Genomic DNA, 114,798 nt, shown 5'->3' with positions numbered 1-114,798 from the left:
CATCTCCGGCGCGTAGCCCGCCTCGACCATGACCTCGAAGCCGGTCTTGACCAGTTCCTCGGTGCCGCCGCAGAGCACGGCCTGCTCGCCGAACAGGTCGGTTTCGGTCTCTTCCTTGAAGGTGGTCTTGATGACGCCGGCGCGGGTGCCGCCGATACCCTTCGCGTAGGACAGGGCCAGGGCCTGGCCCTCGCCCTTCGGGTCCTGGTCGACGGCGATCAGGGCGGGGACGCCCTTGCCGTCGACGAACTGGCGGCGGACCAGGTGGCCCGGGCCCTTCGGGGCGACCATGGCGACGGTGACGTTGGCCGGCGCCTTGATCAGGCCGAAGTGGATGTTCAGGCCGTGGCCGAAGAACAGCGCGTCGCCGTCCTTCAGGTTGGGCTCGACATCGTTGCGGAAGATCTCCGCCTGCGCGGTGTCGGGGGCGAGCAGCATGATGACGTCGGCCCACTCGGCGACGGCCGCGGGGGTGTCGACGGTGAGGCCGGCTTCTTCCGCCTTCGGGCGGGACTTCGAGCCTTCCTTGAGGCCGATGCGGACCTCGACGCCCGAGTCGCGCAGGCTCAGCGAGTGCGCGTGGCCCTGGGAGCCGTATCCGATGACGGCGACCTTGCGGCCCTGGATGATCGACAGGTCGGCATCGTCGTCGTAGAACATCTCGACTGCCACTTTGTGTACGTCCTCTCTATAAAGTTTCTTCTCGAAATTCGGATCGAACCCCACGCCGCGGGCGGGTGCCGCCGTCGATCCGGGTAACTCTAGCTAACGCGTCGCGGTGATCGACTTGGGGCCGCGTCCCACGGCCACCACGCCGGACTGCACGATCTCGCGGATGCCGTACGGTTCCAGCATCCGAAGCAGCGCATCGAGTTTGGACCGGGTTCCGGTCGCCTCGACGGTGAGGGCATCCGGCGACACGTCGATCACCTTCGCCCGGAACAGGCCGACCGCCTCGATCACCTGGGTCCGGACGCTCGCGTCGGCGCGCACCTTCACCAGGATCAGTTCGCGGGCGACCGAGCTGTCGGAATCCTGCTCCACGATCTTGATGACGTTGACCAGCTTGTTGAGCTGCTTGGTGACCTGCTCCAGCGGCAGGTCCTCGACGGTCACCACGATGGTCATGCGGGAGATCTCGGGGACCTCGGTGCCGCCGACCGCGAGCGACTCGATGTTGAAACCACGCCGGGAGAACAGGCTCGCCACGCGGGCCAGCACGCCGGGCTTGTCCTCGACGAGCACGCTCAGGGTGTGGGTGGTGCTCATTGGTCGGTGCCCTTCTGCGAAGCGCGTTCGTGCGCGGCCAGGGTGGCCTTCTCGTGGGACATCGCCTCGTGGATCACCGCGGGCTCGGACGCCTGCTCGTCGTCGTCGAACAGCGGGCGGATGCCGCGCGCGGCCATGATCTCGTCGTTGGAGGTGCCGGCGGCGACCATCGGCCACACCTGCGCGTCCTTGCCGACGATGAAGTCGATCACCACGGGACGGTCGTTGATGGACTGCGCCTCGCGGATCGCGGCCTCCACATCGCCCTCCTTCTCGACCCGGATGCCGTGGCAGCCCAGTGCCTCCGCCAGTTTGACGAAGTCGGGGATGCGCAGCGTGTGGGTGCCGAGATCGGTGTTGGAGTAACGCTTTTCGTAGAACAGCGTCTGCCACTGCCGGACCATGCCGAGGTTGCCGTTGTTGATCAGGGCGACCTTGATCGGCACGCCCTCCACCGCGCAGGTGGCCAGTTCCTGATTGGTCATCTGGAAGCAGCCGTCGCCGTCGATGGCCCACACCTCGCGGTCGGGCGCGCCCATCTTGGCGCCCATCGCGGCGGGCACGGCATAGCCCATGGTGCCGAGACCGCCCGAATTCAGCCAGGTGCGCGGCTTCTCGTACTTGATGAACTGCGCCGCCCACATCTGGTGCTGGCCGACGCCCGCGCAGTAGATGGCGTCCGGGCCGGCCATCTCGCCCAGCTTCTCGATGACGAATTCCGGCGACAGCGAACCGTCGCTGGGGGTGCTCCAGCCCAGCGGGTAGCGCTCGCGCATATCGCCGAGGTAGGCCCACCATTCGGTCAGGTTCAGCAGGGGGGCGCCGGTGGCGGCCGGGTCGGCCTTCAGGGTCTCGATCAGTTCGGTGATCACCTCGCGGCAGTCGCCCACGATCGGCACGTCGGCGTGCCGGTTCTTGCCGATCTCGGCCGGGTCGATATCGGCGTGGATCACCTTGGCGTTCGGGGCGAACGAGTCCAGCTGGCCGGTGACGCGGTCGTCGAAGCGAGCGCCGAGGGTGATCAGCAGATCCGACTTCTGAAGTGCCGCAACGGCTCCCACGGTGCCGTGCATGCCGGGCATACCCATGTTGAGGGTGTGGCTGTCGGGGAACGCGCCACGCGCCATCAGGGTGGTGACCACCGGGATACCGGTCAGCTCGGCCAGTTCCAGCAGTTCCGCCGCGGCCTCGGCCTTGATGACGCCGCCGCCGACGTAGAGCACCGGCGACTTCGCGTCGAGGATCAGCCGGGCGGCCTCGCGCACCTGCTTACCGTGCGGCTTGGTCACCGGACGGTAGCCGGGCAGCCGCAGTTCCGGCGGCCAGGAGAAGGTGGTCTGTGCTTGCAGCACATCCTTCGGGATGTCGACCAGCACCGCGCCGGGGCGGCCGGTCGCGGCCAGGTAGAACGCCTCGGCGAGCACGCGCGGGATGTCGATCGGGTCGTTGACCAGGAAGTTGTGCTTGGTCACCGGCATGGTGATGCCGGAGATGTCGGCCTCCTGGAAGGCGTCGGTGCCGATCAGACTGCGGCCGACCTGGCCGGTGATGGCGACCAGCGGCACCGAATCCATCTGCGCGTCGGCGATCGGGGTGACGAGGTTGGTCGCCCCCGGGCCGGATGTGGCCATACACACACCGACGCGGCCGGTGGCCTGCGCGTATCCGGTGGCGGCGTGACCGGCGCCCTGCTCGTGCCGGACCAGCACGTGCCGCACCCGGGTGGAGTCGAACAGCGGGTCGTAGACGGGGAGAACCGCGCCGCCCGGAATGCCGAATACCGTGTCGACGCCGAGCTCCTCGAGGGACCGGACGACCGACTTCGCGCCGGTGACCCGCTCGGGCGGAATCGGCCGGCGGTTGGCGGATGCGGCAGTCGCCGCAGGTGTCGGCTGGGCCGAAGACGCCGGCCTGCGGGCCGCGGGCCCTGGCCGGGCGGTAGGTGCGCTCACCGTCTTATTCCTTTACCTGCTTGTTGATCTCGAGTCCATGGATTTGTCCTGAACACAAAAAAGCCCCCGACAGCCAAGGCTGATCGAGGGTGGCGCGTCGCAGCTACGAGCTGAATGAATCAGGCTCAGCGCTGGACGCGCCGGCCGATTACGAGAAGCTCGTTTCGATTCACGGGCACGACGGTATGTGCGGGAGAGCCGAAGAGTCAAATTACTTGACACGTGTGTCCCATTATGTGAGACGGGGCGGTTGCGTTGGTCTGTACTCCATGATGCGAGGATGGGGGTGTGTCATCGTCGCATCGGTCCGTGCCACCTGCTCGATCGTCCCACACGCCCGCCGGCGGGCCGTCCACGGGGCGGGTGATCCGCATCCCCCGACTCGGTCATCTCGGCGTGTTCGTGCTGCTGTTCTGCGTCGCATTCGCCTTCTTCGGCTGGCCGCAGGTGCTGTGGATCCTGTTCGTGATCCCGATCGGGATCTCGGTGTGGATCGAGCGCAACCGCACCACGGTGTCGCCGTCCGGACTGGAGCTGCGCAGCACGTTCGGCGCCCGGCATCTGGACTGGACGCAGATCAAGGGCGTGCGCATCCTCAAGCGCGGCTGGGTGCGGGCCCACCTCGACGACGATTCCGAGGTGGAGCTGCCCGCCGTCGACTACGCCCGGCTGCGCGATCTGGTCGCCGCCTCCGGCGGATACATCCCGGACCCGTTCGCCGGGCCGGAGGAGGCGGCGGACGCGGCCGGAACGGACACCCTCCCGGCAGGTGAGGGGGACACCCCCGCCGACCAGGGCGCGCCGACCGACGCCACCTCGGAGACCGGGAACCACTGAATCCCGCACACGCGCGGTGAGATCGCACACCCTGCGACGGGTGCGAGCCCGGACGAGCGGTGCGATCGACACGGCGGCGACGGGACACGCGGCGGCGGCGGGAACAAACTGGCATCCTCGAAGTGCTGACAAGCGTTATCCGTACGATTGCCCGCCCGATGCCCCACCCGGCAGGAACGGCAGGCACGGCGACCGCTCGCGAATCCGAACCCGGCCGCCCACCGGCGCATCCCCCTGATCTTCACGGGAGTACCGTTGAGACGCCGCCGAGACACTCGGCTCAGTCGCCGGCAGCCCCAGCGACCGGTCCCGGATTGCACCGGGACGAGGACATCCGACCGAGGACCCATACCCATGCCACCGCTTCGTTCACGCACCACCACCGCCGGACGCAACGCCGCGGGCGCCCGCGCGCTCTGGCGGGCCACCGGCCTCACCGACTCCGACTTCGGGAAGCCGATCGTCGCCATCGCGAACTCCTACACCCAGTTCGTCCCCGGCCACGTGCACCTGAAGGACGTCGGCGAGATCGTGGCGGCCGCGGTGCGGGCGGCCGGCGGCGTACCGCGGGAGTTCCACACCATCGCCGTCGACGACGGCATCGCGATGGGTCACGGCGGCATGCTCTACTCGCTGCCCAGCCGTGAGATCATCGCCGACTCCGTGGAGTACATGGCCAACGCGCACACCGCCGACGCGCTGGTGTGTATCTCCAACTGCGACAAGATCACTCCGGGCATGCTGAACGCCGCGATGCGGCTCAACATCCCGGCCGTGTTCGTCTCCGGCGGCCCGATGGAGGCCGGTAAGGCGGTCGTGGTCGGCGGTGTGGCGCAGGCGCCCACCGACCTGATCACCGCGATCTCGGCCAGCGCCTCCAGCACCGTCACCGACGAGGGCCTCGACGAGGTCGAGCGCAGCGCCTGCCCGACCTGCGGTTCCTGTTCCGGCATGTTCACCGCCAACTCGATGAACTGCCTCACCGAGGCGCTGGGCCTGGCGCTGCCGGGCAACGGTTCCACCCTCGCCACCCATGCCGCCCGGCATGCGCTGTTCGAGCGGGCCGGCACCACCATCGTGGAGCTGGCCAACCGCTGGTACCGCGACGACGACGAGACGGCGCTGCCGCGCAACATCGCCAACGCCAAGGCTTTCCGCAACGCGATGGCGCTGGACGTCGCGATGGGCGGTTCCACCAATACGGTGCTGCACACCCTCGCCGCCGCGCAGGAGGGTGAGGTCGACTTCGATCTCGGCACCATCGACGAGATCTCACGCCGGGTGCCGTGCCTGTCGAAGGTCGCCCCCAACTCCGACTACCACATGGAGGATGTGCACCGCGCCGGTGGCATCCCCGCCATCCTGGGCGAGTTGCGCCGCGGCGGACTGCTGGAGACCGACGTCACCACCGTCCACACTCGCACCCTCGAGGAATGGCTGGACACCTGGGACATCCGGTCCGGCAGCGCCTCCGAGGAGGCGCTGGAACTGTTCCACGCGGCGCCGGGCGGGGTGCGCACCACGACGCCGTTCTCCACGGACAACCGCTGGTCGTCGCTGGACACCGACGCCGAGAAGGGCTGCATCCGCGATATCGCGCACGCCTACACCGTCGAGGGCGGGCTGTGCGTGCTGCGGGGCAACATCGCCGTCGACGGCGCGATCCTCAAGACCGCCGGTATCGACGAGGACCTTTTCACCTTCGAGGGACCGGCCGTGGTGCTGGAATCCCAGGAGGCGGCGGTCTCGGCGATCCTCGGCAAGAAGATCCAGCCCGGCGATGTGATCGTCATCCGCTACGAGGGCCCCTCCGGCGGTCCCGGCATGCAGGAGATGTTGCATCCCACCGCATTCCTGAAGGGTGCGGGCCTGGGCAAGGTGTGCGCGCTGATCACCGACGGCCGCTTCTCCGGCGGTACCTCGGGCCTGTCGATCGGCCACATCTCCCCCGAGGCGGCCAGTGGCGGCACCATCGGGCTCATCGAGGACGGCGACCGCGTCCGGATCGATGTGCACACCCGCGCGCTGGAGCTGCTCGTCCCGGATGCGGTACTGGCCGAGCGCCGCGCCAAGATGGAGGCATCCGAGCAGCCGTGGCAGCCCGCGCATCGCGAGCGGCCGATCACCATGGCGCTGCGCGCCTATGCCGCCCTGGCCACCTCGGCCGACAAGGGCGCCGTCCGCCGGGTGCCGTGACGCGGCTGCCGTAATTCCGGCGCACTACCGAAAGCCCGGTTCCCGCACAGGGTTCCGGGCTTTTCGGGCATTCGGTCAGGCTCGGTGGCGGTCAGGGCTCGGGTTGCGGGCGCACAGTGAGGATCTGCTCGGCGTGGCCGACCGGACCGTGGATGTCGTGCAGGACCGTACTGGTCAGTCCCTGTCCGGTACGGCCGAAGGTGACGCTGGTGTCGAGCCCGGTCCAGGAGCCTTCCGGCTGCCGGTACAGGTGGATGGTCAGATCCAGGTTGGGGAACATCCACTTCGTGGGTTCCTGTCGCACGGCGATGCCGTTGGCGGTGTCGACCAGGGCGACGTACGAGGCCAGCGGGCTCACCTGTTCACCGGCGACCAGGTCCAGCGGCGAGGACACCCAGGCGGTGGTGCGGCCCGGCTGTGGGACACCGACCGGCCGCGTGTCCAGGGAGGCGATGTAGCCGCCGGACCAGACGGAGGTCAGCGGCCACGGCGTCAGCGATTCGGGGTCCGGCAGCGGATCCGGCTCGCCACCCGCGACGCTGCCGGTGTCCTCGGCGGTCAGCAGCCAGGCGCGGGCGGTCACGGTGGCGCGACCGCCGATCGTGGCCGTCGCCTGCACGAGTTCGATGGTGCGACCCGGGCGCACGGTCTCCACCCGGATGTCGAACTCCTCGAACGCGATCCGGCCCAGGATGTCGAAGGTGATCCGGCCGATCAGCAGGTCCGGCCGACCCTGGCGGGCCCGTTCGATCTCGTGGACGATCAGGCCGCCGAGCGGGCTGAAATGCTGCTCGTCGGCGGCCCAGGCGCCGCCGACGTGCCGGGTGGGCGCGAAACGGCCCACGCCCACCCGTTCGAAGTAGCTCGACTCGGATCCGGTCGCAGCGATCACCGGGAACGCCCTTCCTCTCGTCGGGGCGGCCGCCGGTCAGTGGAACGGATTGCCGCCGTGCAAGTAGAACCAGGATCCCAGAGCCGCGGCGAGGCCCAGCAGCAGGCAGACGAACGACCCCCACGACGGGCGGGTGGCCCAGCCGCGGCCGCGGTCGAACGACAGCCGGCCGGGGCCGGTGAAGATCAGCACCGCCGCGGCGGCGGCCAGCAGCGATTCGATCTCCACCTGCTTGTACTCCAGGCCGTGGGCCATGCTCTGCTTCCACAACCAGGCGTCGGTGACGGTGGCGACCACCGCGCCCGCGGCCAGCGGCGTCGCCAGGCCGAGCACGATCAGGGCGCCGCCGCCGACCTCGGCGCCGCTGAGCAGAGATGCCGCGATGTCGACATGCTTCCAGCCGCCGTGTTCCATCGCCCGGCGGATCCCGTCCATTCCGGGACCGTCGAACCAGCCGGTCAGCTTCTGCAACCCGTGGTAGAGGAAGCTCAGCCCGACCAGCAGACGCAGCGCGAACAGGCCGAAATCCGTGGTGCCACGCCGATATTCGGGTCGGCTGCGGCGCATCCGGACGGTCTCGGCCGGCGGGGTGGGCGCGGGCGGGATGCTGGCGAACGAATAGCTGGTAGTCATGGCGGGGGATCCGATCTCACCTACGGTGGGGACCTCGGGGTCGAGGCCCAACTCGTCTTCGGTGCGGGCCAGGGGCGTGCCGTTCGCGGACAGCACCGGCAATTGTCCCGTGGGCGCATCGAAGGGACTGCGTGCCGCATGGCCGTTCGCTGTGGCCGTCCCGGACTGTGTGTGCGGGATTTTCTCGGTGGAGGCGTTGGACTTGTCGGTCACTCGGTCAGGGTATGTCGGCTCGCAGGACTCCGCTGCCCCCAGTGACGGCGTGTCCGCGCCACACACGCCATGATCCGACCCCTGCGAGCGCCGGGCTGCATCCTTCCGTAACGTCTGAGCTATGAGTTTGGTTGTCGCCGGCCGAATCGTCGCGATCCTGGCCGTCACCGCCGGTCTGGTGTCCGGCTGTGCCCGGTTCGACGAATCCGCCTCCAAACCGTTCACCCCCGCGCCGACCATCGAGCCCGAGGGCATGGGCCCGACCTCACCGCAGGCGCCGACCACCACCAAACGTCCGCCCGGACCGTGTGAGGATCCGGATCCGGCGGTCATCGCCAGCTGTGTGAACGATCCGACCGGGCTGATCCCGTTGCCGGACGGGCTCAGCGGGCTGGTCGCCGAGCGGTCCACCGGCAAGGTCTTCCTGATCGATACCCAGGATCCGGGGCCGTGGCCGGAATACCTCAAGCAGGTCGCGCAGGTGGATGTGGATGCCTCCGGCGACGGCGGGCTGAACGACATCGCGCTGTCGCCCAGCTACAACGAGGACCATCTGCTGTACGCCTACATCACCACGCCGAGCGACAACCGCGTGGTGCGCATCGGATCGGACGGGACGGCCAAGCCGATCCTCACCGGAATCCCGAAGGGCGCCAGCGGGAATCACGGGTCCCTCCTGTTCACCGATCCGGACAAACTGGTGGTGCTCACCGGCGATGCCGGTAATCCTGGCGCCGCGAACGACCCTGGCTCGCTGGCGGGCAAACTGTTGCAGGTCGATTCGCCGCGTTCGGGATCGTCGGCGGCGCCGCAGGTGCTGGTGTCGGGTATCGGCACCGCGGGCGGACTGTGCCAGGGCGATCAGGGCAATCTGTGGTTCACCGACCGGACGGCGGTCGAGGACCGGTTGCAGCGCCTCGCCTCGACCGGCACCGTCAGCACCGCGTGGACCTGGCCCGATCATCCCGGGGTGGCCGGTTGCGCGGCCGGGGTCGATTTCGTCGCCGTCGCCATGACCACTGCGCGCGGCATGGCGTTCGCGAAGACCGAGAAGGACACCTACGCCATCACCGCGGCGCCGGGGCTGCTGTACCAGGACAAGTGGGGCCGGCTCAACGCCGCCGCGCCGGGGCCGAACGGGACCATCTGGGTGGACACCGTCAACAAGGTGGGCGGGCAGCCGACCCCGACCGACGACCGGGTCGTGGTGATCGCGCCCTCGGGTGGGGGCGGCGGGCGGGAGTAGTCGAGCGGTTCGTGCCCGGCCGTGGTGGGCCGGGCACGAATTCCGACTGTCGGCTCGCCGGCTCGGCCGCCGCTCAGGCGACGCCGCAGGCGGCGAGGACCAGTTCGCGGACGCGGGCGGCGTCGGCCTGACCGCGGGTAGCCTTCATGACATCGCCGACGATCTTGCCCGCGGCCTGCACCTTGCCGGAGCGGATCTTGTCGGCGATATCCGGATTGGCGGTCAGCGCCTTGTCGATCTCGGACTGCAACGCCGAATCGTCGGAGACCATGCCCAGGCCCTTGGCCTCGACGATCTCGGCCGGATTGCCCTCACCGGCGAGCACCAGATCGACGACCTGCTTGGCGACCTTGTTGTTGATGGTCTTCGCCTCGACCAGGCCCGCCACCTCGGCGACCTGCTTCGCGGTGATCGGCAGATCCTCCAGGGCGACCTCGCGCTCCTTCGCCTTCTCGGTGAGGTAGGCGACCCACCAGGAGCGGGCGGCGTCGACCGAGGCGCCGGCGTCGACGGTGGCGATGATGAGGTCGAGCGCGCCGGCGTTGATCAGGTCGCGGAACACCTCGTCGGAGAGGTTCCATTCGGCCTGGATGCGGCCGCGGCGCAGCCACGGGTATTCGGGGATGGTGGCGCGCAATTCCTCGACCCAGGCGGCGTCGGGAGCGATGGGCTCCAGATCGGGCTCCGGGAAGTAGCGGTAGTCCTCGGCGGTCTCCTTGCGGCGGCCGGGCGAGGTGGAGTTGTCGGCCTCGTGGAAGTGCCGGGTCTCCTGGACGATGCTGCCGCCCGCGGCCAGCACGGCGGCCTGGCGGCGCATCTCGTAGCGCACCGCGACCTCGACGCTCTTGAGCGAGTTGACGTTCTTCGTCTCGGTGCGGGTGCCGAATTCGGTGGCGCCCTTCGGCATCAGCGAGACGTTGGCGTCGCAGCGCAGCGAACCCTGCTCCATCTTGACGTCGGAGACGCCGAGCGACTTCAGCAGATCGCGCAGGGCGGTGACGTAGGCGCGGGCCACCTCGGGGGCGCGCTCGCCGGCGCCGGTGATGGGCTTGGTGACGATCTCGATCAGCGGGACTCCGGCGCGGTTGTAGTCCAGCAGCGAGTGGCTGGCACCGTGGATGCGGCCGGTGGCGCCGCCCACGTGCACCGACTTGCCGGTGTCCTCCTCCATGTGGGCCCGCTCGATCTCGACGCGGAAGGTGCCGCCGTCGTCGAGGATGACCTCCAGGTAGCCGTTCTGCGCGATCGGCTCGTCGTACTGGCTGATCTGGTAGTTCTTCGGCTGGTCCGGATAGAAGTAGTTCTTCCGCGCGAACCGGCCCCACGGGGTGATGGAGCAGTTCAGGGCGAGGCCGATGCGGATGGCCGACTCGACCGCCTTCTGGTTCACCACCGGCAGCGAGCCCGGCAGGCCCAGGCACACCGGGCACACCTGGGTGTTCGGCTCGGCGCCGAATGCGGTGGGGCAGCCGCAGAACATCTTGGTCGCGGTGCCCAGCTCGACGTGGACCTCCATGCCCAGCACCGGCTCGTACCGGTCGATGACGTCGGCATAGTCCATCAAGTCCACCGTGGGTGCAGTCATGCCGACAAGTTTAGGGAAAACCTCCGACTGTGAGATCCCCGCACTCCCCGTCGCACCCGGTTCCGGTTGTCGCACCCCTGCCGCATGCGGCACGCCGTCGGAATCGAGTGGTCGGGCGTCACTCCCCGCGGACGTACCGCATGGAGGCGAGCACGGCATCGATGTCGACCCGCAGGCTCGGGTGCAGATCCGCGGCCTCCCGGTCCCGGATCTCCTGGAACTCCACGATCGCGTCGAGGTAGGAGTGCCGGCGGCCGGAACGGACGAGTTCGTGCCGGAGATAATCGGGCAGCGACAGCCCGGCGGCTCGGGCTCGCTTCGCCATCGTCACCACGACATCGTCGGGCAGATCGGGAATCTCGAAATCGGCCATGCCCCACGGTAACCGGGCTGCCGGAGGTACGCACTCGCTTCGCGGGCGGTGCGGGGCTCACTCGGATGCCGGTGGGCCGGCCGGTGCTTGTGCTCGCGGCTTCGTTCGCCGCGGTAGCCGTGGGGCCGGTTCGGCAGCCTCCAGGTGGGACTGCCTCGGCGGGCCGGATCGGCGACCGCCCTCGAGAGCGCCACAACAGCTTGCCACCAGGCAATTCGGACGAAATGGTTGGCACCGCCGGCTCTGGAGACAGGCCCTCACCCGGCCGGGCCGGGTGAGGGCTCCCCTCCTGGACACCGGTCAGTCCGCGGCGATCGCCTCCACGATGGGCAGGCGGGCGGCGCGCAGGGCCGGTGGGATCGAGCCGAGCAGGGCGAGGGTCAGGGCGGCCGCGGCGTAGACCAGCAGCATCGGGCCGGGGCGGTAGGGGACGTCGATGGTCATGGCGTGACCGAGGGCGAGGGTGGCGAGATATTGCACCGCCGCGCCGACCGTGAGACCCAGTGCGGCGCCGGCACATCCGATGCCGGCCGCCTCGGAGAGCACCGTGCGCAGCAGGAAACGGCGGCTGATGCCCATCGCGCGCAGCACGCCGAGTTCGCGGCGGCGTTCCAGAACGGACAGCATCAGGGTGTTGAGCAGGGCGATGGTGGAGACCAGCACCACGATCCAGAGGATGGAACCGGACAGGGCCGTGCCCTGGCTGACGCCCTCGGAGACCCCCGCCACCGCGTCGCGGCCGCTCGCGACGAAGGCCCCTACGGGCAGGACGGCACGAATCGCGGCGAAGGTCGCGGCACGGTCGGCGCCGGGTGCGAAATTGATGCCGAGGATGGTCTCGCCGGGGCGGGCATACCACTGCCGCAGGATGTCCAGATCCAGGAGCACGGTGCCGGCGATCGCCGAGAAGTACGGGATCACCTGTAACACCTGGACGGGGTGGACGCCGGTCGGGGTGGGCAGGTCCAGCGTCGATCCCTCCCGGACATGCAGTTCGCGCGCGACGTCGCGGGAGACCACCACTCCGGATCCGGTCGACATCCGTTCCGCCACACCGGGTTTCAGCCCGTCGACGAGGGCGGACGGGACGTTGCGCTGGTATGCCTGCAACATGACCCGGCCCCGGCCCAGGGTCGCGAAGGCCATCTGTGCCGAGCCTACGTCGACGACACCCGGGATCGCCGCGATCCTGGCCTTCAGATCGGCCGGAAGGATCGGGCCGGTGGGATAGGAGGCCATGGGTGTGGGGCTGACGAACGCGTCGCGCCGGGCCAGATCGGCATAACCCGCGGTGGCCGCGTCGACGAGATTGGCGGAGGCACCACCCATGGCCACGGTCGCCGTCACCCCGATCATCACCGTCATCACGGTGGCCCACACCCGTCGCGGCGACCGTTCGAGGGTGGTGGCGCCGAGCGCTCCCGGCGCACCGAGCAACCGGGCGACAGCGGCGGCCAGTCGCACGATCGGTCCGGTCGCGGCGAAACACAACACCACCGCGGCCGTGATCGACAGCGAGATCGCGGCCAGCGAATAGCGGCCGAGGTCGGTGCGGGCGATGGCGATCGACGCGCCGACCAGCAACGCACCCAGCACGACGGCGGCCGCGCGCAACAGCGGGCTCACCACATCGGCCTTCGAGACGCCCACCGGGGCCAGCGCCTCGATCGGCTGCACCTTGTAGATCTGGCGGGCGGCGATCGCCGAGGCCGTCACGCTGGCCAGGACGCAGGCCGCGATCGCCGCGGGTACGGCATAGCCCGGCACCAGATAGTCGATGTGCGCCTGCACCGACGCGATCATCGCCGCCGGAATCCGGGCGATCGCGGCCCGCCCGGCGAACATTCCGGCCACCGCGCCGATCGCGCCACCGAGCAGGCCGAGCAACGCCGCCTCGGCGATCAGATCGCGGACCATCGGGGTCCGGCGGCCACCCATCGCACGCAGCAGCGACAACATCGGACGTCGTTGCGCCACAGCCATACTCATCGCGTTGTAGATGAGGAATCCGGAGACGATCAGCGCCGCCGCGGAGGCCATCGTGGTGGAATAGCGGATCAGCTGGATGGCCCCGCCGGCCTGTGCGGTGCGCAACCCCGGATCGGCCACCACCGCACGGCCGTTCACCACGGCGGTCAACGTGGTGCGCAACCGTCCCACGTCGACGCCGGCGGCGGGCACGATCTCGATGGAGTCGACAGTGCCGGTGCGGCCGGCGAGTTGCTGTGCGACGGGGAGCGTGGCGACGACGATGTGCCCGCCGTTCAGCCGGCGGGAGGTAGCGTCGTCGAGGCGGCCCGCGACCGTCACCGTGGTGGACCCGAGGCGGAAACGATCGCCCGCCGGGTGACCGAGAGCGGTGCCCACCAGCACCCCGTTCGGGGTGCCGAGCAATTGCCCCGCGCCGCTTCGCAGCGGCGCGTCGAGCGAACTGCCCAGCGCCCCGACGCTGGCGTCGGCGCCGACCAGCAGGATCGGGTCCCCGCCGGGATCGAGCTGGGTCCGCAGCATCGGCACCGCCGCCTGCACGCCGGGCACCGCGCGCACCTGCGCCAGCACGCCCTGGTCGAACCCGTCGTCGGTGATCCCGGTGATCTCCAGTTGCGCTCTGCCGCCGAGACTCTTGGTGAGCTGGTCGACCGAACCGGTCACCGACCCCGCGATACTGAACACCGACACCAGTAATCCGGCGGACACCGCCATCACGGCCATGGCAATGACAGTCCGGCCACGATGGACGACCAACTCGCCGATGTTGAACAACCGCAACCGATCCCACGCCGCGCGGATCACGATCGCAGCTCCACGCTCTGCGGCTGACCGCCGTCGGCAGCCGGATCTGTGCCGGGCAAGCCCGTGTCGGACGTACCTGCGCACGCCGGTTTCTTGCTGGGCGAGGCGTTGCCGGGCGGGGAGTCGCCAGCCGGACCTCTGCCGGACGAGTCGTTGCCGATCGGACTCTTGCCGGGCAAGCCCTCGCCGGGCAAACCCTCGCCGGTCGGACTCTTACCGGGCAAACCCTCGCCGGTCGAACCCTTGCCGGGCAAACCCTCGCCAGCCGAACCCTTACCATGCGAGTCGTTGCCGACCGGACCCCCGCCGGGCGAGTCTTTGCGGGGCGAATCCCCGCCGGGCGAATTACCACCGCTCGGCCCCGCACCGAACGAGGCCCTACCAATCGAATCCCCGAACGGCGAGGCCTCGCCAGTCGGGGCCTCGCCAGTGGGATCCTCGTTCGTCGAATCCTCGCCGGTTGCAACCTGGCCGGCCGTCACGGGCCGGCGGTGCGCACCGGCGGCGCTGTCGCGAAACAGCTGCTCATGCATGCCTACGCGGCCGTCGTGCAGGGTGATCACGCGGTCGCAGTATTCGACGGCGGTCATGTCGTGGGTGACCATGACGACCGAATTGCCGCGGGCGGCGATGTCGCGCAACAGTTCCAGGATGGCGGCGCCGGTGGCCGAATCCAGGTTGCCGGTGGGTTCGTCGGCGAGGATCAGGGGTGGATCCATGATCAGCGCGCGGGCCACCGCCACCCGCTGCATCTGGCCGCCGGACAACTCGGACGGCCGGTGTTGTGCGCGATCCGCCAAGCCGACCAGGTCGAGTAGTTCCAGGGCGCGGGGTCTGGCCTTGCGCAGGCCGGTGCCGTCCAGCAGTCTCGGGACGGCCACGTTCTCCCACGCCGACAGGGTCGGTAGCAGGTTGAAGAACTGGAAGACGAAACCCACACGGTGGCGGCGGAATTCGGACTGCCGATCGTCGTCCAGGTCGGCGATCTCCTCGCCGCGGAACCGGATGGAACCGGAATCCGGGCAGTCCAGGGCGCCCAGGAGATGCAGTAGCGTGCTCTTGCCGGAGCCGGACGGGCCCACGATCGCGGTGAACTCGCCCGACTCGATGCGCAGGCTCACCCGATCGAGTGCGCGCACCACCTGACCGCCCACGCGATATTCCTTGACGACATCCGTCAGTTCCAACATGGCTGTCCCCCTGCCTCTTTCAGCGCACCAGTACGCGGCCGGATCGGTGGTTGCGCGCATGATGCGCATCGAGTATCGCCCGGAGTGCGGGCTGTTCGGTGGCCAACTGCCTGTAAACCTCGGCGGACGATCGCCCCTCCATCAAGGCCAGATCGGACTTCGCTCGCACATGGTTGTCCCACCGATATTGCAGTGCGGCCAGGATTCCGGCCGGGCCGCCGAACAGCCGCTCCGACTCCGGAAGGTCCTGCAACAGCCGTGGATCGGCCGGGTCGACCGCACCGCGTGCGAGCACCGTGTCGATGATCTCGGTGCGCGCGTGCAGATCTGACCAGGTCATGACTCCACCCCTCTCCCTTGCGTTTCCCTTGCGTTGTGACGCCGCCACCGGTCCTCCGCCGCACCGGGTGCTCGGCACTCACGCTACGGATCTCGATCTCGCGAAACCTCGTGCCGTGGACGAGACTTTCTCTCCTACCGGGGTAGGAGGTGCGACCCGATTCCGGGACGATGAACCCGGCGGATCCGATCGCTAGCCTGGAGACATGGAGGTGCTCCGCGTCATCGTCTTCGCCGCGTCCGCGGCACTGCTGGTTCGTGCGGCGTGGCAGGTCGTGGTCGGATGGCAGCACGGCCGGCAACGCCTGCTCGATTTCATGCGCGACCCGAGCGGCGCCTTCCATCGGCATGTGGAGGAAATGCCGCTGGACTATCCGCCGTCGGTCATCCTGGTCGCGGATCTGACGCTGGCCATCGCGGCGGTCGCCGCGGTCGTGCAGCGGCACGCCTATTTCCCCAGCGCCGTACCGATTCTCGCGGTTCTGCTGGTGACATTCACCTATCCGATCCTCACCGTCTTCGGGGTGCAACCGCGGCCGATCCCCTTGTCGCTCATCGGCTTGGTGTCGGAGGGGCTGTTCCTGCTGCAACCGGTGGCGCTCGATGCCTCACCGTTCGTGCTGGTGGTGGTCGCCGGAGAGGTCGCCGCCATCGGGCCGAAGCACATCAGCCTGCCCTTCGCCGGCGCCGCGCTGGCCGAGCTGCTGGTGTTCCACGCGGTCGGCCCCGGCCTCGATGCGCTGCCCAGTTATCTGATCGCGGTCGTGCTGGGTGAACTGGTCGGCGTCATGATGCAGTACCAGCGGCTGTACCTATATCAGGAGCGCGAGAACCAGACCATCCGCACCGCCCAGGCCGCCGACGAGGAGCGACATCGCATCGCCCGCGAGGTGCACGATGTGATCGCGCATTCGCTGAGCATCACCCTGCTGCATCTCACCGCCGCCCGGCACTCGCTGCAAACCGATCGCGATGTCGACGAGGCGGTCGACGCCCTGGTCGACGCGGAACGGCTGGGCCGGCAGGCGATGGCCGACATCCGCCGTACGGTGGGCCTGCTCGGCGAGCTCCGGTCACCGGCCACCCCCGAGCCCACGCTCGACGATATCCCCGAGCTCGTCGACGGCTTCGTGCGCGCGGGGCTGAAGGTGGACTATCAGCACGCCGGCGACGGCCGGAGCGTCTCGGCGACAACGGGTCTGGCGCTGTACCGCATCAGCCAGGAATCGCTCGCGAATGTCGCCAAACACGCCGCAGGCGCCACGGTGACCTTGCGCATCGCCGTGACGGCCGCGGAAGCGACTGTGGCCGTGGTCAATACACTGCCGGGCTGGGTGGTGGTCCGGCCCGGTGGCGGAATGGGGATCGCCGGCATGCGACAGCGGGCCGATCTGCTCGGGGGCACGTTGTCCGCGGGGCCGGCGCACGGTGGCTGGCAGGTCACCGCGCGCATCCCGCTCAGCGGCAAGTCCGGGCCGGCGTGCCTGGTCACCACCCAGGACGATCCGTTGCGGCTGGTCCGGGATGCGTTCAGCTCCGTCACCCGCAAATTCCAGGAGAGCATGTGATCGCCGACGGCCCCGGCGAGGCCGAGACGATCGCCGTCCTCGTCGTCGACGATCAGGAACTGGTCCGTGGTGGTCTCCGGCGCATCCTGCGCCGCCGCGACGGCTTCGTCGTCACCGAGTGCTCCGACGGTGACGAGGTGCCCGCCGCACTGGCCGCGCAACGGCCGGATGTGGTGCTGATGGACCTGCGGATGAAGCGGGTGGGCGGCATCGACGCGACGCAGCGGGTGCGCACAGGTGAGCAGGCGCCCCCGGTGCTCGTACTCACCACCTTCGACGACGACCATTTGCTGTCCGGTGCGCTGCGAGCGGGGGCCGCCGGTTTCATCCTCAAGGATTCCCCGGCCGAGGACCTGATCCGGGCGGTCCGTACGGTCGCCGGTGGCGACTCCTGGCTGGATCCGTCGGTGACGGGTCGGGTGCTATCGGCATACCGTTCCACGCGGCCCACCTCGGCCTCGCGTGAGGAGCATCTCAACGAACTGACCGCTCGCGAACTCGACGTTCTGAAACTCATCGGTCGCGGACGTGTCAATACAGAGATAGCCTCCGAACTCGGTATCTCCGAAGTGACAGTAAAGAGCCACGTAGGACACATCTTCGGGAAGCTGGGGTTACGGGACCGGGCGGCGGCAATCGTGTTCGCATTTGACCACGGTGTCGTGGCACCTGGAGAATCTGCTGATTGAGGGGCAGGCACCCCGGTGGGCCACCGGGCACGGGTGACGCACCCTGCCCACGACGATGGAGGTTTCACCGGTGAACGCACCGCGATCACGGGCCGGCACGCAGTTCGGTCCGTACGAGCTGCGCTCACTGCTCGGCAGGGGCACAGTGGGCGAGGTCTACGAGGCCTACGACACCGAACAGAATCGTGTCGTCGCCCTGAAGTTGCTGTCCACGGAACTCACCCACGACTCGACTTATCGGCAACGATTTCTTCAGGAATCGCGCAAAGCCGCACAATTGGGACATTCGCACATCATTCCGATCTACGGCGTCGGTGAGATGAATCACGTCCTGTATGTGGACATGATGTTCGTGCGCGAGGGCAATCTGCGCTCACTGCTCCAGCGGGAAGCGCCGTTGGATCCGGTGCGGGCGGTCAATCTCATCTATCAGGTCGCGACCGCCCTGGACGCCGCACACGCGGCCGGGTTGGTGCATCGCGACGTCAAGCCGTCCAACATCCTGGTGACCGCCGCCGACGAGGTGTACCTCACCGATTTCGGCGTCGCGGGCACCGACGGTGAGACCGGTGCCGCCCGGGCCGGCGCCACCGCGCTGAACTCCTACCTCTACACGGCGCCGGAGGGGTTCGACGCCGGACCGGTGACCGGCCATGCCGACACCTATGCGCTCGCCGGTGTGCTGCACGAATGTCTCACCGGCACAACCCCGTTCCCGGCGCGCAGCCGCAGCGAACTCATCCGCGCGCACCTCTCGGAGCCGCCGCCGCGAGCAAGCCTGCAACGCAGGGAGATTCCGGCGGCACTCGACGCGGTGATCGCGCACGCCATGGAGAAGAATCCCGCCGATCGCTATGCCACCAGCGGGGAATTCGCCGGCGCCGCCCGCGCGGCCGCCGGTCTGCCCGGCCAGCCCGTGGAGCCGGATGAGGTCGATGTACCGGTCGCCGCGGAACAACCGGAACCGGAGCCGGCCGTCCCGGCGACGCCACCGGCGCGTCTCGTCCCGCTGATCCCGCCCACGGCCGCTACCGGCGAAACCATCCCGCCGCAAGCCGGATTCAATCCGTCGACGACCTATCTGCCCTCCAGTTGGGGCCGGGCAGCGGTGGAACAGAGCAACTTTCAGCCCTTCGGCCCCACCGGACCGACCATCCCGGCGCAATTCCGAGCGCGCGGCCAGAAGAGTAAGCGCACAAGCCAGTCCGAGAGTGGTCCCGCCACCGGGCAATATCCGGCCACACCGGGGACCGGGCAATATCCGGCCACCCCGGGTGGCGGTCGGCCACCGGGCGCGGGACAGTCGGGCACACCAGGTGACGGTCGATATGCGGGTGCACCCGGATCCGGTCAACAGTCGGCGGCCGGCACCGGGCAGTTCCCTGCCGCTCCCGGTGCAGGACAGCGGCCGGCCGGACCGAGCAGCGGGCAGTTCCCCGCGATCCCCGGCACGAACCTCCAGTCGGGAGCACCAGGTTTCCCGGGTACCGGTCGTTACCCGGCTTCGCCCGGAGCAGGTCAGTCTGCCGAACCCGGTACAGGCCAATTTCCCGGCGCTCCTGGCACAGGCCAGTCGACTCGACCCGGCGCTGGTCAGCTTCCGGGCACTCCCGGCACGGGCCAGCCGCCCGGACCCGGCACAAGCCAGTTCCCCGGCACTCCCGGCACAGGCCGGACCGGACCCGGCACAGGTCAACTCCCCGGCATACCTGGGACGAGCCAATCGGCCCGACCCGGCACAGATCAAGTCCCGGGCATGCCCGGGACAGGTCAATCAACCGGACGCGGCACAGGTCAGCTCCCGGGCACGCCTGGGACAGGCCGGACCGGACCCGGCACGGGTCAATTCCCAGCCACACCTGGGACAGGCCAGACCGGACCCGGCACAGGTCAATTCCCCGGCATACCCGGCACGGGCCAGCCGGCCGGGCCCGGCACAGGCCAGTTCCCGGCCGCGCCGGGTACGGGTGCATTCCCGGCCGCCCACGGTCCTGGCCAGCGCTCGGCCGCGTCCGGCACGGGGCAAAATCCGGGGGATCCCGGTACCGGGCGATCGGGCGGACCGCGCACCGGGCAGTTCCCGGCCGGGGCCGACCAGCAGTCGGGCATCCCAGGACAGCCGGGCAGGCAACAACCGGACGTTCCAGGACAGCCTGCGGCAGGACAACTTCCGGGGCGACCCGCGGCCTGGCAGCCTGGCGTTCCGGGGCAGTCCGCCGCCGGGCAACCGGGCGTTCCGGGACAAGCCGGAGTCAGGCAGCCCGGTGTTCCGGGACAGTCCGTGGCCGGGCAATTGCCGGGTGTTCCGGGGCGGTCGACACCTGGGCAGGGGCAGCCGGGGACCGGACAGTGGCCCGGTGTTCCCGGGCAGCCAGCGGGTGGACCGCGCGGCGGGCAGTCCCCGGGTGTCGGACAGCTGCCGGGTGTCGGGGGGCAGGCGGGGGCCGATTCGCGGGGTACGCAGGTGCCTGGTCGCGTGCCGGGGCAGCCGAGCGCGGCGCCGGGGCAGCCGGGCGCGGACGACTCCGCGAATCCTGTTGCGGGGCAGGATGATTTGCGGCCGGGGATCGATCCGCAGTCTCGCACTTACACCACTACCGGTACTCTACGCATCATCCCGCCGCCCGATCCGGATGCCGAGTCGAACGCCGGCAACGATCTGCCGGTGATCCTGCCGACCGATGCGACATCGGTGCGGCCCGGTGAATCCGAGTTCACGCCGCTGCCGCCGTTGCCTCAGCGGCGCGCGGGCGCTCAACTGGGGATCGACAACCCGAGTTCCGACGGATTCGATCGGACCGCCGGCCGCGCCGGTGACCAGCCTCCCACGGGCATCGGCGGACAGCCCGGCTGGAGTGGCACTTCGGCCGAAAGTCGTTCCCAGACAGCGGGAATCGGTAATTCAAGCTCCGGTGTGAGCGGTTATCCGGGTGCGTCGGGTCCTGCCGACCGGCCGTTCGACCTCGGTCGTTCCCCGGCCGGCGGTCACTCGACAGCCGATCAGCCCGGGACTCCCGGCTCTCGTTCGCTCGGCGCATTCGAAGCGATCGGTTCCGCCGGCCGTTACCGGCCTGCCCCCGGAAGTGGCCCGGAGGACAGCGATCCGGGCTCGGCGGCCGGCTACCGGCCCCTCGCGGGTGGCGCGGGATCGAGCGGATATCCCAGCGGCAGTGGATCATCCGGCTTCCCGGGCGGCGGCGAGTCGCCGAACTTCCCCGGTGGCAGCCGATCCGCTCGTCCCGGCGGCATCCCGGATCAGCATCTCCACAGCGGCTCGGGCTACCCCGGGGGTCGCGACTCGGCCGGCGATCCCGGTAGCGGCGATGCGGCGGGCTACCCCGGCAGTAGTGCGACGGCCGGCTACCCCGGCAGTCGCGGGACATCTGATTATCCCGGCAGCGCGGGAACACCGGACTATCCGAGCGGCGGCGGCACGCCGGGCTACCCCGCCAGTGCCGGAACACCTGGTCGCGCTGGCAACGCGGGATCACCCGGCTACCCGAGCAGCGGCGAGACACCCGCTTACCCCGGCAGCGTGGGAACCCCCGGCTATCCGAGCAGCAGTGGGACGCCGGGCTACCCCGGCAGTGCCGGAACACCCGATCACCTCGGCAGCCTCGGAACACCCGGCTACGTCACCGGCGGCGCCGCGAGCTACCCCGGTGGTCGCGACTCCGACGGGTATACCGGCGGGAATCAGCCGGGTTACCCCGGCGGTGGTGACGCGGCCGGATATCCCGGCGGCGGGGCGGACGATCGTTCCGGGTACCCGTCGCGGCATCCGGGCGATGACGAGCCGGATGCCTACGATCCCGCGACAACCTATGTCCCGCAATCGAATCGGCCCGACGACGACCCGGATCACGCGGCCACGGAGTACATTCCGCATCCCGGACTCGAGCGCTACGCTCTGGACGATTCCGATGGGGAGCAGCACGGCTACGGGTTGATCTCCGGCTATGACCACGATCTCGGCTATCCCGCGGCCGATTCCGGCTACGATCCAGCCACCGAATATGTGCCGAGATCAGGGGAATACGGCTCGTATGACGAGGGATACGACGATTACTACGGTTACGGCGACGAGTACGACGACGACCCGCCGCGGCGGAAGCGCTCGGCGGTGACGGCGGTGGTGCTCTTCCTGCTCGGGCTGGCGCTGGCGGCGGTGGTCGGTGTGGTCGCGTGGCATCTGATGAGCGTGTCCGGATCGGCGCGGACCCCTGCCGCCGATACCGCCGCGCCCACCACGACGGCCGATACCGATACCGGCAGTCCGTCCACGCCGGGCGGTACGTCGGCCAAGCCGTCGACGTCCGCCTCCGGTGTGCCGTCGTCGTTGCCGTCGAGCGCCACGGCCTGCTCGAGTTCGTCCAGTTCGGGAACGCAAGGGAAGTACACGAAAACGGCAACAGGCTCCACGGCGACCACCTGCGCCTTCGCGGAAGCAGTGCGCAAGGCGTACGCCCAGGCGGCGTCCGGTTCCAGTGCACCCTCCTCGGTGGTGGCGACCAGTCCGGTGACCGGACGGTCCTACACGATGAGCTGCACCTCGTCCGGCCAGTACGTGACCTGTACCGGTGGTGAGAACGCGGTGGTGTATGTCTACTGATCAGAATCCGGTGCGACGTGCCGCGCTGCGTATCGTCCTGCTGCTCGGCGCGACCGTGACCACTCTGGTCGCCTGCACCGCGCAGGCGGGGGTGCCGACGCCGGCCGATCTCGGATCGCCCGGGATACCCGCGCCGGCGGTCCCGGCGCCTGCCGACAGTGTCTCGAAGACCCTCGCCGCCGATTTCGCCGCGATGCAGGACGACCTACACGGGACCGTCGGGATCGCGTTGATGCCGGTCGACGGCCGTCAGGTCACCACGCTGGGCAGTTGGACCACCGGGGTGGCCTGGTCGACGATCAAGGTGCCGCTGGCGCTGGCGGCGCTGCGACAGGACTCCACCGGTCTCGCCGACAGCGCGGCCGCGGCCATCACCGCCTCCGACAACGAGGCCGCGCAGGCGATGTGGGACGCCCTCGGCGGCGGTGAGCAGGCCGCCAATGCGGTGGAGGCGGTGCTGCGCGAAACCGGGGACACCAGCACCGACGTCGCCGACCGGCACAATCCGGCCGCGAAGGAGACGGTGAACGACCAGATGTCCTTCGGCGCCACTGTCTGGACCCTGGTCGACCAGGTGCGTTTCGCCAGCCGGCTGCCGTGCCTGGATCACGCCACCCCGGTGATGGATCTGATGAGTCAGATCACCTCCAGCCAGAGCTGGGGTCTGGGCTCGTTCACCGGCGCCGAATTCAAGGGCGGCTGGGGGCCCGACGACGACACCGGCAACTATCTGGTGCGGCAGTTCGGCCTGTTGCCCACCTGGGCCGGACAGGTCGCGGTCGCGATTGCGGCACAACCGGATTCGGGCACCTTCGACGATGCGACCGCAATGCTCGACAAGGTGTCCGCGCTGCTCGCCCGGCATGCGCGTGAGCTGGGGGGTGGTCGGTGCACGCGGTGACGCGTTCGCCCGTTGCTGACAGTTCCCATTTGACCAGGGCCCGCCGACAGCACAGAATGCCTCGACTACAGGTGGAGCGGCGGCATGCCACCTCGAGATGGTGGAGGTGTGAACGGTGCGTGCATCACGTGTGCAACGCGGCGGCGAGGAGAATCCGGCGCCGCCCGGTACGGTGACCGTCGGGCAGCAGCGCGTGCGGCTGGCCGGTGTGGTGCTGTGCATGCTGCTGGCCGCCGCATGCTCCCGGAATTCCGACAGCCTCGCGGTGAGCCCGTCGGCGGATGCCGCGACCAGCACCACCATGACCACCGGCTCGGTGGTGGCGGCGCTGCCGGGCACGCTGGCCGCCGACTTCGTCACCCTGCAATCGACCCTCAACGGTCACGCCGGGCTGGCGATCATGCCGGTCGGCGCGGACCGGATGGTGACCCTCGGCGACTGGACGACCGGTCCGGCGTGGGCGACGATCAAGGTGCCGCTGGCGCTGGCGGTACAGGCCGCCAACAGCGGCAGCATCACGCCCTCGATGTCGACGGCCATGACCGAATCGGACAATTCGTCCGCGGATGTGCTGTGGCAGGCGCTGGGCTCCGCCGATACGGCTGCGAAGGCGGTCACCGCGGTGCTGCGGCAGGCCGACGACCAGAAGACGACAGTGTCCTCCTCGCGCACCCGCTCGGACTATCCGCCGTATGTGCAGACCGGGTGGGCGCTCAACGATCAACTGCGCTTCGTGTCCCACCTGCCCTGCCTGCCCAACGCCGACGCGATGCTCGCGCTGCTGAACAAAGTGGCCTGGAATCAGCAGTGGGGACTGGCGAAACTCGAGAACACCCAGTTCAAGAGCGGCTGGGGCGCGGACACCAACGGCAACTATCTGGTCCGGCAGTTCGGCATCATCACCACCGCCTCCGGGCAGATCGCGGTCGCGATTGCGGCACAGGCGAATTCGGGCACCCTCGACGCCGGCACGCAGATCGTGACCAAACTGTCGGATCTGGTGTCCAAACATCTCGACGAGCAGGTCGGCGGCACCTGCCCGAAAGTGCACTGACCGAGGTCACACGACGTTCACGGGGGCGAAGCTGCGGTCTTCACAGCGGCCCGGCAAGATAGTCCGCATGCGCATCGGAGTCTTGACCGGAGGTGGGGACTGCCCCGGACTGAATGCCGTCATCCGCGCGATCGTTCGTACCTCGAACGGTCGATACGGTGACTCGGTCGTCGGCTTTCAGGACGGCTGGCGCGGCCTACTCGAGGACCGCAAGATCCACATCCACAACGACGACCGCACCGACAGACTTCTGACCAAGGGCGGCACCATGCTCGGTACCGCCCGTACCAATCCGGATCTGCTGCGCGCGGGCCTGGGCCGGATCAAGCGGACCCTCGACGACAACGGCGTCGAGGCGCTCATCCCGATCGGTGGCGAGGGCACGCTGACCGCCGCCAGCTGGCTGGCCGACGAGGGCGTGCCGGTGGTCGGCGTCCCGAAGACCATCGACAACGACATCGACTGCACCGACACCACTTTCGGGCACGACACCGCCGTCGCCATCGCCACCGACGCGATCGACCGGCTACACACCACGGCGGAATCGCATCAGCGCGTGATGCTGGTCGAGGTGATGGGCCGGCACGCCGGCTGGATCGCGATGAATTCCGGTATCGCCGCCGGCGCGCACCTCACGCTGCTACCCGAGGTGCCGTTCGACGTGGACGATGTGTGCGCGATGGTCAAGCGCCGGTTCCAGCGCGGTGATTCGCATTTCATCTGCGTCGTCGCCGAGGGCGCGAAGCCCGCGGAGGGCTCGTTCCACCTGCGTGAGGGCGGTATCGACGAATTCGGGCACGAGCGGTTCACCGGTGTCGCACATCAGCTGGGTGTGGAGATCGAGCGCCGGATCGGCAAGGAGGTCCGCACCACCGTGCTCGGGCACGTGCAGCGCGGCGGCACGCCGACCTCGTTCGACCGGGTGCTGGCGACCCGGTTCGGTGTGCACGCCGCCGAGGCGGTGCACCACGGGCAGTTCGGGCAGATGGTGGCGCTGCGCGGCACCTCGATCGATCTGGTGCCGCTGTCGGAGGCCACCAAGCAGCTGAAGCTGGTACCGGAGGATCGCTACGAGGAGGCCGCGGCCTTCTTCGGCTGAGCCTGCTCGGGCTCGGTCACGGCGCGGGCGCGGCGGATGCGGTAGCGGATGAGCAGCCACAGCAGCAGCGCCTCCGCGAGGGCGGTGAAGACGGTGAGGAACTGGCTGAAGTAACTGGCCAGCACGTTCACCACGGTCAGCGACACCACGTCCGACCAGATGCCCAGGCGGACACCGAGTTCCTCGCGCCCGCGCAGCCACACCACCGCACCGGCGCCGAATCCGGCCACCACCACGATCTGGCCGACGGCGGCGATTCCCAAGCCCACCAACGCCTTCCAGCCGTGGCCGGAGGTAATGTCGAGCAGGTGGTCCAGTTCGCGCCAGTGCGAATGCCAGCCCGCGATCACCACCGCGGCCAGCACCAGCCGCAACAGCGACCAGGCGGCGTGCGTGATCATCACGGTGATCAGCCCGGCCCGCAGCACCGGCAGCGGCAGCAATCGCTGCTCCAGCCGGCGTCCGAACGCCGCGACGCGGTGGGTCACCGGTGTCTCGGTGTCGCAGGGCACCTCGTCCAGGTAGGTGGTGAGGGCCTTGGCGAGTTCCCGTTGCTGCGGGCCGCATCGGGCAGGATCGATGTCGGCCAGTTCACCGCGCAGCAGATCGCGCCGGGCGGTGGTGATCTCGTCGCCGATCGACTGGCCGATCTCGGCGATGACGGCGGCCAGCACCAGTTCCGGTGACTGCCCGCGCCGCCGGGCGGTGTACCGGGCGACGGCGACGACCAGCAGGAAGGCAAGATAGATGATCGGGGCGGCGAGCGGGAAGAAGTAGTTGTTGTTGGCGGTGATGAACTTGCCCACCTCGTCGATGAACAGGCCCAGGCCGACGCCGGCCAGCATCGCCGCCCAGATCATCGAGGTCCGGCCCGACGACAGCAGCAACAGCAGGCAGGCGATCACCAGCAGCAGGCCACCGAACAGCGCGTGCGCGATGTGATAGGTGCCGCCGCCGATCTTGGGGTACCCGGAGGCCATCAGGTACAACCGGGTGATCACCACGGTGAGGCCGAACGCCACCGCCATCAAGGTGACCAGCCGCCCGGCCTCGGGCCGCCACTGCACCTTCGTCGTCTGTGAACCGAACATGGTTGACGACGATGGCACACCGGGCCGGGGTGCGCGGGACATTCGCGGCGCAGCGGTCGGCTACGGTGCGGTGCACCCGGCTCAGTGGGTCGGTCGGGCCATCTGACCGAGCGACGTCGAGCACGCGGCCGAGTGGGCCGAGCGGCCGGTCGGAGTCGGCCGTGCACCAGGCCCGAGCGAGGTCGAGCATCCAGCCGGGTCGACCGAGCAGCCGGTCGGAGTCGGCCGTGCACCAGGCCCGAGCGACGTCGAGCATCCAGCCGGGTCGACCGAGCAGCCGGTCGGAGTCGGCCGTGCACCAGGCCCGAGCGACGTCGAGCATCCAGCCGAGTGGGCTGAGCAGCCGGTCCGGTCAAACACCCGGTCAGAGCGGGTCGAGCACAGCCCAGCGAGCCGCACGTCCGAACACAACGAGCCGGGCAGCCGGACGGGCGGGGCAGCCCGGCCGAACGGATCATGACCCTCGCCGAGCGCATCGACACCCCAGCCGAATCAGCCCGCACCCGGAGTGGGCGGGCACGCACCCCAGCTCAGTGAACCAGGCGGCCGAGCCGAGCGCGTCGGACGCCCGAAGTTCGGTCCCGTGGCCGGGCATCCGGGCAGAGCCGGACCTGGACAGCTGCCGGGTAGGCAGAAACCGGGTCGACGAGCCGGGCGCTCACGCCGAGCGTTGAGAACCCCAGCCGAGGGGCCCGGACAGCTCGCATACCGGACAGCTCCGGCGGCGGCATGCCGATCCGAGACCGCAGCGCTATGAATCAGGCTGTGGCGGAACGGAGTTCGGTTGCGTGGTCGGCGGCCCACTGGGCGAAGGTGCGGGCGGGCTTGCCGGTCACCGATTCGGCGGTCGGGCCGACCGGGGCCGGGGCGTCACCGGCGGCGGCCCACATGGCGAGGACCGGCTCGTAGAGGAAGGCCTTCGCCTGGTCGTAGCTGATCCGCTCGACGCGCAGCGGCCGGTCGACCGCCTCGGCCAGCAGTTCCACCATGCGGCGCAGCGACAGCGATTCGGGGCCGGTGAGCGGGTAGATCTTTCCGGCGTGACCCGGCTCGGTGAGGCTGATGACGGCGGCGTCGGCGATGTCCGCTTCGTGGATCGGATTCTGCTGCACTTCGGGGAAGGGCAGGCCCACCACGCCGTCCGAGCGCACCCCGGACAGCCACCAGCGGGCGTTGCCCGCGAAGGCGCCCGGTCGCAGGATGGTCAGCGGCAGTCCGGATTCCTGCAACGGCCGCTCCACCACCAGGTGCCGGTCGCCGATCGGGTTGCCGGGGGTGGCGGCGGCCGATGAGGACAGCAGCGTGATGTGCTGCACGCCTGCGGCTTTCGCGGCAGCGACGAGGGTGTCGATGCCGCTGCCGGCGGCGTAGAGGAAGGCGCGCTCGACGCCGTCGACAGCGGCGGCCGCCGAGGCCGGATCGGCCGGGTCGAGTCCGACCACGGGGACGGCGGCGGGGACGGTGGTGTCCTCGGGCCGGGAACTGGCCGCGCGCACGGGTTTTCCGGCGGCGAGCAGGGCGTCGATGACAGCGCGGCCGACCTGGCCGCGGGCGCCGGTGACGAGATAGGTCACTGGTCTTCTCCTTCTTCGATTGTCGATGTGCCGAATCGAGCGACCATGCGCCGCAACTGTTCTGTGTAGCGCTGCTCGAATTCCGGTGTGCGCGCTTCGGTCCCGAACAGTTCGCGAACCACGCCGGGCAGCAACAGCGGCGCGATGACCATGGCCATCACCGCCAGCCGGACCGATGCCGGATCGAGTTCGGCGGCGATCTCGCCGCGCCGCTGCCTGCGGCCGATCTCGGCCAGATCCTCGGAGGTCGCCTCCTCGGTCTCCGGCGCCTCGTCGAACAGCCCGCGCCACATGAGCATTCGGATGCCGCGCGGATCGGCGAGGGCGTGCTGGAGATATCGCACTGCCAGATCGGCCAGCGGCAGTTCCGGATCGGCGAACTCCGATTCGCGTTCCAGCCAGCGCTGCTGCAAGGCGCGGTAGAGGCCCGCCTTGCCGCCGAAATAGTAGGTGATCAGCTGTTTGTTCACTCCGGCCCGATCGGCGATGTCTCCGACGCGGGCGCCGGCGAAACCGCGCGCGGAGAACTCGTCGAAGGCGGCGTCGAGCAGGCAGCGCTTGGTGCGGTCGGCATCGCGGATACGGGCGTCGGATTCGGGGGTCCGATGTGCGGGCACGGGTTCAGCCTAACAGGTAATTTTACGGATGGATGATTATTTTAGATGGATGGGTGATTGATTTGTCATGGTGCGGAATGCCTTGCCGGGCAATCGGATTCCCTACCGGAGGTCACGGGCTCAGCGCGGACCCTGCATCGGATCAGCTGGTCGGCGCACCAATCCGGGTGGTGGAGCCGGTATCGGCGGCCGATGGTCGCCGACGGGGTGGTCAGCACTCGGACAGCGCAGGATCCGACCTGTGCGAGGCGCGTTCGACCCACGACGCTGTGGGTCGAGGACGGCCGGGTGCGCGGACTGCCTGGCGCGACGACACCCGTCGCCGGGACAGGTCGGGGCTGGACCACAGCCTGGTGCGTGACGGCCGGGGTGGGGACAGCCGGGGCAGAACGGCCCACCGGGCGCGGCGGCGGCCTGCGCGGGAAGGCCCGCTGAGACTCAGAAGAAATGCGACAGGCTGTGCGAGGGCGGAGCCGGATGACCGTGATCCGACCCGCCGGGCTCGTACAGCATGACGAGAATGGCGGTGCACACCACGGCCAGCAGCACTGCCAGTGCGACCAGGACCCATCCCAGGGCGCTCGATGCACGCTGCGGATCGGGTTGCTGCACAGCCGGATTCGGCGGGAAACCGAGGCCGGGCGGGTAGGGCATCGGCGGGGGTGGGAAGCCCGGATCCGGGGGCCGCAGCGGCGGCACGGCGCCGGCCGGTGACGGCATCGGAGCGGACGGGGGCATCATGGGGGCCGGCGGCGGCACCGAGGCGGCATGGCGACCCTGCCGCGCAGCCGGTGGTGCGAGCGGGAATGCGTGACGCACCGTCAGGTCCTCGGAACCGCTCGAATCATCCTGTGGGACCGGCACTTCCGGACCAGCGTCCGGCGCGGCCCATCCGGCCGATTCCGTGCCCGACAGCCCCGTCGCGCCCGGCACTCCGGCAGATCCCACATCGGCCGGACCGGCCGATCCAGTACCCCGAAACCCGGCCGACCCTGGTACCGGCAGACCGGCCGATCCCCCGCTCGACGGACCGACCACTCCCCCATCCGATGACCCAACCGGCCCGCCACCCTGCGGCCCAACCAGCCCCCCACCCGGCGATCCGATCGGTGCTGCGTTCGGTGATCCCACCGGTCCCCCACCCGGCTGCACAACCTGTCCCCCGCCCAGCGGCGGCACCGGTCCCGAGCCCGGCAACCCGGGTGGCGGCACCACCAGCGATCCCCCGAAGGGCGGCGGGTTGGCGCCGATCGGCTGCAACATCGGCGCGGGTGCGGTGAGGGCGTGCCGGGCGGCGGTCGCGAATTCGGTGCAGCTGCCGTAACGGTCGGCCGAGCGCTTCGCCATGGCACGGGCGATCACCGGGTCCAGGGCGGGTGACAGCCCCGGGCGGCGGTGGCTGGCGGGTGGCACCGCCAGTTGCAGATGACCGTGGATCACCTCGGACGGGTCGGGAGAATCGAACGGGCCGGTGGCGGTCAGCAGCCAGTACAGGGCGCAGCCGAGCGCGTACTGGTCGGAGCGATGGTCCAGCGGCTGCCCGGTCATCTGCTCGGGTGAGGCGTAGGCGAGGGTCGCGGTGAACATGCCGGTCTGGGTGAGATGGACGGAATCCTCACGCAGCCGGGCGATCCCGAAGTCGGTGAGGAAAACCCGCTCCCCCTTGCCCGCTCCGGAGCGCGCCAGCATGATGTTGGCCGGCTTCACATCCCGGTGCAGCACGCCGCGACTGTGCGCGTAATCCAGCGCGGCCGCGACGCCTTCGATGATCTGCACGGCCCGCTCCGGGGGCAGCGTGTGCGGGTGCACGCTCGCCGCGTCCACGCCGTCGACGTACTGCATGCACATCCACAGCTGGTCGCCCTCGGCGCCGCGATCGTAGACGGCGACGATGTTCGGATGATCGAGTTGCGCGGCGAGATCCGCCTCGCGCTCGAAGCGCGCGCGAATCTCCGCGTCCGCGAACAACTCCGGATTGAGCAGCTTCAGCGCCGTCAGGCGGGGCAGTCGCGGATGGCGGGCCAGATACACCGAGCCCATGCCGCCCTGCCCCAGCAACCGCTCGATGGTGAATCCGGCGAAGACGTCACCGCTACTCAACAATTTACGGTCCCCCTTCCGGCGACGTCCAAGCTCGAAATCCTAGCCGATCCGGCCCCCCGGCCACCGATCGCAGTCGCTCATGCGAAGCGCACAATCGACAGCAATCCGGCGATCAGGCAGTACACCGCGAACGGCAGCAGCGTCCGAGTCTTGAAGAACCGCTCCAGGAATCGGACCGCGAACCACGCCGCCAGACCGGCCACGATCGCACCGACGATCGACTGCCCGATGATGTCGCGGCCCTGCGGACCGGCGAGGGTGGGCAACTTCAGCACACCCGCGGCGAGGATCACCGGAGTGGCCAGCAGGAAGGCGAATTTCGCGGTGTCCTCGTGGTCGAGCCCGCGCAGCAGGCCGCCGACCATGGTGAGCCCGGAGCGGCTGAAACCGGCCAGCAGCGCACCCGATTGGGCCAGGCCGATGCCGAGGGCATCCTTCCAGGTCAGGTGCGACAGGCGGGCATCGGACTCGACGCGCAGGTCGTCCTCGATGCTGAGGCCGCGCGCCTGCGCCGCGGACCGCGCCTCGTCCTCGGCGAATTTGCGGCCGTAGTCGGCGAGGCTGGGCGCGTTGCGGCGGCGCAGCCCCTCACCGACGATCAGCACAATGCCGTTGAGCGTCAGGAACACTCCGGCGAAGATCGGCTTCGCGAACATCGTGCGCAACGGATGCTCGAGCACCAGACCGAGCACGCCGACCGGGATGGTGGCGAGGATGATCAGCCACGCCAGCCGTTCGGTCGAGGTCTCGATGCTGCGGGTCCGCACGCTGTCGAAGAATGCGACGATGATGTCGCGCCAATCCCGCCAGTAGTAGATCAGCAGTGCGATCGCTGTGGCGACGTGCAGCGCGACGACGAAGGCGAGATACGGTGTGCCCTTGTCGGAATCGCCTTCGGTGACCAGCTCCTGCCAGGAGCCGCCGAGCCACGCGGGCACCAAGACCGAGTGTCCGAGACTGGAGATGGGGAACAATTCGGTGACGCCTTGCAGGGCACCGATAACGATGGCTTGGATGTAGGTGAGCATCGGTGACGAGTCTCCCATGGGCGAATACGAAACACGCGTTCACCCGGCCGACATCCGGTCGGCGCCGACCGGCCTCGGGGCCACCGATATCACCTGTGGTATACCGGTTCACGCAGGTCAGAGCTGAAAACGGGAGAAGGGTGGCATGGACAAACCCACCGACCGGGTCGAGTTCGAATGCATGCTGCTCGGCCGTTATGCCCTCAACCAGCGGTATCGGCGCGACGGCACACCGATTCTGGATCGCAGCGCCTATCTGTTGCTCAGCCGGTTGGAGTTGGAGGGCCCGATGTCGATCGGGCAACTCAGTGAGGCGTTCCATCTGGATGCCTCGACTCTCAACCGGCAGACCGCGGCACTGCTGCGCGTCGGCCTGGTCGAGCGGATCGCGGATCCCGATGGCGGCCTGGCCCGCAAGTTCCGGATCACCGCCGCCGGGGAGAAACGCCTCGACAGCGAGCGCACCGCCAATGTCAGCGCCCTCACCGACCTGATGCAGGACTGGGCGCCCGCGGACGTCACCGCCTTCGCCGATTATCTCCAGCGACTCAACAGCCGTATCGAGGACCACGCCGGGCAGCCCTGGCCGCGACCGGCGCCCGCGCCGGATCAGCCGGGGGTCACCAGCCCGGATTCGTAGGCCAGCACCACCGCCTGCGCCCGGTCGCGCAGATTCAGCTTCGCGAACACCTTGGAGACATGGGTTTTCACCGTCTGCTCGGCGACGTACAGGGCAGTGGCGATCTCCGCGTTGGACATACCGGTGGCGACCAGTTCCAGCACCTCACGCTCCCGGGGGGTCAGCGTGTTCAGCGCCGGGGCCGAAACCGGACGCGCGCGGCGGCGGGTCACATCGTCGATGAGGCGCCGGGTGACCGTCGGAGCCAGCAGCGCCTGACCGTCGGCGACCACCCGCACCGCCCGCACCAGTTCCTCGGCGGGCGCGTCCTTCAGCAGGAATCCGCTGGCGCCGGCGCGCAGCGCCTCGTACACGTAGTCGTCGATGTCGAAGGTGGTCAGCATCAACACCCGCACGGGCGGATCGAATCCGGCGGCCAGGATGGTGCGGGCGGCCTCCAGACCGTTCATCTCGGGCATACGGACATCCATCAGCACCACGTCGGGCCGCAACCGCCGGGCCTCGGCGACCGCGACCACCCCGTTCGGGGCGTCCCCGACCACACTGATGTCGGATTGCGCTCCCAGCAGCGCACCGAACCCCTGCCGCACCATCGCCTGATCGTCGGCTATCAACACGGTGATCGGCACGGACTACCTCACAGCGACCGGGGACACGGGAACTGCCAGTCTTCCACGGAACACCGCGGCCCGGCCGAGTGCGCGCGCGGCAGCGCGGCCGGGCTCGCACGGACCGCTGCCTCCCCCGCAGCCCTCATGCGACAGAGCTCGCCGCCGAGACCGAGACAGCTGTCGCGTCGGCCAGTCCGGCCAGCAGGGGCAGCGTGGCCCGCACCTCGAATCCGCCGTCGGGGCGGGGACCGGCGGCGAAGGCGCCGCTGAACGCGGCCGCGCGGGCCTGCATTCCGGCGATACCGGTGCCGGGGACACCGGTGGTGGCGGGCACCACGCCGGGCTCGTTCGCGACCGTCAGCGCCACCACTCCGGCTCGCACCACCAAGCCGACCTGGACGTCCGCGCCCGGTGCGTGCCGGGAGGCGTTCGACAGCGACTCCTGTGCGATGCGGTACATCGCCAGCCCGACGGTGTCCGGGACGTCCGACAGCGGGCCGTCGATGGTCCATTCGATGGACATCCCGGCGCGGCGGGCACCGGTGAGCAGATCGAGCAGATCGGCGGCCGAGGGCTGCGGTGCATGCTCGGCCAGTTCGCCGTCGCTGCGCAACAGGCCCAGCATGCCGCGGATCTCGTTGAGCGCCGAGCGAGCAGAAGCGCCGATCGAGTCGAATTCGGCACGGGCCGCCGGGGACAGGTCACCGACGCGGTAGGGCGCGGTCTGGGCCTGCACCACCACCATCGACATGTGGTGGGCGACCACATCGTGCAGGTCGCGGGCGATGCGGGCCTTCTCCTGCAAGATGGCCCGACGGGCCCGCTCCAGCTCGTTCTCCTCCTCGCGCGCCACCAGTGCCCGGCGGGAGAGCATCAGCCAGCGCACCAGCAATCCGAACGCCACCAGGCCGGTCATGGCCAACGGCCAGGCGAGCCCGGACGCCGAACCGTCCTGACGGGCCATGGTGGTGCCGAACAACAACGCGGAGACCGCCCAGCCCAGCAGCACCACCCGCATGTCCGCCCGCACGACCGTGGCGAACAGCAACGGGAACAACGCCAGGATGTGCACCACCTGGAACGGCAGATGCTGACCGGGCTGATTCGGGATGATCAGCGCGATGCCCGCCGCCGAGCCGGCCGAGATGGCCCAGCCCAGCCCGGGATTGACCCGGATCAGCGCGAACGGGAACGCCGCGAGGCCCGCGATGAACGGCTGCGCGGCCGCCGGGACCTGATGGGTGAGGTGCAGCGTCGGCCATGCCACCGCGAAGAAGACACCGGTGACCAGAGCGGTCACGCCGTCGAACAGCAACCGCCGCCGGTCGGGATTGCGTGCGGTGCCGTACGCCACCCGTGCGAAGTGGGCGGTCCGAGCCTTGTCACGAGCCATGCCACCACCGTACGAATCGGAACCGCCCGCGTCTTCATACCCGTGGGCCAATTCGAACCCCTACCGGAGTATGACGCCGGGGCCGTGCTCCCCCGCATCGGCGAGCGTCGAATCCGACGCCGGCGGGAGGTGGAGATCGGTCCCCGATTCCTAGCGTCGGCTGCCATGAGCGACATCACCCGTCGACGCCGGCACGGCGTACTCGGCGCCGCCGCCGTCCTGACGATGCTGACCACCACCGCGATCGCCCCGGCCCAGGCGCTCGCACCGCACGCGGGCACGCCCCGGACAGGGCCGCAAACAGGCACGTCCGAAACGGCCACGCCCCGGACCGGCACACCCCTCGGGACGGTGCTGGACGCCGACCGGTCGCCGGGCCCGGCAGGCGCGCCTCGGGTAGCCACGCCCCGGACCGGCACGTCCTGGTCGGGCGCGCTGCGTCCCGGCGGTCCCGCCGGGACCGAGAACGCCTCCGCGCGCGCAGCGGTGCTGAACCTCACCGGCGCACAACCCGATTCAGCGGAGCTGCCGGACGATTTCGCGGTGACCTCCGGATATCTTCCGGAGCTGCGCGGCGGATTGCTGATCGACCCGACCGGCAGCTGTTCCTCCCCCATCCCGCTGCCCGCCGACTTCACCCCCGCCTGTCAGGCCCACGACCTGGGCTACGACCTGCTGCGCTACGCGTACGACCACGGTCAGCCGCTCGGGCCGTGGGCTCGGCAGGCCGTCGATTCGGCATTCGGCCATCGACTGCACGCCGTCTGTGCCGACCACTCCGGTACCGTCGGCCGACTCTGCTGCGACCTGATGGCGTCCACGGCCGACACGGCGGTCGATCTGAACTCGCGCCGCCAGAACTACGCGACGCCGCGGCCGGAATACATGTTCGGCAGCCAGTTGTCCGGCAGGTCTCTCGGCACACAGGTTGTGCGCCTATCGGCGCTGGCCTTCGCCGTCGGCGCGTTGGCGGGCGGACTGGGCTTCGCGGCGCGCTCCCGCATCCGGCGACGGCCGGGCGCACGCGGACGGTGGTCCAGCCGGGTCGGTGTCGCCGACCTCGCGGGGTGATCCGCTCATGTGCTGGAACAGGGTGTTTCGAATGATCGGAGATACGCCGGTGCGGCGTCTCCCGCGACCCGCGACAAGCCTGGCGGTGGGCGTCGGCGCCGCGGTGTCGCTGGCACCGGGGTTGTTGCCACGTACCGCGACCGCGCAGGGATTGCTGACCGGCGTTCTGGTCGCGGCGGCGCTGGCGGCGGCGGCCGGGGTGCGGATGGTGGTGCGGCGGAACGGGTCCGAGGGTTCGGAGGCATGGCGGGCCGTGGCCTTCGGGCTCGGTGTGCTCGCCGTCGGGGTTTCCGTCGCGCATGCCCGGCAATGGCAGAATGCGCTGCGGGCGGCGATGGGGCTGCCCGATACGGATCTCTGGTATTGGCCGCGCTGCCTGCTCGGGGCCGCACTCGTGGTGGGTGTCCTGGTCGGTGTCGCGCGCGGATTCCGGTGGGTGTGGCGGCGATTGGGAGCGGCGCGCGGAGTCGGGCTGGTGGTGGTGGCAGTGCTCGCCGCGCAGTTCGTGCTGTTGCCGACCGTGGCCGAGTGGCGGCGTTCGGCGTATGCGGCGGCCAATGCGGCGATGGATCCGGCCGTGGTGCAACCGGTTTCCGCGAGCCGGTCGGGCAGTGCGGTGTCGGCGGTCAGCTGGCCGTCACTGGGGGTGGAGGGCAGGCGGTTCGTGACCGGATCACCGAGTCGGTCGGTCCGCGTGTACGTCGGTCTGGAGTCCGCGCCCGATCTGGCGGCCCGGGTGGATCTGGCGGTCCGGGAGCTCGAGCGGTCCGGGGGGCTGACGCGCGGCAATCTGGTCGTGGTGGTGCCGACCGGATCCGGCTGGATCGACGCGCGCGCGGCGGCCGGGTTGGACGAGCGGTTCGGTGGCGATGTCGCGCTGGTCGGCTTGCAGTATTCGGAGGCGCCGAGCTGGGCGACGTTCCTGTTCGGCCGGGCCGCCGCGGAGAAGTCGGCGCGCGCCCTGTTCACGGCCGTCGAACAGCGGGTGGGTGAACTCGGCGGTCGGCCGAAGCTCTACCTGTACGGCCAGAGTCTCGGGGCGGCGGCCGGCAGCGCGATCTTCACCGGTGAGGAAGATCAGCGCCATCGGATCTGTGCCGCGGTCTGGGCCGGACCGCCGGCGAACCGGGTGCACCGCGCGCATGCGACGGTCCTCGCCAACTCCTCCGACCCGGTGGTCCGCTGGTCGCTCCGATTACTGTGGCGCGCACCCGATCTCACCGGCACTCGCGACGACGCGCCGCGACCCGGCTGGCTACCGGTGATCAGCTTCGTGCAGACGTCCGTCGACCTGCTCGGCGCCCTCGCCCCGCCACCGGGCCACGGCCATCGCTACGGCATCGATCAGGGCACCGCCATGGCGACCTGCTGAGCGGAGCTCCGGAACAGCACGGACCGAATCACCGGCGTTCCGGCACGATCGAATCGCGCGAATGGCCGAGCCCACGGTGCGCGTCCGAGCCCTCGTATCGGTGAGCACCCACCCGGGTGCTCACCGAAACCCGCTGTCGTACTAGACGATCGCGCCGCGGGCGGCCTCGTAGGCCGCGCCCACCCGGTACAGCCGGTCGTCGGCCAGGGCCGGGGCCATGATCTGGAGGCCGACGGGCATGCCGTCGTCCTGGCTGAGGCCGGACGGCACCGACATCGCGCAATGACCGGCCAGGTTGGTCGGCAGGGTGCAGAGGTCGGAGAGGTACATCGCCAGCGGGTCGTCGACCTTCTCGCCCAGCTTCCACGGGGTGAACGGGCTGGTCGGCGAGACCAGCACGTCGACCTGCTCGTAGGCCCGGTCGAAGTCCTGCGCGATCAGGGTGCGGACCTTGAGGGCCTGACCGTAGAAGGCGTCGTAGTAGCCGGCCGACAGCGCGTAGGTGCCGATCATGATGCGGCGCTTGACCTCCGGGCCGAAGCCCGCCTCGCGGGTGGCGGCCATCACCTGTTCGGCGCTGTGCCGGCCGTCGTCGCCGACGCGCAGGCCGTAGCGCATGGCGTCGAACCGGGCCAGGTTCGAGGACACCTCACTGGGCAGGATCAGGTAGTAGGCGGGCAGCGCGTGCTCGAAGTGCGGGCAGGACACCTCGACGACGTCGGCGCCGAGATCTTTCAGGGTGGCGACAGCGGTGTCGAAGGAGGAGATGACGCCCGGCTGGTAGCTGTCGGAGTGCAGCTCCTTCACCACGCCGACCTTGATGCCGCGCAGATCGGAGCGTGCACCCTCGCGGGCCGCGGCCACCACATCGGGCACCGGGACGTTGCGGGAGGTGGAATCCTTCGGGTCGTACCCGGCGATGACCTGGTGCAGCAGTGCCGTGTCGAGCACGGTGCGGCCGCACGGACCGCCCTGGTCCAGCGACGAGGCGCAGGCCACCAGGCCGTAGCGCGACACCGTGCCGTAGGTGGGCTTGGTGCCGACGGTGGCCGTCACCGCGGCCGGCTGCCGGATCGAACCGCCGGTGTCGGTGCCGATGGCCAGCGGCGCCTGATAGGAGGCCAGCGCGGCGGCCGAACCGCCGCCGGAGCCGCCGGGGATGCGGCTGGTGTCCCACGGGTTGCGGGTGGGACCGAACGCGGAGTTCTCCGTGGAGGAACCCATCGCGAACTCGTCCAGGTTGGTCTTGCCCAGGATCGGGATGCCCGCCGCGCGCAGCTTGGCCGTGACCGTCGCGTCGTAGGGCGCGACCCAGCCCTCCAGGATCTTGGAGGCGCAGGTGGTGGGCATGTCGGTGGTGGTGAAGATGTCCTTCAGCGCCAGCGGCACCCCGGCCAGCGGCGAGGCGACGGTCCCGGCGGCGACCGCGCTGTCCACCTCGGCGGCGGTGCGCAGGGCCTGCTCGCCGGCCACGTGCAGGAACGCGTGCAGTTCGCCGTCGACCTCCGCGATGCGCCGCAGGTGCGCCTCGGTGACCTCGACCGAGGACACCTCGCGGGCGTGGATCTTCTCCGCCAGCTCGGCCGCGGAGAGCTTGGTCAGCTCGCTCATTCGCCCTCCCCCAGGATCTGCGGGACCAGGAACCGCTGCTCGTCCACCGCGGGCGCGCCGGACAGCGCCGCGCCCGGGCTCAGGCACGGCTCGACCACGTCGGGACGGGTCACGTTCGTGGCGGGATTCGGCGACGCGGTGGCCGGAACATCGGCGGCGACCTGCGAGATGACCTGGACGTGGCTGAGGATCGAATCCAACTGCCCCGCATACAGGTCGAGCTCGTCGTCGGTCAGGGCGAGCCGGGACAACCGGGCGAGGTGTGCGACCTCGTCGCGGGAGATGGCGGGCACCGCGGGGACCCCTTTCAGCAGATTGAGGTACTGATCCGCCCCGCGCGGCGCAGCGGCCGTCGAGCGGGACGGATACAGCCTAGCGAGTCCGTCGGACAACTCGTGCACAGGAGGCGGCCGCACAGGCACAATTACCGGTATCGGCCGGTGTCATCGGCCGCCCCGCGCGCTTCGGCTCGATTGTCCGAGGCGGTGGGTGTAAGTATTGCGAGACTCGGGTATCCGTCCATGGCCCCGGTTGCACCAGAAAGGAAGGGACGCACGTGTCATTCTTGCTTCGCGTGCAACTTCCGGATCGCCCAGGAAGTCTCGGCTCACTCGCACTCGCGTTGGGCAGCGTCGGTGCCGACATCCTGTCGCTGGACGTGGTCGAACGCGGCGCCGGTTATGCGATCGACGACCTGGTGGTGGAGGTGCCTACGGGCGCCCTGCCCGACACCCTGATCACCGCCGCCGAATCACTGGCCGATGTGCACGTGGATTCGCTACGGCCGTACTCCGGGATGCTGGACACCCACCGCGAACTGGAACTCATCGATCAGGTCGCCAGCGCTCGCGACGACCGGTTGCAGGTGCTGGTCGACGGCGTACCCCGGGTACTGCGCGTCGGCTGGTGCACGGTGGTGGACATCGGGTCGCAGGGCGCCTACCGCGTGGTCGGCAGCCCCAGCGCACCCGAGACCCAGGCCGCCTCGGCGCCGTGGATGCCGCTGGAGAAGCCGCTGGTGCTCGACGGCGAGGCCGATTGGGTGCCGCAGATCTGGCGGGACATGGACACGAAGCTGGCCGCGGCGCCGCTCGGCAACACCGGCAAGGTGTTGCTGCTCGGTCGCCCCGGCGGTCCGGACTTCCGGCCGTCGGAAATCGCCCGGCTGGGTTATCTGGCCGGGATCATCGCCACGGTCCTGGGCTGACATCGGGCAACACGTGTCATTCGACACGTGCTGGGCCCGGTGTGCGCAGGGCGAAGCGCATCACCGTCAGGGGTTTGCCCGATCCGGTACTCCAGTCCCGTTCCGGGACATGGACGAAACCGATCCGTTCGTAGATGCGCCGGGCGTCGGCCATGGTCTCCATGGTGGTCAGGATCACCGCCGGATATCCGCCCACACGCGCCGCGTCGAGGACGGCGCCGACCAGCGCGCCGCCGATCCCCTGCCCGCGCGCGGCCTTCGCGACGGCGAGCATCCGGAATTCCAGTTCGTCCGGCCGGGCGATATCGGCGTACGGGGTTCCCGGCTCGGCGACGGTGAGCGAGCCGAGCACCTCGCCGTCGCGCACCGCCACCAGCACCTCGGCCGAACGCGCCCGGGTCGCCGTGTCCAGCAGTTCGGCCAGATAGGGACTGTCCGGGTGCACATGCCCCTCGCCCAGATACACCGAGACGGTCAGCGCCCCGATCGTCTCGAACTCCGTCGCCCGCGCCGGCCTGATCTCGAACCCGTTCACACCTGAACTCACCCCTCGATAGTGCCCAGGCCGCCGATCGCGCGGCGAATCCGGGCCCGGCACGCGCGCATCGTCCGGAGTGAACCGGGTCCGTGCGGCAGCCGAATCCGCGGTGCGCTGTTACGCCGCCGCGCCGATCAGGGCGGTGACGATGGTGTGCGCGGTGGGGATACCGGTCGAATCGCCCATCCGCGCGGCCGAATTCGCGGCGCTCATGAGGGCGTCCAGGTGGAAGGCGAGCGCGTGCGGCTCGAGCCCGGCCAGCGCACCCTGTTCCTGTGCGCGGCGAATCTCCTTCTCCAGCACCGCGAACCAGTCGGCGCGATCGGCAGCGAGCGCGTCGCGCACCGGGCCGGGGCGGCTGTCGAACTCCGTCATGCACTGGCTGCGGAAACAACCGCCGGGCAGGATCGGCTCGCTGATGTAAGTGAACCAGTGTTCGACGAGTGCGCGCAGCCGTGGCAAGCCTCGCGGCGCGGTCAGGGCGGGGCGGACGACCGCGTCGATGAACATCTCCCGCGCCGCCTGTACCGCGGCCAGTTGCAGGTTCTCCTTGGTCCGGAACAGGGTCGCCACCCCGGATTTGCTCACGCCCAGATCGGCGGCGAGGTTGCCCAGGCTCAATCCGGTCAGGCCCTCCACCGAGGCCACTTCCGCGGCGCGCCGGGCGATGGCCGCGCGCGCTCGCGCGCCCTTCAGCAGTCGTCGATCCGATATCTGCTGTTCGGAGGTCTGCGCGAGGTCTGCCACCCCTCCATTTTGCGCTCCCGTCTTGCATATGTGAACGATCGGTCGTACTTTTCAACAATACGCACGATCGTGCGTGCAGTTTGTTTCCCCGCCCTTCTCGCGAAAGTCGCTCCCCATGACAGACGTGTCCTCGCGGCCCACCGCCACCCGGCCGACCGCCCGCCTGGCTCTGCTGGTCGCCTCCGGCGCCGCCTTCATGTCCTTCCTCGACCTGTCCGTGGTGAACATCGCCTTCCCGGCCATCACCCGCGACTACCCGCACACCGCCGCCACCACCCTCACCTGGGTGGTCAGCGGTTACGCCGTCGCCTTCGCCGCCCTGCTCACCCCGGCCGGGCAACTGGCCGACGCGCTCGGGCGCGGACGCGTATTCCTGTCCGCCCTGGGCGGTTTCGCGCTCACCTCGCTGCTGTGCGCACTCGCCCCCGACGCGAACTGGCTGATCGCCGCGCGATTCGTACAGGGCGGCGCCGCCGCCTTCCTCATCCCCGCCGGGCTCGGCCTGGTGCTGAGCGTCACCCCGCCCGAACGCATCGGCGCGGCCATGGCCGCCTGGACGGCCGCGGGCGGGTTCGCCGCCACGGTCGGACCGGCCGTGGGCGGCGCGCTGGTGGACTGGTTCGGCTGGCGCTCGGTCTTCGTCGTCAACGTGCCGATCGCCGCGCTGCTGCTGCTCGCGGGACTGCGGCTGGCCACCGGCGACCAGCGGCACGGGGACGGGCTGCCCGATCTCGCCGGCACCGTCGCCACCGGACTGGGCATCGGCGCGATCGTCGCGGCCGTCACCGAGGGTCAGCAGTGGGGCTGGACCGATTGGCGCACCCTGACCGTCGGGGTCGGCGGGGCGATCGCGCTGGCGGCGGCGCTGTGGCGGTCGCGGCGGCATCCGCGTCCGGCCATCGCGGTCGGGTTGTGGCGCAGCCACTCCTACGCCCTGGTGAACGCGACGGCTTTCGTCTTCGGTGCCGCCATGTTCGCGTGGCTGCTGGCCGGACCGCTGTGGCTGGACGGCATATGGCACTACTCGGTGCTGAAATCGGCCGGGGCCATGACGATCGGGGCCGTCGCGTCCATGGTGACCGCGGTCCTCGCCGGACGCGCGCCCGCCGGCCGGCAGCGCCTGCTCGGCATCCTCGGCGCGGTCATGTTCGCCGCCTCGACCCTCTACATGAGCACCGGCGTCTGGGATGCCACACCCGCGCTGTGGCAGGCGTGGGTGCCCGCGGGCCTCCTCGGCGGTGGCGGTATCGGCCTGCTGATCACGGTGCTGGGCACCACCGCCGCGAGATCGCTGCCGCCGCAACGGTTCGCGGCCGGCGTGGGGATGAACGTGACCGCACGGCAGTCCGGCGGCGCGCTCGGCATCGCGGTCCTGGCCGCGGTGTTCGCCGCCGATCCCGGTGCGCCACTGACCGCCTTCCACACCCTGTTCGCGGTGTGCGCCGTCATCGCCCTCGCCGCAGCCCTTCTCGCCGCGGTTCCCACGCGGGCCGAGGAGGTCCCGGCATGAACGGTCGAGGCAGCCTCACCATGCACGACCACTCCGATGGACGGGCCGCGACGGCGGACCGTCACCGCGCACATCCATCACACGGCCTCCGACGGCACCCACCGATGAGCAGGGGCCGAGGACTCCGGCAGAATGCCGCCACGCGCACCCCGGCACTCACGTCCGCAACACGACACGAGTACACCCGGGGACCGAGGCAACAGTGGAACGTCGCCACGCGGGGCTACCACTCCGCCAGGAACGACATCGCATGAGCATTGCTACCCGTACCGAGCAGACCGATCCTTTCCTGTTGTCCGACAACGAGACTCGCACACTGTTGGGCGAGGTGCCGTGGCGGCGGTTCGCGGTGATCGGTGATTCTATCGCCGAGGGGATCGGTGATCCCTGGCCCGGCTACGAATCCGTGTCCTGGGCCGACCGAGTGGCGCGCGGACTGCGGGCCGCACATCCGGCGACGGCCTATCTCAACACCGGTCGGATGGGCGCGGTCATCGCCGAGGTCCGCGAACAGCAGCTCGGTGACCTGACCGCGTTCCGGCCCGATCTGGTCCACATCTGTTGCGGCGGCAACGATCTGTTCCTGCGTGGCGTGGATCCGGCGAAGGTCGAGGCCGATCTCGACGATCTGTGTGAGCGGGTCGCCGCGACCGGGGCGCGGCTGTCGATGTTCACCCTCGCCGATGCCTTCACCGGCCGGATGGCGCCGCTGCGGCCGCTGTTCGCCGGATTCGCCGAGGCGGTACGGCGGACGGCACAACGCCATGATGCGGTGCTCACCGAATTCTGGGACCATCCGGCCCGGCTGCGGGAAAGCTGGCTCAGCGCCGACCGCGTCCACCTGACCATGGCCGGGCACGCGGTGGTCGCCGCCGAGGTGGCCCGGTCGCTGGCCCGCGGCGGGCAGCGCTGAGCGGTGGTCAGGCGGCGGCGAGCCGCACAGCGAGTTGCGTGCGGCTGGTGCACGAGGTCGCGGCGAGCGCCCGGCTCAGGTGTTTCTTCACGGTGTCGACGCCGATGAACAGGCGCTGGGCGATCTGCCGGTTGGTGAGGCCGCGGGCGGCGAGGTCGGCGACCTCCCACTCGCGGGGAGTGAGCTGCCAAATGGATTGCGCCGCACGGCGTTCCCGGTCGCGGCTGAGTTGATCGATGACCAGCGGGGTCAGGTGGCGGCGCAGCGCGCGCAGCACCGCCATGTCCCGGTCCGGGACCCGGTCGGTGTCGCAGGCGGCCATGCCGACGTAGAGCACACCCGCCGCGCCGCCGTCCACGAGCAGGGCGGCCTTGTCGCGAATGCCGTGCGGGCGGAGGAAATCGCGCACGAACTCCGAATCCGGCTCCAGTTCGGCCAGTCGCACGACGCCCTGCTCCGCGAGCAGCCGCGCGGTGTGTTCGGAGCGGAACGGATCGTGCGTCGCCCAGTGTGCCGCGTATTCGTCCAGGAACTCGGGCAGGTATCCGGCCTGGATGCCGCAGCCCTCGCGGATCGCGTCGAAGAAGGTATCGCCGTGCAGCACCGCCACTCCGGTGAAGCCGAACCAACTCTGCAATGCCAGCGCGAGCGCCTGCCGGAACTCCGTCAGGTCGTCCGCGTGATCGACGGATTCCAGCACTCCGATCAGCCGCCGATAGTCCTCGGCAGTGAGCGTCTCCCCGGCCGGGAGGGCCCGAGGACGGCGGCCGGGGGCTGCGAAAGCGGAATTCACCCCCTCCAATATTCCACCTTTGGGCCATACCGGCCCGGCCGCACGGCGGGCAACGTAATAGGCGGACGCGGCGGGAACCGCCGGGCAGAGCGAAAGAGATGTGAGATGAACGAGCCGCAGCAGGGTCGTCGGTGGCTGATCACCGGAGCCAACAGCGGATTCGGCGCCGCCTTCACCGCGGCGGCCCTGGCCGCCGGCGACGAGGTGGTGGCCGCGGTCCGGCGGCCGGAGAGCATGGCCGATGTCGTGTCGGCGCACCCCGGCCGGGTGCGGGTGGTGGCACTGGACGTGCGCGACGCCGCGGCCGCCGAACAGGTGGTGCGGGAGGCCGGGCGTATCGACGTGCTGGTGAACAATGCGGGTTACGGGATCGTCGGGGCGATCGAGGAGACCACGGAAGCCGACCTGCGCGATGCCATGGAGGTGATGTTCTTCGGCCCGCTGCGGCTCACCCGGTTGGTGCTGCCGCAGATGCGGGAACGCCGCAGCGGGGCGATCGTTCAGGTGAGCAGCATGGGCGGGTTCCTGTCCTTCGCGGGCGTCGGCAGCTACAGCGCGGCGAAGGGTGCGCTGGAACTGGCCAGCGAAGCCCTTGCCGCCGAGGTCGATCCGCTGGGAATCCAGGTGCTGATCGTCGAACCGGGCTCGTTCCGAACCGGTTTCGCGAATCCGAGCGCGCTCAGCGTCGGCGCCGCGATCCCGGACTATGCCGGCACCGTCGGTCCGATCCGCAGCAACCTGCCTGCCTCGGACCAGCAACAGGACGGCGATCCGCGCAAGGCCGCCGACGCCGTACTGGCGACACTCGGCGTACCCGGCGCCCCGCTGCGGCTCACCCTCGGCGCGGATGCCGTGGCGGCTGTCCGCGGCAAGCTGTCGGCGGTGGCCGCCGACCTGGACGCCACCGCGCACTTCGACACCGCGATGGTCTGAGATGCGCTGCGCCCCTTGGGGCTTGCCCGCACCCGGTCGGCCGGATCAGCGGACCCAGCCGCGGCGACCTGGTCGGCTGGGTCGGCCCGGCCGAGTCGGCTGGGTCGGCCCGGCCGACCGGATCAGTCCACGCAGCCGGATCAGCCCACACGACCGGATCAGCCCACTCGACCGGATCAGTCCACACGGCTGGATCAGCCCGGTCGGCGGGGTCGGCTCGTCGGCCGGGTCGGTCTAGTCTGTCGCGTCGGCGGGCTCGGTCGGCTCCACAGGCTCGTCCTCTTCTGCGAGCTCGGTCGAATCCGCAGGCTCGGCCGCCGGGGTCACCGCCTCCGGGCCGGACTCCAGTAATAATCGGAAGCCGTCCTCGTCGAGGATCGGGACGCCCAGCTCCTCGGCCTTGGCCGCTTTGGTGCCCGGGGCCTCGCCGATGACCACGAAGGCCGTCTTCTTCGAGACCGAACCGGCCGCCTTGCCGCCGCGAATCAGGATGGCCTCCTTGGCCTCGTCTCGGGAGAAGGTCTGCAACGAGCCGGTGACCACGATCGACAGGCCCTCGAGGGTGCGCTCGATGGACGCGTCGCGTTCGTCGGCCATCCGCACCCCGGCCGCCTGCCACTTCGCGACGATCACCCGGTGCCATTCGACGGTGAACCACTCCACGACCGCGGCCGCGATGGTCGGGCCGACGCCGTCGACGGCGGCGAGTTCCTCGACCGAGGCGGCCTCGATGCGAGACATCTCACCGAATTCGGAGGCCAGGGCGCGAGCGGCGGTGGGGCCGACATGGCGGATCGACAACGCCACCAGCACCCGCCACAGCGGCCGGTTCTTCGCGGCATCGAGGTTCTGCAACAAGCGCTTTCCGTTGGCGGACAAGCTGCCGTTCTTGTTGGTGAACAGGGTGGTGCCGAGCAGTTTCGCCTCGGTGAGGTCGAACAGGTCGCCCTCGTCGTCGATAGCCCCGGATTTCAGCAGGTCGATCGCGGCCTCGTAGCCGAGCGCCTCGATGTCGAAGGCGCCGCGACCGGCCACGTGGAAGACGCGCTCCCGCAACTGCGCCGGACAGTGCTGCTGATTCGGGCAGCGGATATCGGCGTCGCCCTCCTTCTCCGGGGCCAGCTCGGTACCGCATTCGGGACAGTGCGTGGGCATGACGAAGGCACGCTCGGTGCCGTCGCGCACATCCACCACCGGGCCCAGCACCTCCGGGATGACATCGCCGGCCTTGCGGATGGTGACCGTGTCGCCGATGAGTACGCCCTTGCGCGCCACCTCGGCGGCATTGTGCAGCGTGGCCATGGCCACGGTGGAACCGGCGACGGTGACCGGCTCCATCACCGCGAACGGGGTCACCCGGCCGGTGCGGCCCACGTTGACCTGGATGTCCAGCAGTCTGGTGGTGGCCTCCTCCGGCGGGTACTTGTACGCGATGGCCCACCGCGGCGCGCGGGAGGTGGCGCCGAGCCTGCGCTGCAACGAGAATTCGTCGACCTTGATCACCTGGCCGTCGATCTCGTGCTCGATGTCGTGCCGGTGCTCACCCCACCAGCGGATACGGTCCAGGACGGCGTCGGCGCCCTGCACCCGGACGGTGTGCGCGGAGACCGGCAGTCCCCACGCCGCCAGCGCGCGATATGCCTCGTACTGCGATTCCGGGGCGAAACCCACCCTGCGGCCGAAGCCGTGGCAGATCATCCGCAGCGGCCGCCGCGCGGTGACCGCCGGATCCTTCTGGCGCAGCGAGCCCGCCGCGGTGTTGCGCGGATTGGCGTAGGGCGGTTTGCCTTCCGCGACGATGGCGGCGTTGAGCTCCTCGAAATCGGCGACCCGGAAGTACACCTCACCGCGCACCTCCAGCAGTTCCGGGACGGGGAACTCCGCGCTGGGGGCGAGCTGCGCGGGGATGTCGCCGATGGTGCGGGCGTTGAGGGTGACGTCCTCACCGGTGCGCCCGTCGCCGCGGGTGGCGCCGCGGACCAGGCGGCCCTGCTCGTAGACGAGGTTCAGCGCGACACCGTCGATCTTGACCTCGCACACGTAGTGGATGCCGGCGCCCGTCTCGGCCTCGACGCGGCCGATCCAGGCCCGCATCTCGTCCTCGTCGAACACGTTGTCCAGCGACATCATTCGCTCGAGGTGGTCGACCGCGGTGAAATCGGTGGCGAAACCACCGCCCACCAGCTGGGTCGGCGAATCGGGGGTGCGCAGATCGGGGTGGGCCTCCTCCAGCTCCTGCAACCGGCGCAGCAGCGCGTCGAATTCGCCGTCGGAGATGATCGGGGCGTCCCGCACGTAATAGCGGAACTGGTGCTCGCGCACCTCTTCGGACAGCTGCTGCCACTGTGTCCGCTCGTCGCCCGTCGCGGGCCGGATCTCGATCCCCGATTCGCTCACGAAAGGCAGACTAGCGGAGCCGACCGACAAGTCTGCTGCCCCATTCCCGCACGTCGTTCCAGGTCCGAGTGGCGACACGCCGGTGGGGAACAGCCCACCGGCGCCGGGAGTTGGAGCCGATATGGAACTCGATGCCGCACTGGATTTCGCCCGCAGTACCCCGCGTTCGGTGCTCACCACGCTCCGCCGCAACGGCCGGCCGCAGCTGTCGAACGTGACGCATTCGGTCGGCGACGACGGGGTCATCCGGATCTCGATCACGGCCGACCGGGCCAAGTACCACAATCTGCGGCGGCAGCCCTGGGCGGCGTTGCACGTGACCAGTGCCGACTTCTGGCAGTACGCGGTGCTGGAGGGCGATGTCGAGCTGACCCCGGTCGCGGCCGCGCCGGATGACCCGACCGTCGAGGAGCTGATCACCTACTATCGGTCCGCCAGTGGGGAGCATCCGGACTGGGACGACTACCGGCGGGCCATGGTCGCGGATCGCCGTGCGGTCGTGCGCATCACGCCGGATCACGCGTACGGCATGCTGCCCTGAGCGAGCACGACAACCGCGCGGCCACGGTGACCGAGTCGGTCTGACCGGCCGGCAACCGCGCCGTCCGGGATCGCGGCGGCTCGGACATCGGGTCGGCTCGGACATCGGGTCGGCTGAGCCGGACACCCGGACACCCGGACACCCGGACACCCGGACACCCGGACACCCGGACACCCGGACACCCGGACGATCGTGGCATCCCGACAGAGAGGACGGCAGCATGAGCGTGGTGGGCCTGGTGCATCCCGGCGACATGGGTGCGGCGGTGGGCCGTTGCCTGCGGCAGGCCGGGCACACCGTGCTGTGGGCCGCGACCGGCCGCAGCCCGGCCACGGCGGCGCGCGCGGCCGCCGCCGATCTCACCGACGTCGGCACGGTGGCGGCAATCGGAGCGAAAGCCGATGTGGTGCTGTCGATCTGCCCGCCGCACGCGGCCGTGGACACCGGCCGGGAGTTCGGCGATTTCGGCGGAATCTTCGTGGACGCCAACGCCGTCGCCCCGGACACCACCCGCACCGTCGCCGGTCTGGTCGGCGGCGAGTTCGTGGACGGCGGCATCGTCGGGTTGCCGCCCGACGGCTCCGGCGCCACTCGTCTCTACCTGTCCGGGCCGCGAGCCGCCGAGGTGGCCGAGCTGTTCACCGGCAGCGATCTGGATGCCCGGGTGCTGCCCGGCGCCGGGATCGGCGCGGCATCGGCACTGAAGATCACCTATGCCGCTTGGACCAAGGGCGCGCAGGCGCTGCTGCTCGACGTCCGCGAGCTCGCCCGCGCCGAGCGCGTCGAGGACGCGCTGCTCGCGGAATGGGCGCTGTCGCAACCGGATCTGGCCGGCCGCAGTGAGCAGGCCGCGGCCACCGCGACCGCCAAAGGCTGGCGCTGGATCGGCGAGATGGAGGAGATTGCGGCGACATTCGACGCGCACGAGTTGCCGTCCGGATTCCACCGGGCCGCGGCCGAGGTCTATCGGCGCCGGCTGCGGCACGGACGATGAGCTCCCGGACGGCATTCAGGACGGCAGCGTCTCCCCGGTCTCCAGCAGCGTCTCGAGATCGGCCAGGATCCCCGGACAGCCCTGGCTGACGGCCGCCGGCACACCGCTGTCCGGGCCGAACCGTCGTGTACCACGGTGAGCTCGACGACCTCGCCCCTCGGCTCGAGTTCGAAGGTCACCGTCGATCGCGGCTCGCTGCCCCAGGCCGCCCCGTCCTCCGCGCTCATCTCCATCGCCTCGGCGAAGGACGGGTCGAAGGTGTGCCAGGTGTCGGACAACCGGCGGTACGGGTCGGCCTCCAGCACCACCTGAGCCGGATCCGTGCTGGACCAACCGTGTTGGTGCCAGACCATTTCGGAGCCCTTGCGCCAGTCGGTGTCGGAGGTCGCGCCCCGATAGCGCTGGGTGAACGCCGGATCGGTGAGCGCCTGCCACAGCGCGCGATCGGTGGTCTCGATGTGGGTGGTGTAGCCGAATTCTTCACTCGTGGCCGCACTCTCCGATGCGGTCTTCAGATCGGCGAGGGCGTGCACCCGCCGCCGGTCGTAGTGGTGGATCCAGCGGTCGGAGATGGCGTTGACGGGCTCGGCGTTCAGATAGTGCAGCTTCTCGCGCCCCCAGCGGCGGGTGGTCACCAGATTCGCCGCCTCCAGCACTGCCAGATGTTTGCTGACCGCCTGCCTGGTCAGCTGCAACCCGGCGCCCAACTGACCCCGGCTCTGACCGTCGTGCGCGTTCGGACTGTCCAGCAGCAACCGGCGGCTGGGATCGGCCAGCGCCTTGAACACCTCGTCCACGGCATCATCCTCCATAGGCAACCAATGAGTTGCATATGGCCGCGACAGGCAACTAAACGGTTGCGTGTCAAGGCTCGCGGTCGGTCGCGGAAAACGGCAGGATGGCGGGGTGCTGCGCAGCTTCCAGGTGACGAATCACCGCTTTCTGGCCGAACCGCAGGAACTGCGGCCGATCGGTACCCGGGCCGGCGCCCTGCCCGCCCCGGTGACGGCGGTCCGGGGCGCGGTCGCCACCGGCAAGTCCAGCCTCGTGGACGCGCTCGCGCACATGCGCGACGCGGTGCTGCACTCGGTCGCCGGGTGGGATCCCTACGCCGGTCCGGTGCGCGCGCCGCATCTCGGATTCGTGGACCGTCCTTCGGAATTCGCCGCCGCCTTCGTGGCCGAGGGGGTGTCCTACAGCTACGGTTACCGGCTCGACCAGGCCGATGTCACCGCGGAATGGCTGTACAGCCATCCGCATCAGCGCAAGCGCGTGGTGTTCGAACGCGCCGGCGAACAGATCCGGGTCGGCGCGCAGTTCGAACCGGCCCGCTACGGCATCGGCGCCCTGGTCCCACTGGTGCGCCCGAATGCCTTGCTGCTCAGCCTCGCCGGGCAACTGCACGCCGAGGCGCTGACCCCGGCGCATCGCTGGTTCGCCGACCGGCTCGACGTGGTGCACGGCCCCGGCGACCCGGCCGCGATCGAGCATCGCCTCGGCAGCCACCTGTCCCGGTCCGCCGAACACGCCGCGCGGCTGCTGACCCTGCTGCGCGGGGCCGATCTCGGTGTCGAGGACGTGCTGATCCCGGAACCCGATCCGCGCTACGCCGACTATCTGCGGGAACTCGACGGCGAGATCGCCGTCGCGACCAAGGAGGCGGACGCCTGCCTGATCTCCCCCGGGCACGCCGCCGAACTGGCCCACAGCCACGGCCTGACCCCGGCGGCTCTGGACCGCGAACTGGCCGATCTGCGGGCCGCCCGCGACACCCTCTACACCCGGATGGCGGCGCGCTGCGGGGTGGGCCTGGGCCTGGTGCACACCGGCATGACGGCGGCGATCGACGTGGCCGACGAGTCCACCGCGACGCTGGCGCTGCTGCGGCTGCTGCCCGCCGTCCTGGACGCGCTGGACATCGGCCGGGTGCTGGTCGTCGACGATCTCGACACCCAGCTCACCCCCGGCGTCGCCGCGCGGCTCACCGCGATGTTCACCGATCCGGACACCAATCCCCGTGGGGCCCAACTGATCTACACCGGTCGCGGCGAGCCGGCGGCGGCCCGGCACACCTCGGGCTGGGAGTTGCGACGTACCCCACTCGGTGTCGGCGAGCTCACCGCGTGCTGATGTCCGGCGCGACCGAACCGCCGACCGTTCGCCCGCGAGGAGTTCGAGGTGGATTCGGAATGCCTCCTCCGCGAACGACAACTCCGCGAACGGGGTGGGTGTGCGGCTTTCGGCGGTACGGACCCACCGCCCCGATCGCCGCACCGGCCCGTTCGGATGCCGCACTAGCATGGAAACATGCTGCTGCAGATCGGTTTCATCGTGGTGCTCGCAGGCGTGGTGGTCGCGTTGATCACCCAGTACCGCCGCGGCCGGACCGGCGGCGGGCGGGGCGCCGGGAGATCGTGGCGGAATCCGCCGGCCGTGGAGAGCGGCACCCTGTACGTGACCGGCGTGAGCCCGCGACCGGCCGCTCAGGGTGAGCAGTTCGTCACCCTGACCGGCACGGTGTCGGGGCCCAGTGTGGCCGGGGAGACCGTCTACGGCCGATTCGTCTGGGATGTCGGCCAGTGGCCCTCCCCCGGCGACCAGTTCCCGGTCGTCTACCCGCCGGGCAAGCCCGACCGCTGGCAGATCGAGCATCCCGGCGCCCGGCCGCTGTTCGGCTGAGCTTTACTCAGCCGAGCTGCCCAGGGCTGTTCGACCGGACTGCCCAGCGGCTGCCAGGCCGAACTGCCCAGATGCTGTTCGGCTGAGCTGCCCAGGGCTGTTCGCCTCCGAGCCGCCCGGGTGCTGTTCGACCTCGCACCGACCTGAGCCTGCTCGACCGGGACGCCGGACTCGTTCAGCCCGCGCTGGCCTCGGCGAGCAGGCTCAGGTCGGCCACGTCCAAGGTCAGCTGGGCGGCCACGCCCAGCTCGCGCAGCTGCTCCACCGAGGTCGCCGACGCGATCGGCGCGGTGATACCGGGCCGGGTCAGCTGCCAGCCGATGGCGACGGCCGCCTGCGACACCCGATGCTTGTCGGCGACCGCGTCCAGGGCGGACAGGATGCGCAGGCCGCGCGGCTCGAGGTATTTCGCCACACCGCGCTGCCCGCGCGGGCTCTTGCCCAGGTCGGCCTCGGAGCGGTACTTGCCGGTGAGGAAGCCCGAGGCCAGCGGACGATAGGTGACGACGCCGAGCTTCAGGTCGGTCACCACCTGCTCCAGCCCGGTCTCGTAGTCGGCGCGGGCGTACAGGCTGTATTCGGGCTGGATCACCTGGTAGGCGGGCAGACCGGAATCGGCGCTGATCGCCGCCGCCGACCGCAACCGGTCGGCGCTGAAGTTGGAGGCGCCGATGACGCGCACCTTGCCCTGCTCGATCAGGGTCTGATAGGCGCCGAGCGTCTCCTCCTGCGGGACCTCGGCGTCATCGCGGTGCGAGTAGTAGAGGTCGATGTAATCGGTCTGTAGCCGCCGCAGCGAATCCTCGGCGGCGCGCAGGATGTTGTCCCGCGACAGGCCCGGACGGGTCGGCAGCATCCCGACCTTGGTGGCGACCACGACACTGTCGCGTTTGCCGGAGCGTTGCAGCCAGCGGCCGATGATCGTCTCCGACTCGCCGCCGGAATTGCCCGGCACCCAGACCGAATAGCCGTCGGCGGAGTCCACGGAGTTGATGCCCACGTCGGCGAGCGCGTCCAGCAGGGCGAACGAGGCACTCTCGTCCACCGTCCAGCCGAACACGTTGCCACCGAACACGATCGGCGACACCTCGAGCGACGACGTTCCCAGCGGGCGCAACGACATCGGTTCCACTCCTTCCGAATTCGGAATTCGATTCGTCCCATCATCACATCCGGAGCGGGATACGGCACGTCCGCCGCCGGACTATTCGAAGGTCAGCGCCTCCGGCTCCTCGGTGTAGGCGCGGGCGACGTCGGCGGCCAGCGACAGCGTGCGGCGGGCCCAGCTCAGCGGCGCACCGGCCAGGCCGCAGGCGGGGGTGACCAGGATGCGCTCGGCGAGCAGGCGGCGCGGGAACCCGAGGCGGTCGAGCAGCCGGACGCCGGGTTCGGCGACGTCGCGCCAGCCGAGTTGCCCGGCCGGGGCGGTGGTGGGAATCAGCCCCAGCGCCAGATACTTTCCGCTGTCCAGCAGTTCGCCGACGCCGTCCAGATCGGCGGTGCCGACGGTGGCCAGATCGAATCCGATCGCGGCGGCGGCGCTGCCGTGCAGGAAGCGCAGCGCGGGCCGGTCGGCGCAGGTGTGCACCAGCACCGGGCCGGTCTGCGCGGTCACCACGGTGTCCAGGATGTGCAGGGCCTCGGGTTCGGGCACCGGCCGCACGGTGTTGAGCATGCTGGCGCCGCTCAGCGATCCGGTCAGCACGGCCGTCAGCGCCGGTTCGTCCACCTGGACGACGACGGTGGTGTCCAGGCGCTTGGCCACCTCGGCGGCGTGCCGGGCGAGCCCTTCCGCCAGCGATTCCGAAAGATCACGCACCGCACCGGGATCGGTGAGCAGGCGGTGCCCGTTGACCAGCTCGACCTGGGCGGCCAGCGTCAGCGGGCCCGCCACCTGCACCTTCACCGGCCGGCCGGAACCGCCGAGACCGGCTGTCTCCCAAGCTTCTTCGAGCGCGTCCAGATCGGTGCGCAGCAGGTCGTGGGCGCGGCGCGAGACGCCACCGGGCCGGGCGGCCAGCCGGTAACCACGCGCGGAGGTGTCGAAGCGCAGATCGACCAGCAGCGCGGAGGCCCGGCCGATCATGTCCGAACCCGGTCCGCGCGCGGGCAATTCGACCAGGTGCGGCAGCGCGCCGAGCTCGCCCACGATGGTCGCGGCGGCCTCCCGGGCATCGGTGCCCGGCCAGGACCCGACCCCGGTCACGATCCCACCGCGCAGTACCGCGGATTCCGTTGTCACACTGTCGCCCTCACTCATCGGTATTCACCCTGTCCGGAAGGCACTGCCGGGCAGCGGCTCTCGGAGAAATCCGCGTACCAGCCCGGGAACGACACCAGATCCGGCAGCGTCACGTCGGCGCCGTAGGCGCTCAGCGTCACCAGGTCGAAGGGGCCGGTGGCGACGCCGACGGACACCGCGCCGGCGGCCCGGGCGGCATCCACGTCGCCGGTGTGATCGCCGACGTAGGCCGCGGCGCCGAACCGGCGCAGCGCCGCACCCTTGCCCGCGCCGAACACGCCACCCACGACCTCCTCGACCGGCAGCTCCAGAAACCGGACGGTCCGTTCGGTGTCGGCCTGATTCTTCCCGGAGACGACGATCACCCGCCCGCCGGCGGCCCGGATCGCCGCGATCGCCGCGGCGGCCCCCGGCATCGCGGTGGTCACCGGAATCGCCACGTCCTGGTACATCGCGCGGTACCGGTTCGCCATCTCGACGACCCGCTCCGGCGGGAACCAGTAGCCGATCTCGACCTCCAGCGGCGGGCCGATCCGCGACACCACCGCGGTGGTGTCGATCGGCACCCCGGTCTCGGCGGACAGCAGCCGATACACCGCGGCGATGCCCGCCCGGCTGTCGGCCAGCGTCAGATCGAGATCGAAGCCGATCGCCGGGGCCGTCACCGCGAGCTGTCCGTCAGCGCCCGCTCGGTGCCGCTGATGGTCCCACTGCCGATCACCTCGTCGCCGGCGGGATCCGGACGGTACAACACCACGGCCTGCCCGCGCGCGACGCCGGTCAGCGGTTCGCGCAGCCGCACCACCAGGCCGCCGTCGACCGGCTCGGCCGCCGCGGGCGCGGTGCCGCCGTGCGCGCGCACCTGCGCGACACAGTCGATCGAACCGGCCGGGGTCGCCCCCGAAGTCCAGATCGCGCGATCCGCGAGCACGGTCGCGACCTGCAACTCCTCGGCGGTACCGACGTGCACGGTGCCGGTCCCCGGATCGATACCGGTGACGTAACGCGGCCGGCCGTCGGCGGCCGGACCGGGCAGGCCCAGCCCCTTGCGCTGACCGATGGTGAAACCGTGCACACCCTCGTGCACACCGAGCTGCTGCCCGGCCGAGTCGAGGATGGCCCCCGGCCGGATGCCGATCTTGGCGCCGAGGAAGGCGCGGGTGTCGCCGGACGGGATGAAACAGATGTCGTGCGAATCCGGTTTGTCCGCCACCGCCAGGCCGCGCTCGGCGGCCTCCGCGCGGATCTGCGGCTTCGGGGTGTCGCCGACCGGGAACATCGCGCGGGACAGCTGGTCGGCGGTCAGCACGGCCAGCACATAGGACTGGTCCTTGTCGGCGTCGACCGCCCGGCGCAGCACACCGTCGGCCAGCCGCGCGTAGTGACCGGTGGCCACGGCGTCGAAGCCGAGCGCCACCGCGCGATCGGCCAGCGCCGAGAACTTGATCTTCTCGTTGCAGCGCAGGCACGGATTCGGGGTCTCGCCCGCGGCGTAGGAGGCGACGAAATCGTCGATCACGTCCTCCTTGAACCGGTCGGCGAAATCCCAGACGTAGAACGGGATTCCGAGCACGTCGGCGGCCCGGCGGGCATCACCGGCGTCCTCCTTGGAACAACAGCCGCGCGATCCGGTGCGCAGCGTCCCCGGCGTCGCCGACAACGCCAGATGCACGCCGACCACCTCGTGGCCCGCGTCGACCGCACGTGCGGCCGCGACGGCGGAATCGACGCCGCCGCTCATCGCAGCGAGCACTCTCACCGGGATCCCTCCTGTGTCAGTCGGTTGGTTCCTTCCTGCTTCCGCCCGCGGCCGCTGCCGGCCCCGGCCAGTCCCGCCGCGCGGGCCCGCTCGACCACCGCGGGCAGCACCTCCAGCAGCCGATCGACATCGGCCCGATTCGAGGTGTGGCCCAACGAGAATCGCAGCGAACCCCGGGCGGTACGAGCATCCACGCCCATCGCCAGCAGTACGTGACTGGGCGCCGCGACCCCGGCCGTGCAGGCCGACCCGGTGGAGCACTCGACACCGGCGGCGTCGAGCAGCATCAGCAGCGAATCACCCTCGCAGCCAGGGAAAGTGAAGTGCACGTTGCCCGGCAGCCGGTCCGCGCCCGCGGGCCCGTTCAGCACCGCATCCGGCACATCGGCCCGCACCCCGGCGATCAGCGCGTCCCGCAGTCGCAGCAATTCACCCGTGCGCGTGGGCATCTCGGTGATCGTCTTGCGCAGCGCGGCCGCCAGCCCGACCGCCGCGGGCACATCGGAGGTACCGGACCGCAGATCCCGCTCGTGACCGCCACCATGCAGCAACGGCAGGCATCCCACCTGCCGCCCCAGCAACAGCACCCCGACCCCGTGCGGCCCACCGACCTTGTGCCCGGCGAAACTCGCCGCCGCCAGCCCGCTGCCCGCGAAATCGATGGGCAGCTGCGCCGCGGCCTGCACCGCGTCACTGTGCATCGGCACACCGAATTCCTGTGCCACGGCGGCCAATTCACCGATCGGCTGCACCGAGCCGACCTCGTTGTTGGCCCACATGACGGTGACCAGCGCGATCTCACCGGGATGCGCGGCCAGCGCCGCCCGCAGCACGCGCGGCGACACCATCCCGTCCCGATCCACCTCGAGCAACGTCACCCGGGCGCCCTCGTGCTGCTCCAGCCACTCCACCGCATCCAGCACCGCGTGATGCTCGACCCCGCTGACGAGGATGCGGGTACACCGGGGATCCGCGTCGCGCCGAGCCCAGTAGATGCCCTTGACGGCGAGATTGTCGCTCTCGGTGCCGCCCGAGGTGAAGATCACCTCCGAGGGCCGCGCCCCGAGATCGGCGGCGATGGACTCACGCGCCTCCTCCAGCATCCGGCGCGCGGTACGCCCCGATCCGTGCAGCGACGACGCATTACCGGCAATACGCAGGGCATCCGTCATCGCCTCGACCGCGGCAGGGTACATCGGTGTCGTGGCCGCGTGATCGAGGTAGACAGTCTGGGGCACCGCACCGACCGGACCCGGGAAAGCCGACTTCATGACCAGTGAACTCTATCCCATCGTGACCTGCGTGTTCCTCGGGTATCCCACCGCTGCCTACGATCGCTCTACGATCCGACAGCAACGGATGCAAGCAGTGACGGGCGCGAGGTATTCCCCGCAGACCCCCGGGCCAGGGGACCGCCCCGGATCGAGGGCCGATGCGCCGGCCGTCGGCAGCCGGTTCACGCCGACCGTCCGTCCCCAGGGGGATCGGCTCGGCCGGCCAAGGGAGTGGGACCGGCTCCGGTGTCGGAATCCCGAGGGCCGCGCAGGGTGCGGCAGGCGATTCGTGACTGCTACATCACAGGTCAGCGTATCTTCTCCGGGATGGTGTCGAGGGCGTGCAGCACGTGGACGGCGAGTTCGGATGCCGAGCGGTCGTCGAGTTCGGAATGTGCGCGCACGGCGTCCCGGACACGTCCGACTCGACGTTCGTACGGTGTTTCGATGGTCATTGTGGTTCCTATCGGCGGTAGTAGGTGATCTGGTCGGCGGTGTCACGGGCACAGGCGCATTCGCGCAGCAATCCGCGGCTCATGGTCGCGGCACAGTACCGGAATCCGATGTGCCCGTGCGCCGCACGAGTGTGGTCGCATGCCGGACAATCGAATTCGAGCATGGCGATGGGCAAGGAAGTCAATTCGGCACCGCCTCGGAGTCGACGGGATCGAGGGTGGATCCGGGTTGGGATACCGGGGCGAACGTGGTGGCGGCCGCGGATTCGCGGGCGAGGAAGGCGCCGAGTTCGCCGATCGCGCTCATCAGCGGTGCGGGGAACACGACGGTGGTGTTCTTGTCGACGCCGAGCTCGATCAAGGTCTGCAAGTTGCGCAACTGCAACGCCAGCGGATGCGCCATCATGGTGTCGGACGCGTCCCCGAGCGCGGCGGCGGCAAGCGATTCGCCCTCGGCGGCAATGATTTTGGCTCGCTTCTCCCGTTCGGCCTCGGCCTGCCGGGCCATCGCTCGTTTCATGCTGTCGGGCAGCTGAATATCCTTCAATTCGACCAGGGTCACCTCGATGCCCCATTCGAGCGTGGTGGTGTCGAGAATCTCCCGGATGCCGGCATTGAGGTCGTCGGTGTCCGACAACGCTTCGTCCAGGGTGTGGCGTCCGACAACCTTGCGCAGGGTCGTCTGCGCGATCTGATTGATGGCGGAGTAGACGTCCTGAATCGCCACCACCGATTTCACGGCATCGATGACCCGGAAATAGGAGACCGCGGAAATATCGACGCTGACGTTGTCCCGGGTGATGATGCCCTGCGACTGGATCGGCATCGTGATGATCCGCAGCGACACTCTCGACAGCCGGTCGATGACGGGAACGATGAACCGCAACCCGGGTTCCTTCACCGCGACCACCCGCCCCAAGCGGAACAGCACCCCCCTCTCGTACTGCGTGACGACCTTGATCGACAGGGCCAGCAGGATCAGCGCGACGACGGCGACGACCACGACGGTCACGATGAGTGCTTGCACGACTCTGTCCTCGAATTCGTTGTGCTGGATAGGTTCTCGACGGGCGGCGGGGACTCGCGCATCACGTGCGCAAGCCTCTCGACCGCATCGGTCGCTCGGCGTTGCGCCCGCCGGATATCGGCCGCCGCCCGATCGAGACGAGCCTGAGTGGGCAAGCGAGCACTCCCGCCCGCCTTCGTGCCGAAGAGTTTTCCGGTCACTGCCCCGACTGCGCGGTGCACGACCGCCGGTCCCGTGCTCATTTCGTAGCCTCCTTCTCCGGTGCCGCAGCCGTCCAGCGCTCGAGGTGGTCCCGCCGACTCGGCGTCGTGCGGACATGACGCGAGCCGCCGGCATGTTCATCGCAATCCCGGGCCGATACGGTCGCGTCCCACGGGGACTGTTCGAGTGCCCGGCGTGCGGTGGTGCCACGACGGGCGGTGCCGCGCTGCGCTACCAGCAACAGACCCAGCCCGGTGGCACCTATGACCAAGACGATCAGCCCGATGAGGACGATCATGACAACTCCAGTCGCTTGCGTTACCTCCGAGTGTAGGAGCATCAACGATGTATGTCTACAACGTAGACATACATCGTCTTCCTAGCCGGCGGCCGAGGCATCGGCGCCGAGGCCGGCGGCACGGTGCTCGACCGGTGCCGACGTCACGATCGGCGCCCTCACGAGTGGCGACGGTGTGCGCGTCCCGCCGACCCGCGCCGCCGCGGCGATCCCGGCGGCGGGCGCACGGTCGAGCCGGGCGGCCGCGACGTCGATCGGCGGGCCGTCGACCATCGCGGTCCAGGCCCACTGCACCACGTGTTCCAGTTCGTCGATCGCCCCGCCCAGACGCAGCGCCTCGGGCGCCGCGGTGGCCGGCAGCGCGTCGCGCAGGAACTCACGCACCGCGAACAAGCGCTGCATCATCTGATCGTGAAGTTCATCGGCGAGGCGCTCACGCTCGGCGAGCTCGTCGAGTTCCCATTGCCTGCGCGCCCGCACCGACCGCAACGCCGCCGCGACCCGATCGGCGAATACGGTCATCAGGTCGAATTGCTCGTCGGAAAACCGGGGCGTCCCCACCGGCCGGACAGCGACCAGCACACCCAGCGGGCTGTCGATCCCGCGCAGTGGCAGCGCCACTACCGAGCCGAATAATGCCGGCCCGCTTGCCTTCTCGATGTCCCGCGCCGCCAACCGCAGTGGGGCCCGCTCGAGGAACACCGTCCTGACCGCTGCATCCAGCAGCGCCAGCGCCTCGTCCAGGTCGTCACGGCGAGATCCGATCGAGTCGACGACGGCCAGTTCCGCCACCGCGGGCATCGACGTCCCGGGATCGCGCGGGACGATCAGCAGACAGTGGCCGGGGTCACTCAGGCTGGTCGCCGTGTCGGCGATCAGCCGCAATGCCACGCCGATGTCGATATCGGCCAGCAGTTCGGTCGCGATGTCGCCGGCCGCGGCCGTCCACGCCCGGCGCATGCGCGCCTGTTCGGCCCGCAGGGCGTTGTCGATCGCGAAGCCCGCCGCGATGGCCAGTACCACGATGACCGCCTCGTCGCCGTCGCCGAACTGTCCGCCCCCGGCCTTCCCGGTCAGCGACAGGTTGCCGAAAACCTGATTCCGCACCCGGATCGGAACCTCGAGAACGGACCTGTCGACCGGCCCGAGGCGAACGATCGACATGTTCGCCCGGACCGGGCCGGGCCGATCATCGACCGGACTCGGTCCCGGGTAACCGCCGGGGACCGAGCGGATCTCCACTCGGACGCCATCGCAGACGTCCTCATATCGCGCATCCCGGCAGGACGATGCCTCGAGTTGGTCGTCGTAGACCCGCATACCGACGTCAAGGGCATCCACCATCTCGGCGGCGGCATGCGCGACCACGCACAGCGTCCGATCCAGGTCGAGTCCGGCAGTCCGGATCAAGATGGTCGTGACCAGTTCCTCGCTCCGACTGCGGGATTCGACGATGCCCTCGAGCCGGGACTGAACTTCGCCGAGCAACTCCTGCAGTCGTACCTGCGATTTAGCTGCCCTCGATTGAAAGGTCATGACCAGAACCCTCTCGCCAGTGGCTGGAATGCTGCACGGCGTCACCGGGATCTGGAGCGACGAACACAGCTTACTCGCCCACCTATCGATCGGCAGCGCATCGACCACGACCACCGGAGAGGAGCCCACCGCGCACAGCGAACGGGTCTGTCTCGCCGGCGTTTCCGGCGTTGTCCGGCGATGGTTCCGGGCGTCGGGCCGGCGGTCGGCAATGGTGATCGCACGCGGTCGAGCATCGCCACCGGACCCGGACGTCGCATCGCACCCTTATGTCAACACTGTAGGTCTACATTCAATATTCGGTGTAGCGTCAGTGGTGGAGCTTCGCCGCCTCGGCGGAGTCTCCGAATTGGAGGACGACCCATGAGTGCAGCCGACAAAGCGGGAAACAAGGTCGACGAGATGGCCGGCAAGGCGAAAGAGGCGGTCGGCCGGGCCACCGATGACAAGTCCACCGAAAACGAAGGCAAGGCCGACCAGGCGAAGTCCAACCTGAAGGATGCCGGCGAAAAGGTGAAGGACGCGTTCCGGAAGTAGCGGAACGTCCTCACACTGCGACAGCTGCGGTCGTGCCCGGAGCGGGCACGACCGCAGCTGTCCCGTTGCCCCCCTTGCGGTTTCGTTCGACATCGCTCGGCCGTGCCCGTACGTCACGGTCGCTGCGAGCTGGATAGCCGCGAGCACCCGGCCGCACCGCGGGCATCCCCGTCGCCGGACCGGAACCTTCGAGCAGTTCTTCGGTAGTGTCGCAGGCGTCACCGTAGGCCCGCGTCGCCTCCGGCGCGGCGACTCGGATTGCCTGCTGAAGCTCGGGATGCGTACCGGAAGTGGATATGCGATTGCCGCCGGAAGGGGCGTTGGCCGATGGTCGAGACACTCCGTGAGCCTGGTGGCGGTCAGGTGCGGTGACGCCCCCGCATCCCCTTGTCGCCGAGTTCCTGGCCGTGCTGGCGGAATCGGCGGGAGAGACGACACCGGCCGGGTTGTGCCGTGCGTGTGTGTCGGTACTGCCGGTGGCACGTGCGGCTATCGTGGTGCACAGCGCCGACGGGTGGGAGTTGTTGTGCGCCAGCGACGAGGTCGCGGCCAGAATCGAGGCGATCCAGGCCACTGTCGGCGACGGTCCCGCCATCGACGCGATCACCGGCGGCGCACCGGTTCTGGTCCCGGATCTCACCGCGACCGGATTCGCGCGCTGGCCGGCGCTGCTCGATACCCTCGATCACGACGCCCCGAGCGCGGTGTTCGCGTTCCCACTGCAGATCGGGGCCATCCGGCTGGGGGTGCTGGATCTGTATCGCGAAGCACCGCAAGTACTGTCGAGCCAGGACATGACGTCGATGACCCTGGTGGCCCATCTGGTTACCATGACCTTGTTGAACGATGCCGGCCGAGACGGGGATCCGGGGTGGGAACTGTCGCCGGACGCGCAAACCATCCATCAAGCCACCGGAATGGTGGTGGCGCAGCTCGGGGTGCCCGCCCGGGAAGCCTATGTACGGCTACAAGGGCACGCGTTCGCCCACGGCCTGCTTCTCGGCGAAGTCGCCGCCGATGTCGTCGCGCGGCGGCTGCGACTGACATCGGACGGACACGACACACGTTGACGCCCCATGCCGAGGACCGAGAACAGGAACGAAGGGAAAACGGACACCATGGACGCTCGGGAAGGTCCGCTCACGCGGGCGTTCGTTCGGTTGGTCGACACACTGGTCGCCGACTACGACGCGATCGAGTTGTGCCAGCAACTCGTCGACGATTGCGTCGAGCTGCTGAACGCCACCGCGGCGGGACTGTTGCTGGGCGATCATCACGACAGTCTGCGGGTGCTGGCCTCCACCAGTGAACAGACTCGACTGATGGAGTTGTTCCAGCTGCAGGCCGATGCCGGGCCGTGCCTGGACGCCTATCGCACCGGCAGCCAGGTCATCGTCGGTGAGCTGACCGCTGCCCGAGCGGCGCAATGGCCGGTATTCGGCGACCGGATGCTCGCCGAGGGATTCCGCGCCGTCTACGCGGTGCCACTGCGGCTGCGAGAACAGCGAATCGGCGCGCTGAACCTGTTCAGTACCCAGGTCGGTGCGCTGTCGCCCGAGGACGTGGCTGTCGGGCAGGCGCTGGCCGATGTGGCGACGATCGGGATCCTGCATCAACGTGTGGTTGCCCGGCACGAGATCATCAACGAGCAATTACAGAGCGCGCTCAACAGTCGCATCATCCTCGAGCAGGCCAAAGGTGTTCTCGCCGAACGCGGCGGTCTGGACATGGACCAGGCCTTCGTGATGCTCCGTGCGTATGCCCGCAACACCAACACCCGTCTGGCCGAGGCAGCTCGTGCCATCGTGGACGGCACGGTCGACACGGCCGACTTCCTGCACGCGCCCCAAGCGGACCCCCCGGGTCTCAGCGGGTAGCCGCCCCGACGTCGTCGATTTCCCGCGGCGGTTGCGAGATCACGCGGGCAACGCGGTCGCGCTCGGCACGCTCATCCAGCTCCAGCTGCCGGCGCGCACCGGCCGACCGCAGCCCCTCCGCGACCTGATCGGTGAACACCGACATCGCCTCGAACTGCTCGTCCGGAAAAGCGGGAGCCCCGACCGGTCGAATACTGATCAGCACGGCGGCAGGAGAATCGGTCCCGGGTAGCGGCAGCATCATCACCGGGCCGATCGGCGCACCGGACCCGGCCGTGTGGTCGATCTCGGGTGCGGCCGAGCGCAGTGGCGAACCCGCTCTGAACACCGCTCTGACAGTGGCATCCACGACGGCGAGAACCTCCTCGGCACCGCTGCGACGGGACCCGGCCGAATCGACGATCACCAATTCGGCGACCTCCGGCGTCGCTGTCCCGGACTCACCGGGGACCACCAGCAGACAATGCCCGACGGCAGTCAGGCTCGTGGCCGTGTCCGCGATCAACCGCAATGCCGTAGTGGTGTCGATGCCCGCCCGCAATTCGGCGCCGATGGCACGGGCAGCCTCGGTCCATGCCTGACGTAGCCGGTGTTGTTCGACTTTGCGCGCATTATCGATCGCGATGCCGGCCGCTGTGGCCAGGGTGAGGATGAGCATCTCGTCGTCGCCGCCGAATGGCCTGCCGTCTGCTTTGTCCGCGAGACAGAGGCTGCCGAATACCTGGTCGTGGACTCGGATCGCCACCTCGAGAACGGTTCCGTCCGCTCGGGCCGGATGACGAACGGCCGAGGTCGTGACAGGGACGGATTCGGGCTGCCGACGGATCGAACCCGGTCGCGGGTGAAGGTCGGGGATCGGATGGATCGTCACCCGCCCGATCTCGCGGGCGCCCTCGTAACGCACATCGTGATAGCGAGATGCGATGAGCTGGTAGTCGTGTCGATACACTCCCAGTCCGGCGTTGCGGGCACCCACGAGCTCGGCGGCGGTATGGGCGATCACACAGAGGATTTGATCCAGCTCGAAACCCGAGGTTTGCACCAGGATCGTCGTGACCAGTTCTTCGGTCCGGCCACGGATTTCCGTGATGCGTTCGGCTCGCTGCCGAATTTCGGCGACCGCCTCCCGCAGCCGGGCCTGCGACTGGAATGCCTTCGAATGAAAACGCATACCCCAACCTCTTCCACCGGAAGCCGAACGCTGATGCGTCGCCGAGGTCTGGAGCAACGGCCCTCACCTTACCGGACGACTCCTGGAACGGCAGCACGAGCCACCGCACGCACCGCACGCCTCCGGCTGCGCGGGCGCCGAAATACGACCCTCCGCGAGATCGGCCGAGCCGCCGTCGAATTCGGCGAGAGCCGCGAGTCCCGGCAGCGTGTCGGAGGTCGGCGCGCACCGATTCGGTCTCGGCGGGAGTGGCGGTGGTGAAAGCTTCGCGTAACGATGTCGCCGAAGATACGGTCGCGCATCGGCCCCGGCTGTCGTGGCACGACATCGGAAACGGGAAAACGAGGAAGGAGAACATCATGGTTGCTCGGGAAGGCCCACTCACCCGGGCGTTCGTCCGACTGATCGACACCCTGGTCGCGGACTACGACACGATGGATCTGTGCCAGCAGTTGGTCGACGACTGCGTGGAACTACTGAGCGCGAGCGCGGCCGGGCTGCTGCTCAGTGACAGCACCAGCCTGCGCGTGCTGGCCGCCAGCAGCGAACAGACCCGCCTGATGGAGCTGTTCCAGCTACAAGCCGATGCCGGACCGTGTCTGGACGCGTACCGCACCGGTACCCGGATCGTCGTCGACGACCTGACCGAGCAGGCTTCGCGATGGCCGGTGTTCGGCCACCGAATGCTCGCCGAGGGGTTCCGTGCGGTCTACGCGGTGCCGCTGCGGTTGCGCGAACAGCGGATCGGCGCGCTGAACCTGTTCTGCGAACAGCCGGGTGCGCTGCGGCCCGCGGACGTGTCCGTCGGGCAGGCGCTGGCGGATGTGGCCACGATCGGGATCCTGCATCAGCGCGTGGTCGCACGGCAGGCGATCGTCAACGAGCAACTACAGACCGCGCTCAACAACCGCATCATCATCGAACAGGCCAAAGGTGTTCTCGCCGAACGAAGCGGCCTCGACACGGCACAGGCGTTCGCGACGCTTCGCGCATACGCCCGCAGCACCAGCACTCGCCTCGCGGTACTGGCCCGCGCGATCGTCGAGGGCTCCTTCGACACCACTGCCCTGCTACGTACCTCCGCACCGGATGGTGCACCGCAGCAGCACCCCGCCGGATGATGCCCATTAGGGCCGTAATGCCTGCTCGCGCAGGGTGTTCAGAGTTCCGGCCAGGATGCGCGAGACCTGCATCTGGGAGATGCCGAGGGCTTCGGCGATCTGCACCTGGGTCCGGAATTCGAAGAAACGCAGCACCAGCACGCGCTGATCCCGTGCCGGCAATGCGGCGATCAACGGCCGCACCGCGAGGTAGTCCTCCACCAAGCGGTAACCCGGCTCGTCCACGGCGAGTACGCCCGGGATCACAGTCGGCGCCACGCCGTCCTCGTCGTCGGTGGCCGCTTCGATCGGATCCGCCCGGTAGGCGTTCTGAGCGATCAGCGCCAGGGTGACCTCGGCGGTTTCGACATCGAGTTCTTCGGCGATCTCACGGGCTCTGGGAGATCGCCCGAGCCGGTGGGTCAGGCGTTCGGTGGTCGGGCCGAGCAGTTGATGGATGTCCTTGGTTCGCCGCGGGACGCGCACCCCCCAGGTGTGGTCGCGGAAGTGGCGGCGGACCTCGCCCATGATGGTCGGTACCGCGAAGGCGATGAACGGCGTACCGTGGCCGGGTTCGAATCGGTCGACCGCTTGCACCAGGCCGAGTCGTGCGACCTGTAGCAGGTCGTCGAAGGCTTCTCCGCGACCGGTGAACCTGCGCGCGATGTGCTCGGCCAGCGGTAGCCCCAGTCCGATCGCCTTCTTGCGCAGGCGATCTCGCCGAGGGTCATGGAGGGCGAGGCCGGCGAGTTCGGCGAGAAGAGGTGGGATGCGGTCGTAGTTGTCGTCGTCGCGGCGCCGCCGGCGTATGCGCGTCGACCGCGGTGGAGTGATTCGAGGCAGGGTGAAATGGACAGTCGGATTCATCGACCGGCCTTCCCGGTGTTGTGAGGGGTCAGAGGCAACGATTGCGGTGGCGGTTACGGCCGGCCGGGGCGGATTCACCGCGACTGTCGGATACTGCGACGACCGAGGTCGGATCCGTGCCGTGCGTATCGGGCAGCGGTAGCTCCGATTCTCCGCACCGAGAGGGTGCTCCACCGCGTCCTTGCGGCGGGAACCTCGGAGGAGCGCGGACGAATACCGCGACGATGGCAACGAAATGAGACTCGAACTGTCGCTGATGATGACACCCTCTGTCGTCGCGGGTAGCGTTCGACTGCCGGGGTCAAGGACAGTAAGAATAGGGATGCGCACCGTGATCATGCGCTACGTTCGAGGATAACAGCACGGGCTCGCGGTGGGGACGTGATTCATCCGTCGGCACCACACCCAATTCGGTTGCTGGATGTTATCTGCACTGTCCGGCGGTCGGGTAGGTTGCGTAGACATGACCAGACGAAGCGTGCCTGTAGCAGGAGCGTCGGCCAACTGGGACATCGTCACCGACGTCGGGTTGACGGCACTCGCCGTGGCCGCGGGCCGGGCCATGGAGACCCACCGCGACGGCGGCCTGGTCTCGGACCCGTACGCGGAGGCCTTCGTGCGGGCGGCCGCACCGCCGATCGCCTTGCCGACCCGGCTGGAGGCGGCCGGGGACGACCCGGACATTCCGTGGACGGCGATGGCCCGGTACATGGGGGTGCGGTCGCGGTATTTCGACGAGTACCTGGCGACAGCGGCCACGGCCGGGGTGCCCCAGGTGGTGCTGCTCGCCGCGGGGTTGGACACCCGCGCGTTCCGGATGGGCTGGCCGGAGGGAACCACGGTCTACGAGCTGGACGCACCGAAGGTCCTGGACTTCAAGGACCGCGTGCTCACCGAGCAGGGTGCGCAGGCGCGCGCACGGCGGCAAGTGGTCGCGGTGGATTTGCGGGAAGAGTGGACCCAGCCGCTACAGCAGGCGGGTTTCGATCCGTCCCGGCCCTCGGCCTGGCTGGCCGAGGGGCTGCTGCCTTTCCTGCCGAACGCGGCGAAGCGACGACTGCTGTCCGCGGTGAACGAACTCACCGTCACGGGCAGCAGCGTCGAGCTGGAACACATCGACGATCTGGCCGGTCTGCGCCGCGATCCGCGATTGCGGGAGCAGCAGGCCCGCATGGCCGAGCGAATGAACCTCGATATCACGCGGCTGTGGCCGGACGAGGAGAACTTTCCCGTCGGCACCTGGTTGGCCGAGCACGGGTGGACGGTCACCAGCGAGCGCGCGGACGATGTAGCCAGGCGGTACGGTCGCCCTCTCGCGGAACAGGCGATGCTCCCGATCCGCGCGGGCCTGTTCGTCACGGCACGACGAGCCGGCACACCGTAGAGCCCGCGATCTCCGGCAGCCGGCTGGTGCAAGCCCTCGCTGACTACGAGCGCAATGAGGTTGTTCGACGGGCCCGGCCAGTGGTCGGTAGTCAACGGGACCGTCACGGCTGGGACATCGGTCACCTGTGTCCATACCGCGCACCTCCCTGCACCCGACTGCATCGACTCCATGCGATCGACGCGTTACGCGGGCGGGTGATATCAGCGCTCTCCCGGGAGATCCGGGATACATCGGTATTCCTCGATGTCCCGTTCGAGGTGACAGCCGCTCGGACGGCCGAACGCGATGGTACGCAACCGGATCCGGCGCACGAGACGATGCGGCGATATGCCGACGGGCAGCGTCGGTATTTCGCGCGCGCGGCCCTGGGAGCGCGCCGGCATCGTCGTGGTGACGCTGCCACCGGCTGGACTCTTCGCAGTTCAGCTGGCATTCTGGTGTGTCGGGCGTTCCTGGCCGGCCGGGTAGCGTTTCCCGGAGCCGCCAGGAGGAGTAGCACGTGCCATGACGCCACCACAGGACGACGCGGGTCACGGTGGGAAGCGGGCGCCGGAGAAGAGTCTGGAGCTCGAGAGTCGGTATCGGCTGGCGCGGGTCATGCGGCATCTGCGGGAGCGGGCGGGGCTGACGCGGGCGCAATTGGCGGCGCTGCTGGGGAACAGTGACAAATCCGTCGAGGCCCTGGAGCGCGGGGATCGCGGCGTGAAGATCGAGATGCTGTGGAAATACTTCAACACAGCGGAACCGGTCATCGTCGAACCCATGCTCGACCACGTGATCGAAGTGCTCACCGGGCGAGCGCGGCTGATGGACGATCTGCCGCCGCCGACCGCCCGCGAGATCGCCTTCTGCGACCGGCAGCCGGGTCCGGCGATGGTGATCGCGCAGGGGTCGTTCGATCTGGGATATTGCAACGAACAAGGCCGGGAATGGCTTCAGGGTGTCGGCGAGTACCGGAATCTGATCGTGTGGATGATGCTGGACCGGCGCGCCAAGGACGTCTTCGGGCCGCAGGGGTGGGAGCCGTTCGCCTATCTGCTGCTGCTGGCGCTCGAACATCTGTCCATCGAATTGGTCGGGGAGGACCGGCGGCGAGCGCTCATCGGGGCGGTCAGTCAGGCCCCGGAATACAAGAGGCTCTCCACGAAGCGGACGCCGATCGACGAGGTGGTGCCGGAGATCTTCACCCTGCGCAATCCAGGTACCGGCGAGACGGCCGACTTCTATTTCGGGAGCTGGCGATCGTTCTTCCCGCCGCGCAGGCCGGACTGGCAGCAGCTGGTTTTCTGGCGCGTGTGAGCGGCGCGGGCTAGGTGGGCATCGGCCGCCACTGGATGACACCGGCGCTGTCGCGGGCGCAGAGACCGAACTGCTCGTCCGCGAAGTGCATACCGAATGCGGGGATCTCGTCGTCGGCGAGCATACGGACGAGGGAGCCGCGGACGTCGGCGGCCTGTCGCGGGTCCATATCGGCGACCGAGGACAGCTGTGGATCGGCGACCTGCAACGCGGTGTGCAGCGCGTCGCCGAGAACCACGAGAGTGGCTCCCTGGGAGGTGATCCGATAGCCGGTGTGGCCGGGCGTGTGACCGGGCAGTGGGACCACCGTCACACCCAGGCCGATGTCCTGTCCGGGGTCGGCGAGGCGAACCTGCGGCTCGAACGCCGCCAGCAGGTCGGGGCCGACGCCGTCCACCGCGAGCAGGTGCCGATGCGCCCACTCCTCCCGGCCGACCACCACCGCGGCGTGCGCGAAAGGCCGCCGATCGGTTCCGGGCACGGCGCGGCACAGCCAGCCGATCTGATCGAGATGCAGATGGGTGAGCGCGACGGTGGTGATCCGCGACAGCAGATCGGTTCCGCCACTGCCGGATCGGTCGACACCGCGCAGACTGTCCAGCAGCGCACCCCCGGCGATCAGGCCCGACGGTGTCTCGATGGACACGGGGCCGACGCCGGCGTCGATCAACATCGCCTCGCCGGTGGCATCGTCTTCGATCAGCAGCGCGCCGACACCGGCGGGCAGCGCGCGGCAATCGTCGAGATACCGGTCGTGCGCGTAGTCGTCCCAGAATTCGGCGGTGGTACCCGGCAGCCAGTGGCGCGCGGGCAGCGAGGTCCGGCCGTCGACGAGATAGGTGAGGATCAGGCCGCCGACCCGGATGCTGCGGATACCGGCGACACTGGCCCGGCGTGACTTGGTCAGCAACGGTGATGTCCTTTCACGAGTGGGGCTCACTTTTCCTCGTCCGGAAGTCTGCCGTTCCGTACAACCCACGCAATTCCGTCGAGCCGGAGGGCCGATTGTTCGAATTCGGGCATGTCCGAGGATATCGCGCCGAGGACGGTCCCGCACTACCGAAAACGCCTTCATGTCGCGGATTTTCGAGCCGGGACCCACAGAGTATGGGAGTTCGCGGCGGCGGTCCTACAATTTGTAGGGATCGGGATGCCCAGTCCTACGCGATCCGGGCCGATATCGCACTTCGCGCTGGTGGGACGGCTCGAAGAGCCCGGCTGTCCTACGAAAACAAGGTGTCCGCACCCGCATTCCCACGGGTTCGGGGTCCACCCGCCACAGGGCCTACGAATCGGCGGAGTTTCGAACGGAATTCACGGACGCCTGCAAGATACGAGCCCGGAAAGGGTTGCATCCCGGTGCAATTGTCGCAATGCTTGCTGGTCGTGCGAGGTATCACCCGCCTCCGTCACAACGCGAGAAAGGGGCACGTGATGGATGTATTCCGGCTGACGGCATACCGCACACGACGAGGGCGGCCGCCGCACGATGCCGACGCGACGCGCGAGATCTCCGGTGACAACGAATATGCCATGGCGCCCGCCGATTCCGCGGCGACCGGATGTCCGGACACGGTCGAGCCGCGGCGGCCTGCGGCCGACCCTCCGCAGGTGCCGCCGCGCCCGGCCGACGACGAGCCGGAGGGACGGTGGGGGCAGCACATGGCGGATCTGTTGCGGGAGTGGATGCGGGTGCGCGCGGCGGCCACCGCGGGCGCCGTGCGGCCGGTGCCGGAACCGGCGGAGCAGAGGTTGGCGCGATTGCTCACCGAAGCGCTACGGGCACAATCCGATTCGCATCACGACACGCCCTATGTCGGGCCGGACCTGCCCGACGACATCCTGTTGCGAGGCTGGTTCGATCTCGCGAGGCCCGCGAAGATCCTGGCGGTCGCCTGGCCCCGGCCGCTGCCCTGGCGACGCCGGCAGATGCTGGTCCCGCTGCTCACCGCGGCCTTGCAGCGGCAGGCCGCCACTCGCGACGGTGCAGCGTCGGTCAGCCCCGCCCTGCCCGAGCATGTGCTGCTCGACGGGTGGTGGGATCTGGAGGCCGCAGTGGGTCACGTCCTGACCGCATTGTCGCCCCGGGCGGTCACCGGCCGGGCGACCCCGAGATTCCTGACCGGTTCACCGAACCGTCGCGCGGCCGTGTGAACACGCCGTCAATCGCTGTCGTGGGACATCGCCCACAACAGGCCGCCTCCGGTGAGCAGGGCGAGCAGACCCACGACCCCCACACAGATTCCACAGGCGAGCCCGAATCCGCCGCCGAGCGCCCAGCCCAGCCAGACAGGGGCGACGACGAGCACCAATCCACCGAACACGGCGCCGCCCCCGAACACCGCGAGTCGCTCGCCCTTCCTGAACCCGGACATGGGCATCAGGGTAATGCCTTGCCGGACAACGCCGGTCGGAGATCGCCGTGATCACGGCCGTCCGCGCGCGACCGCCCGCGCGAAGCGTTCGCTCCATTCGGCCAGCATCGCCGTCAGTTCCGGGGCGGAGCGGATCGTGAACTCGACCCCGGCCAGGCCCAGAGCTGTTGCGGGCCAGTGCATCTGGTCGACACTCATGCGGAGTACGCAATGCTCGTCGTCGACCGGTTCCAGGGTCGCCCAGCGGCCGATGCGGCGGGCGGCGGTGTCGGCGTCGGTGTGCAGCAGGACCTCGATCTCGTAGGGGCGCGGCACGTTGTCCAGTTGGCGGCGGATGAAGGCGGCGGCGTCCTCGGCGGGCAGGTCCCGGGGGCGGAATCGGATTCCGGTGGGGTGCGGGCGGCTCAGCCGGTCGAGCCGGAAGCTGCGCCAATCGTGCCGGTCCAGGTCGTAGCAGACCAGATACCAGCGGCGGCGGGCCGAGACCAGCCGTAGCGGCTCGACGCGGCGGGCCGAGGCGCGGCCGTCGGCGTCGCAGTAGTCGAATTCCAGGCGTTCGGTGTCGCGGCAGGCCTGGGCGAGGACCACGAGCACATCCGGATCGGTTTCCGGAATCGGCTCGGGGCCGGGCGTTTCCGCGGACAGCGTCATCGCGCGCACCGCGTCGATCCGGCGGCGCAGGCGCGGCGGCATCACCGGCAGCAGTGTGGCCAGGGTGCGCACCGAGGACTCCGCGATGCCGGCCACGGTCGACTGCGCGGTGGACTGCAATCCGAGGGCGAGGGCGACGGCCTCGTCGTCGTCGAGGACCAGCGGCGGCAGGGCCGCGCCCGCGGTGAGCTGATATCCGCCGGCGACCCCGCGCTGTGCGCGCACCGGATAACCCAGTTCGCGCAGCCGATCGACATCGCGGCGCAGCGTGCGGACCGAGACACCCAGCCGCTCGGCCAGTTCCTCCCCCGGCCAGAAGCGATGCGTCTGCAACAGCGACAGCAAGCGCAACATCCGCACACTTGTTCCGGACATCTTCCGACACCTCGTGCATTCAGGACAGAAACTGGCACCAATGGCTCCTAGCGTAGGCGACGACATCGGAACGACGAGAGGAACCACATCCATGACCGGCACCGAGATCCGCACCGGCGAGCGCGCCGACCTGCTCGACGCACTGCGCACCCACCGCGCCTTCCTGCGCTTCACCACCCGGGGCCTGACCGACGAGCAGGCGGCCGCCCGCACCACGGTCAGCGAACTGTGCCTGGGCGGGCTGATCAAGCACGTGACCGGCGGTGAGCGGGGCTGGGTCGACTTCATCCTGCACGGGCCGGACGCACTCGGCGGCGGCAAGTCGTTCTCCGACTGGACCGAGGAGGACTACGCCCGGCGCGCGGACGAGTTCCGCATGCTGCCCGGGGAAACCCTGGCCGGGGTGCTCGCCGCCTACGACGAGGTCGCCGAGCGCACCGACGAGTTGGTGGCGACACTGCCCGACCTCGACGCCTCCCACCCCCTGCCGGCGGCCCCGTGGCTCGAACCCGGTGGCCGGCGCTCCGCTCGCCGCGTCCTGCTGCACATCATCGCCGAGACCGCCCAGCACGCCGGGCACGCCGACATCCTCCGCGAGGCGATCGACGGCGCGAAGACGATGTGACGCAGCGGAATTCGGCCGACAGGGTGCGGCACGGACCGGTACAGGTTCCCGTGCCGCGCGGCGGGCGATCGCACGCCCGACCAGCAACTGCGGCCCGCGTCGGCTGATCTGCCCGCGCCGGCGCCGTCGGCCTTCCTGCCGCCTGTCCGACCGCACCGCGCCGGTGGCATGTCGACCGATCACCGGCCGGAGGGGTGCAACGGGCGATCAGGCGGCGGCGGGTACCGACTCGCCGGCGCGGGCCAGCAGGGCGGCGTAGGCGCCGCGCGCGGCGACCAGTTCGTCGTGGGTGCCGCGTTCGGCGATCCGGCCGTGGTCCAGGACCACGATCTGGTCCGCGTCGCGGACCGTGGAGAGGCGGTGGGCGATGGTGATGGTGGTGCGGCCCGCCGCCAGGGTGTCGATCGCGTCCTGGACCGCGCGCTCGGTGCGGGTGTCGAGGGCGCTGGTCGCCTCGTCCAGCACCAGGATCGGCGGGTCCCGCAGGATGGTCCGGGCCAGTGCCAGGCGCTGCTTCTCGCCGCCGGAGAAGCGGTAGCCCCGCTCCCCCACGACGGTGTCGTAGCCGTCGGGCAGGCTCGCGATGTGGTCGTGGATCTGGGCGGCGCGGGCCGCGCGGTGCAGTTCCTCGTCGGTGGCGTCCGGTTTGGCGAAGCGCAGGTTGTCGGCGACGGAGGCGTGGAACAGGTAGGTCTCCTGGGACACCACACCGACGGCGCGGGCCAGGTCCGCGAACGACAGGTCGCGCACATCGGTGCCGTCGATGAGCACCCGGCCCGCGGTCACGTCGTAGAGGCGCGGCACCAGGTAGCTGAGCGTGGTCTTGCCGGAGCCGGTGGCGCCGACGACGGCCAGGCTGGAGCCGGCGGGGACGTGCAGGTCGATATCGCGCAGCGCCGGGGTCTCGGCGCCGTCGTAGGCGAATCCGACGTGCTCGAAGTCCACCGTTCCGGTGGGTCGCGGCAGGCTCGCGGGGGTGGCGGATTCGGTGATGTCGGGGGTCAGGTCGAGGTATTCGAAGATGCGTGTGAACAGGGCCAGCGAACTCTGCACGTCGACGCCGGTCTGCAACAGCATCACGAGCGGCCGCAGCAGGCCGCCCTGGAGGGTGGTGAACGCGACCAGGGTGCCGATCGACACCAGCGAATGTCCGTGCGAGACGGTCAGTCCCGCGGCCCAGTAGATCACCGCGGGCATCGCGGACATGACCATCTGGATGGTGGACTGCCGCCACCGGCCCGCCATGCTCGCGCGCAGTTCGAGATCCGCCAGCTCGTGGGATTCGGCCGCGAAGTTCCGGGTCAGGGCGGGTGCGCGACCCATGGTGCGGCCCAGCAGGATTCCGCTGACCGACAGCGACTCCTCCACGATCGCGGACATCGAGGCGAGTTGCTTCTGCCGGCGCGCGGTGAGGCGGCGGCGTTCGTTGCCGACGCGCCGCGAGACCCACACGAAGAACGGCAGCATGATCAGCGAGACCAGCGTCAGCCGCCAGTCCAGCGCGATCATCGCGATGACGCTCGCGGTCACCGCGGTGAAGTTGGAGACCAGGGAGGTCGCCGTGGAGGTGACCGTGGACTGCATGCCGCCGATGTCGTTGGCGATGCGGGACTGCACCTCACCGGTGCGGGTGGTGGTGAAGAAGGCCAGCGGCATCTGCTGCAACCGGGCGTAGACGGCGGTGCGCAGGTCGTGCATGACCCGCTGGCCGACCGCGGTGGAGATGTAGGTCTGCGAAACGCCGAACACGCTGGTCGCCACCGAGACCACGATCATGCCCGCGGCGAGCAGGGTGAGCAGACCGGTGCGGCCCTGCGGCAGCGCCACGTCCAGGACGGCGCGCAGCAGGAACGGTGAGGCCAGCGAGACGACGGCGGACAGCGCCACCAGCAGCGCCATCACGGTGAGTTGCCCTCGATACGGGGTGAACAGCCGGAGTATCCGGCGCAGTTGCGAACGTGGCACGTGGTACTCCTTCGACGATCAACACTTGCTCCAACTGAGCATGGCTCATAATTGTTCCCTCGAACAATGAGGTAAGCTCAGCGGCGTGACAGCCCCCTCCGAGAACGAACTGCCCGACCTGTTCTTCGAGGTCTCCAAGCGGATGCGGCGCAACCAGGCCGCGCATCTGGCCCCGCTCGGCCTGACCCCCGCGCAGGCCCGCGCACTGCGCGTGATCGCCCGGGCCGACGAGCCGATGCGCATGGTCGATCTGGCCGCCCGCCTCGACGTGGTGCCGCGCACGGTCACCACGCTGGCCGACGCCCTGGAGGCGGCCGGGCTGGTCCGCCGCGTCGCCGACCCGGCCAACCGCCGCTCCACCCTGCTCGAGCCGACCGACGCGGGCCGCGCCGCCCGCGACCGGCTGTCGGAGGCCCGCCGGCTCGCGGCCGCCGAGGTGTTCGCCCCGCTGTCCCCCGCCCAGCGCGAGACCCTGCGCGCGCTGCTGACCGAACTGCGGGAGCCGGTGGCGGATCCGGTCCCGTGAGGCGGCCCGCCGCGCGGAGACCGAATTCCGTTGCCGCGGCGCATCGGTGACCCCCAGCGTGCCCATATGGAACCGGGATCCGGCGCGGTCAGCCGTGAGAACCCTTGCGGAGGGCCGTGATCAGCGCCTCGGGCGGGACGGTTCGCGGCCGGTCGCTGACCTGCCCGTCACCGAGTTCGATCACGCGCCAGGCGCCGTCGGACCGCCGCGCGAAGTCGGCTGTGACGAACGGGAGGGACAGAGTCGCGATCGGCCCGCCGAGTGCCGCGAAATCGACCTCGGGCGCCGGTAGTACGTCGGGAGTGTCGGGGTGCGGGCCGATCAGCGCGCAGTGGCCGTCGATCCACCAGGTGCGGACCTCGGCCGTGGTGAAGTGCTCGAACTGCCGGAGCACGAACCCGCCGGTCATGTCCTCGCCGCGCAGTTCCCGGAAGCGGTGCGCGACCTGCCGGGCGGCGGGGGCGTCGGCCAGTTCGGGGATGTACACCGCCTCGCGCCAGTAGTGCTTCATCGACTTGGTGTAGTCGCGCAGCACGGCAGGACCGGAGCCGAGTTCGTCACGCGCCCGGTCGAATTGCGCGTCGCCGTCACCCGCGGTCCACACCGTCCGCGGCGTCAGGCCGGACAGCGCTGCGTACCAACCGGGTAGCTCGTGCGCTCGCCGGTACTGCTCGGGAGCGGTCCGCAGGGTGACGCCGCGCGGCCGCAGGGCCTGCGCGAGCGCGGCATAGTCCGCACTGCGCAGCATCCAGCCGCGGTACCACGCCTGCCCTGCGGTCCGGACCGCGCGCACCGCCTGCTCGGCGCCGCCGGATCCGGTCAGCGCATCGTGATCGATCAGTGCGACCACCATTCCGGCGGAACGAGCGGCCTCCGCCTCGGCGGCGAAATGCTCGTCGACGCGGCGCGGGCGGAGGACATCGGCGGGAACGAGCAGGATCACGATCGCATTGTGCGCGGTGGATCGGCGTCTGTTCGAGTGGTTTTCGCGTCGGCCGCCCGGCTTCCGGCGACGGTTTCCGAACTGCTCTCTCGCAGTGCGACATCCACGGCAATGCGATGGACCGCCATTGGAATGGGGCCTCGAAGTCGGTGCCGCGCAGCGCTTCCGGCAGCGCCGGCGGCCGCTGCCACCGCCGGGCCGCATGCGGCGATCCATCGTCACCGCGCCGTGCGGACCTCGCGCGGCAGCCCTACCGGGGCCGATGGAAGTGGTTGACCTGGGTGTTGTTGTCGCCGATCGCGCCGATCACCGCGCCGGGGGCGTGCACCACGCGGTTGTGGTCGCCACTGACGGCGGTGCCGTGGAAATCGCCGCCGCCGGTGTCGATCGTGATCGATCGGTTGCGGGAGACCGAGACGTCGCGGCCCGCCTGGATGGTCGTGTTGCCGTCGCCGGTCACCGTGGCGGTCTGGGTGACCGTGGTGTCGGCCGGGGTGCGCAGCAGCGGGGTGAGGTGGTCGGTGACCAGGCGCCGGAGTTGCTCCAGTAGTGCGGGATTCGTGGCGACCAGGCGGCGGAGGCGGAGCTGCCACTCGCCGGTGAGGGCGTCCAGGATCGGGCGGTCGGCGCCGGCTTCGACGACTTCGGCGCGGAGCAGGTCCAGATCGGCGCCGAGCTGCCCGGCCTGGCCGGGGTGGTGTTGCTGCCACCAGCCGGTGACGGCGGCCTTCGCATCGGGCCAGGCGTCGGTGGCCATCAGCTTCACCAACGTCGTCCCGGCCTCCACTACAACAGGATCCACGAATACAACCCCCTGATCGTTCGCCGAGCGCCCACCACCATCGTAGAGCCCCGGGGTCTCGGCGGGACCTCGAATTTCCACCGCCGGCCGCGGTAGGGCGTGCTGTCGGAAAGATGTTGTACCGCAGGTGATTCAGACAATCGGGGCTATGAGGTGGCGGCGGATTGCGCCGACGGCCCGCACAGGCAGCGGGTGCAGGCGGAGACGAAGGTGCGCAGGATCGGGCGGTGGTCGTCGGCGCGCCAGACCACCGCCAGTTCGCTCGGGGCGATTCCGGTGACGGGGCGGAAGACCACATCGGGGGAATCGTAGATGTGGGTGTTGCCCTCGGCGACCAGGGCGATGCCGAGGCCGGCGGCGATGGCCTCGAAAGTCTCCTCGGCCGTTTCGGTTTCGGCGGCGATCACGGGCGCGACGGTGCGGTGGTCGGTGGCCAGCCAGAAGTCGCGCAGGGGGCCCGCGGTGGCAGGCAGGGCGACGACGGGTTCGGCGGCGAGTTCGGCGAACGGGATGCTCGGGCGGGCGGCGAGGCGGTGGTGGAGCGGCAGGGCCACCCAGCGGTCCTCCCGGGCGACGACCTGGAAGCCGAACCGCGTGGTGTCCGGCAGGGGTAGCCAGGCGACGGCGATGTCGACCGTGTCGTCGGCGAGGCCGACGGTGGGGTCGGCCCAGCTGATCTGGCGGAAGTGCAGGCGCCGGTCCGGTTCCGTCCGGGCCATGTCCGCGGTGACGCCGGGGATCAGGCCGCGGCCGATCCGGGTATGGAAACCCACCGTCAGGGTCCGGCTCCGTTGCCGCAGGGCGTCGGCCAGGGTGCGGTTGGCGGTATCCCATTCGGCGAGGATGCCGCGCGCGCTCGGTAGTAGCACCTCGCCGTCCGGGGTGAGGGTGACGCCGCGGCGGTCGCGATGGAAAAGCTCTGTGCGCAGATGTGTTTCGAGTTGGCCGATCTGTTTGCTCAGGGCGGGCTGGGAGACGAAGACCCGGGCGGCGGCCTTGGTGAAGTTGAGTTCTTCCGCGACCGCCACGAAATAGCGCAGGTCCCGAATATGAACATCCATAACCACAGGCTATGCCAGAAGGCCTTGGACCGGTCCGGTCGTCGCGCCGCAGACTGACACGGTCGGGTACAGGGTGTCGGAAGGTTGTGGGTATGAGAGCGATCGTCGTCGATCCAGCGGCTGCGTCCGGGGTCGGTTTCGCCGAGGCCCCGGAGCCGGAACCCGGTCCGGGACAGGTGCTCATCGATGTGCGGCACACCTCGCTCAATTCCGCCGAACCGTTCCTGGCCGGGGTGCTGGAGCCGGGCACGGTGCTCGGGTTCGACGCGACCGGGATCGTCGTCGCGGCGGCGGCCGACGGGAGCGGGCCGCCGGTCGGGAGCCGGGTCGTGTCCTATGCCGACCACGGGGGCTGGGCCCGGTTGCGGGCGGTCGACAGCATCGATGTCGCGGTGGTGCCGGATTCGATCGAACTCGGGGTGGCGGCGACGCTGCCCGTGGCGGCGGGGACCGCGCTGCGGGCGTTGCGGCAGGCCGGGCCGGTCGCCGGGCTGCGGGTGCTGGTCACCGGCGCCTCGGGGGGTGTCGGGACCTTCGCGGTGCAGCTGGCGAAGATCTCCGGGGCGCATGTCATCGCCTCGGTCGGCGCGGTGGAACGCGGGGCAGGGTTGCGGGAGTTGGGCGCGGACGAGGTGGTGGTCGGGCTCGACGACATCGATCGGCCGGTCGACCTGGTGATCGATCAGGTGGGCGGGTCCGCCTTGGTGCGGGCCTACGCACTGCTGGCCGAGGGCGGCAGCGTGCAGAGCGTGGGCTGGGCCTCCGGGCAGGCCGCGGTCTTTCCCGTCGCATCGACCCTGGGGCGGCGGCAGCCGATCAGTCTCGTCTCCGTGTACAACGGGGGCGGGCTCACCGACCGCGGCAAGCATTTCCGGATACTGCTGGATCTGATGGAGGCGGGGCGACTGCGGCCCGCGATCGGCTGGCGCGGCAGCTGGGAACGCGTCGGCGAGGCGGTGTCCGCGCTGGCCGGTCGCACGCTGGCGGGCAAGGCCGTCCTCGATCTCGGGTGATCCGCCCACGGGCGGCGGATACGATTGCCCCTGCGGCGCTTCCGGGCCGGGCCGCGACGGTTAGGGTGGGACGACTCCATCGATATCCCTCGAGACCTGCGGGGCAGTGGTGGCCGGATCGAGGATGGTGAACGGTGGCCGTGTGGGCGCGGAGGCAGCCGGGGCCGTGGTGGCGGCGGATCACGGTGCAGGGGTGGTTCGTGCTGGTGGTGGCGCTGATGGCGTTGCTGGTGATGATCGGGACGGCGGTGGGCGCGCAGATGCTCGCGCGCACGGCGCAGGTCTCCGATCAGTTGCTCCAGCAGATCCAGCCCGCGCGCACCGAATCGTATCGGTTGCAGGCCGCGGTGGTGGACCAGGAGACCGGGGTGCGTGGCTATGCCATCGCCGCGGATCGGCAGTTCCTGCAACCCTACGAGCAGGGGCGTCAGGATCAGGATCGGGCCGCGGCGCGGCTGCGGGCGCTGGTCGCCGGGCGCGATGACCTGGTCACCGATCTCGATGCCGCGCAGGCGGCCGCGGCGGTGTGGCAGCACGGCTACGCCGATCCGGTGATCGCCGCCGTCACCCCGGGCAGCCCGCGCGCCCAGGACAAGACCGGGACCGATGCCGGTAAGAAGTCCTTCGACGACGTGCGGGCGAGCTGGGTGCGTCTGGATGCCGATCTGGGGCGGGCGGTCACGGCGGGACGCGCCGATCTGACGCACACGCGGGCGGTCCGCGATGTGGTGCTGATCGGCCTGGTGGTGGTGTATCTGCTGACCGGGCTGGCGCTGGTGGCGCTGGTGCGGGTGCTGGTGACCGGGCCGATGACCGGGCTGGCGAGCGCGTCGCGGCGGGTGGCCGGCGGCGACTACGACAGCCGGATCCCGGTCCGGGGGCCCGCCGATCTGGCGAGTGTCGCCGAGGACGTGGAGAACATGCGGCAGCGCATGGTGGAGGCGCTGGCGGCCGTGCGGGAGCAGCGGGACGAGCTGAGCCGCCAGGCCCGGGAACTCGATGCCCGCGCGGCCGAATTGCAGCGCTCCAACGGCGAATTGGAGCAGTTCGCCTATGTGGCGTCGCACGATCTCCAGGAGCCGCTGCGGAAGGTGGCGGCGTTCTGCCAGATGCTGGAGAAGCGCTACAACGACAAGATCGACGACCGCGGCCGCCAGTACATCTTCTACGCCGTCGACGGCGCGAAACGTATGCAGACGCTGATCAACGATCTGCTCGCCTTCTCCCGGGTCGGGCGGGTGCACGACAGCCGCGAATCGGTCGCGCTCACCCCGGTGGTGACCGAGGCGGTGGCGAATCTGGCTGTCGCCCTGGAGGACAGCGGCGGCCGCATCGACTATCCGGACGATCTGCCCGAGGTCAGCGGCGATCCGCCGGCGCTGGTGATGTTGTGGCAGAACCTGCTCGGCAACGCCCTGAAATTCCGGCACGCCGACCGCAGCCCGGTGGTCACCGTCGAACGCCGGCCCGACGAGCAGCCGGGGATGTGGCTGTTCACGGTGAGCGACAACGGGATCGGGATCCAGCCCGAATTCGCGGAGAAGGTGTTCGTGATCTTCCAGCGCCTGCACTCCCGGGACGCCTACACCGGCACCGGGGTCGGATTGGCCCTGTGCCGCAAGATCGTCGAGTATCACGGCGGCAAGATCCGGGTGGACACCGACTATCCCGACGGCGCCCGCCTCTGTTTCACCCTGCCCGTGTCCACACCCGCCACCCCGGACGAGGACGGCGCCGGCGGCACCGACGCCGCCGACACCGTCGAAGGAGCCCACGCATGACCGACCCCGCCGCCGCGATCGCGATCCTGCTGGTCGAGGACGACCCCGCCGACGAGCTCATCACCCGGGAAGCGTTCGAGGACAACAAGATCCGCAACGAGCTGTACGTCTGTCACGATGGCGAGCAGGCGCTGGACTTCCTCTACCGCCGCCGCGAGCACATCGACGCGCCGCGGCCGGATCTGATCCTGCTGGATCTGAACCTGCCCAAATACGACGGCCGGGAGGTGCTGGAGAAGATCAAGTCCGACCCGGACCTGGCGCCCATCCCGGTGGTCGTGCTCACCACGTCCTCGGCGGAGGAGGACATCCTCCGCTCCTACCGGCTGCACGCGAACGCGTATGTCACCAAACCGGTCGACCTGCCGCAGTTCCTGTCCGCGATCCGGCAGATCGACAATTTCTTCATCCGCGTCGTGCGATTGCCGCGCGGGTAGCAGTGACACCGGCCGCCGCACTGGTCATCGCCGACCGGCCACTGCCGTCCCGCACTCACAGGGTTGCGGCGCAACGGCAGCGGCCGGGGTGGTCTCGTTCAGAGTTCGGCGTGGAAGACGAGGCAGGGTTCCTCGTAGCGGGCCTCCGCCACGGCGTAGAGCTTCTCGATCGAGGCGGCGCGGGCCGGGAATTCGGCGATCATGTGCGCCACCTCCTCCTCACGGGGTTCCAGACCGGCCGCGGCCAGCATGGCCGGGACGACGACGGCGGGATCTGCGGACATGGGTATTCCTCTCTACAGCAACGAATTTCACAGCGGCGGCAGCCGGCGGTGCCAGGACGTCCGCTGCTGGTAGGCGTATCCGGCGGCGAGCACGGTGGCCTCGTCGAAGGGTTTGCCGATAATCTGCAGGCCCAGCGGCAGGCCGTCGTCGGTGAAACCCATCGGGACCGACATCGCCGGATTGCCCAGGGCGTTCCAGTACGGCGTGTGCAGCGCGTCGACGATGCTCTCCAGCGACAGCTTCTCCACTTCCGGTGCACCACAGGCGCTCGTCGGCGTGACGATCAGATCCACCTCCGCGAACAGCTCCGCCACCTTGCGCTGACCGACCCGGCGGACCCGCTGCGCCTGGACGTAGTCGCCGGAGGCCACCAGGGCGCCGGTGGCGACGGCCATCCGGGTGCCGGCGCCGTAGTCCAGCCAGCGGTCGCGCAGATCCGGCCGGTGGTAGGCGAATGCCTCGGCGGTCATGCCGACCATCGTGGTGGCGGTGAGCTCGTCGTACAGCGGCAACCGCACGTCGACGATCTCGGCGCCGGCGGCGACCAGTTCGGCCACCGCCGCGCGCAGCGCGGGTTCCAGTTCCGGCACGGTCATCGGCGAATTGCCCAGCAGCGGATCGAATCCGATCCGCAGCCCGGCCAATGATCCGGTCAGGCCGCCGGTGTAGTCGTCGACGGGGCGGTCGACCGAGGTCGCGTCCCGGCCGTCGTGCCCGGCGAGCACGGCCAGCATCACCGCGCAGTCGGCCGCGCTGCGGGCCATCGGGCCGATATGGTCGTAGCTGTAACCCAGTGGGACACAACCGGCTTTGGGCACCCGGCCGAAGGTCTGCTTCAAACCGGTGATGCCGCAACTGGTCGCGGGGTAGCGGATGCTGCCGCCGGTGTCGGTGCCGAGACCGCCGAGGAACAGGCCCGCGGCCACCCCGTTGCCGGTGCCCGAACTGGAGCCGCCGGGATAGTGCGCGGTGTTCCAGGGATTGCGCGGGATCGGGAACGGCTTGTCCGGATCCGGGGTGCCGATGGCGTATTCCATGGTGGTGGTCTTGCCGGTGATCACCGCACCGGCGGCGCGCAGCCGGGCCACCACCGGCGCGTCCACATTCCTGCCCCAGGAGCGGTCGAGGATCAGGCTCTGCGCCGTCGTCTCCCCCTCCTCGGTGGTGATGATGTCCTTGATACCCAAGGGAATTCCGTGCAGTGGCCCGCGGTCGTTGCCCGCGGCCAGTTCGGCGTCCGCCTTGGCGGCGGCGGCCAGCGCGGTCTCGTCGTAGCGGGCCAGGTAGACCCCCAGCGCCGCGTCGTGCGCGTCGGCGGCGGCGTAGGCGGTCTCGGTGAGCGCCACCGAGGTGGTCTCGCCCGCGCGCAGGGCGGCGGCGGCGTCGGTGATGGTGAGATACATCGGAGTACTCCTCAGATCGCCGCGGGCAGGGTGGGGCGGCGCAGATGATGGGTGGTGGCGGCCTGGTAGGCGCTGCCGAGGGCGAACAGGGTGGCCTCGTCGCGGGGGCGGCCGACGAACTGGAGGCTGGTCGGCAGCCCGCCGACCTCGCCCGAGGGCAGCACCAGGGCCGGGCTGCCGGTCAGGTTGAACGGCACCGACACCCGGCACGCCGCGTCCAGCCACGGCACCTCGCGGCCGCCCAGGTCCGAGGTCATCTCGTCGGCGATGAACGGCGGCAGCGCGGTCATCGCGGGGGTGACCAGGGCCGCGCAGCCGGTCATCGCGGCGGCCAGTTCCTGCTGGAACAGTGGCCGTAACCGCAAGGCGCGCAGGTAATCCGCGGCGCTGACGAACGGCGCCGCGCCCAGCAGCGAGGCGCCCATCTCGTCGCGGTCCTCGATCTTGCCGACGTGGCCCTCGTGCAGCGACAGCATCTCGGCATAGATGATCCACCAGCCGGCCACCGCCGCCAGATCGAAGGTCGGCAGCTCGACATCCACGATCTCGACCCCGAGTGCGGTCAGTTCCGCCAGTGCCGCTTCGTAACTCGCGGCGACCTCCGGATGCATCTCGGCCTCCAGGAAGCCGCGGTTGCGGGCGACCCGCAGCCCGGCGACGTCGGCGCCGAGGGCGGCGGCGAACGGGGTCTCCTCGACGGGCAGTGTGGTCGGGTCGAGCGGATCGGGCCCGGCGATCACGTCGAGCATGAGGGCGGCGTCGGCCACGCTGCGGGTCATCGGCCCGGCGTGGTCCATCGTCCAGGACAATCCCATCACCCCGTGCCGGGGCACCCGGCCGTAGGTGGCCTTGATGCCGGTGATGCCGCAGAAGGAGCTGGGGATGCGGATCGAGCCGCCGGTGTCGGTGCCGATCGCCAGCGGCACCTGGCCCAAGGCGACCGCCGCGCCGGAGCCCGACGAGGAGCCGCCGGTGGTGCGGCGCGGATCCCACGGATTGCGGGTCGGGCCGAAGGTCTTGTTCACCGCACCGCCGCAGGCGAATTCGAACGTCGCGAGCTTGGCCACCAACACCCCTCCGGCGGTGGACAATCGGGACGCCAGCACCGCGTCGGCCTCGGGCACCCAGTCCCGGTAGAGGGCCGAGCCGCCGGTGGTGCGGATGCCCGCGGTGGCCACGATGTCCTTGAGGCCGAAGGGAATTCCCTCCAGCGGCCGGGCGGTGCCGGCCCGCCAGCGGGCATCGGATTCGGCCGCGGCGTCCAGTGCGCGGTCGGCCAGCAGGGTGATCACCGCGTTCACGGCCGGTTCGGTGGCCTCGATGCGGGCCAGGCAGGCCGCCACGGCGTCGCTCGGGGTGGCGGTGCCGGCGCCGAACGCGTCGAGCAGTTCGGTGGCGGTGAGGTCGGCGAGGTCGCTCACGGCTTGCCCCCGTCCTCGATCCAGGCCAGCGCGGTGGCGGGCTCGCTGACGGTCTCGACGAACGGCAGCGGAATCGCGCGCAGCCGTTCCAGTTCCGCGCGGTACCGCACGTGGGTGGCGTAGGCCTGGGCGAATCGCTCGGGGGTGAGCGTGATGTCGGAATTCGTCGCCAGTACGGCGAATTCCTCGGGTGGGGGCAGGGGCATGATCTTCTCCTTCAACAGGATCGGGCGCGACGGCCGGGGCAGGGTCTCGCGCACGGTGAGGGTGAGCAGCAGGCCGCCGAACAACAGGACGGAGGTGGCCGCGAGGGCGGCGCGCACCCCGCCCGCGGCGATCCCGGCGGCGGCGAACAGGCCGCCGGCCAGCATCCCGATGTCGCAGGCGATCCGGTAGACCGCGAGCGCGCCCTCCGGATTCTCGGCGAGGTCGATGGTCATCGCGGCCGGGACCACCCAGGTGGCGCCGACGGTGACCCCGGTGGCCAGCGCGCCGACGAAGAATCCGGCCGGGCTGTGCACGACGATGGCGAGGACGCCGACGGCCACCGTCCCCCAGGCCAGCGCGAGCGCCAGCGGCAGTTGCCGGCCGAACCGGTCGCTGAGCCCGCCGCCGAAGTGCATGGTGCCGATATCGGTGAGCGCCAGCGCGAACAGCCCGGCGCCCAACGCGATCCAGCTCATCCCGAGCTTGTCGCCGAGCAGCGGCACCAGGGTCAGGGCCAGCCCGGATCGCACGGCCTGACCGAGTCCGGCCAGGACCAGCGCCGACCACATCCGGCGGCCGCGCACGCCGAGCCCGGACGGCAGCCCGAACCGCGGCGGCTGTGGCGACACCCAGCGCGGGGTGAGGTACCAGGCGGCCACGGCGCCGACCAGGTTGACCACGCCGCAGACCGCGAACAGCCAGCGCAGCCCGTCCGGACCGGGCGCGACGGTGGCGATCAGACCGCCGCCCAGCGGCCCGGTGGCCACGCCGAGGAACCAGAACGCGTTGAACGTCCCGATCGCCCGCCCGCGGGTTTCGCTGCCCACCAGGCGGATCGCGAGCGCGACCCCGCCGCCGAGGAACAGCGCCGACCCGAAACCCTGGAGCACCCGGGCGATTCCGACGACCTCCCAGCTGCCGGTCGCCGCCGACAGCAGGCAGCCGGCGCCGAACACCAGCAGCGACACCGTCAGCGCGGTCCGCGACGGCACCCGCGGCACGAACCGGGTGCCGACGAAATCGACCAGCAGCAGCGACAATCCGATGGAGGAGACCACGACGGCCGCCCATTCCGGCGAGCCGCCGAGCCCCACCACGAGCAGGGCGGTGAACGGTGCGGTCAGCCCGAACCCGACCCCGGCGACGAGGACGACCAGGTGGAACCGGCGGCGCGCCCCCGGTTCCACCGAATCGGGAAGGACATGCCGCGCGGCCGCGGCGCCGGTCATCGCGACCCGGCCGGTTCCGTGGCCGTTCCGCCGGGCATGACCCCCACCGCCGCCTCGATCACCGCACCGGCGCGGAAGGTCAGCGCGTCCTGCCACAGCGGCGCGATGATCTGGATCGAGGTGGGCATCGAGGTCTCCGGATCGGTGCCGCTGGGCACCGCCAGCGCCGGATGCCCGGACAGGTTGAGCACGCAGGTGTTGGCGACCATGGTGGTACCGCGCGACAACAGCTCCGGATCCTCGGCGGGCCGGTCCAGCAGTACCGGGGCCACCTGCGGCGTGGTCGGGGTGACCAGCAGATCGCAGCTGCCGAACACCGCGTCGATCTGGGCGATCAGCGCGCGGCGCAGGTTCGCGGCCTTGGCGAAGTAGGTGGAGAAGTACTTGTCGTGCAGGTACCTTCCGCCCAGCAGCCACACCTTGAAGAACGGCGGGAACGAATCGGCCTCCAGCCGGCGGACCATGCCGAAGGCGTGCGTGCGTTCCACGTCGACCTCGCCCAGATGCGAGTAGCCCGCGCCGTCGGCCTGGGTGTTGAGCCAGGCCAGGTGCAGCAGCAACGTGGTCTCCACCGCCCACGCGTCCGACCACAGCGGCACCGAGACCGGGACCACCGTGGCGCCCGCGGCTTCCAATGTCGCACAGCAACTTTCGAAGGCCGCGAGCACGCCGGGCTCGCACAGCGCCGGATCCCGGGCCTCGGTGACCACCCCGATCCGCAGGCCCGCCACGCCGCCGCCGAGTTCGGCGGCGGCGGTGGTCGGGGCGGGCAGCGCTCGCACCCACTGCGGATCGCGGTCGGAGTGACCGCTCATCACGTCGAGCATGCGCGCGGTCAGCTCGACCGTGGCCGCCATCGGGCAGACCGCGTCGATGGTGTGGTCCATGTAGGTCAGCCCGTGCGAGGGCACCAGGCCCTGGCTGGGCTTGATGGACACGATCCCGTTGAAGGAGGCCGGAATTCGCGCCGAGCCACCCTCGTCGACACCGATCGCGAGATCGACCGCGCCGGAACGCACCGCCGAACCCGAGCCGCCCGAGGAGCCGCCGGAGGAGCGTGCCGGGTCGACGGCGTTGCGGGCCGGGCCGTACCAGCTGGATTCGCCGGTGCCGGAGGTGGAGAAGTCGTCGAGGTTGGTCTTGCCGACGACATCGGCCCCGGCGGCCAGCAACCGGGCCACCACCACCGCGTCGGTGGTCGGCGTATAGCTCAGCGTCCGTGAGGAATTGGTGATCGGGATGCCCGCGACCGCGAGGTTGTCCTTGACCCCGACGGTGAGCCCGTGCAGGGGGCCGTCGGCGGCGCCGCGGACCAGGCAGCGCCGGATGAAGGCGTGGAACGGGTCCTCGGCGTCGCACACCGGCCCGCCCGGATCACGGTCGGTGTACTGCAACGGCGGTGTGGGAGCGTGCAGTTCATCGAGCCGGTCCACATTGGTGAGGATCTGGTCGAGGATCTCGGCGTACTGCTCGGCCTCCCGCGGGGTCAGCGAGAGATGTTCGGCCGCGCCGAGTTCGGTCATCTCGGCCGGCGTGGGGCGGCGCACGAAGCCACGGATGCGTCCACGGGGGATCGCCATGACGGTCTTCCTTTCGAGTGGGTGACGGAATCGGTTCAGCCGACCGAGAGCTGGGTCAGGTCGGCGAACCAGGACTGGGGCTGCACGAAGCCGTGCACATTCGCCGCCAGTACGCGCGGGTTGCGGTCGTTGACCACCACCAGCCAGGGGGAATCCTTCAGCAGTAGCTGCCCGGCCTGCGAATACAGATCCGAGCGCGCGGTGTCGTCGAGCACCGTGCGGGCCTTGGCCAGCAGGGCGTCCACCTGCGGGTTGGAGTACTTGCCCGCGTTGATCGCCGAATCGGTGCCGAACCAGCTGCGCCAGAAGCCTTCCTGCTGATAGCTCAGCGAGATGTTCAGCGCGTCGGCGTTGTCCGGGATCTTGCCGGCGAAGTAGTCGTTGAGCATCGCCGCCCATTCGATGGGCTTCAGCTCCACCTTGACCCCGACCGCGGCCAGATCGGTCTGCAACGCGGTGTTCATCGGGGTGGGCACCATGTTGCCGGAACCGCTGGTCGGATACGACAGCGTCATCGAGAAGCCGTTGGGGTAACCGGCCTCGGCGAGCAGCGCTTTCGCCTTCGCGGGGTCGTAGCCGTAGCCGTCGTCGGCGGGGCGGTAGGCGGCGTTGGCGTGCGGCACGAAGCCGAGCGCGGGTTCCGCGGTGCCCTTGAGGATGTTGTCCACCAGCGCCTGCCGGTTGATCGCCCAGTTCAGCGCCTCGCGCACCTTCGGGTTGTCGAACGGCGCCTTGGTCATGTTGTAGACCCAGGGCCAGATGTGGTCGTAGGAATTGGTGAGCACCTGGAAGTTCTGCGACTTCAGGTTCGGCACGTCGTCCGGCGGCGGCACCTCGATCCAGTTGACCTCACCGGAGCGCAGCGCGGCCACCCGGGCGGTCGGATCCGGGATCGGCCGCAGGATCACCTTCGACACCTTCGGCGCACCGGCCCAGTACTTGTCGTTGGCCACCAGCACCAGGCGCTGGCCGCGGACCATCGAATCGAACTTGAACGGCCCCGTACCGACCGGCTTCTCGGCGAACCCCTGGTTCCCCTCCGCCTTCACCGCGGTGGGGCTGGCGAAGTACACCGTCGCCAGGTCGCTGGGCAGATAGGCCCACGGACCGTTGGTGTCGATCTGGATGGTCAGATCGTCGATCTTCTCGAAACTCTTCACCCCGGCGATGGACAGGCCACCCTGCGCGTTGAGTTCCTGGTAGTAGTTCGGGCTGGTCTTGTTGTCGTAGCGATCCAGATTGAAGATGGCGGCGTCGGCGTTCCACGGCGTGCCGTCGTGGAAGGTGACGCCGGGCCGCAGCTTGAACGTCCAGCTGGTGAGATCGGCGTTGGGCGACCAGGATTCGGCGAGATCGGGAATGATCTTCGGGATCTGGTCACCCTTGGTCAGATCGAATTTCGTCAAGCCGTCGTAGAGCTGGTTGCCGACGAAGCGCAGGCCCTCGTACCCCTGCCCCTGCGCGAGACCGGTGTCCAGCACCGGGATGTCGGAGGCGGTCATGCCGATGATCAGCGTATTCCCGCCGCCGCCACCGCCGTTGGTGGCGCTGCCGCCACAGGCGGCCGGCATGAGCGCGAGAACGGCGGCGAGGGCGCCGAGCAGCAGGGACCGCTTTCGGCGGCGAGTGAGATGGCGAGGCGTGAACACGGCATTTCCTCTCGGGATGGGGTTACCGGACCGGGCCGGGGCGTGGGGGATCGTCCGGTGACCATCGGGCGGTCATCGGTGGCTGGTGGGTGCGGGGTGGGTCAGCCCGGGACGGCGACCGGACCGACGTGGATGCAGGCGGCCCGGTGGCCGGGTGCGGCCTCGGTCAACGGCGGCCAGCTGTCGGCGCAGACGTCCTCGGCGACCGGGCAGCGGGTGCGGAAACCGCAGCCCGACGGCGGATTCGCCGGATTGGGCAGATCACCGGAGAGCACGATGCGCTCGCGCTCGCGGCCCGGCGTCGCGGACAGCAGCGCCTGCGTGTACGGGTGTTGCGGATTCGACCAGAGCTGTTGTGCCGGAGCAATTTCCACCACCCGGCCCAGATACATCACGGCGACCCGATCGGAGATGTGTTCCACCACCGCCAGATCGTGCGAGATGAACAGGAACGCGACGCCGGTCTCGGCCTGGAGGTCGGCGAGCAGATTCAGCACCTGCGCCTGCACGCTCTTGTCCAGCGCCGACACCGCCTCGTCGCAGACCACCAGATCCGGCGAGGTGGCCAGCGCCCGCGCGATCGCGACCCGCTGCAACTGGCCGCCGGACAGTTCGTGCGGGAACCGTTCGGCGTGCGCGGCGGTCAGCCCCACCCGTTCCAGCAGTTCCAATACTCGCGGCCGACGGGCCGCGCGGTCGACACCGTGGGCGCGCAGGTTGAATTCGATCGACTGCCGGACCCGCAGCCGCGGATTCAGCGAGGTCTGCGGATTCTGTGGCACCACCTGCAACCGGGCCCGCAATGCCCGCAACTCGGCATTGCCCAGCCCGGCCAGCGGTTCGCCGTCGAAGGTCACCGAGCCGCTGTCGGGGGCCAGCAGTCCGAGCAGCATCTTGCCGGTGGTGGACTTGCCGCAGCCGGATTCGCCCACCACACCCAGGGTTTCGCCGCGGGCGACACTCAGCGACACGTCGGAGACCGCGCGCACGCCGTTGCCGAAGGTCTTGGTGAGCCCCTCGGCGCGGAGCAGTTCGGTGGTCATCACGCCACCGCCGCTTCGGTATTGACCACGGGGCACGCGGCCACCCGGTCCGCGCCGACGGCGACCAGCGGCGGATCCGCCTCGCCGCACGAGCGCCGTGCGTGCGGGCAGCGGGCCGCGAAGGCGCAGCCGAGCGGGAACGCGCCGACCGAGGGCGGGGAGCCGACGATGGAACGCAGTGCGCCGCGGGCAATTCCGGGCGTGGGCAGCGAATCGAGCAGGCCCGCGGTATAGGGATGCCGCGGCGACGACAGCACCTGCCGGGCCGGGCCCTCCTCGACCAATTTGCCCGCGTACATGACGCCGACCCGGCCGCCGAATTCCGCGGCGACACCGACATCGTGGGTGACCATCAGCACCGCCATGCCCAGGCGCTGCTGCAATTCCGCGATCAGTTCCAGGATCTGAGCCTGCACGGTGACATCCAGCGCGGTGGTGGGTTCGTCGGCGATCAGCACCTGCGGATCGCAGCTGACCGCGATCGCGATCACGGCGCGCTGGCGCATGCCGCCGGACAGTTCGTGCGGATAGCTGTCGGCCACCCGTTTCGGATCGGGGATGCCGACCAGCGCCAGCAATTCCTCGGCCCGGCGGCGGGCGGCGCCGCGCACCCGCTCCACCCCGTGCGCGGCGAGCACCTCGGTGAGCTGGGAACCGATGCGGCGCAACGGATCCAGTGCGCCGGTGGGATCCTGTGGCACCAGCGCGATCTGGGCGCCGCGGATCGCCCGCAGTTGCGGCTCGGCCAGATCCAGCAGTTCGCGGCCCAGGAGCTTGACACTGCCGCCGATCTCGGCGGAGGGGCCGTACAGCCGCATGATCGAGCGGGCCGTGACGGATTTGCCGCTGCCGCTCTCACCGAGCAGCATCATGGTCTCGCCGCGGCGGACGGTGAACGAGACGCCGCGGACCACCTCGGTGCGGCGGTTACGGGAGACGAAAGTCGTTGTCAGATCGGTGATTTCGAGCGGCGGTGGCGCTTCGGTCATCATGCGGTATTCCCGGGGCATGCTCGGGGAGCCTCCGTGGTCACGCTCCGCTGCCGCCGCCGGCTCCTGACCGTTCATGCCCGCATCTCCCCTCGCACGTCGAGCAGGTCGCGCAGGCCGTCGCCGAGGACGTTGAAGGCGACCGAGGTGATCAGGATGGCCAGCGCCGGAATCGCGGCCAGCAGCGGCGCGGAATAGATGTACTGGGTGTGCTCGCTGACCATCAGGCCCCATTCGGCCTTCGGCGGCGAGATGCCCAGGCCCAGGAAGCTCAGGCCGGCGGCGTACACGATGGACAGGCCGATCAGGGCGGTGCAGTAGACCACCACGGGCGGCGCCACATTCGGCAGCACCTGCCACAGCGCGATCGCCGAGCGGCGCGCCCCGCTGGCCCGTGCGGCCTCCATGTAGTCCAGATCCACCAGTTTGCGGGTCTCGGTCTCGGCGACCCGGGCCACCGGCGGCACCAGGATCACCGCGAGCGCGATGATCGCGTTCGACAGGCCCGATCCCAGTGCGGCGGCGATCGCCACCGCCAGCAGCACCGCGGGGAAGGCGTAGAACACGTCCAGGGTGCGCATGATCAGCCGCTGCCCCCATCTGCCGGACAGGCCCGCGGTGACGCCGAGCCCGGTGCCCACGAGCGCGGCGAACGCGACCGGGATCAGACCGGCCAGCAGCGACAGCCGGCCACCGTTGACCAAGCGGGACAACACATCCCGGCCTTGGCCGTCGGTGCCGAGTAGGTGGCCGGGCGCACCGAAGGGCAGCAGGCGCTGCGAGGTGTCACCGGCGATCGGGTCGCCGACCCACAGCGGCCCGATCAGGGCGGCCAGCATGATCAGCAGGATCACCACCGCGGCGATGGTGGCGCTCACCGGCATTCGGCGGCGACGGGAGGTGGGGCGTGCGGGGGCTTCGGGCAGGGTCACGGCCTCGGCCAGTACTGTCATCGAACACTCCTCGGCAGTTCGGGTCGGAAGGAGTCGGTGGGAAGGGAACCGGCGACACTGCCGTCAGAGGTGAGCGCGAAGGGTGGTCAGGCGCGGATGCGAGGGTCGATGACGCCGTGCAGCGCATCGACCACCAGGTTGACCAGCACGAAGGCGAAGGCGGAGACCAGCACCCCGGCCTGGATCACCGGCAGGTCCCGCTGGGTGATCGACTGGTAGACCAGCAATCCGATTCCGGGCCAGGCGAATACGGCCTCGACGAACACCACGCCGCCGAGCAGATAGCCGATCTGCAAGCCCGCCACCGTCAGCAGCGAGGGTACGGTGTTGTGGAAGGCGTGCAGCATCACCCGGTTCCGGGACAGCCCGCGCGCTCGCAGCGCCTCGATGAAATCCATGCTCATCACGTCGAGCACCGCCGAGCGGAACATGCGCGCGATGATCCCGGCGGGTACCAGCGCCGCGGTGATCGCGGGCAGGATCAGATGGTTGAACAGATCACCGAAACCGCCGTCGCCGTTGGGATTGTGCATGCCGGCGACCGGGAACAGGCCCGCCTGTGAGGCCAGGTAGATGATCAGCAGCAGCCCGATCGAGTACTGCGGCACCGAGATCGAGAACAGGGCCAGCGCATTGCCGATCCGGGCCGCGATCCCGTTGCGGCGCAGACCGGTCAGCGCTCCGACCGCCAGCCCCAGCACCAGCGCCAGCACGGCGGCGGCGACGGTGAGCACCAGCGTGTTCTTCAACGCGTCCAGCACGATCGGCGCGACCGCGGTGTGCCGGGTCATGCTGGTGCCGAAATCGCCGGTGAGACTGTGCCAGAACCAGGACACGTATTGCACCGGCACCGGTTTGTCGAGGCCGAGCCGGGCGTGCAGCGCGGCGCGGGCCTCGGGACTGCCGGTGGGTCCCAGCATCGAGGCGACCGGATCGCCGGGAATGATCTTGATGGTGATGAAGATGACGATCGAGACACCGATCAGAATCGGAATCGTCATCAGCAGTCGTCGTCCGAAATATCCGAGCATCACGTCTCCTGGGCCGATGGATGCGGGCGACGCTGCCGGCTGTGACGGGGAAGTTGTGCCAGCAGTGCGATGCGATCGCCGCGCACCCGGGCGAAGGCGTATTCCAGCGGCTGTCCGGTCCGGTCGCGGACCAGCCGCTCGAACAGCATCAGCGGGGCGCCGGGCAGCACGTCGAGCAGACCGGCCACCTCGTCGTCGGCGAGGATCGCCTCCACCGCCTGATCGGTGACGCCGATCTCGAAACCCGCTGCCTCGTAGACCTGATACCACTCGGTGACCGACCGGCCGCGCTCCACCACCCGGATCAGCGGCAGCGGCACGTAGGCGGTGCACACGTAGTACGGCTCGTCGCCGAAGACGGCCAGATATTCGATGACCCCGCACTCGCTGCCGCGCGGCAGGCCCAGCCGGTCGGTGACGCGCGGCGCGGCGACCTCCCGGGTGACCGTCAGGATCCGATGCGAGACCCGTTCCAGCGCGGGCTCGGGACCGTGCAGATGACTGAACGCGTGCCGCACCTTGGAGGCGACCGAGAACGTTCCCGTCCCCTGCACCCGCTTGATGAGCCCTTCTTCGCGCAACAGACCCAGCGCGTCGCGGATCACCTGCCGGCTCGCGCAGAACGACAACATGAGTTCGGCTTCACCCGGCAGCGCACCCGCGGGGAACTCCTCGTGAACGATCGCCGCGCGGAGCAGATCTCGCACCCGGCGGGCCGAGTTCAAACGGCGTCTCGTCCGAGGATCCATCCTGACCTGCTTCATGACAAGAAGGGTGCGCTGGCAAATAATCGATCGAAAGCCTGCACCGGTAACGCCGTAGTTAAGCCGGAAGTGCGGGCGCTGCACGTGCGCCGGCCTGGGACGATTGCCGACCGAGCGGTTCGAAACGCCGGATGTCGAGACCGTCCGGCCGGAAGTTTCGGGACATATTCGCCCGGCGCGGACCCTCAGTGTGCCATTCGTTAACGGATGACGCGCCAGGGCGGGGCGATGCCACGCGTGGATTACCCACCGCGACAGCACTGTGCGCCCCGCGATGCTGTGATCTGCATCGCATTCGGCCCGATGGGTGCATATCACTGTAGCCCGCCGGATGCGCGGCGCTTGCCCGGATCCGACGACCGTCCACCCCCGCCGCACACCGGGTACACCGCACTGCACTCGAATATCGTTGCCGTGCTGCTCATTTCGCCTGAAGAAGCACCCGCGCCGCTCGTTTCACCTGAAGATGCACCCCGCGCCGCACCTCGCCACGGCACATCCGATCCGGTCCGCCCGCAGCACCGGAGTTGACCTTGACACGGTGACAAGGCGTTCAGTGGCACTCGAAGGAGGTGGTTGCTCGTGAACACGACCATCCACGGCGAGCCCGACGCTCGCCTCATCGACGCCCTCGCCGCCCCCGACTCGTCGACCCGGCTGCGCGCGGCCCTGTCGGCGGGCACGCAGGGCGATCCCCGCCTCGCGGCCACGCTGATCGCCCGCTGCGCCGTCGAACCGGACTTCTTCGTCCGCGACATGCTGACCTGGGCACTGTGCCGGTTACCGGCGGAGATCACGCTGGCGCGGCTGCTGGCCGAACTCGATTCCGCGACACCCCAGGCCCGCAGCCAGGCCCTGCACACCCTGTCGAAGATCGGCGACCGCGGCGCCTGGCCCGCGGTGTCGGCCCGGCTGCACGACGCGCACGACGACGTCGCCCTCAGCGCATGGCGAGCCGCCGCCGCACTCGTCCCACCCGAGGCCGAGAGCGCGCTGGCCGGCGAACTGGCGGCCGAACTCGGCCGCGGCGACGACACGATGCGCCGGGGCCTCGCCCGTACACTGGCGGCACTCGGCGAGGCCGCCGCACCGGCCCTGGCCGTGGCCCTGACCGCCGCCGACCCGCAGGTGCGCGCGCACGCGGCGGCCACCGAGCGGCTGCGGCAGGATCCGGACAGCGCGTTCACCTTCTCGGTCGAGCTGGCCAAACGGGTCGCGGTGACCGGCCCGGACGCCTGAAGAGGAGGCGGCACGATGTTGATCGGCGAGGTCTCGCGGCGCTCCGGCGTCAGCACCCGCATGCTGCGTCACTACGACGCGCTCGGCCTGGTGCAGCCCACCGGCCGCACCTCCGGCGGCTACCGCGAGTACTCCCCCGCCGACATCCGCCGCCTCTTCGACGTCGAATGCCTGCGCACCCTGGGCCTGTCGCTGCACGATGCCAAACGCGCACTGGACGATCCGATCTTCGCCCCCGCCGACCTGGTCGGCGACCTCATTCGGCACACTCGCACCCGGATCGCCGCCGAACAGGAGTTGCTGCGCAGACTCGAACGCGTCGACGCGGCCGCCCCCGCGCAATGGGAGGACGTGATGGGCATCGTCACCCTGTTGCGCGCACTGGAATCCGACTCCGCGCCACACCGTCAGCAGGCCGTGCTGGCGCAGCACGAGGTCGCGTCGCTACCCATCGCGGCGCTCGTCGAAGCCGCACTGGCGGAGGACGACCCCAACGTCGCCGGCGCCCTGCGCTGGTCGCTGGCGCGGGCCGCCGGTGCGGGCCTGGCGGAGCTGGCCGTCGGGCTCGAATCGCCGGATGTCCGGGTGCGGCGCCGCGCGGTCGACGCGATCGCGGCGGTACCCACCGCCGCGGCGGCGACCCTGTTGCACACGGCCGTCGGCGATCCCGACACCGTCGTGCGCGACCACGCGGCCCTGGCCCTCGGTGCCCGCCGCGACGCCGCGGCGATACCCACCCTGCTCGCGATGGTCCACGCGGGCCGCTCCGACGTCGAAGCCGCCGAGACCCTGGGCCTGCTGGCCGCGGACGACCCGGCCGCCATCGTCGGGGCCATGTGCGACTCGCTGGACACCAGTGCCGACACGCCGACCCGGCTGCGAATCACCCAGGCGCTCGCCGAGATTCCCGGCACCGCCGCGCGGGACGCGTTGACCCGGCTCACCACCGACGGCGACCGGACCATCGCGGCGACCGCGGCGGCGATCCTGCGCGCACCCGATCGCCGCACCCGATAGGGCGTGCCCCGGGCCATACTGGTCCGGTGCGCCGAGCCTTCGTCCACGATGCGGTCCTGACCATGACGGCCGACGACGACGTGCGGGCACCGGGTGCCGCCGTCACGGTCGCGCTGTGCGGGCACTGGGAGCACGAGCCGCCCTGTCCGCTCGCGCCACACCACACCGACACCCGGCGCAGCGGCGACGAGGTGCGCCTGCGGGTGCTGTTCGCCGCGGAACCCGATGCCGAGGCGGAGGTTCGCGGCCGGATCGAGGCGGCGCTGGCCCGGTCGATCTTCACCGGACCGGACGGCCGCGTCACCCACTGGGATGTCCGCAGCGCACGGTCCGGCCGACTGCGCGACGACGAACTCCCGCACGCCGAGCAGCTGGTTCACCACTGAGTTCGCGACCCGGGCCGGAACGCGACACCGAGGAGCTCATCTCGTGCCGCCCACCGGAACGATTCGGCAGAAGAACGGTACAGTGAGCGCTAACCGCACGATGATCGTTTCCCTCAACGGAACGCAGATCCCGAGGACTGTCGACTGTGACAATCAAGAGTACCGCCGGACGCCGGCCCGCCCCGGCGGCAGACAACGCCGGAACCGAGGCCGCGGCCCGGGTCGCGGACGTGCTGCTGCTGTTCACCGGCGGTCCCCGCTACCTCGGGGTGAGCGCGATCAGCCGGGAACTGGGGCTGTCGAAGGCGGTGGTGTACCGGATCCTGCAATCGCTGGTGTCGCGCGATGTGCTGGCCACCGACGAAGGGGTGTCGGGATATCGGCTGGGGACGGCCGCGGCGGCGCTGGGGGCCAGTGCGCTGCGGCGATTCGACGCGCGCACGGTGGCGACGCCAGTGCTGCGCCGGCTGCGCGACGAGACCGGCGAGACCACCACCCTGTCCGGGCTGGTCGGTGACGAGCGGGTCTACCTCGATCAGTTCGAGAGCCCGCGCGAGATCAAGATGACCGTCGAGCTCGGGCGGCGGTTCCCACTGCACGCGGGGTCGTCCGGCAAGGTGATCCTGGCGTTCCTGCCCGAGGAGCGGCGCGAGACGTTGCTGCACCGGCCGCTGAACTCGTTGACGGACAACACGATCACCGACGAGACCCGGCTGCGGGCCGCGCTGGCCGACGCCGTGCGCGAAGGGGTGGCCGTATCGCTCGGTGAGCGCCAGGCCGGTGCGGGCTCGGTCGCGGCGCCGCTGTTCGGGCCGGGCGGCGAGGTGCAGGGCTCGATCAGCATCTGCGGGCCGCAGTACCGTTTCACCCCCGAGGCGATCGACCACTACCGCGCGCTGATCCGCGCGGCCGCCGAGGAGATCCGGACCAACTGGAGCTGGTTGCGCGCGCAGCCCGGCCGCGACTGATCCGGCGAAATCGGTTCCGGCGCAACCGGATCGAAGCCGTCACGGCCGATGCGGCACCGGACGTCGACCGCGGGATCGCGCCGGTCCGGATCTCACCACTGTCCAGGCGCGGCCGGGCACGGTGCGACTGCGCGGCCGCGTCACCGAGTTCGATCGTGGTCGTCACGTCCCCGGTTCGACAGGGCCGGTGGACGGCGTGAACGCGGCCATGAGCAGGTGCCGGACCGTGCTGCGGCTGGTCGCGTCGTCGAGCATCATCGAATCGGGATCGCTGTACCGGTGCATGGCGAACCATGCGATGGTCTCCACGATGAATCTGGCTGCGGCCGGTACATCCGGAACCGACCGCAACGTGCCTGCCCGGATCCGCTCCTGCAAGAATTCGGACAGATGCTCGAGCAATGGCCCGGCGCCGTTGCACGAAGTACATCCGCGCCAATTCGGGTAGTTCGGCCGCACACCACTCGACCAGTTTCAGGACATGCCGGTTGCGGTCGATGAATTCGTAGAGTTCATCGATGATCTCGCCGAGTTCCACGTCCACCGGCCGGGTGGCCGGCTGAGCCACCGCCTGCCCGAGCGGCGCCGCGCGCGGCGCGATCAGCGGCCGCGGCGCAGGAACGTGCCGATCGGGTCGCCGACCACCTTGCCGTCGGTGAACACCTGGTGGCCGCGGACGAAGGTGTCGGTGACGCGGGCGGTCATATCGAAGCCCTCGAACGGGGTGTACTCCTGGGTCGACTCCGAATCGGCCGCTCGCACAGTCCATTCCACGTTCGGGTCCACCAGGGCGATGTCGGCGTCGTAGCCCTCGGCGATGGTGCCCTTGGTCGGCAGACCGTAGCGCCGGGCCGGGTTCCACGACAGCAGCTGCGCGATGCGCTGCAACGACAGGCCGCGCTTGGTCCCCTCACCGACCAAGCCCGGCAGCAGGTACTCCGCGCCGCCGAAACCCGACTTGGCGAGGAACACGTCCCCGCGGTCGGCGCCGAACTTCAGTTCGTCGCGGCAGCAGGCGTGGTCGCTGACCACCCAGTCGATATCGCCGGCCAGCATGTGCCGCCACAGCGCCTCGACGTCCTCGCGCTCGCGCAGCGGCGGGTTCACCTTGCCGCCGATGCCGGAGGCGGTGTCCACGTCGGCCAGCAGGTGGCCGATGGTCACCTCGCGGCGGAAGTCGATGTGCGGGAAGGCGTTCTTCATGGTCAGCGCCGCCGACAGCGCCTTCTCCGACGACAGGTGCAGCAGGTTGATGTTCGGCAGCTGGGTCTCGTGCGCGAGATACGAGGCGATGGTGACCGCCAGGCCCTCCGAATGCGGCGGGCGCGAGGCGCTGTAGGCGCGCAGGCCGGTGAGCGTGCCCTCCTGCTCGACCAGCTTGGTGTAGGCGGTCATGATCTCGGCGGTCTCGCAGTGCAGCGACAGCGAGATGTGCGGCGCGTACTCGGTGAGGATCTCGCGGGCCTTCTGCACACCGCGCATGACGAATTCGAAGTGCGCGATGTCGTAGCGCTCGTCCGGCGGGATCATCAGGAAATCGCTCTGGCTGGTCGACCGGCCGTGCAGGCCGTGGCTGCCGTAGAACATGAAGATCTTGAACGAGGTGACGCCGAATTCCTCGACCAGGAACGGGATCTCCTCGATGTGCTGCGCGCTCATCGGGGCCAGGTGGAAGGCGTAGTCGACGTAGGCGTTGCCCTGCGACAGGCTCAGCACCTCGGGGAAGAAGTCCCGGTAGCTACCGCCCTTGTTCAGGTAGTACTGGCCGGTGCGCATGTAGGTCAGCGAGGTGGTGACGCCGCCCTGCGCGCTGGCCCGGCTCTCGCTGCGGGTGTCCTCGGCCAGTTCGTTCTAGATGCCCCAGTGCTGGTGCGCGTCCACCACGCCGGGGAAGGCCAGCAGGCCGCGGCCGTCGACCACCCGGGCCGCGTCGTCGGTGGGCAGGTCCGCCGCCACCCGGACGATCTTGCCGTCGTTCACCGCGATGTCGAGCAGCGCCGGCTGCGCGGTGTCGGGATCCTCGGGCCGCACGACCCGGACATTTTTGATCAGCAGTTCCGTTGTTGCCATGTCAGTCATATTCCTTCGCGTGAAATTCAGGCCGCCCGGCGAGCAACGTCGCCCGCGGCCAGGTACGCCAGCCCGAAGGCGGGCAGGAGCCCGTTACCGGGCAAATATCCGGCGGCGCCGTGACCGGAGATGCTCGCCGCGGCGCCGCCCGCGGCATACAGGCCGGGAATCGCCCGATCCTGCGCGTCGACCACGGCGGCCCGCTCGTTCACGAGCAGTCCGCCCTGGGTGTGGAACAGCGCGGGCACCACCCGCACCGCGGCCCAGCGGCCGGACAGCGGACGCTCCCAGTTGGTGCGGCCGTGCGGATCCGGCTGTTCGCCACGCGCGATCGCTTGCACGGCAGCCAGTTCCGCGACCAGCGCGTCGGCGGGCAACCCGGTCGCCGCCGCCAGGCCCGCCGCGTCGCCGGCCCACACCACACCGCCGGAGGCCACCACGTTCCGGAAGTCCTGGAACGCCTGGCACTGCTCGAAGACGGTCTCGTCGAACACGATCCAGCCGGTCGCGCCGGGCCGGGCCGCCAGTTCCGCGGCGTACTCGGAGTAGCCGCGGGTCTCGTTGCCGAAGCGGTGACCGGTGGTGTCGACCAGGACCGCGCCGTGGATGATCGTGGCCCACCCGAGCAGGGTGCCCGCATTCGCGGCGACCGCGCCGTGCCCCTGATAGGCGTCCAGGAATCCCGTTGCGGCGCCGAGCTTCTCACCGATGCGCAGCGCGTCGCCGAGCGACTGGTCACTGCCCTGGTAGAGCGCGTCCGCGATCTCCGGCAGATACCGTTGCACCAGATCGCGATCGGCGCCGAAACCGTTGGTGGCCAACAGGATCGCGCGAGTGGGGATCTCTTCCTCCACGCCGTCGGGATACCGGATCACCGCTGCGCGCACCCCGTCGGCCTCGGTGAGCACGTCGACCAGCTTCGCGGGAACGAGCATCTCGATGTTCTCGTGCTCGGCGACCCGGCGGGCCAGGTGGTCGATGACCCCGGACCCGTGCCGCCCCTCGATCGAATGGCAGCGCGGCACCGCGTGCCCCGGATAGTTGAAGTCGGTGACCAGCGACAGCGGCAGGCCGACCGAATCGTGCAGCCATTCCACGAGTTCCGCGCTCACCCCGGCCAGCGTCCGGGACAGCCGCGCCTCGGCCTGCCCCTCGGTCTTGGCCATGATGTCGGCGACGAAGGTCTCCGGGGAATCCTCGATCCCCGCCTCCCGCTGCCACCGCGACCCCGCACCGGGGAACATCGCGGTCGACATGGAGGTGTTGTTGCCGCGCCGGAAATGCTCGCTGGCCTCCACCACCAGCACGCTCAGCCCCAGCTCGGCGGCCCGCAACGCACCGGCCAGGCCGCCACCGGCGCCCGCGACGATCAGATCGGGTCCGTCGCTCATCGGGCCGCACCCGTCTTGTGGGACAGCGACATCCGGCGCATCACGCCTCCTCGACGGCCAGCACGCGCAGCGCCAGCTCGGTCGGGTCGACGATGCGGGCGGGTAGGTCGGCGGGTTCGACGTCGACGGCGGAGCAGCCGTTGATGACGGCGGTGGCGCCCTGCTCGGCCAGATCGCGGACCGCTGCACCGAGTGCCTTGTTCCAGACCTCGGTGTCGGCGATCGCGCTGAACGGGAGGTCCAGCACGCGACTGCCGGCGTAGTGGGCGCCCAGGCCGTAATCGGCGATGCGCTGGTCGAATTCGGCGGCGATGGCCTCGTTGCGGACCACCGCGCCGAAGCGGATTCCCTTGCCCGCCAGATGTGTTGCCGACAGTTTGAGCAGGCCGTGCACGGGCAGGGCGGTCTCGGAGACGGTGTCGGGGACCGCCGGGTCCAGCACGCAATCCGGGAAAGCGAGGTCGAAATCCGTTCCGGCGGTGGCCAGGACGGCTGCGACCTCGCGCTCGGAAGCCCGCACGGCGTCGCCCGTGTCCAGCGACGTCGGCGCGGCGGCGCCGACGTCGCGGAGTTCGATCCGCAGGCCCGGCGGCGCGAGCCGGTCGTAGCGGTCCTGCCGCCGCCGGATCTCCTCGGGCGGCAGATGGATGGGCGTCACCGCGAAGGCACGCATCAGTTCAGCTCCTTCTCTTCCTCATCCGAACCGGCCAGGCCGCGCAGCGCGTCGCCGACGCGTTGCCGACCCGGCAGGTCGTGGCTCAGTGCGACCGCGCGGTCCACCAGGCCGGGCTGCGTGGGCAGCCAGCCCTTCAGCAGCGTGATCACGTCCTGCTCGCTCAGCGGGTGATGGTCGGCGTCGCCGACCGGATTCGGGACCTCGCGCACCAGCGTGCCGCCGTCGGCGAACCGGACGGTGGCGCGCACGGCCCGCTCGGCGGGCAACCGGGCGGTGAGGTCGGCGGCGGCGACCAGCCGGACCCGCCGGGCCAGCTGTCGCACCGCGGGATCGTCCAGCTCGCTGTCCGGGCCGACCGTGCCGGTCAGCGCGGCGGTGGCGACCACGAACGGGGTGGAGAACATCGCCGACAACCGGTTCGACCATTCGGTGCCGGTCAGGCCCGCACCGAGCGCGTGGCTCTCCACCAGGATCTCGGTGATGGCCTCGGCCCGGAACCTGGGCTCACCGCGCAGCTCCAGCACGGCGTCGGCGGCCGGATGGGTGAACGAGCAGGACGCGTGCCGCTTGAAATAGCCGCGCGTGATGTCCCACCGCTCCCCCAGCTCGCCGGTCAGCTCCGCCGGATCGAACTGTCCGAGCAGGGTTCCCAGCGACAACGCGGCGGTGCCGGTGTTGCGGGCCATCCCCGCCGCCGCCATCCGCGCGGCGGCCAGACCGGACATCGCCGAGGCGCCCATCCACGCGTTGCGCACCGGGTTGCCGTCGGTCGCCGAATCGAAGTGCCCGGCGATCGCCATCCCCGCGCCGGCATCGATCGCCGCGGCCGTGGCCTCGGCCGAAAGTCCCAGCAGCCGTGCGCATCCCGCCGCCGACCCGGCGACCCCCCAGTTCCCGTGCGGATGCACACCCGGCCGTGCGCTGGTGGCCCGCCCGAACCGGGTCGCCACCTCGTAGGCGGCGAGCAGCGCGGCCGCGGTGTCCGCCCCCGAGCTGTCCAGTTCGGCCGCCAGCGCCAGCACGGCCGGAAACCCGTGCGCCGCAGGATGTCCCTTGGCGTACTTGTTCCCCTCGTCCAGCTCCAGCGAAACCAGCGCCATGCCGTTGAGCCAGGCCGCCGCATCGGTGGCCACCGACCGCCCGGCCCCGATCAGGGGCGCGGGCCCGGCCGGTGCGTGCCAGACCTCCCGCAGCGCACGGTGGTCCGGCAGCGACGCACCGACGGCGGTCACGCCGAACACATCCAGCAGCACCAGCGACAGACGTTCGACGACCTCGTCCGGCACCGCGGCCAAATCCAGCCCGGACACCCAGGCCCCGAGTACACCGGTGGCCGCTGCCGTCACGGATCCCGGATCCGAGGCCCGGCCCCCGGCGTCCGGCCGTGACGTCGCGACCCCGGTAGCTTCCGACACCTGCGCACCGTCCATGAATATCTCTGCCTCACTCGAAGATTCGTCATCAGCAGCACCGGCGGATTCGTCGTCACCGCCCCACCGGGCAGCGCGCGCGGATTCGGAGTTCACAGGCCCAGGTACGCCTTCCTGACCCGGGGGTCGGCGGCCAGTTCGTCGCCGGTGCCCTGCAACACGATCGAGCCGCTCTCCAGCACATAGGCCCGGTCGGCAATGGCCAGCGCCTGTTTCGCGTTCTGCTCGACCAGCAGCACCGACACCCCGGTGTCGCGGATGCGGCGGACGGCCTCGAGCATCAGCCAGGTCAGCTTGGGCGACAGGCCCGTCGACGGTTCGTCGAGCATCAGCAGTTTCGGCCCGGCCATCAACGCGCGGCCGATGGCGAGCATCTGCTGCTGGCCGCCGGAGAAGGTCTCCGCGACGGTGGTCCGGCGCTCGGCGAGGATCTCGAACAGCGCGTACACCTCGGCCAGCGACCGTTCGGCCTGTTCGGCCGTGCGGGTCCAGGCGCCCATCCGCAGGTTCTCCTCCACGGTGAGCGTGCCGAACAGCGCGCGGTCCTCCGGCACGTGCACCAGACCGGCGCGGACCAGCTGGTCGGGGCGCAGGCCGGCGGTCGGCGTGCCGTCGAAGGTGATCGCGCCGGACAGCGGTGCGATCTGGCCGCAGATGCTGCGCAGCGTGGTGGTCTTGCCGGCGCCGTTCGCGCCGACCAGGGCCACGATCTCGCCCGCGCCGACGCGCAGGTCGATCTCGTGCAGGATCTGCATCCGGCCGTAGCCGGCGGACATCCGCTCAAGCGTCAGCATGGGTCGGCTCCTCACCGAGGTAGGCGTCGATGACCCGGGGGTCGCTGGTGACCTCCGCCGGCGAGCCGACCGCGAGCACCCGGCCCTGGTCGAGCACGAGCACCCGATCGGCCAGCCGCATCACCGCGGCCATGATGTGCTCGATGAACAGCAGCGTCACGCCCTCCTGTTCGCGCAGCGAGGCGAGCAGGTCGAGCACCGGTTCGCGCTCGGCGGGCACCAGGCCCGCGAGCACCTCGTCCAGCAGCAGCACCGTGGGCCGGGAAGCCAGCGCGCGGGCCAGTTCCAGACGCTTGAGCCCGGCGGTGGGCAGTTCGGTGGACCGGCGGTAGGCCCACGGGCCCAGGCCGACGCGGTCCACCACGTCCAGCGCGTGTTCGCGCAGCGCGCGGGCGCCGAGCCGGTGGTGCTGGGCGGCCAGGCTCACGTTCTCCAGCACGGTCATGCTGCCGAACGGCCGCATCAGCTGGAAGGTGCGGACCATCCCGGCCCGCGCGATCTGCTCCGGCCGGGCGCCGGTGACGTCGCGTCCGGCGAACGACACCTGTCCGGTGTCGGGCCGGATCGCCCCGGCGACCACGTTGAACAGCGTGGTCTTGCCCGCGCCGTTGGGGCCGATGATGCCCAGGATCTCGCCCTCGTCGACGTGGAAGTCCACGTCCGACAGCGCCCGCAGCCCGCGGAACGCCTTGCCGACCCCGTCGACCTGCACGATGCTCATCGCCGCCACCTCGCCGCGATCGTTCCGACAATTCCCTTCGGCAACAGCCGCACGATGAGGATCAGCAGCACCGCGTAGAGCACGACGTCCAGGCCGCTGCGGCCCTTCAGGAAGTCCAGGAAATCCGGTGGGGTGCGCAGCAGCGTGGCCGTCACATCGGTCAGCGAGCCGACGATGATCGCGCCGACGATCGGACCCCAGATGGTGCCGATACCGCCGATCACCACCGGCACGATCGCCTGGATCGAGACCGCCGAACCGAAACCGAGGTCCGGGTTCACGAATAGGTAGTACTGCGTGTAGAAAGCGCCCGCGACCGCGGTGATCGCGGCGGACAGCGCCACGGTCATCAGCTTGTAGCGCATCACCGGGGTGCCCAGCGCGGCGGCGGCCAGTTCGTCGTCGCGGATCGCGGTGACGTAGCGGCCGGCCCGCGAGTGCAGGAAGGCGATGCTGATCGCGACCGCGGCCCCGGCCAGCACCAGCGCGACCCAGAAGTAGGCGCGCGAATCGGCGGGGAACTGGAGTTTCCACAGCGAGGAGCCCTGGATCAGCGGCACGCTGAAGCCGACCGACTTGTTGGCGAATGTGCTGCTGGTCACGATCAGCCGCAACATCTCGGCGAAGGCGAAGGTGGCCAGCGCGAAGTACGCGCCCTGCAACTTGTAGCGGAAGGAGAAGTAGCCGATGATCACCGCCACCGCGGCGGCCACGACCATGCCCGCCAGCATCCCGAGCCACGGCGAGACGTCGTGCTTCACCAGTAGATACGCGCTGGTGTACGCGCCGACCCCGAAGTAGGCCGCGTGCCCGAAGCTGAACATGCCGCCGAAGCCGCTCATGATGTTCCAGCCCACGGCCATCAGCGCGAAGATCAGGATCCGCACCGCGACCGCGCCCTGCGCCGAGGGCAGGATCGCCGGCAGCGGAATGGCGAGCAGCACCAGCACGGCGAGGATCGCGAACTGCCGGTTCGCGGGCCGCAGCGGCGGCGCCTTGGTCGACGCGCCCGCCGGACCGGCGATGGTGATGGCGCTCGAGTTCATGCCGCCTTCCTTCCGAACAGTCCCTGCGGGCGGAGGAAGAGCACCAGCACGAACACCACGAACACACCCAGCAGCGAGCTCTGGCCACCGAGGTAGATGGTGGTGAGCTGCTCGACCAGGCCGATCAGCAGACCACCGATGAGCGCGCCGACCACGTTGCCCATCCCGCCGAGCACCACCACCACGAACGCGGTGATGTTGAACTGCTCGCCGAGGGTGGGCGACACCGTCACCAGCGGCCCCGCCAGGGCCGCCGCGGCGCCGGCACAGGCGGTGCCGATCGCGAAGGTCACCATGTGGATGCGGCGGACGTTGATGCCCACCAACTGCGCACCCGTGCCGTTCGCGGCGACCGCGCGGATCGCGGTGCCCAGCCGGGTCTTGCGCAGCAGCCAGAACAGCACCCCGCCGAGTGCGATCGCACCGAGGAAGGCGTACAACCGCGAACCCGCGACGACCGCGCCGAACAGCGAGAACTGGAACTCGCCGGGCAACTTGATGCTCTTGGGCTCGGCGCCGAAGAACATCAGCAAACCGTTCTCCAGCAACAGCGACAGACCGAGCGTGATCAGCAGCTGATTCTCCAGAGAGCGGGCTCCGCTACCGGACAGCAGGCCACGATAGACGATCGCGCCGATCAGAAACAACGCGGGGGTGGCGATCAGCAGCGTGAGATACGGGTGCATGCCGGTGGCATCCACCATGCCGAACGAGATGAACATGGCGACGGCCAGCAGCGCGCCGTGCGCGAAGTTCACGATGTCGAGCACACCGAAGATCAGTGTGAGGCCCATCGCGATCAGCCCGTACAGACCGCCGGTCAGGATGCCGGTGACCACCGACTGCCAGACCACCAGCCCGCTGCCCGAGCGCAGCAGCGCCACCACGATGGCGACCACGAGGACGACGCCGACCACGCCGGCGCGGCCGAGGAAGGAACGGTCCACCGGGAAGCGGCGGGCCGGGGGTGCGGTGTCGGGATCGAGCACCGCCTGTGCTGTGTCGAGATTGCTCATGGCCGCCATGTCACCTGGTATTCGGGCCGGGATTCGGCCTTCTCGGGGGGATACACCTGCTTCACCTGCCCGGCCTGAACCTGCATCAGGACCGGTGCGGCGTTGCTGTTGTCGCCGTTGCCGGCGAATTCGATCGGGCCCTTGCCCACCGTCAGCGGTGCGACGTGGGCGGCGGCGATCGCGTCGCGCACCTGCTCCGGATCGGTGCTGCCGGCCTGCTCGACCGCCTGCGCGATCACCTGGACCGCGTCGTAGGCGAGCACCGCGCCGGTCCGCATCGGATCGCCGAAGCTGCGCTGGTACTGCTCGCGCAGGGCGGTGGTCGCCGGGTTGGTCGCGTCGTAATGGTAATTCGTGTTGAAATACAGCTCGCCGAGCTGTCCGGCGTCGGAGACGAACTTGGGCTGGTCGTAGGCGCCGTTGGAGACGCCCCACACCGCGGCGAGGTCCGGCTTCACCGAGGCGATCGCCTTGGCCGCCAGCAGGCTGTCGCGGTAGTACCCGGCGATCGCGAGCACATCCGCCCCGGACGCCTTGACCTGCGTGATCTGCGCGGTGAGGTCGCTGACGCTGGCCGCGTCGTAGCTGATGTTCGGGCCCAGCGCGATGCCGAGTTGCCGCGCGGCGGCGTCGAAGGCGTCGGCCGCGCCGCTGCCGAAATCGCTCTGCTCGTGCAGGAAGGCGACCTTGTGCACCGGCTTGCCGCTCTGCTCGGACACCTGCTTCAGGTACTGCGCGGCGGCGGTGGCGATCACCTTGCTGCCCGGCTGCACGCGGAACACGTACCGATAGCCGTGGGCGAAGATGGTGTCGCTCGCGGTCACGTCCATCACGAACGGCACCCGGTTGCGCTCGGCGACCACGGAGACGTTCGTGCTCACCGCGCTCTGATAGGTGCCCACCAGGCCGACGACGCCGGCCGAGATCACCCGCTGCGCCTCGCTCTGCCCGATATCGGCCTTGCCCTGGGTGTCGCCGGTGACCAGTTCGACCTTGCGGCCGCCGAGGGATTTGATCCCCCCGGCCGCGTTGATCGCGTCGACCGCCAGCTGCGCGCCACGGCGCATCTGGAGGCCGTCCACCGCATTGGAACCGCTGACCGGATGCAACGCTCCGATCTTGACCGGGCCCTGGTCGCGTTGACCGGCCGCGCCGGCGGCCCCCATCGGGGCCGAACCTCCGCATCCGGCCACGACCGCGAGCACTGCGCACGCACCGAGCGCGACGACGAGCTTTCGCGCGGACATGTCACCTCGTTCCGATTAGAGAAACGTTCTGCCTGATCCGGGCTATCGTGACACCCGCCACGGCTCAGGTCAATATCTCCTCGTAACTTGACGTACCCCCTCAATCAGTGCGAACTTGGTGACCAGCCGGGGACCGCCGCCCCGAAACCTGAAGTTCACAATCGTTCCTCTTGGCGGAACGGCGGAAATTGCTGGAGGAGCGCCAGGAGGAGAAAGGCAGGTACTCCCATGGCGGGCGCATTGTCCGGAATCCGGGTGCTGGACACGGCCACCCTGTTCGCGGGTCCGCTGGCGGCGACGATGCTCGGCGATTACGGCGCCGAGGTGATCAAGATCGAACACCCCGACGGCGATCCGGTCCGCAGCCACGGCGCCCAGCGCGACGGCGTCGGTCTGTGGTGGAAGATGCTGGGCCGCAACAAGAAAGCCATCACCCTCTACCTCGGCTCGCCGGAAGGCCAGGAGATCTTCCGCAAGCTGGTCGCCGACGCCGACGTGGTGATCGAGAACTTCCGGCCCGGCACGCTGGAGCGCTGGGGCCTGGGCTACGAGCGGTTACGGGAGATCAACCCCGGCCTGGTGCTCACCCGCGTCACCGGATTCGGCCAGATCGGCCCGTACGCCAAGCGCCCCGGCTTCGGCACCCTCGCCGAGGCGATGAGCGGTTTCGCCGCCATCACCGGCGACCCGGACGGCCCGCCGATGCTGCCGCCGTTCGGCCTCGCCGACGGAATCGCCGCGCTGACCACCGCTTTCGCGGTGATGACGGCCCTGCGCGCCCGGGAACAGACCGGCCACGGCCAGGTGGTCGACCTGGCGATCATCGAGCCGATCCTGACCCTGCTCGGCCCGCAGATCATCGCCTACGACCAGCTCGGGCAGCTGCAACCGCGCACCGGCAACCGGTCCACCAACAACGCCCCGCGCAACACCTACCGCACCCGCGACGACAGCTGGGTCGCCATCTCCACCAGCGCGCAGTCCATCGCGGAACGGGTGATGCGCCTGGTCGGCCGCCCGGAGTACATCGACGAACCGTGGTTCGCCACCGGCGCGCAACGGGCCGAGCACGCCGACGAACTCGACACGGCCGTCGGCTCCTGGATCGCCGCGCGGGACCGCGACGAGGTGGTCCGGGCCTTCGAGGAGGCCCAGGCCGCCGTCGCGCCGATCTACAACGCGGCCGACGTGCTGGCCGACCCGCAGTACGCGGCGCTGGGCACCATCGCGACCGTCGAGGACGCCGAGCTGGGCCCGGTCAAGATGCAGAACGTGCTGTTCCGGCTGTCCGAGACGCCGGGCGCGATCACCTCGGCCGGCGCCCCGCTGAGCGCGGACACCGCCGAGATCCTCGGCCGCTACGGCGTGGACGCGGCGGAACTGGCCCGGCTGCGGGACAAGGGCGTCGTCAAGTGACCCCGCGCAGCTGGCTCTACGTCCCCGGCGACCGGGCGGACCGCATCGGCAAGGCCCTCGCCGGGCCCGCCGACGCGGTGATCCTCGATCTCGAGGACGCGGTGGCGGCGGCGGACAAGGACCTCGCGCGGCGCAACGTGCTGACGGCGCTGGCCGCCGGGCCCGCCGCGTACGTGCGGATGAACGCTCCGGACAGTGCGGCGGGCGCGGCGGATCTGCGCGCGCTCGCCGCTGCCCCCGGAGCGCTCGCCGGGGTCCGGGTCCCCAAATGCGAGGACCCCGGCGAGCTGCGCCGGGTGGCCGACACGCTGGGCGTGCCGGTCTACCCGGTGCTCGAATCGGCGCTCGGCGTCGAGCACGCGCTCGCGCTGGCGACCGCGCATCCGCTGGTCGCCGGCATCTCGCTCGGTGAGGCCGATCTGGCCGCCGATCTGCGAGTGGCCGGCGGCGAGGCGCTGAGCTGGCCGCGATCGCGGATCGTGGTCGCCGCGCGCGCGGCCGGGCTGCCCAGCCCGGTGCAGAGCGTGTGGACCGCGGTGCGGGATCTGGACGGCCTGCGCGGCAGCACGGCGGCGGGGCGGGCCGCCGGATTCTTCGGCCGGTCGGTCATCCACCCCGCGCAGATCCCGGTCGTGCACGAGGTGTGCGCGCCGGACCCGGCCGAAACGTCCTGGGCCCGTGAGCTGATCGAGGGGCTCGCGGAGTCCGGGGCCGCCTTCGTCGACCGCGACGGGCAGTTCGTCGACGCCGCGATCGTCGCGCGCGCCCGCTGGCTGCTCGAGATCGCCGACGCCGGTAACCAGCACGACCAGATATTCGAGGAAGGTCACCACTCATGACAGGCACCCAGGACCCGCTGCTGGCGGCGGTATCGGGCGGGGTCCGGCTGATCGAGCTCGGGCAGCCGTTCTTCACCGGTATGCCGTGCTCGCCGAACCATCCGGGCTTCCGGATGACGCTGATCCGCCGGCACGGCGACATGCAGCGTCCCGACGGCGGTTCCGCGGCCAACGAGATCATCGTGACCGGCGGGCACGTCGGCACCCACATCGACGCGCTGTCGCACGTCAGCCACTGCGGCAAGCTGCACGGCGAGGTGGACGCGGCACAGGCCCAGCAGGGCGGCGTGTTCACGACCCACGGCGCCGAGAACCTGCCCGGCCTGCTGCGCCGCGCGGTGCTGCTGGACGTGGCGGCCGTGCACGGCGTGCCCACCCTGGAACCCGGATACGGAGTGACCGCGGCCGATCTGGACGCCGCGGCCGAATTGGCCGGAGCCACACCGGGTCCCGGCGATGTGGCGCTGATCCGCACCGGCTGGGCCCGCAACTTCGGCGATCCGGCCACCTACATGGGCAAGGAATCCGGCGTGCCGGGTGCGAACGTCGACGCCGCGCAGTGGCTGGCGTCCCGCGGCATCGTCGCCACCGGCGCGGACACCACCGCATACGAGCAGATCCCGGCCGGCGCCGGGCACGCCGTGCTGCCGGTGCACCGGATACTGCTGGTCGAATCGGGCATCTTCATCATGGAGCACCTGAACCTGGAGGAGATCGCGGACAGCGGTGTGCGGGAGTTCGTCTTCCTGCTGGCCCCGCTGCGCATCGTCGGCGGCACCGGTTCCCCGATCCGTCCGCTCGCGGCGGTATCGGCATGACGCAGACGATCGTGCAGCGGCTGGCCCGATTCGCCTCGGACGTAAGAGAGAACGGGCTGCCGCCGGAGTTGCGGGCCGACGCGGCTCGCCGGGTGCTGGACGTGCTCGGCAACAGTCTCGCCGCCACCGCGGAGAAACCCGGTCGGGCGGTCGGTGAACTGGTCCGCGAGTGGGGCGGTTCCGGCCGCGCCACCGCCCTCGGTTCCGGCGATCGGCTGCCCGAGCCCAGTGCCGCGCTGGTGAACGGAACCCTCGCGCACTCACTGGATTTCGACGACACCCACCTGCCGTCGGTACTGCACCCGTCGGCGTCGGTGGTGCCCGCGGCGCTCGCGGTGGCCGAGGCACGCGGGGCCTCCGGTGCCGCGCTGCTGGACGCGATCGGCGTCGGCGTCGAGATCACCGTGCGACTGGGCATGGCCGGATACGATGCGGCACTGGGTAATTCGGTCTTCTTCGAACGCGGTCTGCACGCGACCGCGATCTGCGGCGCTCTCGGCGCGGCGGTGGCCGCCGCGATGCTGTCCGGGGTGGACGAGGCCGGTATCGCCGACACCCTCGGCATCGCGTCGAGCATGGGTTCCGGTCTGCTGGAGGCGAATCGGACCGGCGGCACGGTGAAGCGGGTGCACTGCGGCTGGGCCGCGCACGCCGCGGTGGCCGCCGCGGGCATGGCCCGCTTCGGCGTCACCGGGCCGCCGACCGTGCTGGAGGGCAGATTCGGCCTGCTGCAAGCGTTCTGCGGTGACCAGTCCGATCCCGGCGCGATCGTGGCGGGTCTCGGTGAGCAGTGGGAGCTGCCCGGCATCTTCTTCAAGCCGTACCCCTGCAACCACTTCACGCACGCCGGCATCGACGCCGCGCGGGCGCTGCGGGCCCGCGGCATCACCGCCGCCGACATCGAAGCGCTGGAACTGGGCGCGCCGACACCGGTATTGCGCACCATCGGCGAACCGCGCGCGGACAAGATCCACCCCGGTTCCGGCTATCACGCCGCCTTCTCCGGCCCCTACACGGTCGCGGCGGCCCTGCTCGGCGGCGGCGGACTGGGCCTGTTCCACGACGACTTCACCGACGCCGCGGCCGCCGACCCCGAGCGACTCGCGTTGGCCGCCAAGGTGACCTGCGTCCCGGACGCGCGCTGCGACGAGATCTTCCCGCATCAGTTCCCCGCGGTACTGCGGGCCCGGCTGCACGACGGCCGGGTGCTGGAGGAACGCGTCGACGTCAATCGCGGCGGCGCGGCCAACCCGTTGTCCGCCGACGAGCTGGCGCTGAAGTTCCGGCTCAACGCCACCCGCGTGGTGACCCCCGACATCGCCGACCGGATCACCACTGTCACCTACGGTCTCGCGGAACTCGAGGATCTGGCCGAGCTCACCGGCCTGCTGCACGCCTGATCCGCGCAGGACCGCCGATCAACGACGATCGGTGCACCGAGGTGGAGGGACCCGAATCCGTCGGGCCCTCCACCCCCGGCTACACCTGGAGCTGGTACGCCAGCACCACGGTCCGCTCGCGCGGCAGGCCGAAGTATCCGGCGGCGTCGGCGGCCAGGTACGAGGTGGCGATGAAAAGCCTTTTGCGCCAGCGCATCATGGTGCGCGCCGGACCCGGGCTCAACTCGATGGTGGACAGGAAATACGACGCCGAGTCGAGGTCCAGCGGGCCGTCGGTGGCGGCGGGATCGACCGCGGCCAGCGCCTGCGGCACGTCCGGGGTCTCCAGATAGCCGTAGTGCAGGGTCACGTGCGCGATGCGGTCGTGCGCCGGGCCCAGATGCTCGACCACCAGCCGTTCCGTCGCGGGCACCCGCGGCACCGGTTCCACCTCGAGGGCCAGGATCACGATGTGCTCGTGCCGGACGTGATTGTGTTCCACGTTGGCGCGCAACGCCAGTGGCGCGGTCCGCTTGTCCCGATCCAGGAAGACCGCGGTACCGGGCACGCTCACCGTCGGCGGGGTCCCGGCGGCGAGCCGGTCGACGAACCGGTGCAGCGGCCCCTCGCGCGCGATCCGCTCGGCGGTGACGATCTCCCGGCCGCGCTGCCAGGTGGTCATGACCACGAAGATGCCCGCGCCGATCAGCAGTGGCACCCACGCCCCGTGCGTGAACTTGGTGATATTGGCGGCGAAGAACAGCAGATCCACCGCGAGCAGCGGCGCCGCACCGGCGAGCGTCAGCCACCACGGCAGGTTCCAGCGCGCCCGGGCCAGGAAGAAGAACAGCAGCGTGGTGATGGTGATGGTGCCGGTCACCGCCATCCCGAAGGCGTAGGACAGCGCACTGGAACTCCGGAACGCGAACACCAGCGCCAGCACCGAGACCAGCAGCAACCAGTTGACCCACGGCACGTAGATCCGGCCCGGCCGCGACGCCGAGGTGTGCGTGATCCGCAGCCGCGGCAGATAGCCCGGCCGCGCCGCCTGCGACGCCACCGAATACGCGCCGGTGATCACCGCCTGCGCCGCGATCACGGTGGCCAGCGTCGCCAGCAGCACCACCGGCAGCCGGGCCCACACCGGGGCCAGCAGGAAGAACGGGCTCGCCGCGTGTGCGGGATCGTCGAGGATCAGCGCGCCCTGCCCGAGATAACTCAGCGTGCACGCCGGGAACACCAGCACCAGCCAGGCCCGGGTGATCGACCGCCGCCCGAAGTGGCCCATATCCGCGTACAGCGCCTCGGCGCCGGTGACCGCCAGCACGATCGCGGCCAGCGCGAAGAACGCCGTACCGAAGTGGCCGGCCAGGAACCGCAGCGCGTACACCGGTGACAGGGCCGCGAGAATGCCCGGCCGCCGGGCGATCCCGGCGATACCGCAGGCGCCGATCGTCGCGAACCACACGATCATGACCGGGCCGAACAACCGCCCCACCACACCGGTACCGCGCTGCTGCACCAGGAACAACGCCACGATGATCACCGCCGTGACCGGCACCACGAACGGCCGCAGCGAGGGCTGCACCACCTGCACCCCCTCCACCGCCGACAGCACCGAGATCGCCGGAGTGATCATGCTGTCGCCGAAGAACAGTGCGGCGCCGAAGATTCCGAGGGCGGCCAGCGCCGCCACCAGCCGCCGCCCGCGCCCGGCCCCCCAGCGGCGGACCAGCGTGATCAGCGCCATGATGCCGCCCTCACCGTCGTTGTCGGCCCGCATCGCCAGCAGCACATAGGTGACCGTGACGATGATCGTGACCGACCAGAACACCAGCGACACCACCCCGAACACGGCGTCGGTGCTCACCCGCGTCGGATGCGAATCACCGGGATCGAACACGGATTTCAGGGTATAGATCGGGCTGGTGCCGATATCGCCGAACACCACGCCCAGCGCGCCCACCGCGAGCCCCCACCGGGCCGTGTCGCGCACGGCAGGCTCGTCGGAGCGGCGGACCACGAACGCCGGACCGCCGCCGACCGTCCCCTGCACGCCGACCATGCCGCTCCTCTCGTCACCGGATGCGCCACAAGCCTTCTGCCGGAATCGCCGCGGCCCACGCGGACGACGGCGACCGGACCCGGCGGCGGGACGCCACCGGCCCGGAGGAATGCGCGCGAATACCCCGGCAATACCGCCCGATTCGACGAATATTCCTCAGGCGATCTGTTTTCTCCGCGGCTCCGCCGCATTTCCGGACCTCCGAGGACTTCCGGGAATGCCCGGAAATATCGGAAGTACACCTCGGGACCGCCCGCTTCCGGTAGCCGTATCCGGCAGCGCCCCGGCGCAATGCGCACCCGTCACGGAAACGCCCGTGCGCCGGGGACATTCGTCCC

The 114,798-nt window shown here is 70.0% G+C and carries 105 protein-coding genes and 2 pseudogenes (1 of these 107 only partly in view); 41 read left to right on the top strand and 66 right to left on the bottom strand.

Annotation, left to right across the window (positions count from 1 at the left end):
- From ilvC to LBW94_RS16465, 3 genes are all read right to left on the bottom strand, one after another.
- Window positions 1-660, bottom strand: partial view of a ketol-acid reductoisomerase gene (gene ilvC / locus LBW94_RS16475; protein WP_225061963.1) — the 5' portion only. The gene continues 342 nt to the left of window position 1, outside the view; 660 of the gene's 1,002 nt are visible here — the first part of the coding sequence; its start codon is at window positions 658-660; its stop codon lies off the left edge, out of view.
- A gap of 105 nt (window positions 661-765) precedes the next feature.
- The gene (ilvN, locus tag LBW94_RS16470; protein WP_225061939.1) at window positions 766-1,269 is read right to left on the bottom strand and encodes an acetolactate synthase small subunit; all 504 of its coding nucleotides are present in this window, start codon (window positions 1,267-1,269) and stop codon (window positions 766-768) included.
- Window positions 1,266-3,221, bottom strand: coding sequence for an acetolactate synthase large subunit (locus tag LBW94_RS16465; protein ID WP_225061938.1), 1,956 nt, complete (start codon window positions 3,219-3,221; stop codon window positions 1,266-1,268). The genes ilvN and LBW94_RS16465 overlap by 4 nt, the downstream gene beginning before the upstream one ends.
- 363 nt (window positions 3,222-3,584) lie before the next feature.
- Here LBW94_RS16465 and LBW94_RS16460 point away from each other — a divergent pair, with 363 nt between their 5' ends.
- Window positions 3,585-4,058, top strand: a complete 474-nt coding sequence (locus LBW94_RS16460) for a PH domain-containing protein (RefSeq protein ID WP_225061937.1) — start codon at window positions 3,585-3,587, stop codon at window positions 4,056-4,058.
- Window positions 4,059-4,412: 354 nt separating this feature from the next.
- Window positions 4,413-6,254: a dihydroxy-acid dehydratase gene (gene ilvD, locus LBW94_RS16455; protein ID WP_225061936.1), complete on the top strand. Its 1,842-nt coding sequence runs from the start codon at window positions 4,413-4,415 to the stop codon at window positions 6,252-6,254.
- A gap of 91 nt (window positions 6,255-6,345) precedes the next feature.
- On the opposite strand, the gene LBW94_RS16450 is transcribed toward ilvD, so the two are convergent.
- Window positions 6,346-7,146, bottom strand: a complete 801-nt coding sequence (locus LBW94_RS16450) for a thioesterase family protein (RefSeq protein ID WP_225061935.1) — start codon at window positions 7,144-7,146, stop codon at window positions 6,346-6,348.
- 36 nt (window positions 7,147-7,182) lie between these two features.
- Window positions 7,183-7,992 (bottom strand): DoxX family protein, encoded by an 810-nt coding sequence (locus LBW94_RS16445; RefSeq protein WP_225061934.1) that lies wholly within the window; start codon window positions 7,990-7,992, stop codon window positions 7,183-7,185.
- A 121-nt stretch (window positions 7,993-8,113) separates the two neighbouring features.
- On the opposite strand from LBW94_RS16445, the gene LBW94_RS16440 reads away from it, so the two are divergent.
- Window positions 8,114-9,238, top strand: a complete 1,125-nt coding sequence (locus LBW94_RS16440) for a PQQ-dependent sugar dehydrogenase (protein ID WP_225061933.1) — start codon at window positions 8,114-8,116, stop codon at window positions 9,236-9,238.
- 73 nt (window positions 9,239-9,311) lie between these two features.
- On the opposite strand, the gene gatB is transcribed toward LBW94_RS16440, so the two are convergent.
- The 5 genes and pseudogenes from gatB to LBW94_RS16415 form a co-directional block, all read right to left on the bottom strand.
- A complete protein-coding gene (gene gatB, locus LBW94_RS16435; RefSeq protein WP_225061932.1) occupies window positions 9,312-10,823 on the bottom strand; it encodes an Asp-tRNA(Asn)/Glu-tRNA(Gln) amidotransferase subunit GatB in 1,512 nt (503 codons plus the stop codon).
- A gap of 118 nt (window positions 10,824-10,941) precedes the next feature.
- Complete coding sequence (locus LBW94_RS16430; protein ID WP_225061931.1) at window positions 10,942-11,196, bottom strand: hypothetical protein; 255 nt, start codon at window positions 11,194-11,196, stop codon at window positions 10,942-10,944.
- 300 nt (window positions 11,197-11,496) lie between these two features.
- A complete protein-coding gene (locus LBW94_RS16425) occupies window positions 11,497-13,989 on the bottom strand; it encodes an FtsX-like permease family protein (protein ID WP_225061930.1) in 2,493 nt (830 codons plus the stop codon).
- 533 nt (window positions 13,990-14,522) lie between these two features.
- A pseudogene (locus LBW94_RS16420) lies at window positions 14,523-15,179 on the bottom strand (ABC transporter ATP-binding protein); the annotation flags it as partial.
- Between the two features lie 19 nt (window positions 15,180-15,198).
- Window positions 15,199-15,519 carry a hypothetical protein gene (locus LBW94_RS16415; protein ID WP_225061929.1) on the bottom strand — a complete coding sequence of 107 codons (321 nt, stop codon included), beginning with the start codon at window positions 15,517-15,519 and terminating at the stop codon, window positions 15,199-15,201.
- A gap of 205 nt (window positions 15,520-15,724) precedes the next feature.
- On the opposite strand from LBW94_RS16415, the gene LBW94_RS16410 reads away from it, so the two are divergent.
- The 7 genes and pseudogenes from LBW94_RS16410 to LBW94_RS16380 all read left to right on the top strand — a co-directional run bounded on the left by LBW94_RS16410 (window position 15,725) and on the right by LBW94_RS16380 (window position 25,441).
- On the top strand, window positions 15,725-17,086 hold the full coding sequence (locus LBW94_RS16410) for a sensor histidine kinase (RefSeq protein WP_225061928.1): 1,362 nt from the start codon (window positions 15,725-15,727) through the stop codon (window positions 17,084-17,086).
- A complete protein-coding gene (locus tag LBW94_RS16405; RefSeq protein ID WP_225061927.1) occupies window positions 17,083-17,775 on the top strand; it encodes a response regulator in 693 nt (230 codons plus the stop codon). Before LBW94_RS16410 ends, LBW94_RS16405 begins: the two co-directional genes overlap by 4 nt.
- Window positions 17,776-17,830: 55 nt before the next feature.
- Window positions 17,831-18,574, top strand: a pseudogene (locus LBW94_RS44430) (serine/threonine-protein kinase); the annotation flags it as partial.
- Between the two features lie 2,736 nt (window positions 18,575-21,310).
- Window positions 21,311-22,387, top strand: a complete 1,077-nt coding sequence (locus LBW94_RS16395; protein WP_225061964.1) for a hypothetical protein — start codon at window positions 21,311-21,313, stop codon at window positions 22,385-22,387.
- Window positions 22,377-23,288, top strand: coding sequence for a hypothetical protein (locus LBW94_RS16390; protein ID WP_225061926.1), 912 nt, complete (start codon window positions 22,377-22,379; stop codon window positions 23,286-23,288). The genes LBW94_RS16395 and LBW94_RS16390 overlap by 11 nt, the downstream gene beginning before the upstream one ends.
- Window positions 23,289-23,403: 115 nt before the next feature.
- A complete protein-coding gene (locus tag LBW94_RS16385; protein WP_225061925.1) occupies window positions 23,404-24,342 on the top strand; it encodes a class A beta-lactamase-related serine hydrolase in 939 nt (312 codons plus the stop codon).
- 67 nt (window positions 24,343-24,409) lie between these two features.
- Window positions 24,410-25,441, top strand: coding sequence for an ATP-dependent 6-phosphofructokinase (locus LBW94_RS16380; protein WP_225061924.1), 1,032 nt, complete (start codon window positions 24,410-24,412; stop codon window positions 25,439-25,441).
- Here the strand turns inward: LBW94_RS16380 and LBW94_RS16375 are convergent.
- The 5 genes from LBW94_RS16375 to LBW94_RS16355 form a co-directional block, all read right to left on the bottom strand.
- The gene (locus LBW94_RS16375) at window positions 25,411-26,532 is read right to left on the bottom strand and encodes a hypothetical protein (protein ID WP_225061923.1); all 1,122 of its coding nucleotides are present in this window, start codon (window positions 26,530-26,532) and stop codon (window positions 25,411-25,413) included. The genes LBW94_RS16380 and LBW94_RS16375 overlap by 31 nt on opposite strands.
- Window positions 26,533-27,290: 758 nt before the next feature.
- Window positions 27,291-28,106 (bottom strand): SDR family oxidoreductase, encoded by an 816-nt coding sequence (locus LBW94_RS16370; protein WP_225059477.1) that lies wholly within the window; start codon window positions 28,104-28,106, stop codon window positions 27,291-27,293.
- The gene (locus LBW94_RS16365) at window positions 28,103-28,723 is read right to left on the bottom strand and encodes a TetR/AcrR family transcriptional regulator (protein WP_225059476.1); all 621 of its coding nucleotides are present in this window, start codon (window positions 28,721-28,723) and stop codon (window positions 28,103-28,105) included. Before LBW94_RS16365 ends, LBW94_RS16370 begins: the two co-directional genes overlap by 4 nt.
- Window positions 28,724-29,161: 438 nt before the next feature.
- On the bottom strand, window positions 29,162-30,823 hold the full coding sequence (locus LBW94_RS16360; protein ID WP_323137878.1) for a serine/threonine-protein kinase: 1,662 nt from the start codon (window positions 30,821-30,823) through the stop codon (window positions 29,162-29,164).
- 80 nt (window positions 30,824-30,903) lie between these two features.
- On the bottom strand, window positions 30,904-31,854 hold the full coding sequence (locus LBW94_RS16355; protein WP_225059485.1) for an undecaprenyl-diphosphate phosphatase: 951 nt from the start codon (window positions 31,852-31,854) through the stop codon (window positions 30,904-30,906).
- Between the two features lie 145 nt (window positions 31,855-31,999).
- Here LBW94_RS16355 and LBW94_RS16350 point away from each other — a divergent pair, with 145 nt between their 5' ends.
- On the top strand, window positions 32,000-32,494 hold the full coding sequence (locus LBW94_RS16350; RefSeq protein WP_225059474.1) for a MarR family winged helix-turn-helix transcriptional regulator: 495 nt from the start codon (window positions 32,000-32,002) through the stop codon (window positions 32,492-32,494).
- Here the strand turns inward: LBW94_RS16350 and LBW94_RS16345 are convergent.
- On the bottom strand, window positions 32,464-33,123 hold the full coding sequence (locus tag LBW94_RS16345) for a response regulator (RefSeq protein ID WP_225059473.1): 660 nt from the start codon (window positions 33,121-33,123) through the stop codon (window positions 32,464-32,466). The two genes, LBW94_RS16350 and LBW94_RS16345, sit on opposite strands and share 31 nt — an antisense overlap.
- 124 nt (window positions 33,124-33,247) lie before the next feature.
- Window positions 33,248-34,498 carry a sensor histidine kinase gene (locus LBW94_RS16340; RefSeq protein ID WP_323137877.1) on the bottom strand — a complete coding sequence of 417 codons (1,251 nt, stop codon included), beginning with the start codon at window positions 34,496-34,498 and terminating at the stop codon, window positions 33,248-33,250.
- Window positions 34,499-34,663: 165 nt separating this feature from the next.
- Here LBW94_RS16340 and LBW94_RS16335 point away from each other — a divergent pair, with 165 nt between their 5' ends.
- Window positions 34,664-35,569, top strand: coding sequence for a phospholipase (locus LBW94_RS16335; RefSeq protein WP_225059472.1), 906 nt, complete (start codon window positions 34,664-34,666; stop codon window positions 35,567-35,569).
- A 31-nt stretch (window positions 35,570-35,600) separates the two neighbouring features.
- Entirely contained in the window at window positions 35,601-36,941 is a 1,341-nt protein-coding gene (locus tag LBW94_RS16330; RefSeq protein ID WP_225059471.1) for an alpha/beta-hydrolase family protein, read from the top strand.
- Window positions 36,942-37,082: 141 nt separating this feature from the next.
- On the opposite strand, the gene gatA is transcribed toward LBW94_RS16330, so the two are convergent.
- The gene (gene gatA, locus LBW94_RS16325; protein ID WP_225059470.1) at window positions 37,083-38,552 is read right to left on the bottom strand and encodes an Asp-tRNA(Asn)/Glu-tRNA(Gln) amidotransferase subunit GatA; all 1,470 of its coding nucleotides are present in this window, start codon (window positions 38,550-38,552) and stop codon (window positions 37,083-37,085) included.
- The gene (gene gatC / locus LBW94_RS16320) at window positions 38,549-38,845 is read right to left on the bottom strand and encodes an Asp-tRNA(Asn)/Glu-tRNA(Gln) amidotransferase subunit GatC (RefSeq protein ID WP_225059483.1); all 297 of its coding nucleotides are present in this window, start codon (window positions 38,843-38,845) and stop codon (window positions 38,549-38,551) included. The genes gatA and gatC overlap by 4 nt, the downstream gene beginning before the upstream one ends.
- Before the next feature lie 263 nt (window positions 38,846-39,108).
- Between gatC and LBW94_RS16315 the strand changes: the two genes are divergently transcribed.
- A complete protein-coding gene (locus LBW94_RS16315) occupies window positions 39,109-39,759 on the top strand; it encodes an amino acid-binding protein (protein WP_225059469.1) in 651 nt (216 codons plus the stop codon).
- A 16-nt stretch (window positions 39,760-39,775) separates the two neighbouring features.
- Here LBW94_RS16315 and LBW94_RS16310 read toward each other — a convergent pair whose 3' ends face one another.
- Window positions 39,776-40,306: a GNAT family N-acetyltransferase gene (locus LBW94_RS16310; RefSeq protein ID WP_225059468.1), complete on the bottom strand. Its 531-nt coding sequence runs from the start codon at window positions 40,304-40,306 to the stop codon at window positions 39,776-39,778.
- 108 nt (window positions 40,307-40,414) lie between these two features.
- A complete protein-coding gene (locus tag LBW94_RS16305; RefSeq protein WP_225059467.1) occupies window positions 40,415-41,044 on the bottom strand; it encodes a TetR/AcrR family transcriptional regulator in 630 nt (209 codons plus the stop codon).
- Between the two features lie 115 nt (window positions 41,045-41,159).
- Here LBW94_RS16305 and LBW94_RS16300 point away from each other — a divergent pair, with 115 nt between their 5' ends.
- Both LBW94_RS16300 and LBW94_RS16295 read left to right on the top strand, forming a co-directional pair.
- On the top strand, window positions 41,160-42,554 hold the full coding sequence (locus tag LBW94_RS16300; protein ID WP_225059466.1) for an MFS transporter: 1,395 nt from the start codon (window positions 41,160-41,162) through the stop codon (window positions 42,552-42,554).
- 250 nt (window positions 42,555-42,804) lie between these two features.
- A complete protein-coding gene (locus LBW94_RS16295; RefSeq protein ID WP_225059465.1) occupies window positions 42,805-43,467 on the top strand; it encodes an SGNH/GDSL hydrolase family protein in 663 nt (220 codons plus the stop codon).
- Between the two features lie 7 nt (window positions 43,468-43,474).
- Here the strand turns inward: LBW94_RS16295 and LBW94_RS16290 are convergent, their stop codons facing one another.
- Window positions 43,475-44,260: a helix-turn-helix transcriptional regulator gene (locus tag LBW94_RS16290; protein WP_225059464.1), complete on the bottom strand. Its 786-nt coding sequence runs from the start codon at window positions 44,258-44,260 to the stop codon at window positions 43,475-43,477.
- A 105-nt stretch (window positions 44,261-44,365) separates the two neighbouring features.
- Between LBW94_RS16290 and LBW94_RS16285 the strand changes: the two genes are divergently transcribed.
- Entirely contained in the window at window positions 44,366-45,193 is an 828-nt protein-coding gene (locus LBW94_RS16285) for an SDR family NAD(P)-dependent oxidoreductase (protein ID WP_225059463.1), read from the top strand.
- Window positions 45,194-45,427: 234 nt separating this feature from the next.
- Here the strand turns inward: LBW94_RS16285 and ligA are convergent, their stop codons facing one another.
- Window positions 45,428-47,590, bottom strand: a complete 2,163-nt coding sequence (gene ligA, locus LBW94_RS16280) for an NAD-dependent DNA ligase LigA (RefSeq protein ID WP_225059462.1) — start codon at window positions 47,588-47,590, stop codon at window positions 45,428-45,430.
- Window positions 47,591-47,711: 121 nt separating this feature from the next.
- Here ligA and LBW94_RS16275 point away from each other — a divergent pair, with 121 nt between their 5' ends.
- Window positions 47,712-48,131, top strand: a complete 420-nt coding sequence (locus LBW94_RS16275; RefSeq protein WP_225059461.1) for a PPOX class F420-dependent oxidoreductase — start codon at window positions 47,712-47,714, stop codon at window positions 48,129-48,131.
- Between the two features lie 220 nt (window positions 48,132-48,351).
- On the top strand, window positions 48,352-49,125 hold the full coding sequence (locus tag LBW94_RS16270) for an NAD(P)-dependent oxidoreductase (protein ID WP_225059460.1): 774 nt from the start codon (window positions 48,352-48,354) through the stop codon (window positions 49,123-49,125).
- Here LBW94_RS16270 and LBW94_RS16265 read toward each other — a convergent pair.
- Window positions 49,095-49,922: an ArsR/SmtB family transcription factor gene (locus LBW94_RS16265; RefSeq protein WP_323137876.1), complete on the bottom strand. Its 828-nt coding sequence runs from the start codon at window positions 49,920-49,922 to the stop codon at window positions 49,095-49,097. The genes LBW94_RS16270 and LBW94_RS16265 overlap by 31 nt on opposite strands.
- Window positions 49,923-50,031: 109 nt before the next feature.
- Here LBW94_RS16265 and LBW94_RS16260 point away from each other — a divergent pair, with 109 nt between their 5' ends.
- On the top strand, window positions 50,032-51,255 hold the full coding sequence (locus tag LBW94_RS16260; RefSeq protein ID WP_225059459.1) for an AAA family ATPase: 1,224 nt from the start codon (window positions 50,032-50,034) through the stop codon (window positions 51,253-51,255).
- Between the two features lie 177 nt (window positions 51,256-51,432).
- Window positions 51,433-51,804, top strand: a complete 372-nt coding sequence (locus LBW94_RS16255; protein WP_225059458.1) for a hypothetical protein — start codon at window positions 51,433-51,435, stop codon at window positions 51,802-51,804.
- 175 nt (window positions 51,805-51,979) lie between these two features.
- Here the strand turns inward: LBW94_RS16255 and LBW94_RS16250 are convergent, their stop codons facing one another.
- The 10 genes from LBW94_RS16250 to LBW94_RS16205 form a co-directional block, all read right to left on the bottom strand.
- Entirely contained in the window at window positions 51,980-52,927 is a 948-nt protein-coding gene (locus tag LBW94_RS16250) for an aldo/keto reductase (protein WP_225059457.1), read from the bottom strand.
- An 81-nt stretch (window positions 52,928-53,008) separates the two neighbouring features.
- Window positions 53,009-54,064, bottom strand: coding sequence for a methionine synthase (locus tag LBW94_RS16245; RefSeq protein WP_225059456.1), 1,056 nt, complete (start codon window positions 54,062-54,064; stop codon window positions 53,009-53,011).
- Window positions 54,061-54,711: an HAD family hydrolase gene (locus LBW94_RS16240; protein ID WP_225059455.1), complete on the bottom strand. Its 651-nt coding sequence runs from the start codon at window positions 54,709-54,711 to the stop codon at window positions 54,061-54,063. The genes LBW94_RS16245 and LBW94_RS16240 overlap by 4 nt, the downstream gene beginning before the upstream one ends.
- Complete coding sequence (gene mnmA / locus LBW94_RS16235; RefSeq protein WP_225059454.1) at window positions 54,708-55,805, bottom strand: tRNA 2-thiouridine(34) synthase MnmA; 1,098 nt, start codon at window positions 55,803-55,805, stop codon at window positions 54,708-54,710. The genes LBW94_RS16240 and mnmA overlap by 4 nt, the downstream gene beginning before the upstream one ends.
- Complete coding sequence (locus tag LBW94_RS16230; RefSeq protein WP_225059453.1) at window positions 55,802-57,076, bottom strand: cysteine desulfurase family protein; 1,275 nt, start codon at window positions 57,074-57,076, stop codon at window positions 55,802-55,804. Before LBW94_RS16230 ends, mnmA begins: the two co-directional genes overlap by 4 nt.
- 311 nt (window positions 57,077-57,387) lie before the next feature.
- On the bottom strand, window positions 57,388-57,534 hold the full coding sequence (locus LBW94_RS16225; protein WP_019926126.1) for a DUF6307 family protein: 147 nt from the start codon (window positions 57,532-57,534) through the stop codon (window positions 57,388-57,390).
- An 8-nt stretch (window positions 57,535-57,542) separates the two neighbouring features.
- A complete protein-coding gene (locus tag LBW94_RS16220) occupies window positions 57,543-57,719 on the bottom strand; it encodes an RGCVC family protein (RefSeq protein WP_266271278.1) in 177 nt (58 codons plus the stop codon).
- Window positions 57,716-58,561, bottom strand: a complete 846-nt coding sequence (locus LBW94_RS16215) for a slipin family protein (protein WP_225059452.1) — start codon at window positions 58,559-58,561, stop codon at window positions 57,716-57,718. Before LBW94_RS16215 ends, LBW94_RS16220 begins: the two co-directional genes overlap by 4 nt.
- Window positions 58,562-58,799: 238 nt before the next feature.
- Window positions 58,800-59,060 carry a hypothetical protein gene (locus LBW94_RS16210; protein ID WP_225059451.1) on the bottom strand — a complete coding sequence of 87 codons (261 nt, stop codon included), beginning with the start codon at window positions 59,058-59,060 and terminating at the stop codon, window positions 58,800-58,802.
- An 81-nt stretch (window positions 59,061-59,141) separates the two neighbouring features.
- Entirely contained in the window at window positions 59,142-60,596 is a 1,455-nt protein-coding gene (locus LBW94_RS16205) for a GAF domain-containing protein (protein WP_225059450.1), read from the bottom strand.
- Window positions 60,597-60,959: 363 nt separating this feature from the next.
- On the opposite strand from LBW94_RS16205, the gene LBW94_RS16200 reads away from it, so the two are divergent.
- The 3 genes from LBW94_RS16200 to LBW94_RS16190 all read left to right on the top strand — a co-directional run bounded on the left by LBW94_RS16200 (window position 60,960) and on the right by LBW94_RS16190 (window position 63,010).
- Window positions 60,960-61,133, top strand: coding sequence for a CsbD family protein (locus tag LBW94_RS16200; RefSeq protein WP_225059449.1), 174 nt, complete (start codon window positions 60,960-60,962; stop codon window positions 61,131-61,133).
- Window positions 61,134-61,501: 368 nt separating this feature from the next.
- Window positions 61,502-62,203, top strand: a complete 702-nt coding sequence (locus LBW94_RS16195; protein ID WP_225059448.1) for a GAF and ANTAR domain-containing protein — start codon at window positions 61,502-61,504, stop codon at window positions 62,201-62,203.
- A 48-nt stretch (window positions 62,204-62,251) separates the two neighbouring features.
- A complete protein-coding gene (locus tag LBW94_RS16190) occupies window positions 62,252-63,010 on the top strand; it encodes a GAF and ANTAR domain-containing protein (protein WP_225059447.1) in 759 nt (252 codons plus the stop codon).
- On the opposite strand, the gene LBW94_RS16185 is transcribed toward LBW94_RS16190, so the two are convergent.
- A complete protein-coding gene (locus tag LBW94_RS16185; RefSeq protein WP_225059446.1) occupies window positions 63,000-64,181 on the bottom strand; it encodes a GAF domain-containing protein in 1,182 nt (393 codons plus the stop codon). The two genes, LBW94_RS16190 and LBW94_RS16185, sit on opposite strands and share 11 nt — an antisense overlap.
- A 359-nt stretch (window positions 64,182-64,540) precedes the next feature.
- On the opposite strand from LBW94_RS16185, the gene LBW94_RS16180 reads away from it, so the two are divergent.
- Window positions 64,541-65,302 carry a GAF and ANTAR domain-containing protein gene (locus LBW94_RS16180; RefSeq protein ID WP_225059445.1) on the top strand — a complete coding sequence of 254 codons (762 nt, stop codon included), beginning with the start codon at window positions 64,541-64,543 and terminating at the stop codon, window positions 65,300-65,302.
- Between the two features lie 6 nt (window positions 65,303-65,308).
- Here LBW94_RS16180 and LBW94_RS16175 read toward each other — a convergent pair whose 3' ends face one another.
- On the bottom strand, window positions 65,309-66,148 hold the full coding sequence (locus LBW94_RS16175; protein WP_225059444.1) for a SigB/SigF/SigG family RNA polymerase sigma factor: 840 nt from the start codon (window positions 66,146-66,148) through the stop codon (window positions 65,309-65,311).
- Window positions 66,149-66,611: 463 nt separating this feature from the next.
- Here LBW94_RS16175 and LBW94_RS16170 point away from each other — a divergent pair, with 463 nt between their 5' ends.
- Both LBW94_RS16170 and LBW94_RS16165 read left to right on the top strand, forming a co-directional pair.
- Window positions 66,612-67,532 carry an SAM-dependent methyltransferase gene (locus LBW94_RS16170; RefSeq protein ID WP_225059443.1) on the top strand — a complete coding sequence of 307 codons (921 nt, stop codon included), beginning with the start codon at window positions 66,612-66,614 and terminating at the stop codon, window positions 67,530-67,532.
- A 507-nt stretch (window positions 67,533-68,039) separates the two neighbouring features.
- Window positions 68,040-68,834: a helix-turn-helix domain-containing protein gene (locus tag LBW94_RS16165; RefSeq protein ID WP_225059442.1), complete on the top strand. Its 795-nt coding sequence runs from the start codon at window positions 68,040-68,042 to the stop codon at window positions 68,832-68,834.
- Window positions 68,835-68,844: 10 nt separating this feature from the next.
- Here LBW94_RS16165 and LBW94_RS16160 read toward each other — a convergent pair whose 3' ends face one another.
- Window positions 68,845-69,744, bottom strand: coding sequence for an MBL fold metallo-hydrolase (locus LBW94_RS16160; RefSeq protein ID WP_225059441.1), 900 nt, complete (start codon window positions 69,742-69,744; stop codon window positions 68,845-68,847).
- A 524-nt stretch (window positions 69,745-70,268) separates the two neighbouring features.
- On the opposite strand from LBW94_RS16160, the gene LBW94_RS16155 reads away from it, so the two are divergent.
- A complete protein-coding gene (locus LBW94_RS16155; protein WP_225059440.1) occupies window positions 70,269-70,988 on the top strand; it encodes a hypothetical protein in 720 nt (239 codons plus the stop codon).
- An 8-nt stretch (window positions 70,989-70,996) separates the two neighbouring features.
- On the opposite strand, the gene LBW94_RS16150 is transcribed toward LBW94_RS16155, so the two are convergent.
- Window positions 70,997-71,209, bottom strand: coding sequence for a hypothetical protein (locus tag LBW94_RS16150; RefSeq protein ID WP_225059439.1), 213 nt, complete (start codon window positions 71,207-71,209; stop codon window positions 70,997-70,999).
- Between the two features lie 51 nt (window positions 71,210-71,260).
- Window positions 71,261-72,235, bottom strand: coding sequence for a helix-turn-helix transcriptional regulator (locus LBW94_RS16145; RefSeq protein ID WP_225059438.1), 975 nt, complete (start codon window positions 72,233-72,235; stop codon window positions 71,261-71,263).
- A gap of 91 nt (window positions 72,236-72,326) precedes the next feature.
- Here LBW94_RS16145 and LBW94_RS16140 point away from each other — a divergent pair, with 91 nt between their 5' ends.
- A complete protein-coding gene (locus LBW94_RS16140; protein WP_225059437.1) occupies window positions 72,327-72,860 on the top strand; it encodes a DinB family protein in 534 nt (177 codons plus the stop codon).
- A 207-nt stretch (window positions 72,861-73,067) separates the two neighbouring features.
- Here LBW94_RS16140 and LBW94_RS16135 read toward each other — a convergent pair whose 3' ends face one another.
- A complete protein-coding gene (locus LBW94_RS16135) occupies window positions 73,068-74,759 on the bottom strand; it encodes an ABC transporter ATP-binding protein (protein ID WP_225059481.1) in 1,692 nt (563 codons plus the stop codon).
- 151 nt (window positions 74,760-74,910) lie between these two features.
- Here LBW94_RS16135 and LBW94_RS16130 point away from each other — a divergent pair, with 151 nt between their 5' ends.
- Entirely contained in the window at window positions 74,911-75,351 is a 441-nt protein-coding gene (locus LBW94_RS16130) for a MarR family winged helix-turn-helix transcriptional regulator (protein WP_225059436.1), read from the top strand.
- A gap of 88 nt (window positions 75,352-75,439) precedes the next feature.
- Here the strand turns inward: LBW94_RS16130 and LBW94_RS16125 are convergent, their stop codons facing one another.
- The 3 genes from LBW94_RS16125 to LBW94_RS16115 all read right to left on the bottom strand — a co-directional run bounded on the left by LBW94_RS16125 (window position 75,440) and on the right by LBW94_RS16115 (window position 78,157).
- The gene (locus LBW94_RS16125) at window positions 75,440-76,294 is read right to left on the bottom strand and encodes an ATP-grasp domain-containing protein (RefSeq protein WP_225059435.1); all 855 of its coding nucleotides are present in this window, start codon (window positions 76,292-76,294) and stop codon (window positions 75,440-75,442) included.
- A gap of 250 nt (window positions 76,295-76,544) precedes the next feature.
- Window positions 76,545-77,096 (bottom strand): hypothetical protein, encoded by a 552-nt coding sequence (locus LBW94_RS16120; protein ID WP_225059434.1) that lies wholly within the window; start codon window positions 77,094-77,096, stop codon window positions 76,545-76,547.
- 146 nt (window positions 77,097-77,242) lie between these two features.
- On the bottom strand, window positions 77,243-78,157 hold the full coding sequence (locus LBW94_RS16115; RefSeq protein ID WP_323137875.1) for a LysR family transcriptional regulator: 915 nt from the start codon (window positions 78,155-78,157) through the stop codon (window positions 77,243-77,245).
- A gap of 92 nt (window positions 78,158-78,249) precedes the next feature.
- Between LBW94_RS16115 and LBW94_RS16105 the strand changes: the two genes are divergently transcribed.
- From LBW94_RS16105 to LBW94_RS16095, 3 genes are all read left to right on the top strand, one after another.
- A complete protein-coding gene (locus tag LBW94_RS16105; RefSeq protein ID WP_225059433.1) occupies window positions 78,250-79,170 on the top strand; it encodes a zinc-binding dehydrogenase in 921 nt (306 codons plus the stop codon).
- A gap of 134 nt (window positions 79,171-79,304) precedes the next feature.
- Entirely contained in the window at window positions 79,305-80,951 is a 1,647-nt protein-coding gene (locus tag LBW94_RS16100) for a sensor histidine kinase (protein WP_225059432.1), read from the top strand.
- Window positions 80,948-81,388, top strand: a complete 441-nt coding sequence (locus tag LBW94_RS16095) for a response regulator (RefSeq protein WP_225059431.1) — start codon at window positions 80,948-80,950, stop codon at window positions 81,386-81,388. Before LBW94_RS16100 ends, LBW94_RS16095 begins: the two co-directional genes overlap by 4 nt.
- 98 nt (window positions 81,389-81,486) lie before the next feature.
- Here the strand turns inward: LBW94_RS16095 and LBW94_RS16090 are convergent, their stop codons facing one another.
- From LBW94_RS16090 to LBW94_RS16040, 11 genes are all read right to left on the bottom strand, one after another.
- A complete protein-coding gene (locus LBW94_RS16090) occupies window positions 81,487-81,672 on the bottom strand; it encodes a hypothetical protein (RefSeq protein WP_225059430.1) in 186 nt (61 codons plus the stop codon).
- A 27-nt stretch (window positions 81,673-81,699) separates the two neighbouring features.
- A complete protein-coding gene (locus LBW94_RS16085) occupies window positions 81,700-83,076 on the bottom strand; it encodes an amidase (protein ID WP_225059429.1) in 1,377 nt (458 codons plus the stop codon).
- Window positions 83,077-83,087: 11 nt separating this feature from the next.
- Entirely contained in the window at window positions 83,088-84,497 is a 1,410-nt protein-coding gene (locus tag LBW94_RS16080) for an amidase (RefSeq protein ID WP_225059428.1), read from the bottom strand.
- Window positions 84,494-85,933 carry an MFS transporter gene (locus LBW94_RS16075; RefSeq protein ID WP_225059427.1) on the bottom strand — a complete coding sequence of 480 codons (1,440 nt, stop codon included), beginning with the start codon at window positions 85,931-85,933 and terminating at the stop codon, window positions 84,494-84,496. The genes LBW94_RS16080 and LBW94_RS16075 overlap by 4 nt, the downstream gene beginning before the upstream one ends.
- Window positions 85,930-87,513, bottom strand: coding sequence for an amidase family protein (locus tag LBW94_RS16070; protein WP_225059426.1), 1,584 nt, complete (start codon window positions 87,511-87,513; stop codon window positions 85,930-85,932). Before LBW94_RS16070 ends, LBW94_RS16075 begins: the two co-directional genes overlap by 4 nt.
- 35 nt (window positions 87,514-87,548) lie before the next feature.
- On the bottom strand, window positions 87,549-89,162 hold the full coding sequence (locus tag LBW94_RS16065; RefSeq protein ID WP_225059425.1) for an ABC transporter substrate-binding protein: 1,614 nt from the start codon (window positions 89,160-89,162) through the stop codon (window positions 87,549-87,551).
- Window positions 89,163-89,263: 101 nt separating this feature from the next.
- Window positions 89,264-90,205 carry an ABC transporter ATP-binding protein gene (locus LBW94_RS16060; RefSeq protein ID WP_225059424.1) on the bottom strand — a complete coding sequence of 314 codons (942 nt, stop codon included), beginning with the start codon at window positions 90,203-90,205 and terminating at the stop codon, window positions 89,264-89,266.
- Window positions 90,205-91,215 carry an ABC transporter ATP-binding protein gene (locus LBW94_RS16055; protein WP_225059423.1) on the bottom strand — a complete coding sequence of 337 codons (1,011 nt, stop codon included), beginning with the start codon at window positions 91,213-91,215 and terminating at the stop codon, window positions 90,205-90,207. Before LBW94_RS16055 ends, LBW94_RS16060 begins: the two co-directional genes overlap by 1 nt.
- A gap of 53 nt (window positions 91,216-91,268) precedes the next feature.
- Window positions 91,269-92,147, bottom strand: coding sequence for an ABC transporter permease (locus LBW94_RS16050; RefSeq protein ID WP_225059422.1), 879 nt, complete (start codon window positions 92,145-92,147; stop codon window positions 91,269-91,271).
- 86 nt (window positions 92,148-92,233) lie between these two features.
- Window positions 92,234-93,178 (bottom strand): ABC transporter permease, encoded by a 945-nt coding sequence (locus tag LBW94_RS16045; RefSeq protein ID WP_225059421.1) that lies wholly within the window; start codon window positions 93,176-93,178, stop codon window positions 92,234-92,236.
- Window positions 93,178-93,942: a GntR family transcriptional regulator gene (locus LBW94_RS16040; RefSeq protein WP_225059420.1), complete on the bottom strand. Its 765-nt coding sequence runs from the start codon at window positions 93,940-93,942 to the stop codon at window positions 93,178-93,180. The genes LBW94_RS16045 and LBW94_RS16040 overlap by 1 nt, the downstream gene beginning before the upstream one ends.
- Before the next feature lie 582 nt (window positions 93,943-94,524).
- Between LBW94_RS16040 and LBW94_RS16035 the strand changes: the two genes are divergently transcribed.
- The 4 genes from LBW94_RS16035 to LBW94_RS16020 all read left to right on the top strand — a co-directional run bounded on the left by LBW94_RS16035 (window position 94,525) and on the right by LBW94_RS16020 (window position 97,552).
- The gene (locus LBW94_RS16035) at window positions 94,525-95,181 is read left to right on the top strand and encodes a HEAT repeat domain-containing protein (RefSeq protein ID WP_225059419.1); all 657 of its coding nucleotides are present in this window, start codon (window positions 94,525-94,527) and stop codon (window positions 95,179-95,181) included.
- Between the two features lie 15 nt (window positions 95,182-95,196).
- Window positions 95,197-96,198 (top strand): HEAT repeat domain-containing protein, encoded by a 1,002-nt coding sequence (locus LBW94_RS16030; protein WP_225059418.1) that lies wholly within the window; start codon window positions 95,197-95,199, stop codon window positions 96,196-96,198.
- 26 nt (window positions 96,199-96,224) lie between these two features.
- Window positions 96,225-96,584: a hypothetical protein gene (locus tag LBW94_RS16025; RefSeq protein ID WP_225059417.1), complete on the top strand. Its 360-nt coding sequence runs from the start codon at window positions 96,225-96,227 to the stop codon at window positions 96,582-96,584.
- Window positions 96,585-96,730: 146 nt separating this feature from the next.
- Entirely contained in the window at window positions 96,731-97,552 is an 822-nt protein-coding gene (locus tag LBW94_RS16020) for an IclR family transcriptional regulator (RefSeq protein ID WP_225059416.1), read from the top strand.
- A gap of 162 nt (window positions 97,553-97,714) precedes the next feature.
- Here LBW94_RS16020 and LBW94_RS16015 read toward each other — a convergent pair whose 3' ends face one another.
- The 11 genes from LBW94_RS16015 to LBW94_RS15965 all read right to left on the bottom strand — a co-directional run bounded on the left by LBW94_RS16015 (window position 97,715) and on the right by LBW94_RS15965 (window position 107,943).
- Complete coding sequence (locus tag LBW94_RS16015; RefSeq protein ID WP_225059415.1) at window positions 97,715-97,861, bottom strand: hypothetical protein; 147 nt, start codon at window positions 97,859-97,861, stop codon at window positions 97,715-97,717.
- 291 nt (window positions 97,862-98,152) lie between these two features.
- Window positions 98,153-99,328: a dihydroorotase gene (locus LBW94_RS16010; RefSeq protein WP_225059414.1), complete on the bottom strand. Its 1,176-nt coding sequence runs from the start codon at window positions 99,326-99,328 to the stop codon at window positions 98,153-98,155.
- A 75-nt stretch (window positions 99,329-99,403) separates the two neighbouring features.
- Entirely contained in the window at window positions 99,404-99,622 is a 219-nt protein-coding gene (locus LBW94_RS16005) for a hypothetical protein (RefSeq protein ID WP_225059413.1), read from the bottom strand.
- 26 nt (window positions 99,623-99,648) lie between these two features.
- On the bottom strand, window positions 99,649-101,013 hold the full coding sequence (locus LBW94_RS16000) for an FAD-binding protein (protein ID WP_225059412.1): 1,365 nt from the start codon (window positions 101,011-101,013) through the stop codon (window positions 99,649-99,651).
- Between the two features lie 40 nt (window positions 101,014-101,053).
- Window positions 101,054-101,686, bottom strand: coding sequence for an aspartate/glutamate racemase family protein (locus LBW94_RS15995; RefSeq protein ID WP_225059411.1), 633 nt, complete (start codon window positions 101,684-101,686; stop codon window positions 101,054-101,056).
- On the bottom strand, window positions 101,686-103,104 hold the full coding sequence (locus LBW94_RS15990; protein WP_225059410.1) for an MmgE/PrpD family protein: 1,419 nt from the start codon (window positions 103,102-103,104) through the stop codon (window positions 101,686-101,688). Before LBW94_RS15990 ends, LBW94_RS15995 begins: the two co-directional genes overlap by 1 nt.
- Before the next feature lie 107 nt (window positions 103,105-103,211).
- Complete coding sequence (locus LBW94_RS15985; RefSeq protein WP_225059409.1) at window positions 103,212-103,913, bottom strand: ABC transporter ATP-binding protein; 702 nt, start codon at window positions 103,911-103,913, stop codon at window positions 103,212-103,214.
- Window positions 103,900-104,634 carry an ABC transporter ATP-binding protein gene (locus LBW94_RS15980; protein WP_225059408.1) on the bottom strand — a complete coding sequence of 245 codons (735 nt, stop codon included), beginning with the start codon at window positions 104,632-104,634 and terminating at the stop codon, window positions 103,900-103,902. Before LBW94_RS15980 ends, LBW94_RS15985 begins: the two co-directional genes overlap by 14 nt.
- The gene (locus LBW94_RS15975) at window positions 104,631-105,680 is read right to left on the bottom strand and encodes a branched-chain amino acid ABC transporter permease (RefSeq protein WP_225059407.1); all 1,050 of its coding nucleotides are present in this window, start codon (window positions 105,678-105,680) and stop codon (window positions 104,631-104,633) included. Before LBW94_RS15975 ends, LBW94_RS15980 begins: the two co-directional genes overlap by 4 nt.
- On the bottom strand, window positions 105,677-106,696 hold the full coding sequence (locus tag LBW94_RS15970) for a branched-chain amino acid ABC transporter permease (protein WP_225059406.1): 1,020 nt from the start codon (window positions 106,694-106,696) through the stop codon (window positions 105,677-105,679). The genes LBW94_RS15975 and LBW94_RS15970 overlap by 4 nt, the downstream gene beginning before the upstream one ends.
- Window positions 106,693-107,943 carry an ABC transporter substrate-binding protein gene (locus tag LBW94_RS15965; protein ID WP_225059405.1) on the bottom strand — a complete coding sequence of 417 codons (1,251 nt, stop codon included), beginning with the start codon at window positions 107,941-107,943 and terminating at the stop codon, window positions 106,693-106,695. Before LBW94_RS15965 ends, LBW94_RS15970 begins: the two co-directional genes overlap by 4 nt.
- A gap of 228 nt (window positions 107,944-108,171) precedes the next feature.
- On the opposite strand from LBW94_RS15965, the gene LBW94_RS15960 reads away from it, so the two are divergent.
- The 4 genes from LBW94_RS15960 to LBW94_RS15945 are packed head-to-tail and all read left to right on the top strand — an operon-like array spanning window position 108,172 to window position 112,416.
- Window positions 108,172-109,359 carry a CaiB/BaiF CoA transferase family protein gene (locus LBW94_RS15960; RefSeq protein ID WP_225059404.1) on the top strand — a complete coding sequence of 396 codons (1,188 nt, stop codon included), beginning with the start codon at window positions 108,172-108,174 and terminating at the stop codon, window positions 109,357-109,359.
- Complete coding sequence (locus LBW94_RS15955; protein ID WP_225059403.1) at window positions 109,356-110,198, top strand: HpcH/HpaI aldolase/citrate lyase family protein; 843 nt, start codon at window positions 109,356-109,358, stop codon at window positions 110,196-110,198. The genes LBW94_RS15960 and LBW94_RS15955 overlap by 4 nt, the downstream gene beginning before the upstream one ends.
- On the top strand, window positions 110,195-111,016 hold the full coding sequence (locus tag LBW94_RS15950; protein WP_225059402.1) for a cyclase family protein: 822 nt from the start codon (window positions 110,195-110,197) through the stop codon (window positions 111,014-111,016). The genes LBW94_RS15955 and LBW94_RS15950 overlap by 4 nt, the downstream gene beginning before the upstream one ends.
- Window positions 111,013-112,416 carry an MmgE/PrpD family protein gene (locus LBW94_RS15945; RefSeq protein ID WP_225059401.1) on the top strand — a complete coding sequence of 468 codons (1,404 nt, stop codon included), beginning with the start codon at window positions 111,013-111,015 and terminating at the stop codon, window positions 112,414-112,416. Before LBW94_RS15950 ends, LBW94_RS15945 begins: the two co-directional genes overlap by 4 nt.
- 79 nt (window positions 112,417-112,495) lie before the next feature.
- Here LBW94_RS15945 and LBW94_RS15940 read toward each other — a convergent pair whose 3' ends face one another.
- Entirely contained in the window at window positions 112,496-114,460 is a 1,965-nt protein-coding gene (locus tag LBW94_RS15940) for a potassium transporter Kup (protein ID WP_225059400.1), read from the bottom strand.
- Between the last annotated feature and the right edge of the window lie 338 nt (window positions 114,461-114,798).

Origin of the sequence: Nocardia sp. alder85J, assembly GCF_020176955.2 — a bacterium.
GTDB lineage: Bacteria > Actinomycetota > Actinomycetes > Mycobacteriales > Mycobacteriaceae > Nocardia.
This window is presented reverse-complemented; position numbering and strand designations above follow the sequence as displayed.

What these genes read in the sequence shown, in the direction of transcription:
- LBW94_RS16380 (WP_225061924.1), top strand. Translation starts at nt 24,410, where the DNA reads ATGCGCATCGGAGTCTTGACCGGAGGTGGGGACTGCCCCGGACTGAAT.
- LBW94_RS16205 (WP_225059450.1), bottom strand. Translation starts at nt 60,596, where the DNA reads ATGACCTTTCAATCGAGGGCAGCTAAATCGCAGGTACGACTGCAGGAG.
- LBW94_RS16275 (WP_225059461.1), top strand. Translation starts at nt 47,712, where the DNA reads ATGGAACTCGATGCCGCACTGGATTTCGCCCGCAGTACCCCGCGTTCG.
- LBW94_RS16225 (WP_019926126.1), bottom strand. Translation starts at nt 57,534, where the DNA reads ATGACCATCGAAACACCGTACGAACGTCGAGTCGGACGTGTCCGGGAC.
- LBW94_RS16175 (WP_225059444.1), bottom strand. Translation starts at nt 66,148, where the DNA reads ATGAATCCGACTGTCCATTTCACCCTGCCTCGAATCACTCCACCGCGG.
- LBW94_RS16145 (WP_225059438.1), bottom strand. Translation starts at nt 72,235, where the DNA reads ATGTCCGGAACAAGTGTGCGGATGTTGCGCTTGCTGTCGCTGTTGCAG.
- LBW94_RS16075 (WP_225059427.1), bottom strand. Translation starts at nt 85,933, where the DNA reads ATGACCGGCGCCGCGGCCGCGCGGCATGTCCTTCCCGATTCGGTGGAA.
- LBW94_RS16030 (WP_225059418.1), top strand. Translation starts at nt 95,197, where the DNA reads ATGTTGATCGGCGAGGTCTCGCGGCGCTCCGGCGTCAGCACCCGCATG.
- LBW94_RS16150 (WP_225059439.1), bottom strand. Translation starts at nt 71,209, where the DNA reads ATGTCCGGGTTCAGGAAGGGCGAGCGACTCGCGGTGTTCGGGGGCGGC.
- LBW94_RS16060 (WP_225059424.1), bottom strand. Translation starts at nt 90,205, where the DNA reads ATGACCACCGAACTGCTCCGCGCCGAGGGGCTCACCAAGACCTTCGGC.
- LBW94_RS15995 (WP_225059411.1), bottom strand. Translation starts at nt 101,686, where the DNA reads ATGCGTGCCTTCGCGGTGACGCCCATCCATCTGCCGCCCGAGGAGATC.
- LBW94_RS15960 (WP_225059404.1), top strand. Translation starts at nt 108,172, where the DNA reads ATGGCGGGCGCATTGTCCGGAATCCGGGTGCTGGACACGGCCACCCTG.
- LBW94_RS16330 (WP_225059471.1), top strand. Translation starts at nt 35,601, where the DNA reads ATGATCGGAGATACGCCGGTGCGGCGTCTCCCGCGACCCGCGACAAGC.
- gatB (WP_225061932.1), bottom strand. Translation starts at nt 10,823, where the DNA reads ATGACTGCACCCACGGTGGACTTGATGGACTATGCCGACGTCATCGAC.
- LBW94_RS16005 (WP_225059413.1), bottom strand. Translation starts at nt 99,622, where the DNA reads ATGGCAACAACGGAACTGCTGATCAAAAATGTCCGGGTCGTGCGGCCC.
- LBW94_RS16180 (WP_225059445.1), top strand. Translation starts at nt 64,541, where the DNA reads ATGGTTGCTCGGGAAGGCCCACTCACCCGGGCGTTCGTCCGACTGATC.
- LBW94_RS16335 (WP_225059472.1), top strand. Translation starts at nt 34,664, where the DNA reads ATGAGCGACATCACCCGTCGACGCCGGCACGGCGTACTCGGCGCCGCC.
- LBW94_RS15945 (WP_225059401.1), top strand. Translation starts at nt 111,013, where the DNA reads ATGACGCAGACGATCGTGCAGCGGCTGGCCCGATTCGCCTCGGACGTA.
- LBW94_RS16095 (WP_225059431.1), top strand. Translation starts at nt 80,948, where the DNA reads ATGACCGACCCCGCCGCCGCGATCGCGATCCTGCTGGTCGAGGACGAC.
- LBW94_RS16135 (WP_225059481.1), bottom strand. Translation starts at nt 74,759, where the DNA reads ATGGCGCTGCTGGTGGCGCTGTCCGCCGTCGTCTCGCTGGCCTCACCG.
- LBW94_RS16185 (WP_225059446.1), bottom strand. Translation starts at nt 64,181, where the DNA reads ATGCGTTTTCATTCGAAGGCATTCCAGTCGCAGGCCCGGCTGCGGGAG.
- LBW94_RS16070 (WP_225059426.1), bottom strand. Translation starts at nt 87,513, where the DNA reads ATGGCGATCCCCCGTGGACGCATCCGTGGCTTCGTGCGCCGCCCCACG.
- LBW94_RS16245 (WP_225059456.1), bottom strand. Translation starts at nt 54,064, where the DNA reads ATGAGTGAGGGCGACAGTGTGACAACGGAATCCGCGGTACTGCGCGGT.
- LBW94_RS15970 (WP_225059406.1), bottom strand. Translation starts at nt 106,696, where the DNA reads ATGAGCAATCTCGACACAGCACAGGCGGTGCTCGATCCCGACACCGCA.
- LBW94_RS16105 (WP_225059433.1), top strand. Translation starts at nt 78,250, where the DNA reads ATGAGAGCGATCGTCGTCGATCCAGCGGCTGCGTCCGGGGTCGGTTTC.
- LBW94_RS16200 (WP_225059449.1), top strand. Translation starts at nt 60,960, where the DNA reads ATGAGTGCAGCCGACAAAGCGGGAAACAAGGTCGACGAGATGGCCGGC.
- LBW94_RS15940 (WP_225059400.1), bottom strand. Translation starts at nt 114,460, where the DNA reads ATGGTCGGCGTGCAGGGGACGGTCGGCGGCGGTCCGGCGTTCGTGGTC.
- LBW94_RS16210 (WP_225059451.1), bottom strand. Translation starts at nt 59,060, where the DNA reads ATGATCGTCCTCATCGGGCTGATCGTCTTGGTCATAGGTGCCACCGGG.
- LBW94_RS16045 (WP_225059421.1), bottom strand. Translation starts at nt 93,178, where the DNA reads ATGCTCGGATATTTCGGACGACGACTGCTGATGACGATTCCGATTCTG.
- LBW94_RS15950 (WP_225059402.1), top strand. Translation starts at nt 110,195, where the DNA reads ATGACAGGCACCCAGGACCCGCTGCTGGCGGCGGTATCGGGCGGGGTC.
- ilvN (WP_225061939.1), bottom strand. Translation starts at nt 1,269, where the DNA reads ATGAGCACCACCCACACCCTGAGCGTGCTCGTCGAGGACAAGCCCGGC.
- LBW94_RS16155 (WP_225059440.1), top strand. Translation starts at nt 70,269, where the DNA reads ATGGATGTATTCCGGCTGACGGCATACCGCACACGACGAGGGCGGCCG.
- LBW94_RS16250 (WP_225059457.1), bottom strand. Translation starts at nt 52,927, where the DNA reads ATGTCGTTGCGCCCGCTGGGAACGTCGTCGCTCGAGGTGTCGCCGATC.
- LBW94_RS16055 (WP_225059423.1), bottom strand. Translation starts at nt 91,215, where the DNA reads ATGCCCCGGGAATACCGCATGATGACCGAAGCGCCACCGCCGCTCGAA.
- LBW94_RS16230 (WP_225059453.1), bottom strand. Translation starts at nt 57,076, where the DNA reads ATGAAGTCGGCTTTCCCGGGTCCGGTCGGTGCGGTGCCCCAGACTGTC.
- LBW94_RS16285 (WP_225059463.1), top strand. Translation starts at nt 44,366, where the DNA reads ATGAACGAGCCGCAGCAGGGTCGTCGGTGGCTGATCACCGGAGCCAAC.
- LBW94_RS16340 (WP_323137877.1), bottom strand. Translation starts at nt 34,498, where the DNA reads ATGGCTCGTGACAAGGCTCGGACCGCCCACTTCGCACGGGTGGCGTAC.
- LBW94_RS16350 (WP_225059474.1), top strand. Translation starts at nt 32,000, where the DNA reads ATGGACAAACCCACCGACCGGGTCGAGTTCGAATGCATGCTGCTCGGC.
- LBW94_RS16050 (WP_225059422.1), bottom strand. Translation starts at nt 92,147, where the DNA reads ATGACAGTACTGGCCGAGGCCGTGACCCTGCCCGAAGCCCCCGCACGC.
- LBW94_RS16010 (WP_225059414.1), bottom strand. Translation starts at nt 99,328, where the DNA reads ATGCGCACCGGCCAGTACTACCTGAACAAGGGCGGTAGCTACCGGGAC.
- LBW94_RS16430 (WP_225061931.1), bottom strand. Translation starts at nt 11,196, where the DNA reads ATGGCCGATTTCGAGATTCCCGATCTGCCCGACGATGTCGTGGTGACG.
- LBW94_RS16415 (WP_225061929.1), bottom strand. Translation starts at nt 15,519, where the DNA reads ATGACCTGGTCAGATCTGCACGCGCGCACCGAGATCATCGACACGGTG.
- LBW94_RS16115 (WP_323137875.1), bottom strand. Translation starts at nt 78,157, where the DNA reads ATGGATGTTCATATTCGGGACCTGCGCTATTTCGTGGCGGTCGCGGAA.
- LBW94_RS16170 (WP_225059443.1), top strand. Translation starts at nt 66,612, where the DNA reads ATGACCAGACGAAGCGTGCCTGTAGCAGGAGCGTCGGCCAACTGGGAC.
- gatA (WP_225059470.1), bottom strand. Translation starts at nt 38,552, where the DNA reads ATGAGCGAGCTGACCAAGCTCTCCGCGGCCGAGCTGGCGGAGAAGATC.
- LBW94_RS16040 (WP_225059420.1), bottom strand. Translation starts at nt 93,942, where the DNA reads ATGAAGCAGGTCAGGATGGATCCTCGGACGAGACGCCGTTTGAACTCG.
- LBW94_RS16270 (WP_225059460.1), top strand. Translation starts at nt 48,352, where the DNA reads ATGAGCGTGGTGGGCCTGGTGCATCCCGGCGACATGGGTGCGGCGGTG.
- LBW94_RS16355 (WP_225059485.1), bottom strand. Translation starts at nt 31,854, where the DNA reads ATGCTCACCTACATCCAAGCCATCGTTATCGGTGCCCTGCAAGGCGTC.
- ilvD (WP_225061936.1), top strand. Translation starts at nt 4,413, where the DNA reads ATGCCACCGCTTCGTTCACGCACCACCACCGCCGGACGCAACGCCGCG.
- LBW94_RS16300 (WP_225059466.1), top strand. Translation starts at nt 41,160, where the DNA reads ATGACAGACGTGTCCTCGCGGCCCACCGCCACCCGGCCGACCGCCCGC.
- LBW94_RS16140 (WP_225059437.1), top strand. Translation starts at nt 72,327, where the DNA reads ATGACCGGCACCGAGATCCGCACCGGCGAGCGCGCCGACCTGCTCGAC.
- LBW94_RS15980 (WP_225059408.1), bottom strand. Translation starts at nt 104,634, where the DNA reads ATGAGCATCGTGCAGGTCGACGGGGTCGGCAAGGCGTTCCGCGGGCTG.
- LBW94_RS16090 (WP_225059430.1), bottom strand. Translation starts at nt 81,672, where the DNA reads ATGTCCGCAGATCCCGCCGTCGTCGTCCCGGCCATGCTGGCCGCGGCC.
- LBW94_RS16390 (WP_225061926.1), top strand. Translation starts at nt 22,377, where the DNA reads ATGTCTACTGATCAGAATCCGGTGCGACGTGCCGCGCTGCGTATCGTC.
- LBW94_RS16190 (WP_225059447.1), top strand. Translation starts at nt 62,252, where the DNA reads ATGGACGCTCGGGAAGGTCCGCTCACGCGGGCGTTCGTTCGGTTGGTC.
- LBW94_RS15975 (WP_225059407.1), bottom strand. Translation starts at nt 105,680, where the DNA reads ATGAACTCGAGCGCCATCACCATCGCCGGTCCGGCGGGCGCGTCGACC.
- LBW94_RS15965 (WP_225059405.1), bottom strand. Translation starts at nt 107,943, where the DNA reads ATGTCCGCGCGAAAGCTCGTCGTCGCGCTCGGTGCGTGCGCAGTGCTC.
- LBW94_RS16375 (WP_225061923.1), bottom strand. Translation starts at nt 26,532, where the DNA reads ATGTTCGGTTCACAGACGACGAAGGTGCAGTGGCGGCCCGAGGCCGGG.
- LBW94_RS16295 (WP_225059465.1), top strand. Translation starts at nt 42,805, where the DNA reads ATGAGCATTGCTACCCGTACCGAGCAGACCGATCCTTTCCTGTTGTCC.
- LBW94_RS16165 (WP_225059442.1), top strand. Translation starts at nt 68,040, where the DNA reads ATGACGCCACCACAGGACGACGCGGGTCACGGTGGGAAGCGGGCGCCG.
- LBW94_RS16410 (WP_225061928.1), top strand. Translation starts at nt 15,725, where the DNA reads ATGGAGGTGCTCCGCGTCATCGTCTTCGCCGCGTCCGCGGCACTGCTG.
- LBW94_RS16255 (WP_225059458.1), top strand. Translation starts at nt 51,433, where the DNA reads ATGCTGCTGCAGATCGGTTTCATCGTGGTGCTCGCAGGCGTGGTGGTC.
- LBW94_RS16085 (WP_225059429.1), bottom strand. Translation starts at nt 83,076, where the DNA reads ATGTATCTCACCATCACCGACGCCGCCGCCGCCCTGCGCGCGGGCGAG.
- LBW94_RS15985 (WP_225059409.1), bottom strand. Translation starts at nt 103,913, where the DNA reads ATGCTGACGCTTGAGCGGATGTCCGCCGGCTACGGCCGGATGCAGATC.
- LBW94_RS16440 (WP_225061933.1), top strand. Translation starts at nt 8,114, where the DNA reads ATGAGTTTGGTTGTCGCCGGCCGAATCGTCGCGATCCTGGCCGTCACC.
- LBW94_RS16000 (WP_225059412.1), bottom strand. Translation starts at nt 101,013, where the DNA reads ATGAGCGACGGACCCGATCTGATCGTCGCGGGCGCCGGTGGCGGCCTG.